This is a genomic window from Novosphingobium jiangmenense (genome assembly GCF_015694345.1).
GTDB classification, from domain to species: Bacteria; Pseudomonadota; Alphaproteobacteria; order Sphingomonadales; family Sphingomonadaceae; genus Novosphingobium; species Novosphingobium jiangmenense.
Window position 1 is genome coordinate 1 of record NZ_JADQDC010000001.1, and the last position, 113,565, is coordinate 113,565.

Below are 113,565 nucleotides of genomic sequence, written 5' to 3' on the forward strand. Positions count from 1 at the left end.
ATCCTCATCGCCATCATGCGCAAACTCATCTGCGCTCTCAACGCCATGGTCAAAAACAACCAACCATGGACCGCATAACAAGACGGTTGCTCCCCATTTGCACCTGCGGTGAAAATGGGGAGGATTTTGAAGGAGTTGATCCTCCCCATTTTCACGAAGCACAAAGGGGGAGGGGGCATTTGCGTCAGCGAATGACGGAGGGGCTTGTTACCGCCCATCCTCCAGGATCATCTCCGCCGCGCGTTCTGCCACGGCCATGGCGGGGCCGTTGGTGTTGCCGGAGACGGGGGTGGGCATGATCGAGCAGTCGACGACGCGCAGGGACCCGATGCCGTGGACGCGGGTGCGGGCGTCGGTGACGGAAGTGGCCGGGTCGGTGCCCATGGCGCAGGTGCCGGTGCCGTGGAGGCCGACTTCGACCATCTTGGCGAGTTCGGCGAGGATCGCGGCTTCGTCCTGCACGTCAGGGCCGGGCATGCGTTCGGTGCCGATGTAGGGCTTGAGCGGCTCCGAATTGGCGATGGCGCGGAACAGGCGGAAGAGTTCGAGGCTCTTGGCCTTGTCCGAGGGGTCGGTCCAGAGCGCGGCGTCGGCCACCGGGGCATCGCGGAAGTTTGGCGAGACGAGGCGGATCGAGCCGCGGCTCTTGGGGCGCAGGTGGTAGCCGGAGAAGGTCAGGCCGGGATTGGGCGTGAGCGGGCTGCCGGGCTTTGAGGCCATCTCGTTGACCGTGCGCATGGCGAAGGGGGCGGCGGCGACCTGAAGGTCGGGCCAGTCCTTGTCCGTGCCCTCGCTGGCGTAGAGGCCGGTCAGCGGCATGCCGACGCGGGCGAGGTGGCCGGTGCCGGTGAGGAAGTACTGCAGCGCATTGCGATAGAGCCGCCAACCGAAGAATTCGCGGTTGGTGCCGGGGTGGTTGGTGAGGTCGAACGAGACGCCGAACTTGCTGTGATCGGACAGGTTCTGGCCGACGCGGGCGAGATCCTTGACCACCGGGATGCCGAGTTCCTGCAGCACGGCGCCGGGGCCGACGCCGGAAAGCTGGAGCAGGTGGGGCGAGCCGTAGACGCCGGCCGAGAGGATGACTTCCTTCGTGGCGGTGTGGATGCGCTCCTGCCCGTGGGCGTGGGCGACGACGCCGGTGGCGCGGCCCTGCTCGATCACCACGCGCGAAACCGCGGTGTGCTGGGCGATGGTGAGGTTGTGGCGACCAAGGATCGGCATGACGAAAGCCTTGTACGAGCTTTCGCGCACGCCCTTGCGATCGACGGTATACTGGCTGCGGCCGACGCCCTGCTTGCCCGGCGTGGTGATGTCATCGAGCCAGGGCATCCCCTGCGCTTCAAAGCCGGCGGCAAGCGCATCGAGCACGGGCGACTGGTAGGTGGAGGCAGTGACCTGCAGTTCGCCACCGCGGCCGCGGCCCGGGTGGGCGCCGGGTTCGCGGTAGTCCTCGAACTTGGCGTAGCAGCGGGCGATGTCGTTCCAGCCCCAGCCGGCGAGGCCCTGTTCGGTCCAGCTGTCGAAATCCTTGGGCATGCCGGTGAGATACCAGGTGCCGTTGATGGCCGACGAGCCGCCCATGCCGCGGCCATAGGTGTGGATGCCGCCGCGCATGCCTTCGCGCGGGGCGGTGGGGAAGACGCGGAAGTAATCGGGGTTGCCCATCATCTTGATGAAGCCGCCGGCCATCTTGATGAAGGGGTGCTGGTTGTCGCCGCCGTCCTCGATCAGCAGGACGCGGTTTGCCGGATTGGCGCTGAGGCGGTTGGCGAGCACGCAGCCTGCCGAGCCTGCACCGACGATGATGTAATCGAATTCCGCCATGACCCTCTTGGCACCCGTCCTGAAATTAGAATAGAACTGAAGTTCTCTTTTTATCTGCACAGGCCTTGACCGTGTGTCAAGCGACGATTAGAAGACAAATTCTAATTATCGGGAGAGCGAACGTGCTGCCAGTGGAACGGGTGATCGGGGAAGAAGGGCTTGCCGCTACGGCGGGCGGGCTGAAGCTGGCGATGCGCCTGCCGTGGTATCGCTCGCTGCCGTTTTCGGTGGTCGAGGTGGGGCCGCTGTCGATCGACGGTGAAGCTGTGGATCTTTCGGACGCGCTGATCGAATACAATGGCGAGCAATGGCCGCTGTCCCAGAACGGCGAGAAGGTCGACACCTTCTGGTTCATCCGCGATTCGGCGTTCCTGGTGCTGCCTTCGCTCAAGGCGGACGCGGGTTCTGCGCATGAGGTGTCGCTGAACCTGTTCATCAGCCCACCCTACATTCCGGGAATGCGGCGGACCAATCCGCAGACCTCCACCCTGATCGTCGAAGCTGCCTGAGAGAGGACCGGCATTATGACCACGACCGCAACCGGCCCCCAGACGGGCGTCACGCTCTATTCCTTCACCAACGAGTTCCTGACCCGCCAGTTCGAACTCGACACGCTGATGGCCGAAGTCGCCAAGCGCGGGCTGGGTCCGAACATCGAGATCATCGGCTTCCAGAACTTCCGCGAGTTTCCGGACGTTTCGGACAGGTTCGCCGACGAGTTCAAGCAGATGCTGGCCGATACCGGACTCAACCCGGTGTCGTGCGCGATCAATTCCGACCGCTTCCTCAAGCCGGGGGCGCAGCCGATCGAGGATGCCGCGCTGGTCGAATACCACAAGCGCCAGCTGCGCAGCGCCAAGAAGCTGGGCTTCAGCCTGGTGCGCTACCAGTTCGCGCTGCCGGTGCACCTGCTGCCGGAAATCGCGCCCTATGCCGAGGAGCTGGACATCCGCATGGGCGTGGAAGTCCACGCGCCGATGTGGGCCGGGCACCCCGCCGTGCAGGCCTATGGCGAGATGTACGACAAGCTGAACACGCCCTACCTTGGCTGGATTCCCGACTTCGGCGGCACGGCGAGCCGGATTCCGGAATCGATGCTCGATGCTGCAAGGGCCAAGGGCGCGAAGGAAGACCTGCTCGACAAGCTCAAGGAAGTCTGGCTGGAAGACGGGATGAGCCACGAGAAGGCCGGACGCCTGCGCGAATGGGCCGCGCCCAAGGGCCACAGCCCGCTGGAAATCCAGGCGGCCTGCCTTGCCTTCTTCATCCTTTCGAACCACGATCCCAAGTCCTGGGCCGCGCTGGTCGATCGCACCATCCACATCCACGGCAAGTTCTATGGCGTGAGCGAGGATCTGGTCGAGGAAGCGATCGATTACGACACGATCCTGCCGCTGTTCAAGGATGGCGGGTTCACCGGGACGATGGTCTCCGAGTGGGAAGGCCATGCCTATGACATGCGCGATGCCTTCGAGCAGGTCCGCCGCCACCAGGCGATGGCCCGCCGCATCTGGGGTTCGTGAGCCATGGCATTCGAACTCTCCGTAAACCTTGAATACGGCTTCACCGAAGCGGGCGAGAAGATCGAGGACCGCATTGCTGCTGCGGCGGCAGCGGGCTTCCGCAAGGTCGAGCTGTTCCTGCTGAAGGGGCGCGATCTGGGGGCGATCAAGGCGGCGCTCGATACGCACGGCGTGGAGCTGATCAGCACGGTTGCGGACTATGTGACGCAGCTGGTCGATCCCGCCACGCACGAGGGCTTTGTCGAGACCTTCCGCGAGGCGGCGACGGCGGCGAAGTCGCTGGGCTGTTCGAACGTGGTGGTCACCTCGGGGCGCGGCGTGCCGTGGCTGAAGCGGCCGGTGCAGCTGGCGATCTTCGCCGATGCCCTGCGCAAGCTGCTGCCGGTGGCCGAGGAGCTGGACGTGACGATCCTGCTGGAATCGGCGAACACCCGCTTCGACCATCCCGGTGTGCTGTGTTCGACCACGCAGGACAGCGTGGTGGTGGCCGACATGGTCGACCACCGCCGCGTCAAGGTGCTCTACGACCTCTACCACTCGGTGGTCGAGGGCGAGGACCCGGAAAGCGCGCTGAAGGCGGCGATGCACCAGGTGGTGCACGTGCAGGTGGCCGATGCGCCGGGGCGGGGCGAGCCGGGCAGCGGCAACATCGACTGGCCGGGCGCGCTCGCCCTGTTTGAGCGGCTGGGCTACAAGGGCACGGTCGGGCTGGAACTCCTGCCGACCAAGCCCTCGGCCGAGGCGTTCACGTACATTCAGGGGCTGTGCGGCTGATCGCCTGACCCGATGATCACGCTTTCCCGCAGGTAGCCGAACGGGCCTTCACCGGCCCAGGCGGCGCCGTCGGGAAAGCGCATTTCCACGCCGGTGAGCGCGGCCTCGTCGGCCAGCGCCATGTTGACGCCGACCATGGTGTTGCCGTGCAGCGCGATTGTCGATGGCGTCAGCACGAAATGGGTGGTGCTGCCGCACACCGGGCAGAAACGGATCTCAGCCCCCGCGCCGGGCTTGTCAGCGCGGACATAGCCGGTGGTGGGGCCGGTAATCGCCACTTCGTCGGGCGCCAGATAGGCCCATTGCGCGCCCGATTTGCGACAGAGCGAGCAGTTGCAGGCGTGGATGAACGCGGGCGTGGTTGCGATGCGAAGGGCGACTTGGCCGCAGTGGCAGGAGAGTTCCGTCATTTCAGCGCTATAGCAGAAGCGGATCGCTGCGCCCAAGCTGCCTGGAGAGGGCTTCCTGACAGTGCGCCTCGGCGCGAATCGGGCACAGTCCGGGCCGCGTGCGAAATCGTCGGTTGTCGGGCTTCTGCTTAAGGCGCATGGGCTTGTGATGCCTGAAACACATGTAATCGTCGCAATAGGTTGGGCCGTGGTGCTGGGCGGGCTTGGCGGGGTGCTGACCAAGATCGGCGCGTGGTATCGCGAATTGCGCAAGCCGCCGTGGCAGCCGCCGGACTGGCTGTTCGGCCCGGCGTGGACGGTGATCCTCGGCCTTGCCGCGTGGGCGATGGTGCTGGCGTGGGAAGGCGCGGGCGATGACTGGGGGCGGCGCATGATCGTGATGCTCTATGCCGCCAATTTCGTGTTCCACTTCCTGTGGTCGCCGCTGTTCTTCACGTTGAAGCGGCCGGACTGGGCGCTGGTGGAGGTGGTGCCGCTGTGGATATCGGTGCTGGCGCTGTGCGTGATGCTGCGGCCCTTTTCGGTCCTCGCGAGCTGGCTGATCGTGCCCTACCTTGCCTGGGTGAGCTTTGCCGCTTGCCTGAACCTGGCGATCGTGCGGCTCAACGGTCCGTTCGGCAAGCGTGAGAGAAATCTTCGCGACGTGTGAATTGCCGCACATTTTTCTGCGACGAACCGAGCTAATCGGGCTTTGCGACCCGAAGGGCTCTGCCAGTCAGAGTTCCTGAACTTCAAGGGGACGGTTCGAGCATTCGGGCCGTCCCCCTTTTTTTGGCCGCCTTCCTTGTTTGCCGACTGCTGGATTCGCAAACGCGCTTCGTCATTGCGAGCGGAGCGAAGCAATCCAGAGCGTCGTGAACCACGCTCTGGATTGCTTCGTCGGTTTCACCTCCTCGCAATGACGAGCGAGAGGTTCGTTCTTCAGTACGAACCCTGCTTGCGGATCAGGGCGATCTCGGCCTCGGTCAGGTCGCGGATCATCACGTTGCGCATGAACACTTCGGCGGCTTCGAATTCGAGCGCGATGCGCCCTTGGGTGAGCGGCTGGCCGGTGCGGCCTGCCATGCGGAACAGGCTGTTGACGATGCGGCCGTTGACCATGTGCGCCGCCTGATCGCCGATGGCGACGAGGTCTACCGTGTTCCAGCCATCGATGCGCTCGTAATCGCCTGCGTGGCGGTGCCATTGGCGGGCGATGCCGCCGGCGTTGATCGGATCGGCATATGTGGTGGGCAGGCCGGGGAAGTATGTCGGCCAGAGCGGGGTGCCGCCGAGCAGCGGGCCTTGCAGCGCGCGGGTGTTGACCATGATCGCATCGCCGATGTCGCCTTCCTCGAACTGGAACTCGACGCAATCGGGGAACAAACGGTCAAGCTCCGGCCCCATGTGATAGAGCAGGCCGGAGTTGCGGCGCTGCCAGGCGCGCGGGGCGAAGCGGCGCTCGCCGAAACGGAAGTCCATGCGCAGGTGGTAGTTGCCGTGGAGCGACTTCGTGGCGATGTGGCCGAAGCTGGCCCTGACGCTTCCATTGACGTCAGGGCCGGTGAAGCTTTGGCCGAGCATGTGCAGCACGCCGCCCTTTTCGATGCGGATGGCATCGTGGGCATCGCGGTTGCCTTCGCCGTCCTGATAGATCGTCCAGCCATCGAGATCGCGGCCGTTGAACAGCGGTCGCCATGGTGAGGGGGCGGCAGCGGCGGCGCGGGCTGATGCGGGGAGGGCGGTTGTCGCAGCAGCGGCGGCGAGGCCCTGAAGCATGGTGCGGCGGCTGGGCATCGGCGGCTCTCCCTGTCGTTTGATCCTCATTATTAGAATGAAGGTTTCAACTTTTTGCGCGGGCGGTCAAGTGTCGCTTGACCGTTGTTTTAGAATCACCATACTTATTCTGAAACGGGCTGCGGCGAGCGCGAAGACGCGCCGCGATCGACGACAGCGAAGGGAGATGGAGATGAAGCTCAAGGCGATGCTGATGGCGGTTGCCGCCGGGTGTGCAGTGACGAGTCCGCTTGCGGCGAAGGAAGACGTTACCGCCGAGATTGCCGCGCTCAAGGCCGAAGTGGCGCAGCTGCGCGCCACCGCGCAGACCGCGCGTGACCGCGGCGACATCCAGAACCTGTTCTCGCGCTACATGTACCTGCACAATGCCTTCCACGATCCCGAGATCGTGCCGCTCTGGGCGAAGAAGGGCACGCCGGGGATCCGCGCGCAGTATTCGAACAACGGGGTCTATACCTCGTGGGATTCGATCATGGCCTATCATGCGCAGCGACCCAATCCGAAGGGCAAGCTGGTGTTCCACTACCTCGCCTCGCCGCTGATCGAGGTGGCCGAGGACGGCAAGACCGCCAAGGCCCTGTTCGTGATGGCCGGCGTGGAATCGGGCCTGACCGATGTCGAGGCGGCCAAGCAGGCGCCCGAGTTCATGTACGTCAAGGACCTGCTGGTCGATGGCAAGCGCGTGTGGATGCACGAGATCATGGTGAAGTACGGCGTCGACTTCATCCGCCAGGACGGCGAATGGAAGATCTGGCACTTCCACTGCTATGAAGTGGCGCGTTCGCCCCATGGCGTGGGCTGGATCCCGTTTGCCGCCAAATCGCAGGACAATCCCTTCGCCGACGATCTGATGTACTTCGGCGAGGACGGCAAGCCGGTGCTGATGCCCAAGCCCGATGCGCCGGTGACCATGCGCAACAATCCCTATCGCACCGACACCGGCCAGACCCTGGATGCGCCGCCGCCGGTGCCCTATCGCACGATCAGCGAAACCTTCGAATATTGAGAGCCCCATGAACCGCAGGCTGATTTTCGCCGGGGCGCTCGCCCTTGGTTTCACCGCGCACGGCGCTTTCGCGCAAGGTGTGGTCTCCACGTCCGGTGGCGAGGTGCGTGGGACCGTCAATGCAGGGGCGGATGCGTTCCTTGGCATTCCCTATGCCGCGCCGCCGGTCGGCGAGCTGCGCTGGCGCGAGCCGCAGGCGGCCCCGCCGTGGCAGGGCGTGCGTGAGGCGACGGCGTTCGGGCCGGTGTGCCAGCAGGGCGTGCCGGCGCCATGGGGGCCCTATACGGCAGAGTTCCTTGCCGGGCCGCCGATGAGCGAGGACTGCCTGACGCTCAACGTCTGGCGTCCCAAGGGTGCGGGCATGAAGAAGCTGCCGGTGCTGGTGTTCATCCACGGCGGCGGCTTTGGCGGCGGGGCGGGGAGCCTGCCGATCTACGACGGCGCAAAGCTCGCCTCGCGCGGGGCGGTGGTGGTGACGATCAACTACCGCGTAGGCGTGCTGGGCTTCATGGCGCACCCGGCGCTGACGGCGGAATCGCCGCTGGGGTCTTCGGGCAACTATGGCCTGCTCGACCAGATCGCGGCGCTGAAGTGGGTGCGGGCGAACGTTGCGAAGTTCGGCGGCGATGCGGGCAACGTCACCGTTTCGGGCGAAAGCGCGGGTGCGGCCTCGGTGGCGGACCTGATGGTCTCGCCCATGGCCAAGGGTCTGTTCGACAAGGCGATTGCCTTCAGCGGGGCGAGCATGGCGGTGGACGTGCCGCCGCTGGCGAAGAACGAGGCGGTGGGCGTGGATCTGGCCGCCAAGCTGGGCAAGGCCAGCATGGCGGAAATGCGCGAGCTTCCGGCCGAGGCGCTGATCGAGGCGACGCGCTATGTACCTGGTGCCACCAGCGGCCCGCCGCCCTTGCGCTTTGTCCCCAATGTCGATGGCAAGGTGGTGCCGTTCGATCCGGTCCGCGCGAGCGGGCCGGTGGCGAGCCCGGCGCCGCTGATCACCGGCTACAACAGCGCCGAGATGATCGACATGTCGGTGCGCACGCCCGCGCAGTTCGAGGCGGCGGTGCGGGCGCGCTATGGCGACTTTGCCGAGCGGTTGCTGGCGCTCTATCCCCATGCGACCGAGGCCGAGGCGGTGGCTTCCAATGCACTGATCGCGCGCGACCGCTATATGGCAGGCGTGCTGCTGTGGGCGAAGGAGCGCACGCGCAGCGCGCAGCAGCCGGTCTATGCCTACCTCTATGATCATGCCTATCCGGCGGCGAAAGGCGGGCAATCGTGGGGCGCGTTCCACACGTCGCAGCTGCCCTATGTGTTCGGCAACATCGGCATTGGCGAGCGGGCGTGGAAGCCCGGCGAGGCGCGCGTGGTCAGGCAGTGGCAGGACCGCCTGCTCGCCTTCATGCGGACAGGTGCACCGGGGAAGGGCTGGGCCAAGGTCGGCAGGACCAGCGCGAGCGTGATGGGGCTGGGCGACCGCGAGGGGATGCGCGCGGCGGTGTCCTCGCCCGAACGGTTCGAGGCGTTCAAGGCCTTTGCGCAGAGCGGAGGCAAGCTGGGGCTGATCTGACGCAGCGCCTGCGCTGCCGTGCTTGGCGGCGGGCGCAGGCCGTGGCACAACCTTCGCCATGACCGCCGCACATGGCGGCGCGGGGCGGGGGCTTGGCCTATGGCAGAGAAGGTGCGCGTGTGGGACGTGCCGGTGCGGCTGTTTCACTGGTCCTTGCTCGGGCTGTTTGCTTTCTCGTGGTGGAGCGGCGAGAACGGCGCGATGGACTGGCACCGCCGATCGGGCCTCGCCATCCTGGCGCTGCTGCTGTTCCGCCTGTTCTGGGGCCTTGCCGGATCGCGCACGGCGCGCTTCGCTTCGTTCCTCAAAGGCCCGCGCGAAGTCTTGGCCTATGCGCGCAAGGCGGGCGACGAGCATCCCACCGACGGGCACAATCCGCTGGGCGGGTGGAGCGTGGCGGCGCTGCTGCTGGTGCTGCTGACGCTGGCGGGCGCGGGCCTGTTTGCGGTCAATGCTGACGGGCGCGAGGCGGGACCGCTCGCCGGATACCTGAGCCATGGCGCGGCCCGCGCTGCGGCGCAGCTGCACGAGGCGGCGTTCAAGGTGGCGCTGGCCGTGATCGGCGTCCATGTGAGTGCCATCGGCTTCTATCAGTTCCTCGTCGGGCGCGATCTGATCGGCCCGATGATCACCGGCAGGCGCGATCGCGCGCCCGGCGAGGCGGTGGACGACATCGCCTGGTCCCCCTTGCGCGCCGTGGGCGGGGCGGCGGTTGTGGCGGCGGTCGTGTGGGTGATTGCGATGGTCTGATTGCTAGGGCTTGACCGGATAGTCCCTGGCTTCTTCCAGCACGGGCAGGGTGACCTTGCCGGTGGCGGCCCATTCGGTGCCGCGCAGGAGCAGGGTCTGAAGCGGCTGGAAGTGGAGCGAGACTTCGTCGTGGCCCAATGTGATCGAGAAGACGCGGCCCTTGCCGTAGTCGGCGGTCCACACTTGCGGGTGGTCAGCGTCGATGCCCTTCATCGCCTTCAGCTTTTCGGGGGTGTAGGCGGCGGCGGGGTATTTGGGGCCGGTCAGCCTGGGGTCATAGGCTGACGCGGCATCGTGGGCTGTGGCGAGGACGTGGATCTTTGCCTCCGGGTCCATCGCCATGTTGGTGTACATGTCGTCGTTGTAGGTCCAGACGAACTCGCGCATTCCGGCGGTGATCGGGTGGGTGCGGTCTACCAGGTGGACCGGGAAGGCGCCCGGAGGCGCGCGGCGGCTGGAGCCGGGCTCCATCGCGCCGCCGATCAGCTTCTTGTATTCAGGGATATCGCGCCCCCAGGTGAAGCTGGAATGATAGGCGACGAGCCCGCCGCCTTCGCGCACGTACTGGTAGAGCGCCTTGAACGCGCTGTCGGACCAGACGTGCTGGACCGGATCGGCATAGTTCCAGCGACTCGAATAGTTGAGCAGGACTACGTCGTAGCCCTTCAGCGTTTCCAGCGTGCCGTTGTCGAAATCCTCGGTCACGCGCACGTCGAAGCGCCTGGAGTCCTGCATCATGGTGCGCAGCATGTTGTTCACGCCGGTCCAGTCATGCTCGTAGGAATTGCGGCCCGAGATGATCAGGACCTTCACACGGTTCTCGGCGGGGTTCACCGGAATGGTGACGCGCTGCACGGTTTCGGGCGGGCGATAGTCGATGGTGACGATGACCTGCGCCATGGCAGGCACGGAGATGCAGGCCGCAAGCATTGCGGCGAGGAGCTTCTTCACTGGGCTTCTCCCTTACTCCGCCGCTGCGGGCTGGCGCGCGGCGATATCGTTGCGGATGGTTTCGTGGAGGCCGTCCATCGGCCACATCAGGACGACCACGGTCTGCAGGGCGAGGAGGACGACGGCGCTGCCGTAGTAGGTCCAGCGGATCGCCTCGCGGGCGGTGTCGGTCACGGCATCGGGGACGTAGCCCGCCGCGCCGAGCATGAAGGCGAAGCCTGCGGTGCCGATGGCCATGCCGACCTTGGTCGAGAGGCTGATGCCGGCCGAGAGCAGGCCCTCGCGCCGGGTGCCGAACTTCCATTCGTGGTAGTCCACCGTCTCGGCGATCATCGCGAAGGCGGCGGTGATGGTGATCGAGGTGGCAAGGCACGCGGCGATGTAGAGCGCGAGAAAGGCGGCGGTGTTGCCCTGCACCAGTGGCAGCACGGCGAAGATCACCGCGGCGAGGGCGAGGACGAAGGCGCTGCCCTTGCGGATGCCGGTGCGGGCAAGGATCGGCGGGGCGACGAACGAGGAGAGCAGCAGCATCCCCGAGACCGCCGGGAGCATGACCGAGATCAGCCAGGGTTGGCGCATCACGTCGATCGCGAAATAGGCGGTCGCGCTCATCATCAGGCCGAAGCGGATGAAGTAGAGCAGGCACGAGGCGAAGACGACGGCCCAGGCCTTGTTGCGCAGCATCTCCTTGACCGCCGGACCGATGGCGAAATCGGGCGAGGAGCCGTCCTCGAAACGCTCCTTGCAGTTGGCGAAGAGGGCGAGCGTGCAGGCAAGGCCGATGGCGGCGAAGAGCATCGCGACGTACTGGAAGCCCTTGTTCTGGTCAGCGCCGCCGAACACGCCGACCAACGGCATGACCGCCGCCGTGCCGAGCACCACCGAGATCGAGGTGCCGACGCCGCGCATCCCTGAAAGCTTCAGGCGCTGCTTCGGGTCGAGCGTCATCATCGGCATCAGCGCGGTGTAGGGGATCGCCTGGACCGACATCAGGATGCCGAGGCCCTTGAAGGTGACGAAAGCATAGACCAGCTGCGCCGAGTGGCTCCACGCCGGAACGTGGAACAGCGCCACGGTGAGCAGGGCATAGGGCAGGGCGGTGAACAGGAAATAGCCGCGCGTGCGGCCCCAGCGGCTGCGGGTCTTGTCCACCAGAATGCCGACCACCGGATCGATCACCGCATCGAGCAGGCGCGCGATCAGGAACACCGTGCCCACCCCCGCCGCCGGCATGCCGACTACATTGGTGTAGTAGAACAGCAGGAACCCGCTTGCCATGTTGTAGGCAAGGCTGGTGCCCATGTCGCCCATGCCGTAGCTGAGGCGTTCGAGGAACGAGAGGCGGGTGGTCATTGGCCCCTCCCCGTCGGGGAGGGGTTGGGGTGGGGGAGCGCGGCGAAGCTGCGCGTCATCGCTGGTGTGGGGCACCCCTCCCCGACCCTCCCCTTGAGGGGAGGGAGCTTGGGAGTTACGTTTCGTTCTGTCTTGCTTGCCACATTCCTCTCCCGGACCGCAGCGTGGGTTAGGTCAGAGCGCCAGCGTCTTGCGGGTCAGCTCGAGCGACTGGTCCATCGGCAGGGTGGGGAAGTATTCCATGCCGATGCTGCCCTTGTAGCCGAGGCTTTCGAGCGTCCCCATGACGTGGCCCCAGTCGACGCTGCCGGTGCCGGGCTCGTTGCGGTCGTCCATGTCGGCGACCTGGACGTGGGCGACGAGGTGGATGCGGCCTGCAAGCACTTCGGCGATGTCCTCGCCCATCACGGCGCTGTGCCAGACATCGTAGAGCAGGCGCAGGTTGGGGCTGCCGACGGCTTCGACCAGATCCAGCCCGAGCGTGGTGCTGACGAGGTACATCGCCGAGAACAGTCGGGTGTTGAGCGGTTCGAGCAGGAGCGTGACGCCCGCTTCCTCGGCCAGCGCGGCGGCTTCCTTGAGCGCGGCGACGGCGTTGGCGAAGTGGTCTTCCTCGCTCATGCCTTCGACCTTGAAGCCCGAGGCGACGATCAGCGGCGGCTTGCCGAGCGGGGCGGTGGCGGCGATGGTCTCGCGCACGGCCTGCACCATCTCGGCGCGCTCTGCCGGGTCGACGATGGAGCGGCGCGGGTCAACGCAGATGCCGGTGAGGGCAACGCCGGTTTCGGCCAGCGCCACGCCGATCTCCTCGACGGGCTTGTCACGCCACAGGTGGAACTCGACCAGATCGAAGCCCCCGGCCTTGGCGGCGCGGATGCGCTGGGCAAGGTCACCGGCTTCGGCGAACTGCCATTCGATGCAGGATGAAAGCGGGTAAGCAGCAGAAGGCACGTCGATCTCCCAATCGGCGGCCCCGTGCCCGCTTGGACACGTTTGCCTGGCGGCGAAAAGGGCCGCTACTTTATTGGAATGCTTATTCGCATTGATCGTTCGGGCGGTCAAGACTCAGACCGTCAATCGAATTGCGGTTCGTCCCGGATAGCCTGATCCCTGTGCGCTGGATCACGTCAAATATCCGACCTGCGGAAGATGAACGTTCACATCTGATAATAACCTGCGATTTTGCGCAGGCGCAGACGCGACCCCGTTGACAGCGTTGACAATTCTCGCAACAGTTTGTCGCAAGCGGGCGAGACACCGCGAGAGGAGAGGATGGAGCCGGGTTCGCCACAGCCCCGGATCGTGCCGCGAAAGGCCGCGGCAGCGCGCAATCCAACGCGCCCTTTTTCCTCGAGCGAGAAGCCCGACCGCACCGGCCCAGCCGGAGCGGAGCAGGACTTTTGCAGGGAGGAAAGAGAATGAGAAAATTGACGTTTGCATGCCTGGTTTCGGCAATCGCGCTGAGCCAGCCCGCGTTCGCACAGGACACGGCGCAGGACGCCGCGCAGGAGCCTAGCGACGGCGACATCGTGGTCACCGCCAACCGCACGTCTTCGCTGCTGTCCAAGACGCCGATCGCGATGAGCGCGGTTTCCGGTGACGACCTGATCAGCTCGGGCATCACCAACCCGACCCAGCTTGAAGAAACCGTGCCCAACCTGTCGATCGTGCGCGGCAATGGCCTGCAGATCACCATCCGCGGCGTGACCAGCACCGACGGCACCGAGAAGGGCGATCCCTCGGCCGCGTTCATGGTCAACGGCATCTACCTCGCCCGACCGCAGGCGCAGGAAGTCTCGTTCTTCGACATCGAGCGCATCGAAGTGCTGCGCGGCCCGCAGGGCACGCTCTATGGCCGCAACTCGACTGCGGGCGTCGTCAACATCCTGACCGTGCAGCCCAAGTTCGAGTTCGGCGCCCGTGCCGACGTTACCTATGGCAACTATGACGCGCTGAACGCCACGGCCGTGGTCAACATTCCGGCCGGTGACAGCCTCGCCTTCCGCGTGGCCGCCAACGTCGACCGCCGCAACAACTACATCATCGATGGCAACGCCGGCGACGGCATCGGCCTCAGCCCGTTCAAGGACAACAAGACGATCCGCCTTTCGGCGCTGTTCAAGCCGAGCCCGGATCTCAGCCTGCTGCTCGTCGGCGATTACAGCTGGCAGAAGGGCAACCCGACCAACGGCGTTTCGCCCAGCAACTTCTTCTCGAACATCGTCAGCGGTGCGCGCCCGACTTTCGAGCGTCCGAGCTACAGAAATCCGTCGAACCGCGCAGGCCGCCTGCTGGCGACGGCACAGGCCCAGCAGGCCGCGCGCGACAACACCGATGACGGCATCATGGGCGAGCTCAACTACACGATGGGCAACGTCACGCTGACCTATCTCGGTTCCTATCGTGAATCCGAACGCCGCGAATTCAGCAACCTGGGCACCGGCGCGGTCTCGGCCGACTTCGTCGGTCGCTACTGGCAGACCTCGCACGAACTGCGCCTTGCCTATGGCGGCGACGGTCCGCTCCAGGCGCAGATCGGCGGTTACTACTTCAAGGAACGTTCGGGCATCGCGTTCTTCATCAACAACCTGCTGGCTCCGAACACCCGCTTCGGCTTCCCGCAGGAGCCGACCGTGGCCGAGAACAAGTCGGTCTTCGGCCAGGCGACCTACGAGATCGCGCCCGACGTGCGGCTGACCGGCGGCGTACGCTATTCGAGCGACCTCAAGTCGCGCGTCGGCGCAACCGTGCTCGATGCCTATTCCTCGATCGGCAATTCCTACAGCGTCGGCACTTTCCTCGGCCGCACCACCTTCCAGACCAACAACGCCAAGCGCACCTTCAGCAAGGTGACGTGGCGCGCCGGCATCGACTATGACAGCCCGCTGGGCCTGATCTTCGCCTCGGTCTCGACCGGCTACAAGGCGGGCGGCTTCAACGACGGTTGCGAAACCGGCAAGGGTCCGGGCTGCGCGCTGCCTGCCGCCGCGCTCTACTACGATCCGGAAACGCTGACCGCCTATGAATCGGGCTTCAAGTTCAAGGTCAGCGATGCGGTCCGCTTCAACGGCACCGTGTTCCACTACGATTACAAGGGCCTGCAGCTCTCGGCCGTGACCAATGCCTGCGGCGGTCCCTGCCAGGTCACCTCGAACGCGGGTTCGGCCAAGGTCGACGGCGTGGAACTCGATGCCAACGTCCAGGCGACCGAGCACTTCAACATCCGCCTCGCGCTGAACTACCTCAACGCGCGCTACGGCCAGTTCAAGCCGCAGCCGACGATCGACTTCGCCGGTCGTGCGCTGAACCGCAGCCCGAAGTGGAGCTGGATCGTCGGCGTGAACTACACGGTGCCGGTCGGCGACGGCAAGATCGTGTTCGACGCCCAGACCGCAGGCCGCGGCCAGTACGAGCTGACCGACCTTGCCAACTTCGCCTACTTCTATCAGCCCAGCACCACCAAGAGCGACGTTTCGGTGACCTACACTGCACCGGACGACCGCTTCTACGTGGCCGCCTTCGCCGAGAACCTCGAGAACAACCTCGTGCTGACCGGCGCCGGGACGGGGGCCTTCGGCACGGTGACCTTCTCCGACCCGCGCCTGATCGGCGTGCGCGCAGGCGTGAAGTTCTGATCGCCTGACGCCTTGTGAATGCCGGAAGGGCGGGCCTGCTGGCGCAGGTCCGCCCTTTCTTTTCGCTGCTGGCAATGTTCCGAAATGAATCGGACGAGAATCTGAAAAATAGAATGTCTATTCCAAAAAAACCATTCGCAAAGCCGCGCGGCGGCAGCGGATGCGTTTTGGGAGGAGACAAGCATGACAACCCGAGGATTCAAGACGCTGCTGCTGTGCGGTGCGGGCGCGCTGGCCCCGTTCACTTCCGCATGGGCACAGAGCGAATCGGCAGAGACCGCCGACTCCGACGTGATCATCGTAACCGCGCAGAACCGTTCGCAGAACGTGCAGGACGTGCCGATCGCGATCAACGTGGTGAGCGGCGAGGCGCTCCAGGCCGCAGGCGTGACCGACCTGGTCTCGCTCCAGCGCGTGGCGCCGGTGCTGCAGATCGTCAACGATACCAACCTGACCCGCGTGACCGTGCGCGGCATCGGTTCGAACAGCAACGACGAGGCGCAGGACCAGGCCATCGCCATCAACATCGACGGCGAATACATCAACCGCCCGGTGGTGCTGAACGCGGCGCTGTTCGACATGGATCGCGTCGAAGTGCTGCGCGGGCCGCAGGGCACGCTCTATGGCCGCAATGCCACGGGCGGCGCGGTGAACTTCATCACCCGCAAGCCCGGCAGCGAATTCGCCGCCAACGGCAGCGTCAGCTATGGCAACTTCAACCAGGTGATTGCCGAGGGCGGCGTGACCGTACCTCTGGGTGACGTGGGCGGCATCCGCGTCTCGGGCATCTACTCCGACCGTGACGGCTACAACTTCCACCCCAACATCAATGCCCGCAGCGGCACCGACAACACCTGGGGCGGCCGCGTCAGCCTGCGGTTGGAGCCGGTCTCGGGCCTGAAGATCAACGCCGCGATCGAGCGCGTCGAACAGGACGTGATCCTGCCCAACCAGGCCTTCATCAACTTCAACGCGCCGGGCAATTCGCCGGGCGCAGGCTGTGCGGCCGTTCCGGGCTGGGTCGAGATCGCCCCGTCGGTGCCGGGCACGCAGTGCATCCCGAAGAACACCAACAACCTCTCCAAGGTCAACCGTTCGCGCTATGATGCGCCGACCACGGGCCTTGGCCGCAACGATGTGCAGTCGACCGCGGCGCGCGGCAGCATTGCCTATGATTTCGGCGGCGCGACGCTGACCTATATCGGCGGCTATCGCTTCACCGACATCGGCGCGAGCATTGCGCTCTCGCCGGGCTATCGCTTCAACACCTTCATCCAGGACACGAAGACCCACAGCCACGAACTGCGCCTCAATGGCGAGAGCGACCGGCTGGTGTGGCAGACCGGCGCGTTCTACTTCAACGAGCAGCTCGACGTCGAGCGCGGCCTCTATCGCGCCCCGCCGCCGCCGTTCCTGCTTGGCCCCAACGGCGGCTACGTGAACTACTTCTTCCGCGACGTGGAATCGCGCAGCTGGGCAGTGTTCGGGCAGGCCGACTTCAAGGTGAACGACCAGATCACGCTGGTCGGCGGCCTGCGCTATACTGACGACAAGCGTTCGGCGCGCTATCGCGACCATGGCGGGGCGATCGCCAATCCCTCGAACCCGCTGTTCAACACCGGGTCCGTGCGTCCGGCCAACCCCGGCACGCCGTTGCGCAACCTGACGCTGGGTTCGGCTGCCGACAAGCTGACCTGGCTGGCGGGCATCAACTACAAGCCCGATGCCGATACGCTGATCTATGCCAAGGTCTCGACCGGGTTCAAGGCGGGCGGCTTCGACTCCGTCGGCCAGTATGCGCCGGAAACCAACACCGCCTACGAAGCGGGGCTGAAGAAGAACTTCGGCGCCTCGGGCCAGCACACCTTCAACCTTGCCGGGTTCTACTATGACTACAAGGACCTGCAGGTCTCGGTCCTGCTCGACACGACCGAGGGCGGCCGCATCTTCAACGCGGGCAAGGCGACGATCTGGGGCGTGGAAGCCGAAGCGGTGATCAAGCTTTCGGACAACGACACGTTCTCGGCCACGGCGAACTACGTCAATGCCGAGTACAACTCGCTGCTGACCGCCATCCCGGTGTTCTGCGTCAACGGTTCGGGTTGCCGTTCGGGCAGCGGCAACGGCCTGCTGACGGTCGGCGATCTTGAAACGACGCCGGGCCGCGTCACCCAGCCCAGCCTTGCCGGCAACACGCCGCCGATGACGCCGGAATGGACGATCACCCTGGCCTACGACAAGGTGATCCCGCTGGGCGACATGGGCAGCCTGACCGCCAGCGTGTTCTCGACGTTCAAGAGCTCGTACTTCGGCGACATCTTCAACTACCGCGATTCGAAGCAGACGGCCTTTACCCAGACCGACCTGTCGCTGACCTACGCGCCCGAAAACAAGCGCTTCAGCCTGCAGGGCTTTGTCCGCAACATCGAGAACAACCGTCCGCTGACCTATGCCGGGTTCACCGTGGCCGGGCCGGACGACATCTACAACTGGCAGTTCGCGGCACCGCGCACTTATGGCGTGCGGCTGACGTTCGACTTCTGATCACCACGATCCGGGTGACGGGGGAGAGGGCAGGTCGAAAGGCCTGCCCTCATTGCCTTGGGCTATCCCGCACCGCTCTCACGGCGTTTTTCCAGCGCAATCCCGGCGAGGTTCTGCGCCCGCGCGATCCAGCGCACGCGGCGCGGGGGATGGCCGGCGGCAAGCGCGAGGAAGGCCTGCGCCGGACCGGTGGAGGCCTGCCCCTGCACCAGCGCGCGGTTGGCTGCGCCGGTCACTTCGCGCGAATCCCCGAGCAGGTCGAAGTCCTTAAGCCCCGCCGCCTGGGCCAGTTCCAGCGCGCAGAGCAGCGCCTGCCATTCGGCCTGCGTGTTGGTTCCGCTGCCGAGATCGTCGAAGACATGCGCGCGGCCACGGATCACCACGGCGGCTTCCATCGGGCCGGGGTTGGGGCGGCAACCGCCATCGAAATAGACCTTGATCCTGCGCTCCATGGCGACCGGTCTATCCACGCGCGCGGATCGTGCAAGCTGTGGCATTGCGCCCAGTTGCCAAGGAGTTGCCAAGGCGCGACGATGCGTCCAGAGCGACCGCTGTTTATACAACGGGGGGCACGCGATGGGCGATGATGCTGGCACAACCTTGCGGCTGGAGCGCGATGGCGCCGTGGCACGGCTGCTGATCGACCGTGCGGACAAGCGCAATGCCTTCAACATCGCGATGTGGCAGCGCCTGCCCGAACTGCTGGCCGAGGCTGACGCCGATCCGGCCTGCCGCGTGCTGGTGGTGAAATCGGCGAGCGGCGGCGCGTTCTGCGCGGGCGCGGACATTGCCGAGCTCCTCGCCAACAAGGACGATGCCGCGTGGCGGGCCGCGAACCAGCAGGCGATCAACCGCGCGCAGTTCGAACTCACCCGCTTCCGCCTGCCGACCGTGGCGATGGTCGAGGGCGATTGCGTGGGCGGCGGTTGCGGCATTGCGCTGGCCTGCGACATGCGCGTGGCCACGCCAGCGGCGCGGTTCGGGATTACCCCGGCCAGGCTCGGCCTCGTCTATCCGCTGCATGACGTGAAGCTGCTGGTCGATCTGGTCGGACCGGGGCAGGCGCGGCGGATGCTGTTCACCGGCATGTTGCTGGGGGCCGAGGAAGCCAGGTCGGTCGGGCTGGTCGAGGAACTGGCCGACGGCGAGGACGCGCTGGTGGCGCAACTGCTCGCCGTATCGCCGTTCTCGACGCAGGCGATCAAGGGCTTCGTGCGCAACGTGCTCGACGGGCAGGTGGCCGACGATGCCGAAAGCCTGCGCGTGTTCGCCTCGGCCTTCGAAGGCGCCGATTTCCGCGAGGGGACGACCGCCTTCGTCGAGAAGCGCAAGCCCGTTTTCGGAAGCTAACTCACCTCTTGGAACCAACTCCGCCGCGCGCGGTTCTGGAGGGGTTCCGAAGAGGTAATCGATGATTGGCAAGATCATTTCCGCAGTGGTCGGCAAGAAGATCGCCGACCGCACCCCCGGCATGAGCGAAGGCACCGGCGCGCTGCTTGGCGTTGCCGCAGCCACGGTCATGCGGCGCATGGGCCCGCTGGGCATGCTGGCAGCCGCCGGCGGCACCTGGGTGGTATCGCGCGCCATGAAGAAGAAGCAGGCGCGGGAAGCCACCCGCCCGACCTGAGCAGTTCCCCTGGGACCGCCGCGCCCTCGTTCCCCCCCCTCCCGTCCAGAGCGCGCGGCGGTCCTTTCTTTTTCAATCCAGACAGTTTCCCCCGGGCGTTCCGCGCAAGGGCGCATCGCCGCGCCTATGCCCGCGCGCCGTTGCAAGGAGCCGCGCCATGGCCAAGACCGCCGCACCCGACCATTCCCCCGCGCTCGACAACGCTCTTGCCGACCACCAGCCCGGGGAGGGGCAGCCGCCCTATGCCACGCAGGAGGGCAATGCTGGCGAAACGCATCAGGACGCAGGCGCGAAGGTAGAGCCTGCGGCCTTCCTCACCGACAATTTCGGGCACCGCCTGTCCGACAACCAGAACAGCCTGAAGGCGGGCGAGCGCGGGCCGACTCTGCTCGAAGACTTCATCCTGCGCGAAAAGATCTTCCACTTTGACCACGAACGCATCCCCGAGCGCATCGTCCACGCCCGTGGTTCTGCCGCGCATGGCGTGTTCGAGGTGACCAAGGCGATCCCCGAACTGACCCGCGCCGGCCTGTTCCAGAAGAAGGGCACGACCTGCCCGGTCTTCGCCCGCTTTTCGACGGTGGCCGGCGGCGCCGGATCGATCGACACCCCGCGCGACGTGCGCGGATTTGCGGTGAAGTTCTATACCGACGAGGGCAACTGGGACCTGGTCGGCAACAACATCCCGGTGTTCTTCATCCAGGATGCGATGAAGTTTCCCGACCTGGTGCATTCGGTGAAGATGGAAGCTGATCGCGGCTATCCGCAGGCGGCCAGTGCCCATGACACGTTCTGGGACTTCGTTGGCCTGATGCCCGAAACCATGCACATGATCATGTGGGCGATGAGCGACCGCGCCATCCCGCGCACGCTGCGCATGATGCAGGGCTTCGGCGTCCACACCTTCCGCTTCGTCAATGCGCAAGGGCAGGGCAAGTTCGTCAAGTTCCACTGGAAGCCGGTGCTGGGCCTGGAATCGCTGATCTGGGACGAGGCGGTGAAGATCGCCGGGGCCGATCCCGATTTCCACCGCCGCGACCTGTTCGAAAGCATCGCCATGGGCAGCTTCCCGGCGTGGGACCTTGGCGTGCAGGTGTTCGACGAGGAATTTGCGGCGGCACAGCCCTATGACGTGCTCGACGCGACCAAGCTGATCCCGGAAGAGGATATTCCGGTAGAGATCATCGGGCGGATGACGCTCAACCGCAATGTCGACAACTTCTTTGCCGAGACCGAGCAATCGGCGTTCCTGCCGACCAATGTCGTGCCCGGCATCGATTTCAGCAACGACCCGCTGCTGCAGGGGCGGCTGTTCTCCTACCTCGACACGCAGAAATCGCGGCTGGGGACGACCAACTTCCACCAGATCCCGATCAACGCGCCCAAGTGCCCGTTCCACAACATGCAGCGCGATGGCCTGATGCAGACGCTGGTGCCGACGGGCCGCGCCAACTACGAGCCGAATTCGCTGAAAGAGGCGGGCGAGGACAGCGGGCCGCGCGCTTGTCCCGACACCGGCTTCACCTCGTTCCGCGAGAATGGCGAGCGCAACGATCCGACCGAGAAGGTGCGGGTGCGGGCCGAGCTGTTTGCCGATCACTACAGCCAGGCAGCGCTGTTCTACCACTCGCAGACCGAGAACGAGCAGGCGCATATTGCCTCGGCGCTGGTGTTCGAGCTTTCGAAATGCGCGATGGAGCATGTGCGGGCGCGGGTGCTCTCACGCCTGCGCAATGTCGACGAGACGCTGGCAAAGCGCGTCGCCGATGGCCTTGCCATGGACCTGCCGGAAAAGGCGCCTGCCGCGCGCGAGCCGGTGGAGATGAAGCCATCGGATGCGCTCTCGATCCAGAAGCAGGCCCAAAAACGAACGGGGATGACGTTCGAGGGCCGCAAGGTCGGGATCCTCTTTGCCGAAGGATCGGACAAGGCGACGATCGACCAGCTCAAGGCCGATGTCGAGGCGGCGGGCGGCGCGGTGTTCCTCGTGGCGCCCAAGGTCGGCGGCTTGTCCGTAAAGGGCGGCACGCTCAAGGCCGATGGCAAGCTCGATGGCTCGCCCTCGGTCCTGTTCGATGCAGTGGCCTCGGTGCTGATGCCGGCAGAGGCCGAGAAACTGGCGAAGCAGGGCGCGGCGGTGCAGTGGTTCATGGATGCCTATGGCCACTGCAAGACCATCGCCCACTGCAACGGCACCAAGGTCATCCTCGCCAAGGCGGGCGTCGAGCCGGACGAGGGCGTGGTGCCCAACGAGAAGCTTATGGAGGTCGGCCCGGTGCGCCACTTCGCGCGCGAGCCGAAGATCCGCGATCTCGCCTGAGGTAGCGACGGCTAAGGCAGCAGCACTGTCGATCCGGTGGTCTTCCGGGCCTCCAGATCGCGGTGCGCCTGCGCGACTTCGGAAAGCGGGTATGTCTGGCCGATGGTGACGCCGACCGCGCCGCTGGCGATCATGTCCCACACCCGCGCCGATCCGGCGGCGCGTTCGGCCGGGTCGGCGTAGTAGTGGTACAGCGTCGGCCGGGTGACGAAGAGCGAGCCCTTCTGCGACAGGGTGCCGAGCGCCACGCCGCTGACCGGGCCTGAGGCATTGCCGTAGCTGACCACCAGCCCGCGCCGGGCGGTGGCATCGAGGCTCGCTTCCCACGTATCCTTGCCCACGCCATCGAACGCGACGCGCACGCCTGCGCCGCCGGTCAGTTCGCGCACGCGGGGGGCGACGGCCTCGGGCGAGGAATAGTCGATCACGTGGTCGGCCCCGGCGGCGCGCGCGGCCTCGGCCTTTTCGGACGTCGAGACGGTGCCGATCACCGTGGCACCGATGTGCTTGAGCCACTGCACCAGCATCAGCCCGACCCCGCCCGCCGCGGCATGGACCAGCACCGGCCAGCCCGCCTGGACCTGCGCGCAGCGTTCGACGAGGAATTCGACGGTGAAGCCCTTGAGGATCGCGGCGGCGGCGATCTCGTCGCTGATCGCATCGGGCAGCTTGAACAGCGCGCTCTGCGGATAGATCCGCGCGGTGGCATAGGCGCCCAGTTCCGGTCCGCAGCTGGCCACGCGGTCCCCCGCGTTGAGCGCGGTCACGCCTTCGCCCACGGCCACGACGCGGCCCGCCGCTTCGACGCCAAGGCCGCTGGGCAGCGCGATCGGATAGAGCCCGCTGCGGTGGTAGGTGTCGATCATGTTGAGGCCGACGGCGGTATGCCTGACCAGCACTTCGTCGGGGCCGGGTGCGGGCAGGTCGACGTCGGCCCAGGTGATCGCTTCGGGTCCCCCGGTGGCGGTGAGGCGGACGGCTCTGGCTTGCATCGGGGACTCCTGCGATCGCGGTATCGGGCGCTGGTCTAGCCCCGCGACGGTCCGGTCGCAAATGGTGAGGGGGCCAGTCCACCTGCCTCACAGGGCAGGCTGACCGCAGGGCGGATAGAGCCGACGCTGTAGCGCCCGACCTCAGCGTGCGGCGGCAATCTCCGGCCTTTACCGGACCTTGCGGAGATTCCCTTGATGGTGCGAACCCTGCTCGCGGCGCTGGCGCTGATGTTCTCGCTGCCCGCCTTTGCTGACGAGGGCGAACTGGCGCCGATGCCGATCTGGCCGGAAGGCGTGCCGGTGATCAAGGACTGGCCCGGCACTGCCAAGGCCCCGGTGCGCGAGGAACTGCGCGAGAATGGCGAGCAGGTGTGGAATGTCACCGTGCCGACGCTGCAGCCCTTCCTGCCCGAACCGGCCAAGGCCAATGGCACGGCGGTGGTGATTGCGCCGGGTGGCGGCTTTCGCCTGCTCGGCATCCACCACGAAGGCACGCGCGTGGCGCGCTGGCTGGCGGCGCGGGGCATTGCCGCCTTCGTGCTGAAGTACCGCCTGATCCAGTCGCCTCCCGGCGAGAGCAACGAGGCGATGCGCAAGCGCGTGCTGGAGACCATCGCCCCCGGCGTCGGCGGGATTCCCGGCGTCGAGGACGGGTTGCAGGCGCTGCGGATCGTCCGCGCCAATGCCGCCAAATGGAAGATCGATCCGCATCGCGTCGGCATCATGGGCTTTTCCGCAGGCGGGCACGTCGCGGGGATGACGATGTATGCCGCCAATCTGGCGGAGCGGCCCGACTTTGCCGGGCTGATCTATGGCTTCCCGTTCGGTGACCCCAATCCGCCGATGCCGCCTGCCAACCTGCCCTGGCCGGAAGGCACGCCCAAGGAGCCGTGGCTGCGCCCCAAGCCGACGCCTGCGCCGGGCCGGTTGCCGCCGATGTTCCTGGCCATGGCGCAGGACGATATGGCCGTGGGGCAGGGCTTCCGTGCGTACTATGACCAGTTGTTTGCCGCAGGCTACCGGCCCGAAGTCCACCTTTATGAACGCGGCAGCCACGGCTTCGGCATGGCGACGCGGGGGACGACGGCGGACCACTGGATCGATGAGTTCGGCTGGTGGATCGAAGCGGAGGTAACGCGCAAATGACATTGAATCGCCGCCAGTTCGTCGGCACCGGGCTTGCCGCCGGGGCCGCGCTGGGCCTGCCGCGCATGGCCTTTGCCGCCGAGAAGGCCGACGTGGTGATCATCGGTGCGGGGCTTTCCGGCCTGCGCTCTGCCGAGATCCTGACCGAGCAGGGCCTCAAGGTGCTGGTGATCGATGCCAACACCCGCGTCGGCGGGCGCGTGCAGACGGTGCAGACCGCCGATGGCCCGATCGATGTCGGCGCCAGCCAGATCGGGCGCGGCTATGCCCGGGTGATCGATGCCTGCCAGCGCCACGGCCTGAAGCTGGTCAGCGAGGACCGCGACCTGCTGGCGTTCGGCTCGCACTTTGCCGGCCAGTGGATCGACGGCAAGACCTGGGCCACCAATCCGCTCAACCTGTGCGAGGGCGACGAGCGCAAGATTCCGCCCAACCTGATCGGGCAGGCGCTGGCCTCGAAGTACAACCCGCTCGAGGCGCTGGACGACTGGCTCGACCCGCGCTTTGCCGAATACGACATTTCCTTGCGCGAACTGCTTGTGCGCAAGGGCCACAGCGCGCAGGCGATCGAGCTGGCGGCCTATTCCGCGCCGGGCATCGGCATCGATGAAACCTCGGTCCTGCGCATGTGGCAGGAAGAGGTGCGCAGCAGGATCGAACGCCGCATCGGCGAGGCTGCGGCGCCTGCTGCGGCAGAATCTGGCCCGAAGCGCGAGCATCCCTTCGGCGAGGCCAACGATCACCGCGAAGTGGGCGGGCTTGCCGCGATCAGCAACATCGTCGGCGGGTGCAGCGCGCTGCCGCTGGCGATGGCGGCGAAGCTGGGCGACCGGGTGCGGCTGGGCAAGCGCGCACAGAGCATTGCGCTGTCCGATACCGGCGGCACGGTCACCTGCAGCGATGGCAGCACCTATTCGGGCCGCTTCCTGATCTGCACGCTGCCGTTCTCGATGCTGCGCGAGGTGGAGATCACCGGCAGTGCCAACCCGATTGCGCGGCAGGCGATCACCACCATGCCCTATGCCAACACCGCGCGGCTCTATGTCACGGTGGAGCGGCCGTTCTGGAAGGAGGACGGATTGCCGCCCTCGATCTCCAGCGACGGGCCGATGGGCATGTTCTGGGCGATCGACAACCACACCGGCGAAGGCGCGCATCGCGGCATGTTCGTGCTCGTCGGGCGCACCGCGCAGGCGGTTTCCGCGCTGGACCGGGGTGAGGCCGAGGCGATGCTGATCGCCGAACTGGCGCGGCTGCGGCCGGCGTCAAAGGGCGCGATCCGCGTGGCGACATGGAAGGACTGGCTGCGCGATCCGCTGCAGCGCGGTTGCGGCTTCAGCTTGGCACCGGGGCAGGTCAACGCCTTCGCGCGCGATATGGTCAAGCCGTGGCAAGTCATGCACTTTGCCGGCGAGCACACCCGCCGCACCGACTTCGGCATGGAATCGGCGATGGAAAGCGGGGAGCGTGCGGCTATCGAAGTGCTCGAGCGGACGGCGTGAGAGGGGCCATGACAATGCGTTGGATGCTTGCGGTCTTGGCGGCATGGTTTGCCGCTCCGGCGATGGCCGATGTGCCTGCGCCGGACTACGCGCAGCCGCAGTACTGGAGCACGGTCGACAGCCTGCCGCAGGGCGTGGGTGCCACCAAGGCACTGCGCGGCGTCGACGTGTTCTGGATACATCCGACGACGACGCGTTCGCCGACCGACTTCAACCACGATCCGCTCGATCCCGCCGTGCTCAAGTGGACCGAGGAAAGCGCGGTGCAGCGGCAGGGCAGCGCCTTTGCCGCCTGCTGCCGCGTGTTCGCGCCACGTTATCGCGCGGCGACGAGCAAGGCGCTGATGGACCCCGCCAATCGCGAAAAGGCCTTTGCGCTCGCCTATTCGGACGTCGAGCGCGCGTTCGACTGGTATCTCGCCCACGAGAACAAGGGCCACCCGTTCATCATCGCCGGGCACAGCCAGGGCGGCGCGCATACCGTGTCGCTGCTGGAAAAGCGGATCAAGGGCACGAAGCTGCAGGACCGGCTGGTCGCCGCCTATGTCATCGGCATCAACCTGATGGAGGGTGATCTGGCCCCCCGCCTTGCCGGGATTCCGTTCTGCAGTTCGCCTGCGCAGACCGGGTGCTTCGTGCAGTGGAACTCGGTGCTGGCGGGCAGCGATACGAGCGCGACGCTCAAGGCCTATGCCGGTGCCTTTGCCGCGCAGAACGCGGGCAAGGACGGGGGCAAGCCGCTCTGCGTCAACCCGGTGACGTTCGACGCGCGCCGCCCGCTGTCGGTTTCGGCAGAGGCCAAGGGCGCGGTTGCGGGCGATCCGGGCTTCGGGGCGATGGGGCCGCTCAAGGCAGGCGCGGTCGCTGCCGAGTGCCGCGACGGGCTGCTGACCGTGTGGCCCGCGCCGTCGCTCGGCCTGAAGCCGCTGCCGGGAGGTTCGATGCATTATCACGACGTCGGCCTGTTCTGGGCCGACATTTCCGCCAACGCCGCGCTACGCGCCAAGGCTTGGCTCAAGGCGCATGGATCACGGTGATCTGGCGCCGCTTACCGATGGAAAAGACTACAATGATCAAGATCCTTGCCCCCCTCGCCGCTCTGGCCATCGCCGCCACCCCCGCACAGGCGCAGGACGCCGCTGCGGGCAAGCGCGCGTTCCTCAAGTGCGCCGCCTGCCATTCGATCGCCAAGGGCGCGCCGAACAAGATCGGCCCGAACCTGTTCGGCGTGGTCGGCCGCAAGGCGGGCACGGCACCGGGCTTCCGCTATTCGGCGGCGATGAAGGCCAAGGGGGCAAGCATCACCTGGGATGCCGCGACGCTCGACAAGTGGCTGACGCGCCCTTCGGCAGTGGTCCCCGGCACATCAATGGCCTTTGGCGGCGTGCCCAATGCCACCGAGCGCGCCTCGATCATCGCCTATCTCAAGAAGCCGGTGCCCTGATGGTCCGGATGGATCGGCGCGGGTTGCTGGTCGGGGCAGGGGCGCTCGTCGCCTCGGCCCGGCTGGGCGCGATGGCGGCAAAGCCCGTGGCAGAACGCCAGTTCACGCTGACCGGCCCCGGTGGTCGCGAGGTCAGGGTGAGCGAGTGGAAGCCGCGCGGAAAAGCGAAGGCGCTGGTCCTGTTCAGCCACGGCGCGGGCTCCTCGCCGCGCTTCTACGAGGCGCTGTTCGCTCCGTGGCTGGCGGCGGGCTTCCACATCCTCGCGCCGCTCCACGTCGATTCCATCGAGCATCCCCGGACCAAGGACTTCCCCGGCCTCGCCAGCTGGAAGGCACGGCTCGAGGACATGCGCGTGCTGTCCGCGCATGTCGGCAAGCGGCCATGGATCGCAGGTGGGCATTCCTATGGCGGCCTTGTCGCGCTGACCATGGGCGGCGCAGCGGCAGTCCCGCCCGAGGGCTGGAGCGGGCCGCTTTCCGATCCCAATGCCCGCGCCGTGGTGGCGTTCAGCCCGCCCGCGCCGATCCCGGTGCTGTGCACGGCGGAAGGCTATGGCAAGCTCGCCGTGCCCGCGCTGGTGCAGACCGGGACAAAGGACATCGTGCCGGGCATCACCTCCACCGACGGGGAAGGCTGGCGCGGCCATCTCGTGCCCTATGACGCGGCGGCGGCGGGCGGAAACCGCTATGGCCTCGTGCTCGAAGGCGTGGACCACTACTTCGGCGGCGCGATCTGCCGCTATGACCTGCCGGGGCCGAAGCAGCTTGACCGGCTGGCCGACGCTGCGCGGGTCTCGGCACTGTTCGTCGACGCCCATGGGCGGGGGGACAGGGCGGCGGCGAAGCGGCTCGATGCGATGTTGACAGATCGCCTGCCGGTGATGCTTCTGCACAAGTAGTACCATCGGCGGGAGAGAGCATGAAGTCTGCCATTGCCGGGGCCGTTCTGGCCCTGACCACCAGCGCGTCAGCCATCGCGGCGGACAGGCCCGTTCCGCCGGACCCCACGCTGGAATTCGTGTTCGAGGAAGAGGTCGCCCTTTCGGCTGGCGTGGCCGTCGGCACGACCCCTTATGGCGGGCGGAGCATCGCGCCGATTGCCGGGGGTACGTTCAAGGGGCCGGAGATCAGCGGCACGGTGTTGCCCGGCGGATGGGACTGGCAACTTCTGCGCGCCGATGGCTGCCTTGACCTGAAGGCCGACTACTTCATCAAGACCGATGATGGCGTGACGATCAACGTCGTCAACACGGCGGTTGCCTGCCGCACGCCTGACGGCAAGCCCGGCCCGGTCCGCACCCACGCGGTGTTCGAAGCGCCGAACGGCAAGTACGACTGGATGAACCGCCAGACCTTCATCGGCTCGCTGGTGCCCGGCGACGAGAAGGTCCAGTCGGTGCGGATCAGGTTCTACCGGGTGAAGTGAGGGGGGCTTGCGCCTGGGCAGCTCGAAAAATCCACGTCACCCCGGGCTTGACCCGGGGTCCCGCTTGTCTGGTCTGGCGTGGCGCTTGGGTAGGTAGCGGGACCCCGGGTCAAGCCCGGGGTGACGGTGCGTTAAAGTGGTTGAGCAGTGGCCCACTCAAGCCCCCCCCTCAATCCTGCAGGGCAATCTCCGCAATCGTCGCGTTGAAGCCTTCCGCCGTCTGGGCCTGCGCGGCTTCGTCGGCGTCTTTCAGCTGGAGGTAGAACAGGCGGCGCAGGAAGTCCTGGCGGCGTTCCTCGCGTTCCTCCAGTGCGGCCTGATCGAGTTCGAGCGTCTCGATGCCGCCGGCAAGATCGATGCCCGACGCCTTGGCCACGCGCTCTGCGCTGTCGAGCCGGTCACGCAGGACCGAGACCTCGTTGGCCAGCACCATGACCATCGACATGACATGATCGAGGCCGGGCGTTTCGTAGAACTCCGGGCGCTTGCCGCGGGCGTGGCGGATGACGTGGGGGCGTTCTTCGGTCATTGCTTCGGCTCCGGTCATGCCGCGATCTTCCGGGCGAGGGGCTTGCGCGCGATCAGCACTTCCCAGCCGCCGCCCGGCGCGAATTCGCCTGCGGTGAATTCACGCTCGGCCACGGCCTCGCTCGCTTCCTGGCTGTAGCCTTCGGCGGCGGCGGCGAATTCCATCACCGCCATCGGCGCGGTATCGAAGCGCACGTCGGCACGGTCGAAGCCGGCCTTCTCGGCCAGCGCGATCTGGTCCATGTCGCGCATCGCGCCCCAGAACGGCTCGTTGTTGTACCAGGTCTCGTTGTCGAGGATGAACTGGGTGAACGGGTCCATCAGGTCGAACGGCGGCAGGTCAGCGTGGATCATCAACCCGCCCGGCGCGAGCACGCGGTGCGCCTCGGCGAATATCTTCGGCATGGCCTTGCCACTCGTTTCGTGCAGCAGGATGTGGCTGACGACGAGGTCGAAATGGCCATCGGGGAAGGAGGTCTCCTCGGCGCTCATCTGTGCGTAGTTGACCTCGAGCCCGAAACCGGCGGCGCGGGCATGGGCATAACGGATGCACGGCCCGCCGACATCGATGCCCCACACCTCTGCTTCGGGGAACAGTTCCTTGTAGGGCAGGGTCGAATGGCCGACGGTGCAGCCCATGTCGAGAATGCGGCGGGGCTGGAAATCGGGCATGTGGCGCTTGATGTAGTTCACCACCGAGCGGCCCATGTCGTCGTTGTTGGGGCCGGTATAGCCCATCGAATAGAGATAGACGCCGCGATCGTAGAGCGCGCCGACCGAGATGTCGTCCTCGCAGACCTCGCTGCAATAGCCGCCGGGCATGCAGTGAATATCGAGCGCGGTGACATAGCGCGGCGGCTGGAAGCCTTCGGGGATGACCAGCTGCGCCTTGGTCGAGGCCGAGAGCGCCTTGGCCTGCGCGATCAGTTCGGGCAGCTGGCGATCGACAGAGCCGTTGACCGATTCCCACAGCAGTTCCTGCGCGATGCGGTTGGCGGCGGCGTAGTGCTGGAAGTAGATGTCGCCGACCATGCCGTTGCGGATGTCGCGCCGGTCCTGCGGCGGGCGGCCATGTTCCTTCTCGAACTTGCGCGCCACGCGGGTCTGGTAGATCGGCGTCAGGCCGGGGAGCAGGGTGGACTGGATGAAGCCCTTGAAGCTCTTGGTGAACTCCTGACGGGCGGCTTCGTCGGCAGTGGCCTTGGGCAGGGCGGGATGATCGGCCTGCTGGAACGTATTGAGCATCTAGCGACTCCGCTTCGCACTTGCGCGTATCCCTGCATGGTGCCTTGGCCCCCCATCCGGCAAGGCCTGCCCCGAAGTGCTGTCCGCGTGGCGGATAGCATGGGGGCGCCCCGTGCAGGGGTTTTGATTCAGGGCATTTTTGATCCTACAGATTCCCCCAACTCCAAGGAATGGGCAGCGATGGACGACCAGAATTTTTCCCGCCGCGAAAGCATGGGCTTTGCCGCGCTGATGGCCGGCATGGTGGCCCTGCCAGCTACCGCCAGCGCGGCGGCGAAGAAGGCGAAGGGCAAGCCAAAGGTCGATTTCATCACCAAGATCGACTTCAAGGACCCGAAGTGGACGCGCGACACTTATGCGCGCATCGATGCCGATATCGATCCCACCAAGGAAAAGTGCGGCTGGATCAAGGGCAAGGCCTATGGCGTGCGCCCGAACGAGAAGGTGCGCCCGCTGTTCGGCGTCGAAGGCTTCAGCTTCGTGCGGACCAAGCGGCTCGAGGACGGCTCGTTCCGCCGCATGCTGCGCGAGATCGTGTTCTACCGCAATCTCGAGACCGGCGAGATCATGAAGGAATGGGACAATCCCTATACCGGTGAGCGGGTGAAGGTGGTGCCGATCGCCAACGATCCGTTCAACTTCACGATCAGCGAATTCCAGCCCGAAGCGCCCTCCTATGGCGGCTTGCAGAAGAGCGAGCCGAAGAAGGTGCCGTTCCTGCAGGACTGGGAATTCGGCCCCAACGGCACGATGCTGCTGCACACAGGGATCGACATGCAGTATCCCAACGCGCTGCAGCCGGACAAGTGGGTGCGCGAAAGCTCCGGCGCGATGAACCGCGTGTCCGAACACTTCATCTATGTGGTGAAGAAGGAAGACGTCGAGAATCCCTACCTCACCCACATCCCGCACATCGGCGCGTGGAGCCGCATCACGCCGTGGCTGCCGTGGATGCTGATGGGCCAGGCCGAGGGCCACGTCAGCTACTTCACCCATTTCCAGACCATCCCCGATGGCATCAAGGGCCTGCCCGCCGATCTCGTCGCCGCCGCCCGCGCGATGGACGAGAAGTGGCTGCATTCGCCGACCGAGGACTATGGCCCCTCGCTGTCGAGCCTTGAAAACTACGCCCGCGAACAGAAGCCGGCGCCGGTGCCTGCCGGCTGGTCCCCGCCCAAGCCGCCGGCGCCTGCCGCGCCATTTCCGGTGAAGAAGCCGGAGTGAGCTTGAAGGGTTGTGCCAGTGCCCACCCCCAACCCCTCCCGCCTGCGGGAGGGGAGAAGAAGGCAGATCACGTCCCCCTCCCGCAGGCGGGAGGGGTTAGGGGTGGGCACAGGCGCAATGCCCTGAACCTGAGCACCCAATGGCCCTGACCCTCACCCCCGAAGCCCGCCGCGAACTGGCAAGCGGATGGCCGCTGGTCCTTGCCGCAGCCCTTGCCATCGGCGTTGGCACGATGGGCATCGGGTTCTACTCGCTTGGCCTGTTCGTAAAGCCGCTGCAGGCCGAATTCGGCTGGAGCCGCGCGGCTGTCTCTGGCGCGGCGACGTTCCAGCAGTTCGGCATCTTCCTCTCGGCACCGCTGGTCGGCTGGCTGGCCGACCGCTGGGGCGCGAGGCCGATTGCGGTGGCAAGCTTCATCGCCACGCCGCTGGCGCTGCTCATGCTGGCGCGCACCGGCAATTCCGTGGCGGCGTGGGACGCGCTGTGGCTGCTGGTCTCGCTGGCAGGCGCGGGGACGACACCGGCGATCTGGGCGCGGATCGTCTCGCTGCGCTTCGATGCCGCGCGCGGATTGGCGCTCGGGCTGATGCTGATGGGCACCGGCACCGCGGCGATGCTCGCTCCGGCGCTGCTCGGCCCGGTCTTCGTGGCAAGCGGCTGGCGCACGGCGGTTCTGGTCATGGCAAGCGCAACGCTGCTGGTCGGCCTGCCCGCAAGTCTGCTCGTCGGCACGGCAGACCGGCCCGCGTCCGGGACCCGCGCCAGGGGCCGCTTCGAGGCCAATCGCCAGACGCTCATGCTCCTCCTGATCGCCTTCCTGCTCGGGCTGATCGTGGCCGGGCTGATCGTGCATCTCGTGCCGATGCTGGTCGATCGCGGCATGACGGCAGCCGATGCAGCGCAAGTGGCGGCGGGCGTGGGCGTGGCCGTGCTGGTGGCGCGGCTGGTCGTCGGCTATCTGTTCGACCGCTTCCACGCGCCCTATGTCGCCGCGCTGTTCCTGCTCTCGCCAGTCGCCGCCGCGCTGCTGCTGTGGAACGGCGGGCCGGTGGTCCTCGCCGCGCTGATGCTTGGCCTTGCCGCCGGGGCCGAGGTCGACATGCTCGCCTACTTCACCGGTCGCTACGCCGCGCTCGCCAACTATGGCGCGACTTATGGCGGCGTGCTCGGCGTGTTCTGCCTTGGCGCAGGGCTGGGGCCGCTGCTGTTCGGCAAGGCTTATGACGCGCTGGGTGGATACAACACCGCGCTGCTCGGATCGGCAGCCGTGCTCGCTGTGGTCGTGGCCCTTATCGCCACGCTCGGACGCTATCGCTCAGAGGCCTAGCGCCCCCGGATTCATCAACCCTTGCGGATCAAGCTCCCGCTTCACCGCGCCAAGCAACCCCTTCGCTCGCTCGGACAGCCGCGTCTGATAAGGGTAGGCCCGCCCGATCTGGAAGTGCCCTGCGCCGAACTGCTGGAACAGCGCGACGATGGCTTCCTTGACCTCGTCGGCACAGGCCCTGGCTTCCGCGTCGGCGGGAAAGTCCTTGAGGCCCTTGATGTAGTCCGCGTCCAGCGTGGTCAGGTGATACTCCGTCCGCGCATCGGGCCAATAGAGTGCGATTTCATAGAGAAAGCCTGAAGGGCCAACCGGCGAGAACATCGTGCCGGTCCACACGCCCAGCCGCTCCATGTCGGCCTTGCGCGATGCCAGCAGCGCATGGAACGCATCGTTGAACGCAACCGCCTTGTCATGCGCCAGCACGCCGTGGATCGGCACCCAGCGTTCGCCACCGGGGCCGAGGATGTTGAACAGCGGCGCGAACGGGACCGAGCGCACGAAGGTCGGCACCGTATTGGCAATCTCGCGCCCGTGCTGGCTGACGAGGCGGCGCAGCTGCTTCGCCTTGTGCGCGGCGTCTTCGGCATCGAAGCCTTCGACGATGAAGTGGCACATGTATTGTCCGGCGCGCATCGGGTTCTCGCCGGCGATCGCCATCTTCACGAGGGACGCGAGGCCCTTGAGCTTGCTGGGCGCCTTCTGCATCACCTGCAGCGCGATCTTCAGCCTTGCGCCGACGCCTTCCTGCCGCGCGATCTGGCCTTGCGACAGGGCGAGGTCGAGGCCGAAGTGGCTGTCGTCCAGCCTGGCGATCTGTGCCGTTCGCACGCCCGCGTGGTAATCGGCAAAGCTGTCGAACGCGAAGGACACCGCCTCGGCGTCTTGCAGGATCGGCAGCAGCGGCATCCGGATGCGCGCCTTGATCCCGAACGCGCCGCAATCGCCGGTGAACAGGCCGGTGAGGTCCGGCCCGTACCAGCGCATCGCATCGCAGGCATTGGTCGTGAGCAGATCGCCACTGGCCAGCACGACATCGAAGCCGATCACCGATTGCGCGGAAATGCCGTGTGCGGTGCTGCCGTGGCTCAGCGTGTTCTGGCTCATCGATCCGCCGACCGTGGCGGCAAGGCCGGAGAACGGCCCCCAGAACGGCGTGCGCAGGCCCTTGGCCTCAAGCGCGGCCTTGAGATTCGCCCAAGTCACGCCCGCGCCGACAGTGACGACGGCATTGGCCTCGTCGATGGCAATCTCGTCCAGCGCCCCGGCATCGATCAGCACGTGGCCGCCTTCGGGCCGGATATAGCCATCGGTATAGGAGGCGCCGCCGCCGCGCGGCACCATCGCCACGCCCGCCGTCGCGCACAGCCGCACCGCATCTTGCAGCGCCTCGACCGTGGCGGGGCGCACTGCCGCCAGTGGCAACCCGCCCGTGCGATAGACGTCATTGGCGAAATAGCGCAGCCGGTCGGCGCCCGTCTCCACCGCATCGGCGCCCAGCGCCTGCCTCAGAGAGTCGAGAAGATCGGTCATCGCCATTGGCCCCACGTCGGATTCATCGCCGCTCTCATGCCACGCGGTGACCGCCTGCGAAACCGGCGGAGCGGTCTATCCGGTGTGCGGACAGATGCGGCGGCGGATGTGGGGAACGGCGCGTCTGACGCATCATGCCATTGATCCGCAAAGCGAAGAATCATGGCAACGACCGCGCCCACAATCATCGATCTCGCCATTGAAGAGGCAACGCCCGAGGCGCTCGCCCCGTTCGGGCAGGTGATCGGCCGCGTCGATGGCGCGGTGCCGGTCCCGGTCGATTTCTACAAGGGCGCGGTGAAGATGAGCTACCCGGCGCGCTTCACCTGCGAACATCCGGTGGAGATCACCGTCGCCCACATGGAGCGACGCCCCGGCGAAGTGCGCTACATGGAGCGGCACTTCCAGCACACGCAGGCCTTCCTGCCGCTGGCGGGCAAGCCGTTCATCGCGGTGATGGCCCCGCCTTCGGATGGCGATCTGCCCGACCTTTCGCAGGTGCGCGCCTTCCGCTTCGACGGCAGCGCCGGTTTCGCCATGCACCTTGGCACCTGGCACGAATTTCCCTTCGCGATCGAGGACGGGACAGACCTCGTCGTGATCCTTTCCAGCCAGACCGGCTATGATCTGAAAGGCAAGGATGCCCAGACCGAGGAGGCCCACGGGCCGGACCTCGACAAGAAGGACATCGTCGCCCGCACCGGCCATGTCTTCCGTTTCCAGCTTCCGGAGCCAATCGATGGTTGAACGCACGAACCTTGATCGCAAGGTCTTTCCCAAGGGCAGCCAGCCCGTCGTCTTCGGTGATCAGACCACCGATGCGCTGGCCGGGATGGTGCTGGCGCTGCTGGGCGAAGTGGTGGTGCTGAAGGACCGGCTCGATGCCAACGAACGCCTGCTCAAGGCGGCGGGGCTGCACGGGCCGGAAGGCGTCGATGCGTTCAATCCCGATGCCGATGTGCGCGCCCATCGCGGCGCATACCGGCAGGCGATCTATGACCGCGTGCTGGGCGTGGCGCGCGATCGCCTCCTGCCCGAAGCGCTGGCCGAACAGCAGGCCTACGAGGGCGAAGTCGCCCGCGTCGCTGCAGACTGAAATCCGAGGAGCACCCGATGTCCGAGATGAACCACCAGCACTTCGGCCACGCGGTCATGCCGCAGGCGACGCACGATGAACAGGCGATGGAGGACCATTTCCTGGCGATGCGGATGTGGACCAACCGCAATCTCGATCCGCTTGATCGCCGCCTGCTCGATGAAGTGATCGTGCCGCAAGTAACTGCCAAGACCGGCACCGCGCCCAAGTCCAGCGCGCAAGTGCGTCAGGCGCTCGAGGCGCATCCGCTGCACCAGCTCTGGCTCACCCTCTCGCTGTTCTATCAGGACCGCATCTGGCAGGTGCTGGACGGCGCGATCGACCGGCAGTTCGAGGAGCTGGCCGCGAAGGTGGATGCGCAGGTCGCCAGCCCTAAGGGCTCGCTGCACCTGAACCCGGATGTCGAGATTCCGCGCTATATCTCGGCCATCGACCATCACCGCATGCCGGGCAGCTACACGGTCGACACCGCCGACAAGGACTTCCGCGCAGGGGCGCTTTATGACCGCTTCGCCTCGACCTATCTGCGCAATCTCAACGGCGGGTGGAAGAACGACGGGCGCGGGCATACCCTCGCCAGCCACGTCCACGATTTCTATCCGGACCTGAAGCCCGCGCGCATTCTCGATCTCGGCTGCTCGGTTGGCCATTCCACCGTGGCCATCGCGCAAGCCTTTCCGGATGCGGAAGTCCACGCCATCGACGTCGGCGCACCGATGCTGCGCTATGGCCATGCCCGTGCCGAGGCGATGGGCGTTGCCGTGCATTTCAGCCAGCAGAACGCCGAAAGCACCGACTTTGCCGATGGCTCGTTCGATCTCGTCACCTCCTCGGCGCTGATGCACGAAACCTCGGCCAAGGGGATGCGCGCCATCATGAAGGAATGCTTCCGCCTGCTGCGCCCCGGTGGCGTGATGTGCCACGTCGATGTGCCGCCCCGGCATGAGCACCTTTCGCTGTGGGACCAGATGCGCTGCGATTTCGAAAGCCACTACAACAACGAACCGTTCATGACCTCGCTGGCGCGGACGGACTGGGTGGAAGTGGCCGAAAAGGCAGGATTTTCGCGCGAGGTGATCGCGGCAGGCTATCGCAGGGGCACCTTCTTCCTCAAGCCCGAACGCGCCGACTTCTTTACCGAGGGCGATCCGAACGGGCGGACGCTGCTGGGTTCGTGGTACGCCTGCTCGGCGGTGAAGTGACGTGCTGATCGATACGATGACGGGCCTCGGGACCGGCGCCGTGACGCGCCGTGGCCTGCTTGGCGGAGTGGGTGCGGGCATGGCGCTCGCGGCAACGCCATCGCTGGCTGCGGCGGGCAAGGGGCCGATCCGCCCGCTCGACGTGAACGACCCGCGCGAGAACCTCTATGGCTTTGCCAAGATGTGGGGCACGATCGGCGCGAAGCCGGTGATCAGCGCCTATCAGGGCGTGCAATATGCCGTGGTCGGCAAGAAGCGCGCCACGCCGCTGTTCGGGTTCTACGGCTTCGCCAATATCCGCAACGCGATCCAGGGCGATGGCAGCGTCAAGGTGATGGGCAAGGAGTGCGGCTACTTCGTCGATCTGGCCAGCGGCAAGATACTGGATACGTGGGACAATCCGTGGACGGGCGAACGGGTGGAGACATGGCCGTTCCTCAATGACAAGTTCCGCGGCACGCTCGGCCTGACGCGCAAGGTCTATGAGGTCAACGGCAGCAGGACGGTGAACAACGATGCCAAGGGCGGCAGCGATGCCGAACCCTTCCGCCTGCCGTGGCAGGTGATCGGCGACCAGTACCTGCTGGGGTGGGACTATGCCCACGAATACGTCAACCCGGTGACGCCCGAAGGCTGGCCCAAGGCGTCCTCGGGCCGCATGGTAAACCCTTCGGAACACTTCGTTCTGTACACTCCGCGCGCCGAGATCGATGACCGCTCGGTGGAATCCGCGCGCTATCACGGCGGCTTCATGCGGCAGGGGCCGTGGTGGCCGTGGATGAAGATGGGGCAATCGGGCGTCGATGGCGTGCTGATGGGCCGGATGCATTCCTACAAGATCACCGGCACCCACGACGACATCCCGCGCGTGGTGCTGGACCGCGTGATCAAGGACCGGCCCGACCTGCTGACCGACCCGACCGACGGGCCGGATGCGGGCGTGGTCGATACTTTCGGCAAGTATGCCCGCGACGTGCCGCCGGAAGTGGCGGGTTACAGAAAGCCCTGATCAGTCAATTACTTCGCCACGCGCTTGAGGAACGGCATCGCCTTCTCAAGCGCGCTGGCGGGGCAATCGAGCGGCATCATGTGGCCGCAATTCTCGATGACGACGAGCGCCTTGTCCCTGGCGGCGGCGAGGTCCAGCGCCTTGGCGCCCTCCCGGTCAAGCCGGGTCTCGTGATCCTGCGCGGACCACAGCAGCAGCGTCGGCGCGTTGATTTTCCTCAGGTCTTCCGGCGTGCGGGCGAGGGGCGTGGACTTGGCAGCGGCTGCGGCATTGGCCGGATCGCGCAGCATGCGGTTGTTGAGCAGCGTCCACTCCTCGACCAGCGCGGGCGTGACAACCGCTTTGTTTTCAACGTTGTAGAGCAGGATCTGACGCCAGTATTCGGGCGCATGCCAGCCGGGGTGCCTGGCGTCTTCGGCAAGCGCGTCCCTGAAGGATTGCGGCAGGCCGGCCATGTCGAACTGGAGCGAGCCGACGGCGATGTTGTTGAGAACGATGCCGTTTATCCGCTCCGGATGCTCGGCGGCATAGGCGGCGGCGGGGACGCCCGCGCTCGACGTGCCGACGATGACGAAGCGTTTTGCGCCCGCCTTGGACATCAGCGCGTCGATGACCTTGAAGCGGTGTTCCATCGAATAGTCTGCCGCGGGATGCGGGCCGGACAGGCCGAGGGGTGATTGGTCATAGCGTACGACCTTGAAATGCTTGCGCAATTCCTTGGCCCAATGATCCCACTGGCGCAGGCTGGCGAAGGAGCCGTGGAGCAGCAGGATCGCCGGGCCATGGCCCTCGATCACGTATTGCACCCGTTCGCCATCGATTTGCGCGAAGCGCGAACTCTTCGAGGCAAAGCGGGAACTCAGGGCCAACTCTTCCGAACTCGGGGCCAACTCTCGCGAACTCTCCGGGGGCAAAGGGGTAGCACCGGGGAGCAGGGCGAGGGCGGCGAGGGGGAGGAGCAGGCGCTTCATCGTGTGCGCTCCGCTTCCAGCTTCATCACCACGTAGCGTCCGTTGTAGTTGCATGACGATCCCTCTGCGCGGGCGAGGTCGCTATCGAATGTCAATTGCGACAGGCCGAAGAATTCGTGGGAGGTGGTAGCGGCGTGTCCGGGGTCGGCCTCGTAGCCGTAGCGCAAGTGCCAGCGGCCATCGGGCAGGGCGGTGAGCCGTTCGGCGAAGCTCAGCGAGCGCGAATTGCGCCCGCCGCTGGCGCCGCCCTTGGTGGAGATCACGACACGCGGGGTGCCGCCAGCGTCGGCGATTTCCATGTCCGCGTCCCATTCGTAGAGCGTGGAGCCATCGGGGGCGAGGGTGGTGCCGTGGAGCGCCCAGAGGCCGCAAATATCCGGAATTGCTGTCATTTCACCGTCCGGTCGAGCCACAGGCGCAGATCGCGCGCCGTTTCCTCCGGCAGTTCGAGCATCGGGTAGTGGCCGAGATCGGGGTAGTGGATGACGTCGACCTTCGTGCCGGAGAATTGCGAAACCGCCTTTGTTGCCAAGGCCTTGGGCAGGACCGGATCGCGATCGCCCCATTGCAGCAGGATCGGCGCGCCGACCTTCGCCGCATCGCCCGCAGCGCCCTTGGCCCACACCGCCTTCTTGTTGGCCTCCCAATAGGCCTTCACCCGCGCGAAGCCGCCGGGGATGGTGTTGGTCTCATAGTACCAGTCGACCGTGGCTTCGGTCAGACGTTCGGGACGCCCGTAGAGTTCGGACAGCGACTGGCGGTAGTAGGCGCGCGGATAGTAGTTCGGCACGAGGTTCTCGTGCGTCCAGATCATCGCCCACATCAGGCGGCTGAAATCGGTGGGCGGCGGCGCTTCGAGCGGCAGCGCGGACAGCGCCAGCGCGGTGACCTGATCAGGATGGCGCGCGGCATAGAGCGTTGAAATCGTTGCCCCGCTCGACGTGCCGACGAGGGCGAAGCGGGTCAGCCCCTTGGCCGCGACGACCTGTTCGAGCAGGCTGACGACGCCCGGCATCCCGGTGGACGGTGCGCTGTCGGTGGAGAGGCCATAGGGCGGCCAATCGAAGCGGATGACGCGGTACCTGTCCTTCAGCGCATCGGCCCAGCCATCCCATTCGCGCAAGTTGGTCATCGAACTGTGCAGCATGATCACCACCGGTCCATCGCGCGGGCCTTCGTCGCGCATGTGCAGCGTGGCGGTGCCGATCTTCTCGAAGGTGGAGGGGGCCGATGCCTGCGCGGCGCGGACCTCTTCATAGGAAGGATTCCACCAGCCGGCGCGCATCGTGCCGAGCACGGCGGCGAGGGCGAGGGCGAGCAGGCCGACGATCTTGAGCAGGCGCTTCATGGTTCCTCGCTTCATGCCTTTTCCGGGCCGGAACGGTGAAGCCATCAGCCTATGGCGCGGCGGGCAGGGCGCGATGCGGCTTTGCCGCCTGTCCGCGCTTCGGATAGACGGGCTGGCATCATGGCCGGGGCGCGCGCGGTGCAACAGCTTGCCATGGCAGATGCCATAGCTTGGGGAACTTCCGATGATCGATCGCCGCAAAGTGCTGACCGGGCTTTCGGTGACGGGTGCGATGCTGGCGGGCGGGATCCCGGCGCTCGGCCGCCCCGCCAAAGGCGGGTGCGCTCGATGTGACCAGTGCGGAAGGCCGGTTGCGCACCTTCATCATGATGCGCGGTGCGCTGGACGAGGGGCTGGTGACGAGCTGGGTTTCGGCGCGGTACTATGGCGTGGTCGAGGATCGCATGGACCCGCTGTTCGCGGTGGTCTCGGCAGTGTGGTCGCGCTACCGGCAAGTGGCCGACGGGTTCGAGGCGGTGAATTTCGAACTGGCCTGGTTCACCGATCCGGTAACCGGCAAGGCGCTGGATACATGGGACAATCCCTATACCGGCAAGACCTGCAAGGTGCCGACCGGGGGCCTGCCGCCCTCGAAGATCCGCTTCGGCAAGGACCTTTCGTTCCACATCGCGCGCGAGATTCCGGGGCTGCAGATGGAGCACGACATCCTGCCCTTCGACGTGCGCGGCGATGACGTGTGGGTGACCGAGCGTTCGCGCACGGCGATGACCTTTCCCGGCGCGCCCCGCCCCTTCCGCTATTCGGAAAGCAACACCTTCCATGCCAAGCGCCACGACCTGACGCGCCCCGGCGCGACGCGGGTGACGAGCGAGGTGAGCTTCACCAATGTCTGTTCATGGCGCCCATGGATGGAAATGGGTGACCGCCCCGGCCACCTGACCGCCACCGGCATCGGCCGCCAGAACGCCGACCCGGCCTCGCTGCCACCCGCGTTCGTCGAGGCGACCATGGCGCGGCGACCGGAGGTGCTGAAGGACCCGGCGGCGGTGCTGCAGCCGCTGTGGGGGGTGAGGGGTTAGGGGGCTAGTGTCCGACTGAAACCCGCCGTTCCATGCCATCGGGAAACGTAGCCGAGATCTTCAGGCGACCGCCAAGTGATTCAATCAGTTTCTGCAGTGTATCAATCTGAACCGTACCCATGGCGGCGCTGGTTTCGATCTGCGACAGTCCGCTCTTGGAAATGCCCAGCGCTTCGGCGACTTCCTTTTGCATTCGCCCGCGCAGCTTGCGCAGTTGCGCGATTGAAACCGGTACGTCGGCGCTGGTTGGCGTGCGTGTGGCAACCAGATGGGCAACCCGCGCTGCCGCATCTGGTGCATTGGCGAAGACTTCGTGGACGCCTTCCCCGAAGGCCAAGTTCGGACCTGCGGCTATGCCGAAGCCGAGCGGGCGCTTCCACTCGACTTCAACGGAGAAGCCGTCCGGCAGGTCGATCGACAGAATCCAGAAGCCGCTCGGTGCAGCCGGTTCGCTGACTTCGAACTCGGCTTCTGGATATTCGGCCCGCAAAGGCTCAAGAAGTGACAGAAAAGTCTGGAAAGTCATTCCCAAGATCAAAGCTCCAGTCAGGGAAGGGTTTTTCCGTCCTGCCCTGGCTTGTCCAGTACGATGGTGCCTTTGCCAAGGCCCCTTCGAATTTCGATACGGATCGAACCGTTGTGCCCGAAGCTGATGCGGTGACCACGGCTGTCGTAGACTGCAACAACTTCGTTTGAGATACTGCGCCGTCTGTCCTCTTTGGGAGGATACATCCGACCATCATTTTGCCATCCATCCGGATTATCGGGAACACCGGAGTGTTCGTTTTCAATCCGGACAAGTGTCTGCTCGAGTAGCAGCTTTGCCTCTTCGATCGAGGCTACGGCAGTGGCAGACATGAGTTCATCGAGAAACAGTTGGAAGCGTTCGCTCCTTTCCATTCCGAATAGCCTACGGCGCTACGCCGGTTGACGATTTGGGCATTCCTGGTTCCTTTCATTGCCAGATCACTCTGGTAAAGCTGTAGCTAAACCATTCTCCATCGATTGTCAAGATCGGACGGCAGTCCCTTGTGCCACTGCGCTAGGATCGCGCACGCCCTGCCAGCGCATAGAGTGCGCTTGCGGTCAGGACGCAGGGGACGACTACCAGGGCGATGGACCAGCCGACCATGGCGGGGTTGGCGAAGAGGCGTTCGGTGAGGGTGGCGACCAGCAGGGGGCCTAGCGTGGCGCCGAGCAGGGTGTTGAGGACGAGGGTCAGCGAGATGGCGCTGCCGCGCATGTTGGCGGGGACGAGGGTCTGCAGGGTGGCGAACATCACCGTGCCGACGCAGGCGAAGACCGCGTTGGACGAGGCGATCAGCACTGCGGCGAGGCGCGGGTCGGGGGCGAGGACTGCGAGCGCCGAGGGGATCGCGCATAGCGGGGCGAGGGTGAGGATGGTGTAGCGCGCGCGGGTTCGCCCCTGACGCACCGCCCGGTCGATCAGGAAGCCGCCGAGCAAGGGGCCGGTGGCGGAGAAGGCCATGGCGAAGGGGCCGAGCCAGGTGCCGAGGAAGGCGGGGCTGACGCCATGGCCGCGCAGCAGCAGCGTCGGCGTCCACGCCCCCGCGCCATAGGCGGCGGTGAAGCAGATCGCGAAGGCGAGGTAGAGCGGGACGGTGGTGGCGCGGTTGGTCCAGAGCCAATGCAGTTCCGCCTTGCCCGCGACGCCCTTGGCCGAGGACGGGATGGCCGCGCCCTTGCGCTCCGGTTCGTGGGTGAGCAGGGCCATCGCGGCGGCGACGCCGATGCCGCCTGCGCCGAACAGGACGAAGGCGATGCGCCATGGGGCAAGGCTGGCGAGCAGCGGCAGGTCCGCGAAGGCACCTTGGGCGGCGTGGGTGAGGACGAGGCCGGTCAGCGTGATGGCAAGGCCGTTCGCCAGGCCCTGGCCCATCATGTAGAGGCTGATCGGGCGGCCGCGGCGTTCGGGCGGGAACAGGTCGGCGATCAGCGAGATGGCGCAGGGGCCGAGCGCGGCTTCGCCAAGGCCGACGAGCAGGCGCGCGGCGAAGAGCGAGCCGAAGCCTTGGGCCAAGCCGCTGGCGATGGTGGCAAGGCTCCACAAGCCGATGCCGGTGGCGACGAGGCGCTTGCGCGAGATGCGATCGGCGAGCAGGCCCATCGGCATGCCCATGATCGCATAGAACAGGCCGAAGGCGAGGCCCTGGAGCAGGGCGATCTGTTCATCGCCGATGCCGATATCGTGGCGCACCGGATCGACCACGATGGCCAGCACGCCGCGATCGATGACGGAGAAAACTCCGGCGAGGAACAGCAGCGAAACCATCCCCCACGCGTGCGCGGGGGATGGCCAGCGCGCTTCTTCGGGCGCGTTCACAGCAAGCCTGCGGCGCGGGCGCGGGTCTTGATGTAGTCGCCCAGCCAATCGAGGTTGCGGAAGCGCAGGGTGCCGCGGCCGACGGCGGTGGAGCTGTGCGCCATGCCGGCGACGAGGCGCAGCGCCTTGGCCATCAGGAAGATCTCGCCCGCTTCGACCTCCTCGGGCGTGAACGGGCGGACTGACTGGTAGCCGTCCTCGAAGGCGGTGCCATAGGCCGGGTCGAAGCCGTAGAAGAGGTTGCCCCAGACGAAGTTCTTGACGTCCTGCATGAGGAAGTCTTCCCCCGCCGCGTCGAAATCGAGCAGGGTGATCGCGCCGTCATCGGCGACGTGGACGTTGGAGGGGTGGAAATCGCGGTGGCAGACGCCGAGCGGGACCTTGCCCGAGGCGGCGAGTTCATCGAGGCGACGATCGAGGTTGGCGGCGATTACCGGATAGTCGCGCAGGTCGTCGGGCCGGTCGTAGACGAAATCGACCAGCGCGGGCATGCAGATGTTGTAGTCCTTGGCGGTCTTGGTGGTGAACTGGTGGTCGGGACCGGCCCAGGCGTAGCCTGCGAGGTGCATCTGCGCGAAGGCGGCGCCGATGCGGAAGGCGGTTTCGGTGGAGAGGCGCTCGCCGAACTTCACGCCGGGGGCCCAGTCGTACATGGCGACGGCGCGGACGCCTTCGGGGGTATCGGCCTTGAAGTAGAGCGCGCCATCGTGTTGCGGCACGGCGACCGAGGCGGGGAAGCCCTTCTCGCGCAGGAAATCGAGGAAGCCGAGTTCGTAGGCGACGTCGTCAGGTTCGCGCCAGGTCTTGCGCCAGACGCGCAGGGCGTATTTCGCGGCGGCGTCCTGCACGAGGTAGACGTCGTTCATGCCGCGATAGAGCAGGAAGCAGCTGACGTCTCCGCTTACCGGATAGCGGGCGCGGACCTGGGCGGCGATCCAGTCCGGGTGAAGGACGGAGTGGGAAACCTGCGCGGGAGGCAGGACGGCGTCATTCGAGGAAGGTGCGTATTTCATGGGCCAGTATCTCCGGCGCGATATCGAAAATGTCGCGGTCGAGATCGGGCAGTTCCCGCACGACCGCATTCGGAAGGACTTGCGCGGCCTCGAGCGAGACGGCGCGCAGTTCCTCGGCGGGCTGCAGGACCAGGACAGGGCAGGGGACGAGGGAGAGGCGGGCAAAATCCCACCCCCACACGCCCTTGTAGGCCCAGGTGAAGCGATCGAGCACGGCGGCCTTGTCGGCAAAGTTGCGCATGGCCTTGGCCAGCGGCACCCTGCGGTCGCGCGTGGCGACGACATAGGTCCACAGGCGCTGGAGCAGGTCCATGATGACCTTGCCGTCCTCTTCAGGGACGGGGAAATGGTCAGCATCGGCGAGCTTCTTTGCCCGGGTTGACGCATCGTACATCGGGATGCCGGTCATCACCGCCCTGCGCACCCGATCGGGCCGCGCGATGGCGAGTTCGGCTGCGAGCAGAGTGCCGGTGTGAAAGCCGTAGAGGTCGACGGTTTCCAGACCGAGCGCGTCGAGAGCATCGGAGAACGCGGCCGCATAGCCCGCCATGCCGGCCGGGGCCGGGGGCGCATCGGACATGCCGTATCCCGGCGTGTCGAAGGCATAGACCCGGTGGGTGGTGGCAAGGGCCTGGATCAGCGGTTCGTACTCGAAGCCCGATGACGGGTTCTGGTGCAGCATGACGATGGCAGGCTGTCCGGGATTGATCGTTTCATCGTCCGGTCCTGCGGTGCGGTAGTGCATGTGGCCGAACCGGCACGCGGTGTAGCCGCGGCGGATGAAGCGCGGGGCGGGCGGGATCGAGGAAGGGCCTGTGGTCATCGCGGATGAGGATGCCTGCTCGGCGGGCGGCGGTGCGGGCCGATCGCGCTTTGTCCGCAGGGTGGAGAGCGGATGAAGAAAAGGGGCGGCGCTGGAAAAGCACCGCCCCTTCAGGGAGAGTTCGTACCGGCTGGCCGGGATCAGAACTTGTAATTGCCGCGAATGCCGAACGTGCGCAGTTCGGGCAGGCCGACGTTGAGATAGCCGAAGGCCGCGCCCGACAGGGCGAAGCTGGGTTCCAGAAGGTTGTTCTGGGCAACGGCGGTGTAGTTCTTGTCGTTGAACAGGTTGGTGGCGAATGCCTCCAGCCCGAAGCTGCCCTTGGTAAAGCCGATGCGGGCGTTCACCTGCGTGCGGCCCTTGATCCAGGTGAGGTTCGCCGGATCGACGAACTGGCGCGACTTGTAGGAGAAGTCGGCGCGGACGAACCAGGTGCTCTCCTCGCCGAGCTTGCCGGTGTACTGGCCGCCGATGTTGGCCGAATACTTCGAGGTGAGCGGCAGCTGGTTGCCCTTGAAGCCATTGCCGGTGACGCCGGTCAGGCGGGTGATGGCCGGATCGGCAAAGCTGCGGATCGAGCTGTCGTTGATCGCGCCCGAGGCGTTGATGGTGAGGCCATCGACCGGCTCGGCGTTGATGTCGAGCTCGAAGCCGCGCACCTGCGTCTTGCCGGTGTTGGCCACGCCGCTGACGATCGAGGGCAGGGCGTTGGGGATGGTCGTGTCGAGGAAGATGACCGAGCGGTTGTTGTGCTGGTCCGACCAGTCGGCGACATAGGCGGCGGCGGTGACGAAGAGGCGACCGTCGAGGAACTTGCCCTTGAGGCCCAGTTCGTAGTTGGTGAGCTTCTCAGGCTTCACGATCACGCCCAGGCCAATGCCTTCGGCCGCTGCGAACTCGCCCGCCGATCCCGAAAGGAACTGGGTGTTGAACGAGCTGAGGGTGACGTTGGCGGCCTTCGACCACGAGGCATAGACCATCACGTCGGGCGTCACGTCATAGTTGATGATGACGCGCGGCATGAAGTTGTCGAACGACTTGTTGAAGAACGAGGTCAGCGGCGCGAAAGTGCCGGCGGGCAGGCCGTACTTGGTGGCGGCCGCTGCGCCGATCGTCAGCGAACGACCGCCGGCATAGGCATAGACCTTGTCACGCTGCCAGCGGCCTTCCGCGCTGATGTTGAGCGCATCGGTCACGTCGTAGCTGACGCTGCCGAACACGCCGAAGGTTTCGGCGCGGGCCGGCGGGGTCAGCGTGCCGGCCGAGCGGGCAGCGCCGAACTGTTCTTCGTTGAACACGCTGAGCAGGGCGCCGTTCGACTTGGTATCGAGATAGCTGCCGCCGAGCATGGCCTTGAGCGCGCCGCCCTTGTCGTAGGACACGCGCAGTTCCTGCGAGAAGTCCTTGTTGCGGCGTTCGACCAGGAACGGGAAGGTCCAGTAAGTGCGCAGGCCGTTGGCGGTGGTGGCGACCGGGTTACGCAGCAGCGAGCTGTCGTAGTTGTCGAGGTCCGCCATCTGCGAATAGAGCTCGTTGTTGTAGCCCGTCAGCGAGGACAGCGTCAGGCCGGTGTCGCCCAGCTCGTAATCGACGTTGAGGTGGAGGTGGTAGTACTGGCGGACGAGGCCGTAGCCACGGGCGCCCTTGGCGGGATCGGTGATGCGGAAGTCGGAACGGCCGAGAATGCGCGAGAGCAGCGCGTCTTCAAGCGTGTTCTGGGCGGGGCTGAAACCGGCGGGCAGGGCGGGTGCGGCACCGCAGATGAACGGATTGGTGCCGTTGAGCGTGCAGTTGGCGAGGCCGGGGACGATCACCGTGCCGTTGGTGTTGCCGCTGCGGAAGGGAATGTTGACGCTGCCGTTGTTGGCGCGGATCTCGTAGGCCGAGAGCATGCCCTGTGCCGAAGGACCGTCGTTGTCCTCGGAGTAGAGGCCCATGGCCTTGATCGTCAGCGCCGAGGACGGCGTGAATTCGAGCTGCAGCGTGCCGGTATGGGTCTGCTGGTCGCCCAGGGTCTGGTTGGGGTTGGCAGCGTTGCGATATGAGCCGTCCTTGGAGAAGGCGCGGCCGGTGATGCGGAAGCTGAGCAGGTCGGCCACGATCGGGCCTTCGAGCGCGGCCGAGACGTCATAGTTGCTGCGCGTGCCGCCCATCGCCGAGATCGAGCCACCGAAGTCCTTGCCCGGCGTCTTGGTGACGACGTTGATCGCGCCGGCAAAGGCGTTGCGACCGAAGTAGGCGTTCTGCGGACCCTTGAGCAGTTCGATGCGGGCCGGGTCGATCACGGCGTTGAGCGCGGTGGCCGAGGCGACCGGGACGCCATCGATGAAGCTGGCGGTGAGCGTCGAAGTGGTGGTCGACGGGGTCATGCCGCGCAGGGAGATCTGCTGGAACGAACGGTCGTTGCGGCCCGAGTTGGTGTTCGAGACGTTGATCCCCGGCGTGTTGAGCACGACATCGTTGACGCTGGTGATGCCGCGCTTCTCGATGTCCTGCGAGGTCAGGGCAGAGATGGCGATCGGCGTTTCGAGGAGGCTTTCCTCGCGCTTGCGGGCGGTGACGGTGATGACGGCGAGGCCGCCTTCGGCTTCGGATGCCTGCGGCTCTGCCTCGGCGGCGAAGGCGGCCTGCGGCGCGACCATTGCCGTGGTGGCAAGGGCGATCGACATCACGGTAAGCGAAGTGGACTTGAAGTAACGCTTCATAATTCCCCCCTATCCGTCCGGGCTATATTACCTGGACGCATGAATATATTCCGGAAAATCCGGTTGTTCCCTTCGGTGAAGCAGTATAGAAGCCGTGCGGCGAGAGTTGCCGTAGTTTCGGCGGGCCTGCTTTCGGATGTGCAGGCTTGATCCGATCCGGTGCGATCACAACGCAAAGCGTGGCATCTATCCGCCAATCGGAGATTCCGCGCTGCAATGCCCGATGCCGGAAAAGGCACGGCAGTTTCCCTGCCAACACAGGTGCGATAGTGCGGACCAACTGTCCGCCGCCGCCTTGCCGGATGGGGAGATCGTCCGAATGTCGTCTGATTATCAAGCACATGGCGCCTCGGGATTGAGCAAGCCGACCAAGGCCGGTTTCGCGCTCGGGCAGGTTGCGGGACAGCTGTTCCGCGACGCGCCATCGCTGCTGCTGCTGTTTTACCTGACCAACGTGATGGGCATTGCCCCCGCCATTGCCGGTGCAGCAATCTTCGTGCCCAAGGTGGTGTTCGGCGTGGTGTTCGACTTGTGGATCGGAGTCGCGTCGGACCGGATGGCGGCGCGCTTCCCGCGGCGGCGCTGGCTGCTGGTCGGCGGGATTGCCGCGCCCTTCGCGATGATCGGGCCGTTCGCGGTGCCCGAAGCGGCGATGATGGTGCAGGTGGCGTGGGTGTTCGTCACGTTCAGCGCCTACATGGCGGTCTATTCGACGTTTTCGGTGCCCTATCTGGCACAGTTCGCCGAGATGTCGTCCGATCCGGTGGAGCGGACCGAACTGATGGGCTGGAAGCACGGGTTCACCGGCCTTGGCGTGTTGCTGTCGTCCTCGTTCGCGCCGATGCTGGTCAATCGGCTTGGCATGGACCGGCAGGGGCACCTGATCACGATGGTCGTGCTCGGGCTGATCGCGATGACCTGCCTGCTGGTGGCGTGGCGCTTTGCGGCGCGCATCCGCGAGCCGCAGGAAGCGACAAAAGCCTTTGCGATCAGGGATTTGCCGCGCGCCTTTGCCGACCGGCGCTTTGCCGTGCTGTGCCTTTCGGCGGTGGTGATGACGGTGGGGGCGGGGATTTCCTACGCCGGCTTCCCGTTCTTCGTGAAGTACGCGATGGCGCGGCCTGAACCGTTGCACGACATCGGCGTGATGTCTGCCATCATGGCGGTGGCGGTGATGGCGGGATCGCCGCTGTGGGTCATGGTGGCCAAGCGCATCGGCAAGAAGCGGACTTATGTGATCGCGGCGAGCGGGCACGGCCTCGTCACGCTGCTGTGGGGCCAGATGGCGCATGTGCCGATGCCGGTGGCGTGGGTGCTGGCAGCGGTGATGGCGGCGTGCAATGCGGGCTGGGGGACGATCGTGCTGTCGCTGCTGTCCGATTGCATTGCCCATGCGCGGGACGAGCATGGCGAGAACCGCGCTGGGACTTATTCGGCGATCTGGTCGGTGATCGAGAAGGCGGGAATTGCGCTGGGCGGGACGCTGGTGGTCGGCGCGCTGCTTTCGGCCTGGGGCTTCGATGCGGCGGCGGCGCGGGCCGGGGTGGCGCAATCGGCCGAGGCGATTGCCGGGACGGTCATGGCCTATTCGGTGGTGCCGGGCGTGACCAAGCTGATCGCCGCGTTGATCATCTGGCGCTTCGTGCATGAAAAGCCGCAAGCGCAGCAAGGGGAACTGGCCCATGCGTGATGCGGTGGGGCTGCTGCTGGTCGGCTGCGGGCGTATTTCCGGCGCGCATCTGGCGGCGCTGGCGGGGCTGGAGCAGGAAATACGGCTGGTCGGCGCGGTCGATACCGATGCTGCAGCCGCAGAGCGGACGGGCGCGCAGCATGGCGTGGCGGCGTTCACCGATCTGGCCGCTGGGCTGGCGGCGCCGGGGGTGGATGCGGTGCTGATCGCCAGTCCCAATGCACTGCATGGCAGCCAGGCGGCAATGGCGCTGGCGGCGGGCAAGCACGTGCTGGTGGAAAAGCCGCTCGCCGAGACGGGTGCGCAGGCGCGCGAACTGGCCGAGGCGGCGCAGCGGCGCGGGCTGGTGCTGGCGGCGGGGCATACCTATCGGCACAATGCAGCAGTTGCGACGCTGGTGGACATGATGCCGCAGTGGGGGCCTTTGCGCGCGGTGGAGGTTTCGTCCTGCGTGTTCTGGGACGGACCGCAGGCGCCATGGTGGGCGGAGCGGACGCCCGAGGAAGGGCTGATCCTTTCGCTGTTCGCGCCGCATAGCCTTGATTTCGTGCAGCTGGTGATGGGTGCGGACGATCCGCTGCGGGTGCAGGTGGAAGCGGCGCGATGGCAGGGCGGCTGGCAGGGCGAGGACGAGGCGATGATCCTGCTCGGCTATCCGGGGCGCAGGATGGCGAGCGTGCATATCTCGTACAACCAGCGCAGCGTGTTTGACCGCAAGGTCCTGCACTTTGCGGGCGGTGTGGCCGAGATCGAGGATGGCGAGGTGCTGAAGTGGAACGGCGGGGTTCTGGTCGCCCCGCCCGATGGCGTGCTGACCAATCCGCGCGCGATGGGCGGGCGCAAGCTCGGGCACTTTTTTGCGCAGCAATTGCGTGAATTTGCTGCCGCCGTGCGGGGCGAGGCGCATCGTCTGCCGACGGGGCATGACGCGGCGCGGCTGATCGACCTGATCGACCGGGTGAAGGCGGCGGCGCGCAGCACTTGTGCCGATGCGATCGATCCGGAGTTTGTGGCGTGAGCCTGCTGTTGCTGATGGCGGCTGTCGCGGCAGAAGCGCCGCCGGCCAATGGCTACGTACCGCCCAAGGTGGCCGCACCTGCGCCGCGCTTTCCGCCGGTGGTGGCGGGGGCGAGCTTTGCCGAGTGCCGGGATTGCCCGGAGATGGTGGTGATCCCGCCGGGCAGCTTCGTGATGGGATCGAGCGCGCAGGAGCGCAAGGCGCTGGGCGTGCTGGCGATGTTCGACCGGATGGAGGAGCCGCGCCACCGCGTGACGATCGGCTATCGCTTTGCCGTGGGGCGCCATGCGGTGACCTTCGAGCAATGGGATGCCTGCGTGGCCGATGGCGGATGCAACGGCTATCGCCCCGACGATGCCGGCTGGGGGCGCGGGCGCAGGCCGGTGATCAACGTCAACTTTGCCGATGCGCAAGGCTATGTCGCGTGGCTCTCGCAGCGGACGGGGCAGCGCTATCGGCTGCTGTCCGAGGCGGAGTGGGAATATGCCGGGCGGGGCGGGACGGACACGTGGTATCCGTTCGGCAATACGATCGATCCGAGCAGGGCGAACTATGGCAACCACCATGACCGGACGACGCCGGTGGGGTCATACCCGCCCAACGGCTTTGGCCTGCACGACATGACCGCGAACGTGGCGCAGTGGGTGCAGGACTGCCACCACGACGATTACGTGGGGGCGCCAAGCGATGGCTCGGCCTGGCTGAGCGGCCCCTGCACCTTGCGCAACGTGCGCGGCGGCGGGTGGAGCCTTTCGGGCTGGAGCGTGCGCGTGGCCCAGCGGATCGGCGATCCGCCGGGCGCGCGCAACGATCACCTGGGCTTCCGCGTGGCGCGGGATCTGCCGCAGGATTAGCGCTTGGTCGTGGCGAAGGCTTCGATGAGGTCGAGCTTGGCCTTGTAAGGATCTGGGCTGGCCGTGGCGGTTGCGTCCGGGTTGTGCTGGAGCAGGGCTTCGCTCTTGCGGTCATAAGTGGGCCAGGCGGGCAGGGACTTGCCGTTGGGGTTCCCTGACTTCACGAAGTTCACCACATAGGCGTGTGCGAGGGCTGCGGCCTTGCGGTCCTGCGCGGTGGTGGCTGGGCCGTACCGGGCGTCTACCGTATTGAAGAAATAGGCAATGTCGGTGGCGTGCGGTGCGCCCGATTTCCATTCGGCGCGCTTGGCCTGTGCCACGTAGCCGAAGCGGTAGACATAGGCCTTGCGGCCTGCGGCGACGGCATGGCGGGCGACGAAGCGGGCGGGTTCGCCCATGTACTGATCGCCGGTGAGGGCCCGCGAGACTCCGGCGAAGGCGGCGGTGCCATCAGGGTCATAGGCCTTGCGCAGGGCGGGGCCTTGCGCGCCGAAGCTGGCGAAAAGCGCCTCCTTGTCTTGCGCGAAGGTGATCCCGGCATCGGCGCTGGTCATGCCGATCATCAGCGGGACCGGGGCGATCTGGCCCTTGTCCATCAGCCTGTCGCTGAGGTCGGTGATCACGGAACCTTCGGCGACGAAGCCACCGACATAGGTGGAGGGCCGGGCAAAGCGATCGGCGAAGAGGTTGCTGCCCTGCACCGTGGCGGCAGGCAGGGCGCGCATTGCGGCAAGGCCTGCTGCGCCCTTGTCGGCGATGCCGTGCTTTGCGGCAAAGTCGACGCCGACCTGCTCGCCGGTCTCGATCGATGCGGTGGGGAGGAGCGAGCGGCCTCCGCCCGACATGGCGATGGCGCCGTGGAACAGGCCTCGGGCGGACGGCATGGTCATGAGGTTGATGACCGATGTGCCGCCCGCGCTTTCGCCGATGATGGTGACCCTTGCCGGATCGCCGCCGAACTGCGCGATGTTGGTCTTGATCCAGTTGAGCGCGGCGACCTGATCCTCCATCGCGAAGTTGCCCACCGGCTTGCCCGCCTCGGCGCCGAGCGCGGGGTGCGAGAAGAAGCCGAAGCGGCCGACGCGGTAGTTGAAGCTGGCAAAGACGACGCCGGCGCGGGCAAAGGCCGAGCCATCGTAGATCGCGGGCGAGGTGCCGCCGTGGATGAAGGCGCCGCCATAGATCCAGACGAGGACGGGGAGCCTTGCGTCTGCTTTCGCTGCGGCGGGCTTCCATATGTTGAGATAGAGGCAGTCCTCGTCGGGCGTGGTGCGCAAGGGCGCCTCATCGGCGGGCGAGGGGTTCTGCATGCAATCGTGGCCGAAGGCGCCGGCATCGCGCACCCCCGGCCACGGTGCGACGGGCTGTGGCGAGCGCCAGCGGTTCTGGCCCAGAGGCGGTGCGGCAAAGGGAATGCCGCGGAACACATCGACCGCGCCTTCACGCGTTCCGGCGACCTTGCCGGCGACGGTCGTGGCCTCGGGCGGCTTTGCGGCAATTGGCGTGGCAAGGAGAGCGGCGGCGGCGGTCAGGAGCAGAAGCGGGCGCATGGTTTTCCCTGAATGTTGCAAAGAAAAGGGCCGGACGCTGGAGGAGCATCCGGCCCTGATCAGGCGATCATGACGAGGTCAGGATCAGAACTTGACCTTTGCCTGGATGCCTGCGGTGCGCAGTTCGGGCAGGCCGACCAGCAGCGCCGAGTTGTAGGCGGTGCGGCCGAAGGTCGGCGTAAAGGTGAAGTTGTCGGCGATGCTCGTGTAGTTCTTGTTGTTGAACACGTTGGTCACGAACAGTTCGAGGCTGGTGTTGCCCTTGCCGATGCCGGCGCGGAAATTGACCACGTGGCGATCCGGCGTGCGGACGACGTTGGCCTGGTTGGACCAGACGCCCGACTTGTAGTTCCAGTCCGTGCGGGCGAACCACGTGCCGTCCTCGACGCCGCGAATGTCGCCGCCGAACTCGACCATGGCCGTGGCCGAGTACTTCGAGGCGAGCGGCTGCTCCTTGCCCGAGAAGTCGAACACGCCGGTCAGCTGGCTGATCGCGCGGCCCGAGAAACGCTTGATGTCGCTGAGGTTGATCGCGCCAGAGGCGGCGAGCTTGATCAGGTCGTTCACGCGCAGCGAAACGTCGCCTTCGATACCGTAGAGATCGACCGAACCGGAGTTGGCGTTGCCGCTGACGAAGGTCTGGTTGTTGGGGTTGAGCGGGGTGGGGTTGGCGACGATCACCAGGATCTGGTTGATCTGGTCACGCCACTTTGCGTAGTAGCCCGCGAAAGTGAAGGTGGCCTTGCCATCGAGCGCGCGGCCCTTCACGCCCATTTCGAAGTTGGTGACCTTTTCCGGATCGACCGAGAGCGTGATGCCCGCGGCCTTGGCGGCCTGCTGCACGGTGGCCGACTGGTTGATGATGCCGGTGCTGAACGAGCCGGGGTTCACGCCCTTGGCTGCCGAGGCATAGACCATCAGATCGGGATTGATCTGGTAGTTGACGATCGCACGCGGCAGGAAGTTCTTGTAGGTGCGCTTGGTCAGCAGCGAGTCCGCGGCATAAGTCCCGGCAGGCAGGTAGGTGCTGTCGGTCAGCGTCAGGCCGGCAGGGCCGACATAGGCATAGAGCGTATCGATCTGGTAGCGGCCTTCGATGCTGAGCGACAGGGCGTCGGTAGCTTCGAAAGTGGTGCCGAAGAACGCGCCGAAAGTCTTGGCGCGGTCAAAGCCGCTGGCAGTTGGGAACGAGGAGATGCCGAGCGCGCCGTTGCCACCGCCGAGGTCCGAACGGACCTTGGCATCGAGCAGGCTGGCGCCGACCACGCCGCTGAGCGGGCCGAACTCGTAGTTCACGCGGCCTTCGAACGAATGGTCGAGCTGTTCGCGTTCCACCAGGAAGGGGAAGTCGAAGTAGCTGCGCGAACCGGGGCCGCCGAACGGGTTGGGCAGGGCGGTGGTGTCGTAACCGTCGAGATCGGAGAACTGGCTCCAGTGCTCGTTGTTGTAGCCTGCCAGCAGCGAGACCGAGAGGGCATCGGACAGCTCGTAATCGAGCGTGGTGTGCAGGTGGTAGGACTTGCGGAACAGGCCGTAGTCCTGCGTGCCCTGCGAGGGCGACAGGATGCGGCCGCGCGGGGACGCGAGGTAGTTCGTGATGAACGAATCCTTCAGCGTGTTCGACGAGACCGGGTTCACCAGACCGGGCGTAACGCCGCAGAAGTAGGGCAGGCTGATCGTTGCGCCGCCCTTGAGGCCGTCGACGTCGCCGGTCAGCGTGCAGTTCGACTGGCCCTTGAGGATCAGCGTGCCGGTGCTGTCGAGATAGTTGGCGGCCGTCGTCACATCTTGCGCGTTGAGGCGGGTGTTGGCGGCGACGCCGTCCTTGTCTTCGGCGTAGAAGCCGAAGGCCTTGATCTTGAGGCGGTCGGTGGGCTTGGCGACGATCAGCAGCGAGCCGCTGGTGCTCTGCTGGTCACCCAGCGTGCCGCCGTCATAGGCGTTCTTCCACGAACCGTCCTTGGCCCAGCGGTCGCCGGTCAGGCGGAAGGTCAGCATGTCGCCGACGATCGGGCCTTCGATCTCGGCACGCAGGCGATAGTTCTTGCGCGTGCCGACCATGGCAGTGACCGCGCCCGACCATTCGTCGCCTGGGGTCTTGTTGACGATATTGATGGCACCGGCGAAGGTGTTGCGGCCGAAGTAGGCGCTCTGCGGGCCCTTCAGCACTTCGACGCGTTCGGGCGTGCCGACCGAGTTGAGCATCGAGGGCGAGGCGACGGCGACGCCGTCGATGAACATCGAAGTGGTGGTCGAGAGCACGCCCGAGGGGGTGAAGCCGCGCAGAATGATCTGCTGGAACGAACGGTCGGCACGGCCCGAGGCGTTGTTGTTGATCGAGAAGCCGGGGGTGTTCGCGGCAAGGTCTGCCACCGAGACGACGGCGCGCTTTTCGAGTTCCTGGCTGGTCAGCACGGAGAGCGTGACCGGCGTCTTGAGCAGGTCTTCCTCACGCTTGCGCGCGGTGACGACGATGGCGCCGGAATCTTCGTTCTCGGCAGCCTGCGGTGCTTCCTGCGCGAAGGCGGGTGCGGCGATGCCCATGGTGGCGACAAGCGCCATGACGGAAAGCGAAGCGGTGGACCGCTTCATGAAAGACTTCGTGTTCATTGTTACCCCTCGATTGAGATGTTGAGCGGTCGGCGCGCGGCCGTCCGGTTCGTCCCTGCTGTGGCGCGCCGGGTTGCCCGGTCTCGCCGATGTTCTTGTGATTTTTCTGGTTTGTAGCCTCTCCTGGGTGTCAGGTCTTCAGGTCGGATTGCCGGCCATGTATTCGAGAATGTCGAAGCGCGGGCTGGTCCAGCCCTTGCGGTCGAAGATTTCCGGCGTGTGGTCCTGCAGGCCCTTCAGGGCCTTGGCAGGGATCTGGTCGAGCGAGCGGACCTTGACCCCGGCGGAACGGCCATAGGTGCGGCCGGGGCGCGAACCCATCGCCATCCACGGATGCCACGATCCCATGTTCTGGAAGTGGTGGAAGGCATCGGCAGAGCTGATGTTGTCGTCAAAGGCCTGCGCGACCGGAGCGCCATTGGTGGACACGGTGTCCCAATAGGCGATCGGGCCGGAGGAGAACTTCGGGAATTTTTCGGGGCTTACCGGATTGGGGCGGGCCATGTCGGCCATGGCGCTGACGAACAGGGTGCCACCATAGGCCTCCATGCGCATCGGCTTGGGCGTGAGTTCGGCACCCATGGCAACCATGCCGTCAGGTCCGTGGGTGACGGTGAAGGGGCCGCCGAGGAACTGGAAGGGCTTGCGCACCTCGCCGGTCAGCGGGTTCTTCCATTCCTCCAGCACGTCATCGGTATCGAAGGCGCAATAGACGCCGCATTCGAAGGTCTTGGCCTGATAGCGGTTGCCCGGCAGCGGGGTCCATTCGTTCACGCTGAGATGGTTGAGCGTGTAGAACGGCACGAGATTGCCCTCGCCGGTGTAGCCATAGATGTTGAGGCGGTAGAAGATGTTGACCGTCTCGGCCTCGCACGAACCGGCGACGCGGGCGCGCACCCGGGCGCGGGTGGCGGGATCACGCAGGCGTTCCATCGCTTCGGCGTCCGAGATGGCGGGGGAGGCCTTGACCCTGGCGCCGGACTTCGCGGCGAGGGCGGGAGCGGCGGCGAGCCCTGCGGCAAGCGGCAGGCCAGCCATCATGGAACGGCGGGTCAGGTCAGCGGACATCTGGCGAACTCCCCGGACAGCGGATTCGCTGTCTCTGCTTGTCCCGGGAAGATGGCTGCAGACGAATGACAGCGCAGTGCAGACGGTGCCAGTGCTCGCCTGTCGGATTCGCGGTTTGGCGCTAGCGCCCGCCGGTAACGTCGAGCGTGGTGCCGGTGACGTAGCTAGCCTCGTCGGAGGCGAGAAAGAGCACGGCGTCGGCCACTTCGCGCGGGGTGCCGAGGCGGTGCAGCGGGGTCATGCGGATCGGCGAGTATTCGAGGCCGTCGTCGTGCATCTTCTTCAGGTAGGGTCCGGCGAGTTCGGTGTCGATCGGGCCGGGGGCGACGGCGTTGATGGTGATGCCGTGATCGGCCAGCTCTATGGCGAGGGCGCGGACGAAGCCGGTGACTCCGGCCTTGGCAGTGGAATAGGCACTCGCCCCGACATGGAAGGCGTTCCACACGGTGCCGTTGCGCGCGCCGGAGGAGAGGCAGACGATCCGGCCATGGCCTTGCGCCTGCATCACCGGCACGAAGGCACGGGTGCACAGGAACATCGAGCGCAGCGACAGCGTCATGGTGTGGTCCCAATCGGCCACCGAGAGGTCGGCAATCCGCCCGCTGCGCCCGCCGCCGACGTTGTTGACGAGGATCGAGACGGGGCCGAGCGTTGCAGCCTCGCTGGCGAGATTGGCGACGCTGGCCTCGTCGGTGACGTCGCAGGGGACGGGCAGTGCTTCGGCGCCGAGATCGCGGACTTGGGCGGTGACTTCCGCGAGGCGGGCCTCGTCGCGCTCGGCCAGAACAAGACGGGCCCCCTCTTCGGCAAAGCGCAGCGCGGTGGCCTTGCCGATGCCGAGACCGGCCCCGGTGACGACCGCGATGCGCCCTTGCAGCCTCACTTCAGGCCGGACAGGAAGGTGACCGCCTCGGCCTCGCTGACGACGTCGGCGTACTTGGCGTTCATGTCGAACAGGTTGGCCTCGTGCGGGGCGCTGTGGCGATCGCCGCAGGCATCGGCAATGACGGCGGTGCGGAAGCCGTGGCTCATGGCATCGACGCAGGAAGCGCGGACGCAGCCCGAGGTGGTGAGGCCGGTGAGCAGCACGGAATCGACGCCCATCGCGGTCAGCGTCGAGGCGAGCGAGGTGCCGAAGAAGGCGCTGGGATACTGCTTGGAGACGACCAGTTCGTCGGCGAAGGGTTCGAGGCCCGGCCCCCATGCGCCCATCGGGCTGCCCTGGAGGAAGTTCTTGAGCGGGGCCGCCTTTTCGAAGAAGCGGCCGCCGTCGATGGCGCTGGGATGATAGACCACGTTGGTCAGGATCACCGGGACGCCCGCCGCGCGGGCTGCTTCGCGCACGCGCAGGGCAGAGGCGAGAGCATCGTCGACACCGGCGTAGAGTTCGCAGGATTCGTCGAAATAGCCCATGCAGAAGTCGATCAGGATCAGCGCGGGGCGCGTGCCGAAGCCTACCCGCCGGTCATAGGCCTTCTTGTAGTTGGCCAGCAGGTCGTCGTTCTCGCTCATGCAGTGGTTTCCTCGGGGTAGAGCCAGGGCTGGATCTTGCGCTGTCCCGCCTCGAACGCGGCGATGTCGTCGGCGAAGCGGGCCAGCACGAGGTCGGTTTCGTCCCATCCGTTGAGCAGGGCAAGCCGTCTTTCGGGCGAGATGTCGAACCGCACCGGGGCGGCATTGCCGACGGTGACGGTCTGCGCTTCGAGATCGACGGTGAAAGCCACGCCGGCGGCGGCAGACGCGAGCATCTCGGCGACCTGTTCGGGCGGGAGGATCACGGGCACGATGCCGTTGCGCAGGCAGTTGTTGTGGAAGATTTCGCCCAGCGCAGGCGCAATCACCGCGCGTACGCCGAGGCCGTGGAGCGCCCAGACGGCCTGCTCGCGGCTGGAGCCGGAGCCGAAGTTGGCACCTGCGACGATGACGGGCGGCGCGCGGAAGGGTTCGGTGTTGAGGACATAGCCTGCGACTTCGCTGCCATCAGCATCGTAGCGGCGATCGTGGAAGGCGTGCTGGCCGAGGCCTTCGCGAGAGGTCAGCAGGAGGAAGCGCGCGGGGAAGATGATGTCGGTATCGATGTTCTCTTCCGGCATCGCCGCGGCGGGGCCGGTGACCGTGGTGAAACCGCTCATGCCACGAACTCCCGCGCATCGGCGATATGGCCCGCGATCGCGGCGGCAGCGGCCATGGCCGGGCTCATCAGGTGGGTGCGCCCGCCGGGGCCCTGACGGCCCTCGAAGTTGCGGTTGCTGGTGGAGGCGCAGCGGTCTCCGGGGGAGAGGCGATCGTCGTTCATGGCGACGCACATCGAACAGCCGGCAAAGCGCCATTCGAAACCGGCATCGGTCAGGATGCGGTCAAGCCCTTCGAACTCGGCGGCCTTGCGCGTGGCCATGCTGCCGGGGACGACGATGGCCTTGACGCCGGGGGCGACCTTGCGGCCCAGCGCGATGGCGGCAGCGGCGCGCAAGTCCTCGATCCGGCCATTGGTGCACGATCCGATGAAGACGTGGCTGACCGGGGTGCCGAGCAGCGGCGTGCCGGGGGTAAGGCCCATGTAGGCAAGCGCCTTTTCCGCCTCGCGCCTCTCGCCGGGATCGGCAATCTGCGCCGGATCGGGCAGCGTGGCGCTGACCGGCAGGGTCTGGTTCGGGCTGGTGCCCCAGCTGACCTGCGGGGCGATTTCGGAAAGGTCGAGCGTCACGACCTTGTCGTATGTCGCGCCGGGATCGCTGCGCAGGGTGTCCCAGTATTCGCAGGCCTTGGCGAACATCTCGCCCTGTGGCGCGAGGCGGCGGCCCTTGACGAAGGCGTATGTCGTCTCGTCCGGCGCGACGAGGCCGATGCGGCTGCCGGCTTCGATGGTCATGTTGCACAGGGTCATGCGCTCGGCCATGGCCATGGCGGAGACGGCGGGGCCGACGTATTCGACCGCGTGGCCGACCGCGCCGTTGGCGCCGATCCTGGCGATCAGGGCGAGCGCGATGTCCTTGGCAAAGACCAGCGGGTGACGGGTGCCGACGAGTTCGACCTTCATCGTCTTCGCGCGGGTCTGGCGCAGGGCCTGCGCGGCCATGACGGTGGACTGCTCGCTCGCGCCGATGCCGAAGGCCAGAGCGCCGAAGGCACCGTGGGTGGTGGTGTGGCTGTCACCGCAGACTATGGTGGTGCCGGGCAGGGTGAAGCCGGTTTCCGGGCCGATGACGTGGACAATGCCCTGCTCCGGGCCATTCACTTCGGCATAGGGCACCGCGAATTCGCGGACGTTGGCCTCAAGCTCGGCGATCTGCGAGGCGGCGAGGGGATCGTCGATGGTGCCGCGCTGGCGGGTGGGGATCGCGTGATCGGCGACGGCGAGGTGGGTTTCCGGACGGCGCAGCTGGCGGCCCTTGGTGCGCATGGCGACGAAGGACTGCGGGCTGGAAACCTCGTGGACGATGTGCCGGTCGATGTAGAGCAGCGTCTCGCCGCCACCCAGATCGGCGATGACGTGGGCATCCCACAGCTTTTCGTAGAGGGTACGCGGCTTCACGGCGCCTTTACTCCGATTTGGGGCACTCCGGCTTCGACATAGGTCTCGATCCAGCGGGCGAAGCGGTCGGGCACTTCGAGCGGTGGATAGTGGCCGACGTCGGGCATCAGCACTTTCGAGATCGTGGCGTTCCTGAGGTAGCGGGTGATCGCGGTGACCGCCGCTTCAGGGAGGAGCGGATCGCCGCTGCCCCAGACGAGGAAGGTGGGCGCCTTGATCTTCTCCATCTCGATCGCGGCCTGCTTGCCATCACCGATGCGGGCGACCATGGCGATGGGGTACTTCTCCGGGCTGCGGCGGTTGAAGTCCCAGTATTCCATGCGCGTGCGGTGGCTGATCCGCGCCGGATCGCCGGAGAAGAACGAGAGGTACTGGTCCCAGAAATCGAAGTCCTGATAACCGGTCTTGCGCGCGCGGTCCTGCGCGGCAAGGAAGGCCGGGGTCTGCACCATGTGGCTGGTATCGACCGGATCGGACGGGGTGTTCGACAGGATCAGCCGCTCGACCAGTTCGGGGCGCTTGGCGGCAAGGTACATCGCCATGGTGCCCCCGCTGGAAACGCCGACGGCGGCGGCGAGCCTGTTCACGCCGAGGCCCGCGAGCAGGCCTTCGGTGACTTCCACGGGCTTGACGTTCGCCGCCGCCTCGTCGGTCGCAGGCGAGGACAGGCCGTAGCCGGGGATGTCGAAGCGGATGATCCGGTAGCGCGGCTTGAGCAGGACGGCGATGCGGTCCCAGGTGCGCAGGCTGCTTTGCGAACCGTGGATCAGCAGCAGCACCGGGGCCTTGCGCGGGCCTTCGTCCTTGTAGTGGATTTCCATGCCCTTGACGGTCATGTAGCGGCTCTGCCGGTCGGCATATTTCGCGCGCAATTGCGCCACGGTGAGGCGCGGCGTGGCGGGCGAATCGGGCGCATTGGCGGCGATCTGCGCAAGGGCGGGCGCGGTGCCGGCCAAAGGCACGAGGACAAGCGCCGAGAGCAGCATTTTCAAGGGTTTCATGGGGCCTCCGGTGCGCAGGTTTCGCATGAAGCTATACCCTCCGCCTATCCGTGATTGGCGTATTTTCCGAAAGCCATGCTTGTCTATCCGACAGGTGGTGAGCACCACCCGCGCAATCGACACGAGCCTGTTCCTTGTGGCGATTGGCAGCGTGAACAGGCCTGTCCTATGGCTGGGCGCCTGAGGGAACGAGACGAACATGACGATGGACCGGCGCACGTTTTCGCTTGGCGGGATTGGGCTGGCCGCGCTGGCGGCAAGCCAGCCTGCGTTCGCCGCGCGCAAGGCGAAGAAGGCTGCGCCCGCAATCGCTCCGCGCAAGCCGGGGCAGAGCGACGTGATCGTGCTGGGCGCGGGGGTTTCCGGCCTGCAGGCGGCGTGGATGCTGGAGCAGGAGGGCAAGACCGTCACCGTGATCGAAGCGCGCGAGCGTGTCGGCGGGCGGATCTGGACGCTGCTCGATCAGCCGGGCTACCCGGAAATGGGCTTCAACTCGATGGCCGAAGGCTATGGCCGGGGCCTCGATGCCGCGAACCGCGCGGGCGTGGAGATGGTCGAGGTCGGTGCGCGCTTTCGCTATGGCGCGCCGCCGCTGCTGTGGATGAACGGCAAGCCGATGACGCGCGCGGAATGGGCGGCGTTTCCGGGCAATCCGCTGCCGGACAAGCTCAAGATGCTGCTGCCCGGCGAAGTGGTGGGCAAGCTGGTTTCGGACAACAACCGCCTGGCCGACTGGTCAAGCTGGCACGATCCGGCCAATGCCGCGCTCGACATCTCGCTCTACGCGTTCCTCAAGGGGCAGGGGCTTTCCGACGCGGCGATCCACCTGTGCTGGGATCTTTCGCCCTATTACGGCACCAACGCGTGGGACGTTTCCACGCTGATGATGGAATACAACGACGGCTTCGTGAAAGGCCAGATGGCGGCAGGCACGAAGTCGCTGTCGGTCAAGGGCGGCAATATCCACCTTGCCACCGGCATGGCCAGGCTGCTCAAGGGCGACGTGCTGCTCGGGCGCGAGGTGGTGGCGATCACGCAGGATGGCGGCACGGCGACGGTTCACACCGCCGATGGCGCGACGTTCAGCGCGCCGCACGTGATCTGCTCGCTGCCGTTCTCGGCGCTGCGCAACGTGAAGGTGCTGCCCGCGCTGGAAGGGCCGCAGGCGCAGGCGGTGGGGCAGCTGGGCTATCAGCCGATCTCGATGGTGTTCGCGACGGCCACCGCGCCGTTCTGGGACGAGGACAAGCTCGCCCCCGGCATGTGGACCGACGGGCCCTTGGGCACGGTGATGCCGCAGCGGTATGGTGCCACTCCGGAGGAGATCACCGGCTTCATCGTGCAGGCGCGCGGCAATCTGGCGCTCTACTGGGACCGCATGGGGGCGGAGGCCGCCAAGGCGATGGTCGTCCGCCAGATCGAGACGCTGCGCCCCGCCGCCAAGGGCAAGGTCGCGGCGCACAGCTACTTCAGCTGGGCGGGCGAGCGGTTCAATGGCGGCGACGTTTCGTTCTTCGGGCCGGGGCAGGTGCAGTGGCTGGACGAGATGATCAAGCCGGCGGGCCGCGTCCATTTCTGCGGGGAGCATACCGCGCAAGGCGCGCGCGGGCTGGAAGGCGCGCTGGAATCGGCCGAGCGCGTGGCGCTTGAGGTTTTGACCGCCTGAGGCGGCAACTGAGTTCAGGGGTAAGTCACTGATGGAATACGATTACATCCCGCTGCCGCAGCGCCAGCCGCTGGTCTGGCCGAACGGTGCCCGGGTCGCGCTGATCCTGACGTTCAATCTCGAGACGTGGGACCTGACCAAGGACACCGACAAGCCCTATTACGCGGGCGGCCCGGCGATCCTGCCCGACGTGCTGCCCGGCAACACGCCCGACTTTCCCAACTTCACCTGGCGCGAATATGGCCAGCGCGTCGGCCTGTGGCGGCTGATCGACCTGTTCGACGAGCTTGGCGTGAAAGCGAGCTGCACGACCAATGCGGTGACGTTCGAACGGCGCAAGGCGATGACCGATGCCGTCCTTGAACGTGGCTGGGAACTGCTGACCCACAACTGGGAGCAGGGCGAGCTGCTTTCGAGCTTTGCGCATGAACCGGCCAAGGAACGCGACATCATCCTGCGCAGTCTCGACCAGTTCGAGAAGTTCACCGGGCGCAAGTCCAAGGGTTGGCTCTCGTCCAGCTTGCGCGGGACGATGCAGACGGCGGACATCCTCGCCGAATATGGCTGCACCTTCTACTGCGACATCATGAACGACGATCAGCCCTACCTGTTGCGCACGCCGCACGGGCCGATCGTTTCGGTGCCCTACTCCAACGAAATCAATGATTTCACCTTCATCACCCGCAAGAACTACACCACCAACGAATACCGCGATGCGCTGATCGAGGAACTCGACGTGCTCTATGCGGAAGGCGCGAAGACCGGGCGGATAATGAACCTCGGGCTGCACCCGCACGTTTCGGGTCGCGCCCATCGCGTGCGCGCGCTGCGCGAGTTCATCGAACACGCCAAGAGCCTGCCCGGCGTGTGGTGGGCGACGCGCGAGGAAATTGCAGATTGGTATCTGGCAAACCATGAATCGCATATTCCGGGGCAATTGAAGTGAGCAAGCCGGAGACCATCCTTATCGTCGGCGGCGGCGTGGCGGGCATGACCGCTTCGGCGGCGCTGGCCCAGCAGGGCTTCAAGGTGACGCTGCTGGAGAGCGCGCCACAGTTCGGCGAGATCGGTGCGGGTCTGACGCTGACGCCCAACGCGATGAAGGGCCTCGATTTCATCGGCATCTGCGAGGAAGCGGCCTCGGTTGCGGTCGAACCCACCCGCCAGCGCATCCAGCACTGGCAGGACGGGCGCACGCTGGTGGCGATGGACCGCTCGACCCAGCGCGCAAAGTACGGCGCGCCTTACATCACCGTGCACCGCGCCGACCTGCACGGCGTGATGACCCGCGCGGCCGAGCGTGCCGGCGTGGAGATGGTGGCCGGGGCGCAAGTCGTTTCCAGCAAGGGCACGACGGTGACGCTGGCCGATGGACGGCAGTTCGGCGCGGATGTGCTGGTCGGTGCCGATGGCGTGAAAAGCGTGATCCGCCAGCGCTTTGGCGATGACGAGCCGCACTTTACCGGTCACGTCGCGTGGCGCTGCCTGGTGCCAGTGACCGACGAGATCCAGGACCTTTCCGACTTCCCCGGCATCATCATCGGCCCCGGTGCGATGATGAACCGCTACAACGTGCGCGGGTCGAAGGTGATGAACTTCGTGTTCTTCGCGCGGCAGGATGGATGGAACGAGGAAGGCTGGACGACGCCTGCCGATCCTGCCGAGCTGCAATCGATCTATGGCCATTGGTGCGAGGATGCGCAGCGCCTGCTGAAGGCTGCCGTGGCGCAGCCGCTGTTCAAGTGGGCGATCAATGCGCGCAAGCCGATGGACACGTGGGTGCTTGATGGCAACGTCACGCTGATCGGCGATGCGGCGCATGCGATGACGCCGTTCCTTGGCCACGGTGCGGCTTGCGGGATCGAGGATGCGGTGGTGCTGGCGAGGGCGCTGGCGGCATCGGATTCTGCCACCGAGGGCCTTGCCCGCTACGAGGCGGCGCGGCACGAACGCGCGACCTTCATCCAGCAGGAATCGAACGCCAATGCCGATCGCATGCAGGGGCAGGACACCGACCTGTTCGGCCTGGGCGAGATGAAGGACGAGGAATCGCTCGGCCTGTTCACCTATGACCCGAGGACCGTCGCGGTATGAGCGTTTCGCCAGTTCCCTTTGATGGTAACCCGATTTCGCCTGAGACGGAGCGTTTCCTCGGGGAAACCCACCGGTTGCTGATCGGCGGGGAATGGGTCGAGGGATCGGGCGAACTGGAAACGCGCGATCCGGCAACGGGGTTGGTCTTGGCGAAGTTCCAGACCGGCGGTGCGGCGGAAGTGGACCGTGCGGTCAAGGCCGCGCGCGCCGCGTTCGAAGGGCCTTGGGGCCGCATGACCGTGGCCGAGCGTACCGCCCTGCTGCACAAGCTGGCGCGGGTGATGGACGCCAATGCCACGCTGCTGACCGAACTCGACGTGATCGACAACGGCATGCCGCGCTTCATCGCTGGCCTCACTACCGCAAACTGCGTCGAGATGATCGACTATTATGCGGGCGCGGTGATGCGGATCGAGGGCACGACCATTGCTCCGCCGCGCCACATTGCGGCAGAGACCGAGGCGCTGACCTATACGCTGCGCGAGCCGATTGGCGTGGCGGGCCAGATCGTGCCGTGGAACGTGCCGCTTTCGACCGCGATCCTCAAGCTCGCGCCCGCGCTGGCGGCGGGCTGCACGGTGGTGATGAAGCCCTCGGAAGAAACCCCGCTTTCCGCGCTGGCGCTGGGCCGGATGATCCTCGAGGCGGGCATTCCGGCGGGCGTCGTCAACATCATCAACGGCGTGGGGGCCGAGGCGGGGCAGGCGCTGGCCGAGCATCCCGGCGTCGACAAGATCTCGTTCACCGGATCGACCGCGACCGGCAAGCGCATCATCCAGGCCGCGCTCGGCAACCTCAAGAAGGTCAGCCTCGAACTTGGCGGCAAGAGCCCTGTCGTGGTCATGCCCGATGCCGATCTGGCGCTGGCCGTGCCCGGCGTGGCGATGGCGACGTTCTTCCTGCAGGGTCAGAACTGCATGGCGGGCACGCGCATCTTCGCCCACGCTGCGATCCATGACGAGCTGATGGAAGGCGTTGCCGCTTTCGCGCAAGGCATGACGCTCGGCCATGGTCTCGACTTTGCAACGATGCAGGGGCCGATGATCTCGGATGCGCACGCGGCCAAGGTCATGGGCTATATCGAGCGGGCCAAGGCCGATGGCGTGACGCTGATCGCAGGCGGCGAGAAGCTGGCACGGCCGGGCAACTTCATCCAGCCGACGGTGTTCACCGGCTGCGACAACGCCATGCCGCTGATGCGCGAGGAGATCTTCGGCCCGGTCATGGCGGTGCAGAAGTTCGAGGGCGACGATCTGGACGCCATTGCCGCGCTCGCCAACGACACGCCCTATGGCCTGTCGGGCAGCGTGTGGACGCGCGATCTTTCCACCGCGCACCGCCTGGTCAAGCGCATCCGCGCGGGCCACGTTTCGATCAACTGCCACGGCGCGGTCGGCACCAACATTCCGTTCGGCGGCTATGGCCAATCGGGCTGGGGGCGCGAGTTCGGGCAGGAGGGGCTGGACGCCTATCTCGAGACGAAGGCTGTCACGGCTCGACTCTGATTGCGCCGCTATGATTGGGTGGGGCCGTGGTTGCTGTAAGGCAGCGCCATGGCCCGCAAGCATTCAAAGCACGGTCGCTACGACGACTTCGACCCGCCCGAGGAACAGGCCCCGCCACCGGTGCCGTGCTGGCTGTGCGGTCGGCCGACCGGCAGCACGATCGTGTGGCATCACCCGATCCCCAAGAGCCGGGGCGGGCGCGATGTGGTGCCGATGCACGGCATCTGCCAGCAGACGCTGACGGTGAACTTCACCAATTCGGAACTGCAGCGCATCGGCATGGATGTCGAAAAGCTGCTCGACAACCCGGCGATCCGCAAGTTCGTCGACTGGGTGGCGAACAAGGACCCCGACTTCACCGCGACTATTTCCAAGAAGCAGCGGTGAGCCGGGGTCTCTGAAGCTCAGGCATTCCCCATCGGCACGTTCGACAGGTCGTGGCTGATCGCTGCGGCGGTGGCCTTGAGGTCGTCGAGATAGGTCTCGAGCGCGGTCGAGAGCTTCATGGCGGCGACGAAGAAGACCATGGTCATGGCGGCTTCGAAATGGCCGTTGCGGAAGATCGGGACGGCGATCGACGAGGTCTTGCCCGGCGTCAGGTTGAAGTGGTTGCGGCCCTGCACGGCATAGCCATCGGCGCGGATGCGTTCGACATCGAGGCTGACTTCGGCGGTGGCGAGGTAGTTCAGGTCGATGTCCTGCGAGACGCGCATGAAGCGCAGGATCATCTCGCGCTCCTCGTCGTCGGCGAAGGCCATCGAGACCTTGCCCGAGGCGCTGTCGAGGATCGGCAGGGTGAAGCCGGGGTAGTAGTGCTCGAACGTGAGCGAGGAGTTGGCGTGGGTGCTGTCGCGCAGCATCATCTCGCGGCCGACGCGGATGGCGATCGACACCGGCCAGCCGGCGCGCGCGGTGAAGGCGACGATGTGCGGGCGGGCGATGCGGACCAGTTCGTCATCGTGCTGGAATCCGGTGGCCAGCGTCTGCACCAGGGCTGTGGCCCGATAGCGCTTGCGGGCGGGTTCCTGCTCGATCAGGCCTTCGTAGAGCAGCGTCTGCACGATGCGGCAGGCGGTGGGGTAGGGGACTTCGGCGGACTTGGCGATTTCCATCATCGACAGCGAGCCGTGGCGGTTGATTGCCTTCAGCGCGGCGATGGATCGCGTGATCGACCGGATAGGAACGCCTTTTTCCATGTGAACGACTCCCCTTGGCATCTTTGCTTTCGCGCAGACTGCCAAAGGAATGTCATATGACCGAATTGTTCAAGCGTTTATCCGCTTGTCGGATAAAACCGTCTGCAATTCGGAACAATTACCACGCCGGCACAATGACCTGCCGGACGGCCTTGCCTTGGGCCAGCTTGTCCATCAGCTCGTTGATTTCCTCCAGCGGGCTGACCGAGGTCAGCAGCTTTTCCACCGGCATCCGGCCCGCCTTCCACAAGGCGATGTAGCGCGGAATATCGCGCGAGGGGATGGACGAGCCCATGTAGCTGCCGATCAGCGTCTTGCCCTCGGCGACGAGGGACAAGGCATTGATTTCGAGCGTTTCTGCCGGGTTGGGCAGGCCAACCGTGACGATGCGCCCGCCGCGCTTGGCGGCCTTGTAGGCATGGGCGAGGACGGCGGCCTTGCCGACCGTCTCGATCACGACGTCAGCGCCAAACAGGTCTGCGTCTTCGCCCGGAGCGACGGCAGCGGCGGCACCCAGTTCGAGCGCGAGCGCACGCTTTTCGGGGAAAGGATCGACCGCGACGACGGGTTGGGCACCCGCAGCCAGGGCGCCGAGCAGCGCGGCAAGGCCGACGCCACCGAGGCCGTAGATCAGCACGGATTCGCCGGGGCGGACCTGCGCCGTGTTCATCACCGCACCCACGCCGGTGAGGACGGCGCAGCCGAACAGGGCGGCGGTCTCGGGCGGGATGTCCTTGTCGATCTTCACCAGCGAGCGGCGATCGACCACGGCCTGCGTAGCGAAGGCCGAGACGCCGAGGTGGTGGTGGACGTCCTGTCCGTCACAGGAGAGGCGCGAGCCACCCTGCATCAACTCGCCCTTGCCGTTGGCGGCAGCGGCATTGGCGCAAAGGTAGCCCTGGCCCGAGGCGCAGGCGACGCAGTGGCCGCACGAGGGCAGGAACACCAGCACGACGCGGTCGCCTACGGCAAGGCTGCCATCGCCTTCATCGCCGAGCGCCAGCACGGTGGCGGCAGCTTCATGGCCGAGCGCCATCGGCATCGGGCGGGGACGGTCGCCGTTGATGACCGAGAGATCGGAGTGGCACAGCCCTGCCGCGTCGATCCGCACCAGAACTTCGCCGGGCTTGGGATCGGCGAGTTCGAGGGTCTTTACCTCGAGCGGCTTGTTCGCCGCATAGGGCGCTGGGTTGTTGCCGCTCCGGCTGAGGACGGCGGCGGCGATGCGGCGCGTTGTCATGCCGGAACTTTGCCCCACTTCTTCTCGAAGGCCCAGACGTCCTCGAAGCCGATCAGCGAGCAGAACTCCGAGAAGTCGAACAGGCCGTCGGGCTGGCCGACGCCGTGGTCCTTGAGATCGCGCAGGACCTTTTCCATCGCGGCTGCAGCGGCAAGGCTGGTGAGCGAGGGATAGATGGCATAGGCATAGCCGATTTCGGCAAGCACTTCGGCAGGCGGGACCGGGGTCTTGCCGTGGTTCGACATGTTGGCCATGCAGGGCTTGTCGAGCACGGCACAGGCCTTGCGCATTTCCTCTTCGCTGTGGAGCGCTTCGGGGAAGAGCACGTCGGCCCCGGCCTTGGAATAGGCTTCAAGGCGGCGCAGCACCCCGTCGAGGCCTTCGCTCTCGCGCGCATCGGTGCGGGCGATCACGACGAAGTCCTCGCTCTCCCGCGAGTCCACGGCGACCTGGATCTTCTCTACCATGTCCTCGGTGGAGATCAGGCGCTTGAACGGCGTGTGGCCGCACTTCTTGGGGAATTCCTGATCCTCGATCTGGATCGCTGTGACGCCCGAGGCTTCATAGCCCTTCACGGTGTGGTGGACGTTGAGGAGGCCGCCGTAGCCGGTGTCGCCATCGGCGATGACCGCCGCGTTGGAGGTGCGCGCCAGCGTCTCCATGCGGTTGCGCATTTCGGTGTAGGTGGCGATCCCGGCATCGGGCAGGCCCCAGGCCGAGGCGGTCAGCCAGTAGCCGGTGCCATAGACGATATCGAAGCCGACCTTGTTGGCGATGACCGCAGTGATCATGTCCTGAATGCCGGGGACGACGAAGAACTTTCCGGAGTTCAGCTTCTCGCGGAGAATGGGATTGGCCACTGATCTGGTCCTTATGCTGCGGTAAAGCCCACCCCGCTGCGACTAATCTCACCTGCGGTTCGATAAGTCTCGCGCCCCTCCCGCCTGCGGGAGGGGTTGGGGGTGGGTTCTTGTTATGCGTTCGCCCAGCGCGGAGCCTTGGGGGCAGGGAGCCCCGTTTCGGCAAGGCAGTTGGCGCGCAGGGTTTCGATGTCGGGACCGAAGTTGAACACGCCGATCTCGCCGCGTTCGGCACGCAGCTTGGTGCGCAGGGCTTGCGTTGCGGCAGCATCGACCGCGCCATCCTTGAGCACCACGCCATAACGCAGCGCGCCCTTTTCGGTGACAAGGCCCTGCGCCAGTTCGACCGCCAGCAGTTCGGGATCGCGCTCCAGCGGATCGCCCCAGCCGCCGCCGCCCCAGGTGATGAAGTGGAGGCGGTCACCCGGTTCGACCGGATAGTCCTCGATCTTGTTGCCGACGACGATCTCGGTGCCATCGGCCTTGATCAGGACCTTGCGGGCGCGGGCGCCGGGTTCACCGCCGTTGACGCCCCATGGCGGCACGAACCAGCGGTCGTCATGGATGGCGATGGTGCCGGCTTCGAGGAACTTGTAGACCATGTCGATGCCGTTGCCGCCACGGTGCAGGCCCGCGCCGCCAGAATCGGGCACGGTCTCGTAGCGTTCGATCACCAGCGGGAAGTAGCGTTCGAGGAACTCGTTCGGCACGTTGGTGAAGCCGGGGAACAGCGAGTGCCCATCCGGCCCGTCACCCAGCGGACGGCCGGGAATACCGCCGAAGCCGATCTGGAACAGCTGGAACCACTTTCCGGCCTTGTCGGTGCCGGCGTAGAACAGGTGCGGCGAGGAGGAGAACCCGGCGGCGTTGAGGAACTCCGGGGTCTTCTGGCCGAGGAGGCCGCCGAGGATATCGAACAGGCGGCCGAGCACGTGGGTGCGGCCCGAAAGTGCTGCCGGGAACTTGGGCTTCAGGAGCGATCCTTCGGGGATGCGCACGTCGATCAGGTCATAATAACCGTCGTTGAACAGGATCTGCGGATCGAAGATCATGATCATGTAGATGCCGAAGAACATGCGCATCATGTTCTCGTTGAGCAGCATGTTGATCGAGGCCTGGCTCTGCGGATCGGTCCCGGCAAAGTCCAGCACGACGCGACCGTCCTCGCGCCACATCGTGCATTTGATCTTGTAGGGGCCATAGCCCATGCCGTCGTCGCAGATGTAGTCCTCGAAGCTGACCTTGTCTTCGCTGATCGAACTGGCGATCAGCTGCTTCATCGCGCGGTGGTTGCGTTCGAGCAGCATCGTCGTGGCCGAGGTGAACACGTCGTCGCCGAAGCGCTCGGCCATTTCATAGACGCGGCGGGCGGCGACGCGGCACGAGGCGATCAGGGCGTTGAGGTCGGCCTTGCACCAGTCCGGGGTGCGGGTTTGGTGCATGACCAGCTTGATCAGGTCCTCGTTGTACTCACCGCGCTTCCAGATCTTGACCGGCGGGATGCGCACGCCTTCCTGGAAGATCGAGGTGGCGTGGATCGGCATCGAGCCGGGGACCATGCCGCCGATGTCGCTCTGGTGGCCGAACATCGAGGTATAGGCGATCAGGCGGCCGTCCTTGAACACCGGCAGCAGCACGAGCCAGTCGTTCGAGTGGCTGATCGCGCCCTGCACCGAATAGGGGTCGGACAGGAAGATCAGGTCGCCGTCCTCGACGGTGCCGTCATAGCCATCGAGGAACGGGCCGATGTAGGAGCCGAACTGGCCGACGATCATCTTGCCGGTGTGATCGGCGATGAGCGGGAAGGCGTCGCCCTGCTCGCGGATGCCCGGAGACATCGCCGTGCGCACAAGCGTTGCGTCCATCTCGATACGCGCGTTGCGCAGCGCGTTCTCGATGATGTCGAGCGTGACCGGATCGACGGCCACGGCGTTGAAGGGCGTGGTGTTGGCCTGGATGATCTGTGCGGGCATGGTGCTATCCGTTCTCAGGCAAGATTGATCAGGATGTTGCCGACATGGTCGACGGTGCCGACGCAGCCGGCTTCGATCAGCGTGGTGGAGTCCATCTCGGTGACGATGGCAGGGCCGGGGATCACGTCACCCGCGCGCAGCTTGGCTCGGTCGTAGATCACGGCAGGCACCATCGCGCCATCGGCCCAGAGTTCATGGTCGCGCACCTTGGCGGCAATCGGATCTCCGTTGCCCTGCTCGAGCGGCGGTGCGGGCAGATCGAGCGCGGGGCCCATGGCGACGGCGCGCAGGTTCACCAGTTCGTGCGCGGAGTCCATGTTGAAGGTGAACAGGCGCTTGTGTTCGGCATCGAAGCGGTCGGTCACACCTTTCAGACCATCGCGGCGCAGGACCTCGGCGTCGATCGACAGTGGCACTTCGAAGGCCTGCCCTTCATAGCGGATGTCGAGTTCGAACAGGCTGGTGACATCTGCCTCGCTGATGCCCTCGGCGGTCAGTTCGGCGCGGGTCTGTGCGGCCATGTCCTCGAGCAGGGCGATGACTTCGGCTTCGTCGGTTTCGTCAACGCGGCGGCTGAACGAGCGCGCGGTTTCGGTGCGCATGCGCGTGGTGGCATCGCCCAGCGCGCAGAGCACGCCGGGGCTGACCGGCGAGACGGCGGGCCACGAACCCATCAGCCTGGCGACGGCGTTGACGTGGAGCGGGCCAGCGCCGCCGAAGCCCATCACCGCGAAATCGCGCGGGTCATAGCCCTGTTGCACCGAGATCATGCGCAGCGCGCCGAACATGTTCTCGTTGACGATGTCGATGATGCCGCGTGCGGCTTCCATCAGCCCGATGCCCAGCGCGTCGGCAATGGTCTGCACGGCCTTCTTGGCGCCTTCACGGTCAAGTTTGAAGGTGCCGCCCAGCAGGTTCTCAGGGAGATAGCCAAGCACGACGTTGGCGTCGGTCACGGTCGGCAGGGTGCCGCCCTTGCTGTAGGCCACAGGGCCGGGAACCGCGCCTGCCGACTGCGGGCCGACGCGCAGCGCGCCGGTCAGTTCGGGCACGTAGGCGATCGAGCCGCCACCTGCGCCCACGGTCTTCACGTCGAGTGCCGAGGCGCGGACCGAGAGGTGCCCGACTTCGGTGGTGCGCTGGCGACGGGCTTCGAGGTTCTCGATCAGGGCGACGTCGGTGCTGGTGCCGCCCACGTCGAGCGTGAGGATGTTCCTGATGCCTGCATTGCGGCCGACCCAGATTGCCCCGGTGACACCACCGGCGGGGCCGGACATCAGCAGTGAGACAGGATGTTCTTCGGACTTCTCCGAAGACATCAACCCGCCGTCCGAGCGCAGCAGCGAGAGCGATCCGGCCATGCCAGCGCCGCGCAGGCTGTCGCGCAGGTTGTGGATATACTTGCGCATCACCGGGCGCACCGCCGCGTTGGCGACAGTGGTCAGCGTGCGTTCGTACTCCTGCATTTCGGGCAGGACCTCGTGGGACAGCGACATCGGCACGCCGGGCATGATCTCTGCCGCCAGTTCGCCGATACGCTTTTCATGCGCGCCGTTGAGGTAGGCGTTGATCAGGCTGATGGTCAGTGCTTCCACGCCGCTGTCGCGCAGGGCGACAAGGGCTTCGCGAACCTGCACTTCGTCGAGCGGTTCCAGCTCGTTGCCTTGCGCATCCATGCGCCCGCGCACTTCGACGGTGTCCTGCAGCGCGGCCAGCGGCACCGGCTTTGGCCAGACGATCCACCCGGCAAGTCCGCCCGGCACGAACGAGCGGGCGATCTGCATGACCTGGCGATAGCCGTCGGTGGTGACGAGGCCGACGCGGGCGCCCTTGCCTTCGAGCACGGCGTTGGTCGCCACGGTGGTGCCGTGGAGGAAGAATTCGACGTCAGCGGGCGAAATGCCTGCCTTCTCGCAGATGGCGGTGACGCCGTTCAGAATGCCTTCCGAACTGTCGTGCGGGGTCGACGGCGTCTTGTTGCGCCAGAATTCGCCGGTGCTCTGGTTGAACAGCAGGAGGTCGGTGAACGTGCCACCCACGTCCACGCCCAGTCGATAGGTCATATCTACCCCGATCGCTTGTATCTCGCGGCGGAATCGCCGTCGTTGGTTCTCGGGGCCGATTGCTATGCCTGCGCCGTGCTCGCGCCTCGGTCTCGCGCCAAGTTATCCGCCAAGCGGCTTTTTGCGGTCGCCCAGCGGGGACACCGGGCGAGAAGTTTTCGCTGGTCGGATAGGTGAGGGGCCGTGCTGTTCGCATGGCCTTGCGAAGTGTCGATTGCGCGCAGGACAGATTGCAAGGGACGTGCAGGATGGCGGCGTGGCTGGTGGTGACGGCGAAGATCAAGGATCGCGAGGCGTTCATGGCCTGCGGATACTCGCAGCGGGCCGCCGAGATTCTCGAACAGCATGGCGGTCGCTACGTGATCCGCGCGCCGGGAGCGCAAGTGCTCGAGGGGCAGGGGGCAGACGGCGCTTCGGTGGTGGTCTCGGAATGGCCGAGCCGCGAGGCTGCGCTCGGCTTCTACAATTCGCCCGAATATGCCGAGGCCAAGCGGCTGCGCGAGGGGCTGGCCGAGATCGACGTGACGCTGGTGGGGGCGTGAGAATTTAATTGTCCTATAGTTGATACAAATCAACAGCTCTCGATCCGGTTGGTGTCAGGTTCGATTCGTCGAGGTCAGTGCGGGGGTGCCCCGCCGACCACGAACCTTTCACAACCGAGGAGGGCTTATGAAGGACAAGATTCCGCCACCCTATACAGCCTTGCAGCGCCATCCGATGATGCCGCAGGCGAGCCACGACGAGGCTTCGCGGTTCAATTTCCTGACGCTGTTCAACCGCTATCTTTCGGGTGAGATCGGGCGGGGCAATCGCGTGGCCTATGAAACGCGCGTGCTGCCGGCCTTCAAGGTGATCCACGGGCGCGAGCCGGAGAGCCGCGAGGAAATCCGCGTGGCGATGAACCAGGACCCGTTCCATCGCATGTGGTCGGCGCTGAAGCGCAATTCGATGGAAATGCGCCAGCAGAACGGCCGCCAGATCGTGTTGCGCCAGCTTGACGAACTGGATGCGAAGGCTCGGGCTTTCAACGCTGCTTCCGGCCTGCTGGAACTGGACCCGAGCGTCGAGCAGCCGGTCTATGCCACTTGCGTCGACATTCACTGCCAGCCCGGCGGCTATCACGGGGGCGAGCGCGAGGGCGACGTGACCGTGGGCGCGAACTATGACGTCGGCCTGTTTGCGACGACGGGCGGCGCGCTCGGCAGTCTCAACGATGGTGGCGGGCAGGCCGTGGTCGGCTGGGTCAAGGCCAATCGCCCGGACTGGCAACCAAAGCGCATCCTCGATGTGGGGTGCACCGTAGGTCACAATGCAGTGCCCTTTGCGCAAGGTTTTCCCGATGCAGAAGTGACCGCGATCGACACGGCGGCGGCATCGCTGCGCTATGGTGCGGCGCGTGCAGCGGGGCTGGGCGTCACGAACATCCGCTTCGTTCAGGCCAGTGGCGAAGACCTTTCGCGGTTTCCGGACAACCACTTCGACTGGGTGCAGACGACGATGTTCCTGCACGAGCTTTCGGCGGAATCGATGCCGAAGATCCTCGCCGAGTGTGCCCGCGTGCTCAAGCCGGGCGGTCTGTTGCTCCATGTCGAACAGCCGCAGTACGGGCCGGACATGCCGCTTTACGAGCAGTTCATCCGCGATTGGGACGCCTACAACAACAACGAACCGTTCTGGTCGGCCATGCATGGCGTCGATCTGAAGGCGGTGATGGCGCAGGCCGGATTCCCGCTGGACCACCAGTTTGTAACCGGTGTGCGAGCAATTCCCGACAAGTCGCTGTTCCCGGCATCGCCCGATGGCGATGAGGAGGATTACGGACGCGCTGCGATCTGGAACGCCTACGGCGCCTGGAAGCCAAATCAGGACAATGGGTTAACCAGCGGAGCAAAAAAGGAGATTTCGGCATGACGCAGGAAATCGACTGGATCGCGCGTTCGGGCGCTCGCGCCAAGGGCGGACGGCCGGCCTTCTTCGACGAGATGGCGGTCGACCGGCTCTTTTCGCTGGCGTTGTCGCTGACGGCCGAACTGGCCGCGACGCGGGAACGCCTTGATACCGTTGAACGGCTGCTGGAGGCGCAAGGCTCTCTCAGCCGGGATGCCATCGAGAACTTCAGGCCGGACATGGGGGCCGGTGAGGAACGAGGCATCGCCATGAGGGCATATATTGCCCGCGTCATGCGCGGCTTCCAGCAGGAAGTCGAAGCCATGGAGAACCCCGATCCGCCGGTCACCGACTGGGTGGAGCGGCTTTCCCGAGGCTGACGCGCAGTGGCTTAGTGGCGGCTTCCGCATCAAAGGGGAAAGTCGTTGATCGAAGAAGTACTGGTACTGCGCTGGGTCCACATCGTCTCCATGGTCTATTGGCTGGGCGGCGAATGGGGTGTCTTCCAGACAAGCTTCAACATCATCAATCGCAAGCTCTCGATGGAGGAGCGCCGGCGGCATATGGAAACCGCCTATCGCATCGACATCCTGGCGCGCACCGGTATCATCATGCTGCTGCCGCTGGGGCTGCACATGGGCAATATCTATGGCCTGCAGCCCTACGGCGGTGGTTACCTGACGGCGATGTGGGTGTTCGTGGCGGGCTGGCTCGCCCTGTGCTGGTCGGCGTTCATCTTCCGCGAAACCGATCGCGGCGTGATGCTGACCAAGCTGGACGAAAAGATCCGCTGGGTGCTGATCCCGACGATCTTCGTGGTCGGCATCTCCTCGCTGCTCGGCCATGGGCCGTTCGAGGCGGGCGAGGGTTCGCGCTGGTATGCCACGAAGTTTACGCTGTACGGCTTCACCCTGTGCATCGGCCTTGGCCTGCGCTGGATCATGCGCCTGTGGACGGTGCGCTTCCGCCGCCTCGCCGAAGGTCCGAACCCGGCCGAGGAAGCGGCGCTGGAGCGCGAGTTCCTCTACGGACGCCTGATGGCCTACGTGTACTGGATCACGATCTCGGGCATCTGCTTCCTGGGGACGGTCAAGCCGTTCTGATCGGGGCAGAATTTGCGAAAAAGGGGAGGGCGGTCCGTTGGGCCGCCCTTTCTATTTGGGCGCGGCGTCCTCGCGGGCGAGCTGGGCATCGAGCAGCGTGGCGTACTTGTCCGCCATGGCCTTGCAGGCTTCCGGAGTGCGCATGGGATCGGGCGTGGTGCCAGCCCGTCTTGCAGCAGCGCGCAGGTCGGCGCCGGAATGGTCGGCGTGATTGGAGAGGAGCACGTCGCAGGGCTCATCGCGCAGCATGGCGATGCTGCGGCGGAAGGCGGCGACGAGTTCCGGGTGGTCGCGGTAGCGGTAAGTCCCGGCGGTGAGGGAGTTGAGGCTGGCGGCGAAGAACACCTTGGCGCAGCCGCTGGCGGGGGTGCAGGTCTGCCACGACCAGCCCATCGATCCGGGCGTGTGCCCCGGCATGGCGCGGGCGGTGATGCTGACGTTGCCGAAGCGCAGGCGCTGGCCGTCCTTCACGATGATGACGTTGCGGACCGGGGCAAAGGCGATCAGGCTGGCGCGCTGCGGGTCCTCGTCGCCACTGATGCCGTGGCGCAGCGCTGCGGCGGTGGAGGCCGAGGCATAGACCCGCGCGCCGCTCTCACGCACGATGGCTGCGATGGCTCCCGCGTGATCATAATGGGGTTCGGTGACGAGCAGCCACCTCACCTGATCGATCCGATAGCCGAGTTCGGCAAGATGGGCGCGCAGCACCGGCAAGCCCTCGGGCAGACCCGCGTCGATCAGGACAAGGCCCTTGCCGGTGTCGATGACGCCCTGTTTGACCCACTTAGGCCCGATGTAACCCAGCTTTGGGAACACGCGCAGCGGCGCGTCCGGTTGAAGCCAGAGCGTTGCGTCGGAGCCGGTAATGGGCCGGGTCAGCGGATCGTCCCCGCGCGTTGCCCCGCTCAGGAGCGCAGCGGCGAGGACGAGTCCTGCCCGGTGCATCAGTTGCGGTATTCTTCCTGGCGCTGCGTCAGCAGCTTGCGCGGATCGCGGGCGCCTTCGGGATTCACGCGGGCGAGCATTGCTACCCAGTCCTTGGGCATGTTGGCGTAGCTGGTTTCCTTGCGGCCGACGCTGCGCAGGCACTGCGTGCCCATGCCGGCGGGCATCTTCCACCAGCGGGCGTAATCGGAAAGATCTGTGCCATAGCCGGTCGCGCTGGCGCAGTGGACGCGAGGGTTCAGCGCTTCCCGGGCGGGGCTGGTGATCATCGTCATGTCGTTGAGGCGGCGCGGCGGAAGGCCCGGCGTCTCGGTGTCGGCGGCGGTGTGCTGCTGGAAGCTGATCTGGTCGCCCATGTGGTAGAACAGCTCGGGCACGTGTTCGGCCTTGAACGAGGTGTTGCCGATCTTGCCATCGAAGATCAGGTCGTTGGCGGCGCTGTAGCGCACCTTGGTCGGACCGACCGGAACGAATGGAACGTCGACCATTTCACCGGTCAGCGGGTTGCGCAACTGGTCCGAACGCTCGTTGGTGCCGGGTGCGGTGCGGAAGCCGAGTTCGTAGGAGGTCAGTTCCATGCTGCCGTCGGCCAGCGGGTTCACCTGCATCACCGCGCCGAACACCAGTTCGCACAGCGGGGTGAGCTTGGCGCCTTGCTGGGCATAGTTGCGGCCACGGAACCACCAGTAGACCACGCCGGGATCGGTGCGCAGCCGCATGCGGCGGATCATGGCGATGCGCGCGGCAGGGTCTGTCGGGATGCCTTCCTCGCGGATCAGCGAAGCGCCTAGCGCGGGTGCTGCGCCGAGCAGGCCGGAACCCGCCAGCGCCGCGCCGGTCAGCCCGGCCCCGCCGAGCATGGTGCGGCGGCTGAGGAGGAAGGTCTCGTCGCTGCTGTCGAAATCGGTCATCGGCTTGTTCCCCACAAATGGCCTCAGGTCAGGCGGTTTCCACGGCACCCTGCCCGATCAGTTCATCGATGCGCTGTGCCGGGTAGCCCAGCTCTTGCAGGATCGCGTGGGCATCGGCGCCGGGTTGGGGCAGGGCCACGCTGCCGCCGGGGCGCTTGCCGCCCATCTCGAGCGGGATCGTCGGCAGGCGGGTCTGCTTGCCACTGTCGAGCGTGACATCCTCCAGCCCGCCCGAGGCCAGCTGCGGATCGTCGAACATGTCCTCGGGTCGTCCGATCGGTGCGAAGGGCAGGCCGGTGCCTTCGAGCTTGGCCACGACCTCGGCGCGGGTCATCGATGCCATCAGGGCGCGGATCTGCGGCAGGATGCGCTCGCGCGCCAGCACGCGCTCGTTGTTGGTGCGGATCGCCTCGTCGGCCCAGAGATCGTCGAGCGCGAAGAGGGCGCAGAACTTCTCCCACAGGCTGTCGGAGACGACGCCGATGAATACGGGTTCGTCCTTGGTCTCGAACACGTCGTAGATCGCCCAGGCGGAGATGCGTGCGGGCATCGGCGCCGCGGCCTTTCCGGTGACGGCGAACTGCGCCATGTGCTGGCCGACGAGGTATACGGTGGTTTCGAACAGGCTGGCGACGACCTTCTGGCCCTTGTCGGTGCGGTGGCGTTCCTCCAGCGCGGCGAGGATGCCGATCACGCCGAACATGCCGCCGGTCACGTCGACCACGCTGGACCCGGCACGCAAGGGGCGGCCCGGAGGGCCGGTCATGTAGGCAAGGCCTCCCATCATCTGCGCCACTTCATCGAGCGCGGTGCGGTCCTCGTAGGGTCCGGGAAGGAAGCCTTTCTCGGAGCAGTAGATCAGGCGCGGGTTGATAACCGAGAGGGCTTCGAACGACAGGCCGAGCCGGTCCAGCGCGCCTGGGCGGAAATTCTCCACCATCACGTCGGCCTGCGCGCAAAGGTCACGCGCCACGGCCTTGCCCTCGGCCGACTTGAGATCGAGGCAGATCGAACGCTTGCCGCGATTGTACATCGGGAAATAGCCCGCGCCCGAGCCGAGCAGGCGGCGGGTGCGATCCCCGCCCAAAGGCTCTATGCGGATCACTTCTGCGCCAAGCCCCGCAAGGATGTGGCCGACCGTAGGACCCATGACCATGTGGGTGAACTCGATGACCTTGATCCCGGCCAATGGCGTCGGGCCGGTCTGTTCGTGAGCGGGGGTCAACGGGCAATCCTTTCGGCGTAATCGAGCATCGGGCCAGCATCGGGAGTGAAGCCGTACAGCGGCTCATCGGGCAGGGCCTCGGCCAGAATGCTCCGCACAGCGAGCAGCTTTTCAAGATCAATGCCGGTTTCCAGCCCCATGGAATTGAGCATCAGCACGAGGTCTTCGGTGACGAGATTGCCCGAAGCACCTGGCGCATAGGGGCAGCCGCCCAGGCCGCCCAACGAGGAATCGAGCGTGGTGATGCCCTCTTCCAGCCCGGCCAGCGCATTGGCGAGGCCCAGCCCGCGCGTGTTGTGAAGGTGCAGCGTGGTCAGCTTGTCGGCACCGACAGCGGCCTTGACCTTGCGTACCAGGCGACGGACCTGCGCCGGGTCGGCATAACCGGTGGTGTCGGACAGGCTGAATTCCTGCGCGCCCGCTTCTGCTGCGGCCACGGCAAGGCGGACGACCTGATCTTCCGGCACTGCGCCTTCGATGGTGCAGCCGAACGCGGTGGACAGGCCGACGGCGAAGTGGACGCCGCCCTCGCGCGCGATGCGGGCGACTTCGGCGATCTCTGCGAGCATGGCGGGGTGGTCCTTGCGGACGTTCCGCTGCGAATGGGTCTCGCTCATCGAAAACGGGATCGAGATGCCGTGGACGCCGGCTTCCACCGCTCGGGCCGCGCCCCTGGCATTGGGGACGAGGGCGACGACGTTCAGTCCTGCGATGCCGCGCGCGAAGGCGACGATCTCTGCGGTATCGGCCATCTGCGGCAGGAGGCTCGGCGGTACGAAGCTGCCCACTTCGATCTCGCGCACGCCGGCGGCGGCTTCGGCGGCGATCCACGCCTTCTTCGCCTCGGTCGGCATCACGGCCTTGATCGATTGCAGCCCGTCGCGCGGGCCGACTTCGGAGACGAGAATCCGGGTCATGCAGCTTTTCCAGCGTAGATCCATGGACGGCGGGCGCGGTCGGCTTGCGTCCATGCGTCGATTTCGGGGAGAGACTTGAGCGTCAGCGCGATGGCATCGAGCCCTTCGAGCAGCATCTGGCGCGGCTCTTCCTCGATGGTGAAGGCGTGGGATTTGCCGTCAGCGGTGACGGTCTGCGTCGTCAGGTCAACGACAAGTTTCTGCCAGCCAAGGCCGTCGATCGCGGCGCGGTCCAGCGTCACCGGCAGAATACCATTGCGGATGCAGTTGCCGCGGAAAATGGGCGCGAAGCTCTCGGCAATGACGCAGCGGATGCCGTACTCGGCCAGCGCCCAGACTGCATGCTCGCGGCTCGATCCGCAGCCGAAGTTCGCTCCGCCGAGCAGGATCTGCGCGCCTTGCGCCTCTGGCTGGTTGAGCGGGAAGGCGGGATCGGGGACGCGCGCCACCGCATCGAGATAGCGCCACGGCGCGAACAGGCCATCGGCAAGGCCGGTGCGCCCGGTGCTCTTCATTTCGCGGCTGGGGATGATCGCGTCGGTATCGACGTTGTCGCGCAGCAGCGGAACCGCCACCGAGTTCAGCGAAGTGAACGGGGTCATCGCGCCAGCTCCCTGGGATCGGCAATCGCTCCTGCAATGGCACTGGCGGCGACCGTTTCGGGACTGGCGATATGGGTGCGGATGCCGGGGCCCTGGCGGCCTTCGAAGTTGCGGTTGGTGCTGCTGATGGTGCGGGAGCCTTCGGGAAAGCTTTCGCCGCCCGCATAGAAGCACAACGAACAGCCGCTGGCGCGCCATTCGAAGCCTGCGGCGGTGAACACCTTGTCCAGCCCTTCGGCCTCGGCGGCGCGCTTGACGGCGGAACTTCCGGGGACGACCAGTGCCTTCCTCATCGTGGGGGCGATGTGCCTGCCGCGCAGGAGATCAGCAGCGCGGCGCAGGTCCGAGAGGCGGGCGTTGGTGCACGAGCCGATGAACGCGGCGTCGATCGGTGTACCGAGCAGAGTCTGGCCCGCTTCCAGCCCGATATAGGCGTGGGCGCGGTCCGGTCCCTTGGGCACGCTGCCGGTCACGGCCATGCTGTGTTCCGGGCTGGTGCCCCAGCTGACCATCGGGGCGATGGTGGCGGCGTCGATGACGATCTCGCGGTCGAAGGTTGCGCCGTCGTCGGTGGTCAGCTTCGACCAGTAGGAAGCATCGAAGCTGGCAGGAGCATGGCGGCGACCGGCAAGGTATGCGTAAGTCTTGGCGTCCGGCGCGATGATCGCGGTCATGGCGGAGAATTCGGTGGCCATGTTGCACAAGGTCATGCGGCCTTCGATGTCGAGCGCGGTGACCGCCTCGCCCGCAAACTCCACCACATGGCCCGCGCCGCCGCCTGCGCCGTAAGTCGCAAGCAGGTGAAGCGCCATGTCCTTGGGTGTGACGGCGGAGGCGAGCGTGCCATTGAATGTCACGCGCATCGTCTTGGGCCGGTCAAGCCTGAGCACGCCGGTGGCCATTGCATGTTCGGCTTCGGATGAACCGATGCCCCATGCGAACGCGCCGAGTGCGCCCTGTGTGCAGGTATGGCTGTCCGGCGCCACCAGCGTCGCACCGGGCAGGACGATGCCGAGTTCGGGCGAGATGACGTGGGTGATGCCCTGATCGGGATCGTTCACGTCGAACAGGGTGATGCCCGCCGCCTGCGCTGCTGCGCGCGTTTCGGTGATGAAGGCGCTGCCTCCGGGCATCAGCGTGTCGTCGCCTCGGCCGATGCGGGTATCGACGATGTGGTCCATCACCGCGAACACGCGTGCGGGATCGCGCACCGGACGACCGCTGGCCGCCAAGGACTTGAGCGCCGAAGCACCGGTGCGTTCGTGCAGGAACACGCGGTCGATCGCGATCAGGTGAGCGCCGCCAGCGGTCTGCGCCACGTGGTGCGCATCCCAGATCTTCTCGAACAGGGTCTTCGGGCGCTGGGTCATTGCTCGGCCAGATCGACCACGACCTTGCCCATCGACTTGCCCGAAAGCAGCCGCTCGATGCCGTCGTAGATGCCTTCGAGACCCAGATTGCGCTGGCTGTCGAACCGCACCCGTAGCAAGCCGCGCGCGTAGAGGTCGAACAACCGGGTGCGGGCATCGTCCCAATGCGCGGTCAGCAGCCCGTTCATGAAGCCGCGCACCGATGCGCCCTTGTAGTAGATGGCATGGGCGATGCGCGGGGCGGTGACGATTTCGGGCTTGCCCTCGAGGTCTGCCGCCGCGCCGCCGACGACCAGACGGCCGTGGTTGGCGAGGTTGGCGAGGAAGGCATCGAAGATCGTGCCGCTGACCGTGTCGACCGCGACGTCGATCCCGCGCGGGTATTCGGCGGCGAGTACTGCGCCGACGTCTTCAGAGCGGTAGTCGATCACGCGCTCGGCGCCGAGCGAGGCGACGAAGGCGCACTTCTCAGGCCCGCCCGCCACGCCGATCACGCGGCAGCCTTTCAGCGCAGCAAGCTGGACGAGGATGTGCCCAAGGCCGCCTGCGGCCGCCGATATGGCAACGGTCTCGCCGGTCTTCACTTCCCCGATCTGTTCGAGCGCGACGAGGGCGGAGACGCCGGTTGAGGCCAAGGTGAGATACTCGCGCGTGGCAGCGGGAGCATGGGCGAAGTTGGATGCAGCGCTGGTGTTGGCCTCGCGGTAGCCGCCGGTGAAGCGGACGGAGACCGCTGCATCGCCGACGGCAAACTGCTTCACGCCCTCGCCCACGGCCTCGACCACGCCGATGGCTTCGACGCCGGTGAAGGTGGGCAGGGCGATCTTCACGTAATCGACGGCATTGCGCGCGATCTGGGTATCGAAGATTGCGTTCACGCCGCAGAACAGGTTGCGCACTCTGATCTCGCCGCGTCCCGGTTCGGTCGCCTGAACGTCAACAATGTCGGCGCCCTCGCGGAAGGAGGGCGCGATGCGTTCCAGCCGGATTGCGCGGTAGGTTCCTTCGCCCATGCTCAGTTCCGGCCTTCCCGGATCGGAAAGCCGAGGCAGCCGGGATTGAACACCCCGCGCGGATCGACCACGGCCTTTACCGCATCGAGCACGTCCTTGAACGCCTCATCGCGGCTTTCGCGGTAGGCGGTGTACGCGCGGCCGATCTGGAAGTGCGCTGCGCCGTACTTCTTGCAGATGGCCTTCACCTGCTCGCGCGCCTCGGTGACCACCGCGGTAGCTTCGGCGTTGGGTCCGAGCTGCTTGAGGTTCTTGAGGTGCGCAGGTTCGACCATCGCTTCATGGATCGGGCGGTAGCCTTCGGGCCAGAAGAACACCGGCTCGATCACCAGCGCGGTGGTCGAAAGCGAGGAGAACAGGAAGCCGTTGAAGATGCCGTGCTTGTCGAAGGTTTCCTGCATGGAATCGAAGTAGGCGCGGATCTCTGCGAACATCGCGGGCGCGGTGGAGAGCGAGGCCTGGCCGTGGACCGGCACCCAGCTTTCGCCCTCGGGACCGAGGATCGAGTTCGGCGCGGGGAAGGGCATGGCGCGGATGACCTTGGCGATCGAGTTCTCGATCTCCTCGCCCTCGAAGCGGGCGGCAATCTCACGCGCGGTGGCGATGTCGGCAGCAACCGCTTCCTTGCAGCGCCCCTCTGCCGTGATGTGCAGCGGGTATTCCTCTTCGGGAATGAAGTTGCGCCCGCCGATGGCGATCTTTGCCGCGGCGAGCAGGCCCTTGCCGAAGGACTTCTCCTTGGCGATGACCTTGCCCAGCGTCTTCACGTCGCTGGCCATCGACATGCGCTTCATGCGCACCTTGGTAAGGCCGGGGTCGAAGCCGCAGGTTTCGGAGGCGATCCCTGCGCGGGTCATCTCGGCCAGCGCCTGCAGCATGATCTCGCCGGTCTTGAACGAGAACGAGACGGAATCCTCGAAAGCGGGCGTGCGGATCAGGCGCAGGGTGATTTCGGCCTTGATGCCCAACGTGCCGGAATCGCCCATGAACAGACCGGCAAGGTCAGGCCCGTAGTGGCGATAGTGCGGCGTATCGCCATCCGGCCCGCGCGCGCCGGTGCGCAGGGTGCGGCCATCGGCCAGGACCATGGTGATCGCCACCACGCTCTCGCTCGACGTGCCGTAGTGGCCGGCACCGAACATCGCGTTGAGCTGCGAAAGCCCGCCGCCGATGGTCGAATAGATGCCCGACATCGGCCCCCAGAACGGGGTGCGCAGGCCATGCGGCTTGAGCGCTTCGTTGAGTGCAAGCCAGGTGCAGCCGGCCTCGACCGTCACGGTCATGTCTTCGGGGCTGACCCGCAGCACCCGGTCCATGCGGCGCATGTCGAGCGTGATCGTGCTGGCAGTGACGGGGGTGTAGCTGCTGGTATAGCTCATTCCCGCGCCGCGCGGCGCGATGTCCACGCCCGCATCGTTGGCCGCTGCTACTACGGCGGCGAGTTCGGCGGTGTTGGCAGGCGCAACCGAGAGCATCGCGACGTGATCGCCGCGCGCCCAGATGTCCTCGCTGAACAGGCGCAGCGTGGCCTCGTCCGACGTGACGTGCTCTGCCCCGACGATGCCTTCGAGGCGGGTGCGCAGCTCTGCGGGTGCAGGGACAATGCGGCTGAGGGTCATGCTGTCGGCCATCCTGGATCTTCCACTGTTCGTCCGGACACGGCCTGCCGGCGCCGGAATCAATTGTTATTGGAATATGTCAAACGAGGGCCCGATCTGTCGGACTGCGCGGGTTGCTGTCCGACAGACGGAGAAACTGTTCACGCATCGGTCAATTGCCGGGCGAGCGCTGCTGCCCCAAGGCCGGCGAGACGGCCGAAAGTGACCGCCGTGGCAAGGCCCATGGCTGGCAGATAGCCCCAGTGTGCAGGTCCCGAGACCGAGCGCGCGGCGCCGCCTCCGGCAAACAGATTGGGCAGCACCGTGCCATCGGCGCGCAGCACGCGGGCCTGTCCATCGATCTGCAAGCCACCCTGCGTGTGGAAGATCGCGCCGACGACCTTCACTGCGCGGAACGGTGCGACCGGCGGCAAGTCTGCGCCCCAGACACGGCCAAACTTATCGGGTTGGCCGCTGGTCTGGGCGATGTGGGCTTCGGCCAGAGTGGCGAAGAGAGCCTCGGCCGGTACGCCGATCATTGCGGCGAGTTCTTCCGGGGTATCGGCCTTGCGCGCGGCGTTGAGCGCGATCAGCTGCTGCATCTCGGGGATGTAGTCGGTCTTGCCCTCGATCCGCGCGTCGAACACCACCCAGACGTGATCGCCGGGCTGGGCGAGGACGGGATGGACCATCCCGGCAATGTCCTCGACCTCGTTGGTGAAGCGCTGGCCCGCGATGTTTACAAGCACGCCGCCTTCGACCGGAACGCCCGGCGGCACTGGAATGCCCTGCGGTTCGGCAAGCATGGCATAGCCCTGATAGGCGCCCATGTCGCCAAGCCCCGCGCCGAGCTGTTGACCCACGGCGATGCCGGTGCCCTGGCTGCCCTCATGTCCGTTGTTCCGGGCGTGGGAGACATCGGGCATGTGCTGTGCGACCATGGCACGGTTGGCGGCAAAGCCCCCGCAGGCCAGGATCAGCGTTTCGCAGCCGACCAGCTCCTGCGCGCCATCCGGCCGTTCGAGGGTGACGCCATGAACGCGGCTGGTCTCGTCGGCATGAACTTCGACCAGCTTCGCGCCGAGCAGAACGTCGACGCCCGCATCGGCAAGGCGGCGATGGAGCAGATCGACCATGTCCTGCCCACCGTGCCCGCGCCAGCCATGGACGCGGAAAGTGGAATTGCCATAGGCGGGACGGAACCCGGTATCGAGCTCCCACGGCAGGTCGAGCGTATCGACCATCCAGTCGACCGTCGGCCCGGCATGATCGGCAATGGCGCGGGCGAGGACCGGATCGGTCAGGCCCTTGGTCTTGGCCATTATGTCGGCGAAATAGGTGTCGGCGCTGTCCTCGATGCCGAGCGCGACTTGCGCCTTCGTTCCGGCAGCGCAGATCAGGCCCTGGCTCATGCCAGTGCTGCCCATCGGGCGCTCGTCCTGCTCTACCAGCAGCACTTGCGCCCCGGCGTGATGCGCGGAAAGCGCGGCGATGCAGCCGCAGGCGCCGCCGCCGATGACCAGCACCGGGATGACGTATTCGAAGTCCGGAATCATGCCTCGCGCGCCAGCTCTTCGCCGACATCGCCCGAGGCGACCTCGGCAGGCGACATCACCGCCTCGTTCTCCTGCTGCACGATGCGCAGGATGCGGGCGATGAATTCCTGGTTCCACATCTGGCGTTCAGCCGAGGCAGCGCGATCGGGCACGAAGGCGTCGATCTCACCCGGCGTCAACACGCCCTTGGCCAGCAGCAGGCGCTCCAGCGTATCGCTGCGCTGGCGCGCCACGGCCAGTTCCTGCGCCATGGCCATGGTGATGGCCAGAACGCGCTCGACCTGCGGTTCGAGGAAGTAGGGGCGCTTGCCCGCAGGCTTGGCGCCCGCTCCGGCGAGGGCTTCGGCAAAGCTCATGCCACGGCTCCGATCACATGCCATGCGGCCTTGCGGCCATAGTCTTCGGTGTCGTCCTCTTCCGCATCGGGGAAGAGTTCGCGATCGACCACGCCGGTCACCCCGCCGTGGATCAGCTTGTCACGCTCGAACCCGGCGGCGACCATCTCTGCGTCGAGGTCCATCTCGTGCATCCGGCTCCAGAACGGCTCGTTGTTGTAGAACGCGTCCCAATCGCGCATCGCCTGTTCGAACAGCGGCATTTCGGGGGCATATTGCGGCTGTTCGACGTGGAGCACGATGCCGCCGGGCTTCAGCAGTCGGCGCGTCTCGGCAAAGATCGCGCGCAGGGCCTTGGTCGAAAGCTCGTGCAGGAACATCGTCGTCTGGATCCAGTCGAAGCTGGCGTCCGGGTACATCGAAAGATCCTCGCCGCTCGCCTGGACGAAGCTGATGTTGTCGACGCCCAGGGACTTGGCGCGGGCCAGGCCATAGCGCAGCACCGGCGCGCCAAGATCGACCACGGTCATCTCCGCTTCCGGAAAGGCCTGCGCCAGCGGCAGCGAGGAATGGCCGACGGTGCCGCCGATCTCGAGGATCTTGCGGGGCTTGAAGTCGGGCAGGTTGCGCCTGACCCACTTGACCACGGCATGGCCGCCGCCATCGGAATAGCCGCCGAGCAGGCCGCCGGTAGTGACGAAGCCAGCATGATCGTAGTTCGCGCCGTTCACCGCATCGCCGGGGAAGTATTCGGTGTGGTAGCTGCCGGGCATGCAGTGGTGATCCACCGCCGAGACATAGCGCGGGATCGGCAGCGACGGGTCGAGCGACAGGCGCGGATCGCCCTCGGTGAGTCCGGCGGTCACGGCGTTCAGCCGCTCGCGCTGGCGCAGCGCCGTCCAGCGGCCGGCCTGTTGGCGCTGCTCCATCGTCAAGCGGCGCAGGGCCGACCAGGTCTGGAAAGCAGGGTCTTCGAGCAGGGCGCGGCGGGCTTCGTGGCGGTCTGCCATCGCCCGGCCATGTTGCGCCTCGAACGCCGGGACGACGCGGGCATCGAACGCTGCCTTGACCCCCGGAACGACGCGCGCGGCGAGGTGCCGGTTCATCTGCGCGAGGAAGTTGATCCGCTCGATTTCGTCATGGCTGGTCTGCGGGAAAACCGCGTGGCGACCAATGACGCGAAAATCGGGGGGGCCGTCGTAACCCGCGCTAGGATCGTTCGGCGCCGGGGTTGGGGTGTCTGCTGAAGAACTCACGGACTTCCTCTTCGGTTGCTTGCGCAGGCTGCATTCACTGGATGCCGGGAACCAGATCGATCCACCGATTTGACCGGCAGGCGACAAAGCGAGGGACGACGATGCACATATTTGCGGTTTTCAACCTGAAGCCGGGCGTTTCCGAGGACGATTACCTCGCCTGGGCGCGCAGCACCGATCTGCCGACCGTGAACGCGCTGCCCTCGATCGCCAGCTTCCGCGTGTTCCGCGCGACGCGCGTCTTGGGCAGCGATGCCAAGCCGCCGTTCGGCTGGATCGAAGTGCTCGACATTGCCGACATGGAGCAGTTCGGGAAGGACGTGGCGACTGCCGCGATGGGTGAGGTTGCCGCCGCCTTCAACAACATGGTCGAAGTCACCTTTGTCACCACCGAAGAGGTGCTCGCGTGAAGTTCGCCGGCAAGGTTGCGGTCATCACCGGATCGGGCCGCAAGCAGGGACTGGGCGAGGCGATTGCGCGGCGGCTGTCTGAAGAGGGTGCGACGGTGGTCATCGCTGACATCGGCGGTTCACGCGATGCCGCGACGCCCGACGCGATGATCGGGGCCGAGGCGGAAATGCGCGAGATTGCGGCCTCGATGCCGGGTGCTGCCTCCACGTTCTCTTGCGACGTGCGCGATCCCGATCAGGTGCGGGCGCTGGCTGCGCACGCAGTCGCCGCGCACGGCTCGCTCGACATCTGGGTGAACAACGCCGGGATCGGCTACATCATGAAGCCGCTGGGCGAGGTCTCGCCCGAAGACTGGCGCGCGGTGATCGACGTGAACCTGACCGGCGCGTGGTTCGGCCTGCAGGCTGCTGCCGAAGTGATGATCGCGCAAGGGCGGGGCGGGCGCATCGTCAACATCGCCAGCCAGGCGGCGAAGTCCGGCTTCATGCACGCGCAGGCCTATACTGCGTCCAAGCACGGTCTGGTCGGGCTGGTGCGCTCGGCCTCGATCGAATTGGGCGCGCATGGGATAACCGTCAACAACGTCTGCCCGAACCATGTGACGACGGGCCTCGGCAAGTGGCAGAACGAGCATTTTGCCGCGGTGCAAGGCATTAGCGTCGAGGAATACCTGAGGAACATGGCCTCGCGCATTCCGCTGGGCCGCCCCGGCCTGCCCGAGGACACGGCCAATGCGGTGGCGTTCCTGTGCTCGGCAGAAGCGGCTTACATCACCGGCGAGAGCATGAACGTCTCCGGCGGTGAGGAGCCGCATTGAGATGACCGAGGCGGAAAATCCGGCGCATGTCCTGATCGACCACGCGCTGGCGTTGCGCTGGTCGGACCTGCCGGAAGCCACCCGAAGTCGGGCCCGGACCTTTCTGCACGATTCGCTCGCCGTGGGCGTGGCGGGGCGCAATGCCGCTCATGCCGATGCGGTGCTGGCGATGGTGCAGGGTTGGGGGGCAGGCGAGGTGGCGGGCGTACTCGGCCGTCCCGGCCTGCGGCTGCCTGCGGCATCGGCGGCGTTCGTCAATGCCTTCCAGATCCACGGTCAGGAGTACGACTGCGTTCACGAGCCGGCTGTGCTCCACCCGATGGCGACAGTGCTGGCAGCGCTGCTGGCAGAGGCGGCGCGCGGGCCTGCTGTGGACGGCGAACGATTTCTCACCGCGATCGTCGCCGGGGTGGACGTGGCGGTGACGCTCGGCCTTGCCGCGCCCGATGCGTTGAAGTTCTTCCGCCCGGCCACTGCGGGAATTTTCGGCTGCGTGGCGGCGATAGCCTCGCTGCGGCAGATGCCGCGCGCGCAGGCCCTCGATGCTTTTGGCCATGCGCTGGCGCTGGTTTCGGGCACGATGCAGGCGCATGTCGAGGGCAAGCCCGCGCTGCCGGTGCAGGTGGCCAATGCAGCGCGGGGCAGTCTGGTCGCCGTCGATCTTGCCAGGGGCGGAATGTCCGGCGTCACCCGGCCGCTGGACGGGCCGTTTGGCTATTTCCCGCTGATGGAGGTGCGCGAGGCGCTGGCACCTGCGTTGGCGCGGCTGGGCCACGGGCACCGCATCACAGAGGTCAGCTGGAAGCCGTTCCCGACCGGGCGGGCAGGCCATGGCGGGATCGTGGCGGTGCAGCAGCTGTGCGAGGAGCATGGCCTGACCGCCGACGCGCTCGATACGCTTGAGTATCATGCGCCGCCCTTGATCCACCGCCTTGTCGGACGTCCAGCGCGCGAGGGGATGGAGCCGGGCTACGCCCGCCTGTGCCTGCCCTATCTCGCGGCAGTCACGCTGCTGCGCGGCACGGTGACGCTGACGGATTTCGGCAGGGAGGCGCTCGCCGATCGGCAGGTGCTGGCACTGGCGCAGCGGATCACGGTCATCAGCGATGGCAACTCCGATCTCGCCGCCTTCGTGCCCGCGCTGGCGCGGGTGCGCACGGTGGAAGGCCGGGAGCTGGTGCAGCCGGTGAGCGCGCAACTCGGCTCGCCCGAATGGCCACTCACCCCTGCGCAGCACGCGGCCAAGGCCCTCGCCTGCCTGTCTTTCGCGGGGCTTGGCGAAGCCCATGATGCCTTGGCCGAGGCCCTGGCCGGGCTTGACCGCGAAGCCGATGCCCTGGGCGCGCTGATCCGCAGCGGCGTCCTTTCGTGATGGCCACGCCGGCCGAACCATTGATCGATTTCAGGGAATTGCGATGACCTTGCTGAAATGCGCCACCCATGTCGTTGCCGATCTTGCCGATGCCGTGGCCCGATATGAGCGCTGGATGGATTACCGCACGGTCGAGCAGGGCGTAGTCCCGGCCGACCTGGCGCAGGCGTGGAGCGCGCCGGCCAGTGCCGGGCGGCGCTATGCGGTGCTGCAACCGGCTTCGGGCGCGGAGGTTTTCCTGCGCTTTGTCGAAGGCGATCCGGTGCCGGACTATGCGCCGATTCGCACTTATGGCTGGGCGGCGATCGAACTGTGCGTCAGCGATGTGGAAGCCGTGAACGCGCGGATGATCGAAAGCCCGTTTGAGGTGATCGGCCCACCGCGTCCGCTGGACGGGTTCGCCACGATCAAGCCGATGCAGGTGCGGGGGAGCGACCTCGAGACCGTCTATCTCACGCAGATCCTGCAGCCCGGCCCGGATACCGGCCTCCCGCAGCCGCAATCGCTGGTGGACCGGCCGTTCATCATGGTGCTGGCCTGCCCGGACCTTCGCAAAACGGCACAGTGGGTCAAGGATGTGCTCGGCCTGCCGATGATCGATCCGGTGGCGATCCGCTATACCATGATCGAGAAGGCGTTCGGCCTGCCCGAGACGGCCAAGACCGAACTGACCACGGCGCGCGGCGGAGGGCAGGTTTTCCTCGAACTTGACCAGTATCCGGATGAGGCGACCGAGCGCCCGCGCCATGCAGGCGCGCTGCCGCCCGGGGTGGCCATCACCACCATGTTCTATCCGGACTTCGACCGTCTCGACGGCCATTGGGCCAGCGCGCCGGTGGTGCGCGAGGGGGCGGTCTATGCGGGCAGGCGGAGCGGCGTGCTGATGACGCCGGAAGGCGCGCTGCTGGAAATCGTCGAAGGCGGCGAGCTGTGATTGGCGGGCCACCGATCAGGCGCGGCTTCGTCGATCTGGCGCATGGCCAGATGCATTATCGTCACGCCGGGGACAGCGGCGAGGCCTTGCTGATCCTGCATGCTTCGCCCGGAAGCTCGCGCCAGCAGGTGCGGCTGATCGAGGACTTCGCGGGCGAGGCGCGGGTGTTTGCGCCCGATACGCCGGGCAACGGCGATAGCGAGCCGTTGTTCGATGGCGAGCCGACGGTGGCGGAACTGGCGGCGGCTGCGCTCGAATTTCTTGATGCGGCAGGGCTGGAGCGGGTGCGCGTCTACGGCTCGCACACTGGTGCTGCCATTGCCACGGAGCTGGCGATCCTAGCGCCGCACCGCGTATCGGCGCTGGTGCTCGACGGGGTCAGCCTGATGCAGGGCGAGGAACTGGCCGAAGTCATCCAACGTTACGCCTTCCCGTTCGAGCCCGACCTCGATGGCGCCTACCTGATGCGGCTGTTCCAGTTCTGCCGCGACCAGTTTCTGTTCTTCCCTTGGTACAACCGCACCCGCGCCGGTCGTCGTGACAGCGGGCTGGGCAGTGCGGCAGACCTCCACGCATGGATAACCGAGGTGATGAAGGCGAGCACGACCTATCACCACAACTATCGTGCGGCGTTCAAGTGGCCTGCGGATGAACGCCTGCCGCTTGTGGAGTGTCCGGCGCTGGCAATGGCTGCGATCAACGATCCGCTCCACGCTTCCAGCGTTGCGCTGGCCGGCTTGCTCAAGAACGGCAGCTTCGCCGAACTGCCGCGCCTTGATGCGCCGGAGTTCCGGGCGTCGCGCAAGGCGGCAATGGACCGCTTTTTCGGCGGGAGGGCTTGAACGATGGACTTCGGACTTTCCCTGCTGACGCTGCTGCATCTGCTGATCCCGATCTACTGGCTCGGCGGCGATCTTGGCGCGTTCTACGGTTCGCGGTTCATGGTCGATCCTTCGCGCTCGGTGCCCGAACGGCTGATGGCATTGAAGATCCTCAACAACATCGACATGGCCCCGCGCACCACGCTGATCCTGGCATTTCCGACCGGCTTCGGCCTTGCCGCGGCGAAGGGCTGGATCGATGTGCCTGCCTCGGCGGCGGTCCTCGTCTGGGTGCTGGGCCTTGCCTGGCTGGTGCTGGCATGGACGGTCCACCTCAAGCATGGCCCTGCCGGCGCGGGCTACAAGCGCGTCGACATCGCCGTCCGCTATGTCGTGCTGGCAGGATTGATCGGCAGCGGGATCGGAGGGCTGGCGGGCGCCATCGCCTTGCCGCTGTTCATCTCGCTCAAGCTGCTCGCGCTCGCCACTTGCATCGCCATCGGACTGCTGGTCCGCCGCCAGCTGGTGCCGCTGTTCCCCGCGATCATCGCGCTGCGCGAAAATGGTCCGACGCCCGATGGCGACCGCGCGATTGCCGGGGTCATCGCCATCACCCAGCCGACCGTGATGGTGCTTTGGGCCGTGGTTCTTGTCGCCTGCTTCCTCGGCATTGCCACGCCGGTTTGAGCGCCGCTCATCCATCTGAATATCAAGGAGACTTCCATTGCAGAAGCATCGCACCATATCCGGCAGGATTCTCTACACCTCGCGCAAGCCCGAACGCTATGGCGAGGAGCGCGGGCGCGAGGAGTTCACCTGGACGCATCACAGCGATGGCAAGCGCACCCTGCGCGCCCGCTGCGAAATCGACGAACCGGCGCCGACCGTCCATCGCGACGTGACCTACAGCCTCGATGAGAACGACCGCCCGATGGACTGCTTCGTCCGCCTGGTGATCGGGGACGAGTTCATGGGCGCTGGCCTGTTCATCATCAACAAGGATACGGTCGAATGCGAAAGCTATGGCCCGTCCATCGGTCGCGTTTCGCAGACCATGCCGATCGACGCGCCGTTCGACGGCTTCGGCACGCATCCGATCGTGGCCGACGCCTACATCACCCGCAAGATGGATCGCAGCAAGGGACCGCACAAGCGCAAGTTCCCCTGCTTTCTGCCCTCGCCGGACCATCGCGGCGCCACCCCGCCGCTGATCGCGCGCACCGCCATCAACCTCGCCTATGTTGGCGAAGAGACCGTGACAGTGGCGGCGGGGACCTTCGATTGCCACGTCTTCGAATTCTCCGACGAGGATGCCAGCATGGTTTCCATCGGTGGCGAGGCGCATCCGGCCTATCGCATGTGGGTGACGGCCGATGACGATGCGATCTTCGTGCAGGGCGGCGTCGGCGGCTACATGCAGACCTGGTACGAACTGGTCGAACTCAAGCGCTGAGCCACCTCGCGCGGCTTGACTAACCACTGGTGAGCATCGAAGAGCGGCGTGTCGCATCGGCGGCACGTCGCTTCGCGATGTCCAGCGCCAGCAGGGAGAGACCGTGCTCGATCGCGAAGGTGCAGTGCCGCTCTACCACCAGATCTACCTTGCCTTGCGCGACGAGATCCTGTGCGGACAGCGGCCCTTCGGCAGTGTCATGCCGACCGAGCAACAGCTTTCGGCACAGTACAAGGTCTCGCGCATCACCGCGCGCCGCGTGCTGGGCGATCTTGCCGAACAGCACTATGTTGAGCGGCGGCGCAGGCTTGGCACGCGGGTGATCTTCACGTCACCGGCCAAGCCGATCGAGGCCAACATCGATCAGGCGGTCGACAGCCTGATGGCGCTGGGCGAGGGGACGAGCGTCAACGTCATTTCGGTAGAGCACAGGGCGGCGACCGACATCATCGCCAATGCGCTGAAGATCGAGGAAGGGGCTGACGTGATCCGCGCAGTGCGGGTGCGCTGCCTTGAGGGCACGCCGATCGGCTACATCGTCAGCTATGTGCGCGGCGGGTTGGCTGCGGTCATCTCTGAAGGGACCCTGTCCAACGCGCCCTTGCTCAAGCTGCTTGACGAGGCGGGCTTCCACGCCGACCGCGCCGAGCAGACCATTGGCGCGATGCTGGCCGATCCTTCGCTGGTTGATGCGCTGGATGTCGAGCCGCTTTCAGCGATCCTGCGCATTACCCGCACCGTCTATGACAAGAACAACGTGCCTTTCCTGCGCACATACGCGCACTACCGGGCGGACCGGTTCAACATCCGCCTCGATCTGCAGAACCCTTCGCCAGCCTGATACGTCAGCCGACCTTGATCAGCACCTTGCCGAGATGCGCGCCGGACTTGAGGTAGCGGCAGGCATCGAGCGCCTCATGGAAGCCGAACACGCGGTCGACCACCGGAGCAAAGCCGGTCGCTTCCATCGCGCGGACCATCCGCACCAGCATGGCGCGGCTGCCTTCGGCAATGCCCTTGAGCGTGATGTTCTTGCCGATGATGCCGCCGTAATTGGGCAGTGGGCCTTCGGCTGATCCTACGCCGATGATGACGATGCGGGCGTTGACCGCGCACGCGTTGATCGATTGCGGCAGGGTATGCTGGCCGCCGGTTTCGACGACGATGTCCGCGCCGCGCCCGCCGGTCTGGCGCTGGAGTTCGGAGGCCCAATCGGGGTGGGTGGCGTAGTTCACGGTGTAGTCTGCGCCGAGCTTGCGCGCCTGCTCCAGCTTCTCGTCGCTGGACGAGGTGATCGCGACGAACGCGCCATTGGCCTTGGCGATTTGCAGCGCCGCCATGGCCACGCCGCCAGTGCCGAGCGCAACGACCAGATCGCCCGCGCGGACCTGACCGACTTCAACGACGGCGTGCCATGCGGTAAGCGAGGCTGCGGCGAGGGGAGCGGCGGCTTCGTCGGTCAGGCTGTCAGGCACCTTGACCAGCGCGGCGGCCGGAACCTTGACGTATTCGGCCATCCAGCCATCGAGCATGGTGCCGAGGTCCGCGCCGAAATAGCGCATCTCGAACGGGCCATCGATCCATGACACGAAGTGGGGCGCAATCGCGCGATCACCCACGGCGATGCCGACAGCGCCTTCGCCGAGCGAGACGACTTCGCCAACACCTTCGGAGAAGGGGATGCGGTCTTCGGCCTTCTTCGCACCATAGCGGCCTTCGAGGATCTGCAGGTCGCGGTTGTTGAGGCAGACGTACTTGACCTTGAGCACGGCTTCGCCGGGTCCGGCGACGGGCATGTCGCGCTCGGCAATGGTCAGCGACTCAAGGCCTGTCTGTTCCCCAAGTTGATAGGCTTTCAAGACTGGTTCCTCCAGGAATCGAGAATGTCCGACCCGCGCGCAAACCATGTGGCGGGGCGGGCTTTGAGATCGGCGAGCAGGCGTTCAAAGGCGCCCATGCGATAGGGCAGGCCGATGATGTAGGGCGTGAGGTGCAGCGGCAGCAGGCGTCCGCCGCCGCCGGGGCCGCTAACCGCCGCTTCACCGGCCAGCCAGTCATGCGCGTCGAGGATCTGTTCGGCGTAGCTGTCGACCGACTGCTGCTGCACATTGATGATCTGCCGGTCGGACAGTTCGTGGTTGAGCGGCAGGTTGACGAGACCATTGGCGAAGGCCCACGGCACTTCGTCGTTGGCCCAGTCGACGCAGTATTCGATGCCAGCCTCGACCAGCAGGTCGGTGGTCGCAAAACTCTGTGAGCGGGCGATGGAATGCCAGCCGCGCGGGGCACTGCCGGTCACGTCCGACAGGGCAGCGATGCTGTCACGGATCAGGGCGCGCTCGGCGTCCACCGGCAGGGTCGAGGCGATGGTGCCGTTCATGTCGGTCGAGTGGGCAATGATTTCGTGGCCCGCATCGACGATGTCGCGGATCACCGAAGGGTAGCGCTGCGCGATGGCCCCGTTCGCGGCGACCGAGACCCGCACGCCTGCCTTCGCAAAGGCATCGAGCAACCGGTAGAAACCGATACGCGTGCCGTAGTCGCGGGCGGTGTAGTGGCGGTAGTCCGGGTAGGCCGTCTGCATGTGGCCGGGTGCGCGGAACGGCGTGTCCGACGGCGTGATCGGGAACCATTCGAGGCTGACGACGATCGACGTCGCGACGCCCTTGCCATCCGGCCACTGCAGCGGTCGGCGCGTCGGCATGGCCGAATAGGGATAGAGGTCGTGATCGTAGCCGAGGCGGCGGCGCGGGTATTCAAGGTATGCGGGATCGAGGCTCATGCGGCTTCTCCCGTCTGGACCGCGCGCCATGCGTCGGCAATGTCGCCCGAGCGGGTGATCCACGCGCGGCCATCGGCGGCGATGTGGCGCAGCACTTCCTCGAATGCGCCGATGCGGTGCGGCTGGCCGATCAGGTAGGAATGGAGCGGGATGCACATGACCGTGCCCGATGGCTCGTCGGCCAGTCGTTCGAACTGGCGGATCAGCGTGCGGGCGTATTCGCGCGGGCTCATGTTGTAGATGAAGAAGCCGTAGTGGTCGTTGACCTCGAGGCTGTAGGGCATCGAGATCAGATCGCCGCTGGCGGTCTTCACCCGCTGCGGCTGATCGTCATGGTAGAGGTCGCAGGTGTAATCGAGCCCGTACTCGGCGATCAGGTCGAGCGTGCGCGGGGTGTGGGTGAGGGCAGGAGCGAGCCAGCCGCGGATCGTCTGCCCGGTCGCCTCGCGCACGGTGCGGATCGAATCCTCGATGATCGCGCGCTCTTGGCGCTCGTCCATGCCGTAGGAGTAGCGGGTGTTGTAGATGCCGTGGCTGAAGAACTCCCAGCCGCGCGCATTGGCATCGGCGACCACATCGGGGTGGTGCTGGCACAGCGCGACCGAGAGGCTGACCGAGCCGGGGAAGCCGTGCTTGCTCATCACTTCGGCCATGCGCCAATGGCCGACGCGGTTGGCGTGGTCGCGGTGGGCATAGCCGACCACATCGGGGTGAGGCTTGGCCCATGACTTGCGGTGCGGGTTCGTGGGCGGATCGATCTCGTAATATTCGAGGTTGGGCGAGACCCATACCGCGACTTTCTTCCCACCCGGCCATGCGAAGGCCTTGCGCCCGCGATAGGGCGAGAAATCGTAGAGGCCGGGGTCGGCAGCGCCTTCCTGCATCAGCGCGCCTCCAGCCAGTCGATCACGGTCTGCACCGGTTCGACGTCGGCGTACTTCAGCTGCAGGTCGGTGAGGTTGGCGAAGTGGTAGGACTCGTGCTTGTCGGCGCAGGTCTCGATGGGCACGATCGTGCGATAGCCGCGGCTGAGGCTGTCCACCGCCGTGGCGCGCACGCAGCCCGAGGTGGAGCCGCCGGTGACGACCACGGTATCGACCTTGTGCCACACCAGCAGGCTCTGCAGCGGCGTTTCGAAGAAGGCGGACGGCATGCGCTTGGTATAGATCATGTCGGCCGGATCGATCTCGCAGCGCTCGTCAAAGGCGTGGCGGTCTGACTCGTACTTGATGTTCTGCAGGCTGTCGGGCGTGTTGGTGCGCGTGCCCCAGACGCCCGCATCGCTGGCATCCTCGGCATAGGCAACATGCGTCCAGATCACCGGCATGCCCTTGGCGCGGGCGAGGCGGGAGATGGTGTTGGTGTGCTCGATCTGGCGCGGATCGGTTTCGTAGGCCGTCTTGTAGCGGTCGATCCGGGTGTAGGCGTTCTGGAAATCGACATTCACGATGGCGAGCTTCTCGCCAAAGCCGAACTTGGTGCGGGCCGGGTTGGCCATGACCTCTTCGAAGATCTGCCGTGCGGTCTTGCTTTCGCAGACCATCTTCGTGCCGATGATGCTCATCTTGCCGTGTCCACCTTGTCTTTTTCCAGTATTCGCTCCTGCCATCGGCGACCGGCCTGACGCTGCCATGCCCCACAGTCTGTCCGCATGACGGTCAGATCCTCGGTCTCATTTCAGCTGGGGGTAGCGACCCAGAAACAGGAAAGCCCCGGCACAGACCGGCAGCGCCACCGCCGCCGAAAGCAGCGCCGGGGCAAAGTCGTGCGACCAGTCGCGGATGATGCCGAAGATCAGCGGGCCGAAGCCGGCGCCCGTGGCGAAGCACACGTAGAACACGCTGTAGATTGCCGAATAGGACTTCATCCCGAAATAGCGCGAGGTGAGATAGGCGACGACATCGTATTCGATGCCGAGAGCGAAGCCCAAAAGCAGGATGGCAAAGCGCGCCATGCCGGGATCAAGCTGCGCGCTGGCCAGGATCACGCAGGAAATCGCCGGCGCGCCGAGCAGGACGAAGGCCACGGCGGGAGCCCAGAACCGGTCGAGCAGCCAGCCGCCGACTATGCGTCCGGCAATCGCGGTCAGCCCGATCAGCGGCGTCAGCGTGAGGATCGTTGCCTGATCGATCCCGCGATCGAGCAGGATCGGCTCGAGGTTGGGCACTGCGCCCGCGAGCGAGAACGAGATCGGCAGCAGAACTATCGCGATCAGCCAGAAGCGCCACTGCCGCAGGGCCTCGCTCTTGGTCAGGCCGGGCAGTTCGGCTGAGGGGGCCGTGCCCTCGGCAAGGGTTGCCTGCAAAGGTTCCCGGAACAGCAGCACCACTGCGGGCAGCGCCAGCGCCAGCGGCAGCAGACCGAGCGCGACATAGCCTGCACGCCAGCCCCAGCCGCCGATCACCCACGCCAGAAGCGGCTTGCACAGCACGCCGAAAACCCCGGTCCCGGTCATGGCGATACCCAAGGCAACGCCGCGATGCCGGTCGAACCACTGGTTGACGGTGCGGGTAAAGGTGATCGGCAGCGTTCCTGCACCCAGCGTCGCGATCACCGCCCAGGTCACGTAGAACTGGACCAGAGAATTCCCAAGCATCGCCAGCGAGAGGTAGGCGAGGCCGAACATCACCAGCGAACTGATCGCCACGCGGCGGGTACCGAACCTGTCGCACAGGATGCCCGCAGCCGGCGCAGCGACGATCACCACCACCGTGGTTATCGTCAGCCCGGCCATGATCTCGCCAAACGACCAGCCGAATTCCTTCGCCAGATGGGGCGCGAAGACGCCGACGGTGTAGAACGGCATTGCCGCCAGGCCGCAACCAATTCCCAGCAGCGAGGCGACCAGCACGCGCCAGCCTTGCGCGAATTCGTTGGTGGCGTGGCTTTCGTAACCTGCAACAGTCGCGCTCTGCATTGCCGTCTACCCACCTCCGCTGGCTGAAGGCGAAGAAGGAACAGGTTGTGCCGGGTCTGCACAGCAAGGCAGGCGCTCCATCCGCCCATCGGATAGCTCCGACAGGCGGACAGGCCGCGTGCCCCGCTTCGCCCCGATCTGCCGAGGCATAGAGTTGCGCCCGGCCAGTTAGCGGAGGCGGCAATGCCTGTTGAGATCAACGGACTGATAAATCACAACATATCCAGCGAGATCGCGCCTCTTCCGTTCGAGACCTTCGATCCCGAAGGCATTGTTCGCATGGCGCGGCTCCACGATGCCTGGGGCTATGACAAGGTCCTTGTCGCCAATGCGGCGGTGATGCCGGACAACTTCACCATTGCCGCCACCATCGCTGCCCACACCACGCGGTTGGGCGTGATGCTGGCGCACCGCCCCGGCTTCATCCCTCCGACGATGGCCGCGCGCATGCTGGCAACGCTCGACCGGCTGATGCCGGGAAGGCTTGGCGTCCACATCATCACGGCTGCAAGCGATGAGGAAACCCAGGCCGATGGCGACTACCTGACCAAGGTCGAACGCTATGACCGCGCGAAGGAATACATCGAGATCCTGCGCGCGATGTGGACCAGCGACGCGCCGATCACGCATGAGGGCAAGTGGTTCCGCTTCACCGGCGGCTTTGCTGCGGTAAAGCCCGCCAACCGCGACGTGCCGGTCTATTTCGGCGGCATGAGCCCGGCCGCGCTGGAAGTGGCGGGGCAGTATTGCGATACCTTTGCCACGCTGTCCGATACCGTGGCGGGCATGACCGAGGTGGTGGCCAAGGTGCGCGCGGTGGCGGCACCGCATGGCCGCAACCCCGATTTCCTCTGCTCGATGCGCGTCGTGCTGGGCGAGACCGAGGCGGAGGCTTGGGCCCGCGCCGATGCCATCCGCGACAGCGTTGCCGCCAACATGGGCAAGCTTGCCGTAAACACCGTCGCCGCCAAGGCCGATGGCTTCAAGCGCACGGCAGAACTCGCTGCGCGCGGAGACCGGCTGGAGAAGTGCTTCTGGAACGGGATCAACCAGCTGCGGGGCGGGCAGAGCAATTCGGGCGCGCTCGTCGGCACGCCTGCGCAAGTGGCCGATGCGCTGATGGACTATTACGACGCGGGCGTGAACAAGTTCATCCTGCGCGGGTTTGATCCCGTGGACGACGTGATCGGCATCGGGCGTGACCTCATCCCGCTGGTCCGCGCCGCCGTGGCGCAGCGTGATGCAGCGCGCTGAGGTGGGGAACGGGCAGGCCGCCACGCCACCGCGCCAGGCCGCGATATGGGCCATCCGCATAGGATCATTGCTGATCCCGCTCGCCCATGCGGCGGGGCAGAACCTCGTCACCGTGCTCGGCCTGCGCTTCATGACTGACAGCCTCGCCATATCGGCAGGGGCGGCGGGGGCCATCTTCGCTTTCGTGAAGATCTACGATGGCTTTGCCGATCCTGCCGTCGGTGCGTGGAGCGACCGGGCGCGGACGCGCTGGGGGCGCCGGCTGCCCTTCCTCTTCGCGGGCGGTCTGGCCATGCCGCTAGGGCTGGCGCTGTTGTTCGGCGCGCCCTCGTTCGGTTCGATCCTGCTGGCGCAACTGTTCGTCACGCTGGCGCTGGTGATCCACGCCACCGGCTATACCCTGCTGACGATCCCCGGCTTTGCCATGCTGGTTGAAAGCTCCGCCGATCCGAAGGAGCGTACGCGGCTGATGGGCTGGCGGACATACGGCACGGCCATCGGCACCATGCTCGGTTCGACCCTGCCGACCTGGCTGCTCAGCCAGACCGGGCCGAGCCGCAGCGGGCATCTGCTTGTCGCCCTGATCGTCAGTGCGGTGGTATTTCTGGCCACGATGGCGGCCTTGCACCTGCTCGCTCACGCACCGCGCACGTCTCCTTCGGCATCGGCGCAGGCGGCAAGGACAAATCCGCTGGTCGGGCTGTGGCGGCAGGTCCAGTTGGCATGGCGGAACGTGCCGTTTCGCATCCTCGCCATTGCGCACGTCTTTCTGCTGTTCGGCACCGCGATCGGTTCGGCGGCACTGGCCTTCTATACCCGTATCGGCCTCGCACAGCAGGACAGCGTGCTCGGCACCTACTTCATGCTGGCCACGGTGGCGATGCTGGTGAGCATGACCGGGTGGATCTGGCTCTCGAACCGGCTGGGCAAGAAGGCCTGCTACATCGGCGCGCTCGCTCTGTTCGGGTTGGTGCACCTCAGCTGGCTTTTGGCAGGACCGGGTGAGCCGATGCTGCTGATCGCGCTGCGCGGTGCGGCGAGCGGACTTGCTGGCGGCGGCATGATCCTGTGCGCGTATTCGCTCCTGTCCGATGCCGTGCGCTATGACTACGTCACCAGCGGCGAGCGGCGCGAGGGGGCCTTTGCCGGGTTCACCACGCTGTTCGACAAGCTCTCATCTGCCGCCGCGCTGGCTGCGATGGGCGCATTCCTCTCGGCCATGGGCTATGTTCCCTCGGCGAGCGGCATGGCTGCCGCACAGGGTGCGGATGCCCGGCTTGCGGTGCTGCTGTGCGTTTCGGTCATCCCGGCAGGAGCAATGATCGCGGCGATCGTCACCATGCTGTTCTACCGGCTCGACGGGGCGAGCGTGGAAGCGGCGGAACGTGCGCAGGACCTTGCCGCATGAGCTGGCAATATCCGGCCAGTGGTCAGCACCGTGAACGCGCTGTTGCTGGCGGGCTGTAGCGGCAGGCTGGTGGCATGACGCAATCCACCCTGCTTTCGCCGGACGCCGCGCCCTCTGGCTGGACATCCACCGCGCGCTGGCTGCATTGGGGAACGGCGCTGGCCGTGCTGGTCGAAGTGCCGGCAGGCTTCACCATGGCGTGGACCTATCTCGACGGCGCGCGCGGTGGACCGCTGGCGGGCCTGCATCTGCGGACGAGCCAGATCCATCATACGCTGGGACTGATTCTGCTGTTGGCGGTGCTTGTGCGCCTGTGGTGGCGCCTGCGGCATCCCGCTCCGGCCTTGCCGCGTGGCACCAGTTCGGCTGCGAGGCTGGCGGCGCGCTGGGTGCAGGCGCTGCTCTACGCACTGCTGCTGCTCTTGCCGCTGAGCGGGTGGGCCGCGCTCTCCGCACTTGGCGCGGGCGGCGGCTATCCCGCGCCCGAGCTGTGGTTCTTCACCCACAACGGCTTCGGTCCCGGCGGTCTCATCCCTCACATCGTCACGCCGCGCCCGTGGAATGCGCCGGGCCTGATCGGCTACGGCCTTTTTGCCAAGGCCCACGTCTACATGGTCTGGGCTGGCGGCGCATTGCTGCTGCTCCACATCGGCGGCGCACTCAAGCACCACTTCATTGACAAGGACGGCGTCCTCTCGCGGATGCTGGGCAAGCCATGATTGCGCTCGACAGCGGATTTCACGAAGTCGTCGGCATTGTTGCCGATGCAGAGGCCTCGGCGCGGCGTCTCGCCGGGGCGCTGGGCTATCGCCTAGTCCATGCAGGCGATGTTGCGCCCGATGTGCTGGCTCTGCTGGGCCTCGCCGAGGGTACGACAGCGCGCGAAGCGTTGATCATGCATCCGGATGCGCAGCGCGGCGCCATCCGGCTGATTTCGCTGGCAGGCGCGCCCGCACCGTTGATGCGCGATGGCGGGCAGGCGTGGGACAGCGGCGGCATCTTCGACATCAACATTCGTGCGCTGACCGGCATAGACGCGCTTCACGCCGCGCTCGGCATTGCGGGATGCCGTGCCAGCTCGCCGATCACCGATTGGCAGTTCGGAGCCATGGCCGTGCGCGAAGTGGTCGAGACCGACGCCGATGGCTTGTGCATCGCGCTGATGCAGCGCGTCAGCCCGCCGCTGCAGGGCTATGACGGCATCGGCGGCAACGCCTCGTGGGTGTTCAATTCGACGCAGATCGTCGCCGACTTTGATGCCGCGCGTGCGCTCTTCGTCGATCACCTCGGCTGGGCGCCGGTGCAGGAGACGCAAGGCTTTGCCGGCAATGAAGGCGGCGTGAACTGCATGGGCCTGCCGCCGTCACTGGCCGCCACGATCCCCATGCGCATCGGCATCTACCATCCGCATGGCCGCATGGAAGGCTCGGTCGAGATCATCAGCTTCGGCTGCGGCGGGCACGATTTCTCGGACGCTCGTCCACCGATGCGCGGCTGGGCAGCGCTGCGCCTGCCGGTGTCCGACCTTTCCGCATTCGCCACGGCGATGGTAGCTGCCGGTTGCGAGGTCAGTGCCGCGCGAGAGGTGATGTGGGCGCCCTATGGCAAGGCAGAAGCGATTGCGGCGATCACGCCGTGGGGCGCACGGTTCGAGGCGTTCCGGCTGGCTTGATCCTCCCCGGCCTTTTCGGACAAAGTTATCCGCCAAGCGGCTTTTGGGCTATGGCGCTCTGGCTGATGCCGGGGCCAAGGGGCAGTCAGGTCGCATCCACAGGAGCATCTCAGAGTCATGGCTTTCGATCTCGCGAATCTTCGCCCCGGCAATCTTGAATTTCTCGCCCGCCGCGGGCGTGGCGAAGGACTGCTGATCGGCGGGGCTTGGCGCAAGGCCGAAGGTGGCGCTGACTTTGCCACGCTCGATCCGGCGACCGGCGCTGAAACCGGACGGATCGCGGCGGCCAGTCCCGCCGATGTCGATGCCGCCGTTGCTGCCGCGCGCACTGCGCTTGGCCTCTGGAAGGCAACCGTCCCGGTGGAGCGCGCGCGCATCCTGTGGAAGGTGGCCGACCTGATCGAGGCCAACATCGATGATCTCGCCGAGCTGGAAACGCTCGATCAGGGCAAGCCGCTGTTCGTCGGGCGCTGGGCAGAGATTCCGGGCGCGGTTAACCAGTTCCGCTTCTTTGCCGGGCAGGCCATGGCGATCGAGGGCAATTCGCTCGAAAGCTCGATCAACTACCAGCCCGCTGGCCGCCAGATGCGCACCTGGACAGTGCGCGAACCGGTCGGCGTGGTCGCGGCGATCGTGCCGTGGAACTCTCCGCTGGTGCTGACCGCGATGAAGCTGGCGCCGGCGCTGGCAGCAGGCTGCGCCGTGGTGCTCAAGCCTGCCGAGGATACCTCGCTCACTGCGCTGCGCCTGGCCGAGCTGATGGTCGAGGCGGGAGTGCCTGCCGGGGTGCTCAACGTCGTCACCGGCCTTGGCGGTGAGACCGGGGCAACGCTTGCCGCGCACCCGCATGTCGACAAGATCGCCTTCACCGGATCGACCGCGACGGGACGCGCCGTGCTCGATGCCGCCAAGACCAACTTCAAGCGCGTCACGCTGGAACTGGGCGGCAAGTCGCCCTCGATCGTCTTCCCCGATGCCGACATGGGCATCACCGTGCCGGGCGTTGCCAACGCGATCTTCTTCAATGGCGGGCAGGTGTGCATCGCCGGGTCGCGGCTCTATGTCCACCGCTCGGTTCACGATCAGGTGGTCGAAGGCGTGGCCGCCTACGCCAGGGGCTTGAAGATGGGCCACGGCCTGCTGCCCGATACGCAGATGGGCCCGGTCGTCTCGGCCCGCCATGCCGAGCGCGTCGAGGGCTTCCTCCAGCGGGCCAAGGCCGATGGCGCGACGATGCTGACCGGTGGCGACCGCAGCGGCGATGCGGGGACGTTCATCAGCCCCACCGTGGTGGTCGACGTGAACCCGGCCATGGAGATCGTGCGCGAGGAAGTGTTCGGTCCGGTGCTGGTGGTGCAGGCTTTCGACGATGCCGAAGAGGTCGTCGCTGCCGCCAATGCCAGCGACTATGGCCTTGCCGCCAGCGTCTGGACCGAAAGCCTTTCCACCGCGCACCGCATGTCGGCCGATATCCGCGCCGGGACGGTGTGGATCAACTGCCATGCCATGTACGATGCCAGCCTCGCCATCGGCGGGGTCAAGCAATCGGGTTGGGGCCGCGACAGCGGGCGGCAGGCGATGGACAACTACCTCGAATGGAAAACGGTCTGCGCCTGCGTCTGACGCCCTGCCATTTCTCCTGATCCCGGATACTGCCCGATGAACGCCAGCCTCGCCGCCTCTTCCTCCCTGCCTGATGAGGTGCCGACCGGCGTCGTGCTGCGCTACGGCGTCGGCCAGCTGGGCGCGCAGGTGTTCCGCGATACGCCCGCCGTACTGCTGCCTCTGTTCATGACGACGATGCTGGGCGTCCCCGCCTGGCTTGCCGGACTTGTCGTGCTGGTGCCCAAGCTGTGGCTGATCGTGTGCGATCCGCTGGTCGGCGCGTGGTCCGATCGGATGAAGACCGCGATCGGCCGCACGCCGTTCCTGATCGGCGGCGCGGTGGGAACGACGCTGGGTTTCATCGCGCTGTTTGCGTTCACCGCCTACCCAAGCCCGTACATCGCGGCGGGGGCGATCTGCGCGCTGTTCTTCCTCGCCTCGACCGCGTTCAGCGTCTATTCGGTGCCCTATCTCGCCATCGCGGCCGAGCTTTCGGGCGATCCGCACCAGCGCAACCGCATCATGGTGCTGCGCATGTTCTTCGCGACGCTGGGCGTGCTGGTCGGCGTCGGCCTTGCCCAACCGATCATCATGCACTTCGGCGGCGGCGCTGCGGGTTGGCACGCGATGAGCTGGATCTTCGGCGCGCTGTGCCTCGTTTCGATGCTGACGACGGCCAGCGGATTGCGAAAGGTGCCGCTGATCAACGCAGGCGCCGTGCCGGGATCGCTGCTTGACCAGTTGAAGACCGTGGCCGCCAACAAGCCCTACCTCGTCCTGCTCGCCACCAGCTTCCTGTCCAACATCGGCCAGGCGGCGAGCTATACCGTGATCGGGTTCGTCTTCCTCTATGCGGTGCAGGCGATCTGGCTGATTCCGGTGTTCATCCTGTGCATGTCCGCCGCCAGCCTTGCCGCGCAGCCGCTGTGGCTGTGGCTGCCGCGCCGCATCGGCAAGCCGCGTGCCTATGTCCTCGCCTCGCTGGTCTGGGCGGCGGTGACGGTGACCTGGCTGTGGGTCGGCAAGGGCGGGGCCGATGTCGCCACGCTGCCCGGCGGGCAGCCGGTCAATACCGAACACCTGCTGATCCTGTTGCGCGCGGTGGTGATCGGCTCGGTCAATGGCGGCTTCATCCTGCTCGCGCTGTCGATGATGACCGATACCGTCGACTACCAGCGCCGCATGCAGGGCGTGGCCAACGAGGGCGTATTTGCCGGGCTGTTTTCTGCGATGGAGAAGCTCGCCTTCGCGCTCGGCCCGGTGATCGCCGGGATCGTGATGAGTGCGTTCGGTTTCGTCTCCTCCACCGGCGGTGCGGCGGCGCAGAGCGGGAGCGCCATCACCGGCATCGTCCTGCTCTACAGCGCGATCCCCGCCACCTTGCAGGTGATCGCGCTGCTGGTGTTCAGCCGCTACAGGTTGCCCGTTACTTCCTGATTCCGCGGATCAGCGTGTTCGGGAGGAATGCGTTGTCCCACTCCGGCCTGCCGTCCTTGGGCGCGGGTGGCGTTGCGCCGACGCGCAGCACGATCAGGTTGTACTTCGGGCTGATCGCCACCTGCTGGTTCGAGTTGCCGTCGAACATGAACAGGTCCGGGTCGAGGAACGGCTCGCTGTGCAACACGTGCGGCCCCAGCATCCCCGGCGCCCCGAACGGGCGGCGCTGGCGATAGGGCGAGCCGAGCCAGATGCCGAGGCCGAAGTTCGGATTCGCCTCGGTGCCCTTGCGCATTTCGGCGACATAACCCTTGGGCAGGAGGCGCTTGCCGTTCCACACGCCGTCCTGCAACAGCAGCACGGCAAAGCGCAGATAGGTGTCAGCCGGCATCGTCGAGCAGCAGCCGGCATGGGCGAGGCCGCCAAGCTTGCCGACCCACATCGTCCCGCCTTGCGCGCCCAGCGGCAGCAGCACTTCGCGGCTGACCCAGTCGCCATAGCGCATGCCGGTCGCACCCTCGATCACCATGGCGATCGTGTCGCTGGGCGCGTTGGCGTAGGAGTAGTGCTTCCCCGGCTCGTGCGGCATCGGGTAGAGATCGATGATCTTCTCGCCGAAGTTCTCGTCGAGCAGCACACGGTTGTAGGGGTGTTCGGGCTCGGGGCTGAAGCCCTGGTCGAGCATGCCAGAACGCATGTCGAGCAGGTAGCGGATCGTGATCTTCTCCTTGGGCGTGCCCTTGGCGCGCGGGATGAAGTCGGCAATCGACTGGTCGATCGAACGGATCTTGCCCAGCGCCAGCGCCCGGCCCACTGCCAGCGCCGTCAGCGGTTTGGACAGCGACTTCGACGTGATCGGCGTCCGCTCGTTCACGCCGGGGGCGTACCACTGCGTCACCAGCCGGCCATTGTGCCAGACCATGAACGCGCTTGAATTCATCATCTCGGCATAGGCCCGCGTCTTCTCGAGCGCTTCGGGAGCAAGGCCGCTTTTTGCCAGAGACACCTTCGGCAGGGGCTTCCAGCTCTTCGTGCCCACCAGCGGCTCGGTCGGTTCATAGGGCAGATTGCCGGGGTCCTTGAGGAACACGGCAAGGCGCTCCCGGTAGACCGCTTCCGGATCGTGGCCCTGCGCCAGGGTGGCTGAGGGCAGGCTGAGTGCGGAAAGCGCGATGATTGTCGCGCGGCGCAGTCCGGTCATTGCGAGAAACTCCCCATCTGGCTGCGCTTTTCCGCCACCTTCGATGCTCCGGCGGCGGGCGCGATTGCGGTGCTGCTTGTGCAGTCGCACTGCGCGTTTTCGGGCATCCGACCTGCCAATCACCGCAAGGCGGATAGTTTGGCCGCTTTGCCAACGCACCACCGCGCCCCGGTCCATAGCCATAGCAGAAGTCAGATTGGAGTCCGCTGGATATGACAGGGGTTGAACGGTGCCAGGTGGCAATTGTCGGAGCAGGCCCGGTAGGGACGGTTCTGGCGACGCTGCTGGCCCAGGCGGGGGTAGACGTGGTCGTGCTCGAATCGGGCGAGGACTGTGCGCAGGATCTGCGCGCGTCGACCTTCCATCCGCCGACGCTCGAAATGCTCGACACCATCGGCATCACGCCGATGCTGCTGGCAAAGGGCCTGAAGGCGCCGGTCTATCACTGGCGTGACCGGACCAGCGGCGAAGTGATCGATTTCGATCTCAGCGAGATCGAGGACGTCACCCGTTACCCTTTCCGCATCCAGTGCGAACAGTACCACCTGTCGCGTGCGCTGGCTGGCGGGCTGGAGAAGTACTCGAACGCCAAGATGCACTTCAGCACTCGCCTGCTGACCTTCAAGCAGGACGAAAGCGGCGTCGATCTCTGGGCCGAGACGCCCTACGGCATCAACCGCCTGCGCGCCGACTTCCTGATCGGGGCCGATGGCGCCAATTCGATCGTGCGCAAGTGGCTCGGCATCGAGTTCGACGGTTTTACCTATCCCGAGCGCTTCCTGTGCCTGTCGACCGATCTGGAACTTGCCGATTACCTGCCCAACCTTGCGCTGGTGAACTACGTTTCCGACCCGAAGGAATGGCTCGTCCTGCTGCGCGTGCCCTCGCTGTGGCGCGTGCTGGTGCCGACCGATGGTTCATTGAGCGATGAGGAACTGCGTTCCGACAAGATCAAGAACGGCATCTTCGACCGTCTCGTCGGCGATGGTGCAGCGGTCAAGACAGAGCACCGCACGCTCTATCGCGTGCACCAGCGGGTGGCCAAGTCGTTCCGCGAAGGCCGTGTCATGCTGGTCGGCGATGCCGCGCACCTCAACAATCCGCTCGGCGGCTTTGGCATGAACTCGGGCGTCCACGATGCCTTCAACCTGTTCGAAAAGCTCGAGCCGGTGCTCAAGGGCAAGGCGGCGATGGAGCCCAACCTTGCGCTCTACGATCGCCAGCGCCGCGAGGTGACGCACAGCTTCACCCAGATGCAGACCAAGGAAAACATGGCCTTCATCAAGGGCGGGCAGGACGGAGCGCATGAAGCGCGCCGTGCCAAGATGCTGGAAATCAAGAACAACGACGAAACCCGCCGCAATTACCTGATGCGGCAAGCCATGTTCGACAGCCTCGCCCAGGCGGCTGCGATCGTATGATGTGAAGCGCCGCTGCAGTGGTGGGACTGCGGCGCGGCTTTTTCCGGAGACAAATCCAATGGTCGACGTCCAGGGTTACCGCGCCTGTCTCGGCGTGATTGCCCCTTCCACCAACACCACCGTCCAGCCCGACATGGAGCGCATGCGCCCGGCCGGCGTGACCAACCACTTCTCGCGCATTTACGTGGAAGACCCGGTTGCCCTCTCGAACGAGGACTTCATCGCCGGGACCACCGCGATTGCCGAAAACACCATGGACGCCGTGCGTTCGGTGATGACGCTGCGCCCCGAATACCTCGTCCTCGGCATGTCGGCGATCACCTTTTACGGCGGCGTCGAAGGCGGGAAAAAGTTCAAGGCCGAAGTCGAGGGACTGGCGGGCGTCGGCGCCTCGACCGGTTCGGAATCTGTCGCCGCTGCGCTTCATGCCTATGGCAACGTCAAGACGGTCAGCTTCGTCTCGCCCTATTACCCGGTCGCCAATGCCGAAGTCCGGCGCTTCCTCGAGGAATCGGGCTTCTCGGTGGTCCGCGACGTGCCGCTGCAGTGCAAGCGCTGGACCGACATCGCCAAGGTGACGCCGCAAAAGCTGCGCGAGGTGATCGACCATCTCAATGGCAGCGACGTCGACGCGATCGTGCAGGTCGGCACCAACCTCTCGATGGTCAGCCTTGCCGCCGAGTATGAACTGAAGCTCGACAAGCCGGTAATCGCGATCAACACCGCGACCTATTGGCACGCTCTGCGCACGCTCGGCATCACCGACCGGATCGAAGGCCTCGGGCGCCTGCTTTCGGAGTTCTGAAACAGCGAAGGCCGCGCGGTCCCGGGTGGGACGGCGCGGCCTGTGCGGATACCAGGCGGTTTTCGGATCAGCCCAGCTTGCGCAGTGGCTCCGACCCGTCCCAGTCCTTGCCCGCGTCCTTGATCATCTGGAAGATGCCGTCGGCGCCGGTCATGTTCTGTAGCAGTTCGATCACGTGGCCCGGACCCTTGCCGGGATCGACGTAGATTACCGCGCCATCGGCCCCGACAGTGCCCTCGACGAGGATCTCGGCTCCCGCCTCGGCACAGGCCGCGCGGGCTTCCTCGATGGAATCGACGAAAATGCAGATGTGGTGGAGGCTGTCGGTCACGGCATATTCGCCGGTGTAGATCGAAGGTTCGGTGTTCTCCGGGCGGATCAGCTCGATCTGCACGTCGCCCCAATAGGCGATGGCGATGGAGAAGACCGCGCCGGTGGGCACGCCCTTGTACTTGCAATCGCCGAGCGCGACGTTCTCCATCAGGTAGAACGGGCCGACGCCCATCGTCTCGGTCCAGTACCTGACCGCCGCATCGAAATCCTGCGGCAGGTAGGCGAGCTGGCCGACCGGGCCCAACTGGGTGATCTTGCGGGTCATGCGAACAGGCCCTCCGGTGCTTCGAGCAGGCCCTTGAGCGTCTGCAGGAACTGCGCGCCAGCCGCGCCGTCAATGGCGCGGTGGTCAACCGACATGGTCAGCTGGATGCGGGTTTCGAAGGCGATGTCGCCATTGTCTGCCTCCACCGCCACGCGGTTTGCGCCGCCCACGGCAAGGATCGCGCCCTGCGGCGGGTTGATGATGGCATCGAACTGCTCGATCCCGAACATGCCGAGGTTGGAGACCGAGAAGGTGCCCCCGTCCATGTCCTCGTAGCCGAGCTTGCCGGCCTGCGCCTTGTCGATCAGGGCGCGGGTGGTCGCCGCGATCTGGGCGATGTGCATACGGTCGGCCTGGCGCACGATCGGGGTGACGAGGCCCTTGGGGCTGGCCACCGCGATGGCGACGTCTGCGTGCGGGAAGCTGTGGACGCTGTCGCCATGGACCTGCACGTTGACGTCCGGATGCTTCACCAGCGCGAGCGCCACGGCCTTGACGATATAGTCGTTGATCGAGGCCTTGGTGCCGAGGACGAGGTTGGCGGTCTTGCGCAGGGCCATCAGCTCATCAACCGCCGCCGAGACGCGCAGGTAGAAGTGCGGGATGGTGTGCTTGGCTTCGGTCAGGCGGCGGGCAACGACCTTGCGCACCTTGTCGAAGGGCTGGACCTGCGGCTGGTTGTTTACCAGCTCGAACGGCGCGCCGAACACCGGCGCGGCGGCGGTGGTCGGCTTGACCAGCGCCAGCACGTCGGCCTTGGAGATGCGGCCGCGTGCGCCGGTGCCCTTGATCGAGGCGAGGTTGATCCCGTGCTGCGCGGCGATGCGGCGGGCGAGCGGCGAGGCGAAGGCCTCGGGGCTGTCCTCGACCAGTTGTGCGCTGCCCTTGTAGGACTGGGCGCGTTCCGGGCGCAGGGCCTGGACCACATCCTGATAGGTGATGCGCCCGTTGCGGCCCGAACCCTCGATCGGCTCGATGTCGACGCCTTCGGCCTCGGCCAGCTTCAGCGCCTCGGGGCTGATCGCGCGGTTGGTGACGATCTTCTTCGGCTCGCGCGCCGGGGCCGGAGCCGCAGCGGCAGGGGCCGCTGCTGCCGGAGCAGGCGCAGAACCGCCGCCCTTGGCCGCGACCGAGGTTTCGGCGGGCTTGAAGCCGGCGATGAACTCGTCAACCTCGGCGTCCGAGGTATCGGCATCGGCAAAGACCGCCAGCAGCGCGCCCACCGGGTGCGCATCCTCGCTGGCAGGGGTCAGCAGGCGCTTGAGCACCGCGTCGTATTCGGCTTCGACCTCGTTGGTGATCTTGGCGGTCTCGATCAGGCACAGGACCTGGCCCTTGGAAAAGGCCTCGCCTTCCTTGACCATCCATTCGGCGATCGTGCCCTCGGTCATCTCGATGCCCCACTTGGGCATGCAGAACGGGCGGATATTGGCCATGTCGCGGCTCCTCAGCGGTAGCCCAGAACCTTGCGCACCGCCGCCTCGATCTTGTCGACCGATGGGAGGTAGGCAGATTCCAGCTCGCGCGCGAACGGGATGGGGGTGTGCGGCGGGTTTACCGACAGCGGCGGGGCCTTGAGGCTGGCAAAGGCCTTCTCGGCCACCAGCGCGCAGATGTCGGCGCCGAGGCTGCAACGCGGCGGCGCTTCGTCGACAACGATCAGGCGGCCGGTCACTTCGACCGAGTCGAGGATCGTCTCCTCATCGAGCGGGCTGGTGGTGCGCAGGTCGATCACATCGCAGCCGATGCCTTCGGCAGCCAGCTTGTCGGCCACAGCCTCGCAGAAGCCGAGCAGCAAACCGGTCGAGACGATCGTCACGTCCTGCCCGGCGCGCGACAGGCGGGCGTGGCCGAACGGGATCATGTAGTCCGGATCGTCGGGCACTTCGCCGGAAACGCCGTAGAGCGCCTTGTGCTCGAGGAAGATCACCGGGTCGTCATCGCGGATCGCGGTGCGCAGCAGACCCTTCACGTCGGCCGGCGTGGTGGGCATCACCACCTTGAGGCCGGGCATGCCAGTGAGGATCTGGTGGACCGC

General features: G+C 66.1%; 107 protein-coding genes (1 of these 107 only partly in view). 53 read left to right on the top strand and 54 right to left on the bottom strand.

The features are described from left to right. On the bottom strand, positions 1-218 hold a 218-nt coding region (locus I2488_RS19400), incomplete at its 3' end, for a hypothetical protein (RefSeq protein ID WP_214652132.1). Next, on the bottom strand, positions 208-1,827 hold the full coding sequence (locus I2488_RS00005) for a GMC family oxidoreductase (RefSeq protein WP_196273758.1): 1,620 nt from the start codon (positions 1,825-1,827) through the stop codon (positions 208-210). The genes I2488_RS00005 and I2488_RS19400, both read right to left, overlap by 11 nt. Positions 1,828-1,949: 122 nt before the next feature. Here I2488_RS00005 and I2488_RS00010 point away from each other — a divergent pair, with 122 nt between their 5' ends. The 3 genes from I2488_RS00010 to I2488_RS00020 are packed head-to-tail and all read left to right on the top strand — an operon-like array spanning position 1,950 to position 4,124. Then, a complete protein-coding gene (locus I2488_RS00010; RefSeq protein WP_196273759.1) occupies positions 1,950-2,336 on the top strand; it encodes a C-glycoside deglycosidase beta subunit domain-containing protein in 387 nt (128 codons plus the stop codon). Between the two features lie 15 nt (positions 2,337-2,351). After that, the gene (locus tag I2488_RS00015) at positions 2,352-3,350 is read left to right on the top strand and encodes a sugar phosphate isomerase/epimerase family protein (RefSeq protein WP_196273760.1); all 999 of its coding nucleotides are present in this window, start codon (positions 2,352-2,354) and stop codon (positions 3,348-3,350) included. A 3-nt stretch (positions 3,351-3,353) separates the two neighbouring features. After that, on the top strand, positions 3,354-4,124 hold the full coding sequence (locus I2488_RS00020; protein ID WP_196273761.1) for a TIM barrel protein: 771 nt from the start codon (positions 3,354-3,356) through the stop codon (positions 4,122-4,124). On the opposite strand, the gene I2488_RS00025 is transcribed toward I2488_RS00020, so the two are convergent. After that, positions 4,106-4,534, bottom strand: a complete 429-nt coding sequence (locus tag I2488_RS00025) for a GFA family protein (RefSeq protein ID WP_196273762.1) — start codon at positions 4,532-4,534, stop codon at positions 4,106-4,108. The two genes, I2488_RS00020 and I2488_RS00025, sit on opposite strands and share 19 nt — an antisense overlap. A 148-nt stretch (positions 4,535-4,682) precedes the next feature. Here I2488_RS00025 and I2488_RS00030 point away from each other — a divergent pair, with 148 nt between their 5' ends. Next, entirely contained in the window at positions 4,683-5,183 is a 501-nt protein-coding gene (locus tag I2488_RS00030; protein WP_196273763.1) for a TspO/MBR family protein, read from the top strand. Positions 5,184-5,455: 272 nt separating this feature from the next. Here I2488_RS00030 and I2488_RS00035 read toward each other — a convergent pair whose 3' ends face one another. Continuing rightward, a complete protein-coding gene (locus I2488_RS00035) occupies positions 5,456-6,310 on the bottom strand; it encodes a 3-keto-disaccharide hydrolase (RefSeq protein WP_196273764.1) in 855 nt (284 codons plus the stop codon). A 172-nt stretch (positions 6,311-6,482) separates the two neighbouring features. Here I2488_RS00035 and I2488_RS00040 point away from each other — a divergent pair, with 172 nt between their 5' ends. From I2488_RS00040 to I2488_RS00050, 3 genes are all read left to right on the top strand, one after another. Beyond that, positions 6,483-7,316, top strand: coding sequence for a nuclear transport factor 2 family protein (locus I2488_RS00040; protein ID WP_246465381.1), 834 nt, complete (start codon positions 6,483-6,485; stop codon positions 7,314-7,316). A gap of 7 nt (positions 7,317-7,323) precedes the next feature. Next, the gene (locus I2488_RS00045; protein WP_246465382.1) at positions 7,324-8,886 is read left to right on the top strand and encodes a carboxylesterase/lipase family protein; all 1,563 of its coding nucleotides are present in this window, start codon (positions 7,324-7,326) and stop codon (positions 8,884-8,886) included. 99 nt (positions 8,887-8,985) lie between these two features. Beyond that, a complete protein-coding gene (locus I2488_RS00050) occupies positions 8,986-9,636 on the top strand; it encodes a cytochrome b/b6 domain-containing protein (RefSeq protein ID WP_196273767.1) in 651 nt (216 codons plus the stop codon). A 3-nt stretch (positions 9,637-9,639) separates the two neighbouring features. On the opposite strand, the gene I2488_RS00055 is transcribed toward I2488_RS00050, so the two are convergent. From I2488_RS00055 to I2488_RS00065, 3 genes are all read right to left on the bottom strand, one after another. Continuing rightward, entirely contained in the window at positions 9,640-10,587 is a 948-nt protein-coding gene (locus tag I2488_RS00055) for a ThuA domain-containing protein (protein WP_196273768.1), read from the bottom strand. Between the two features lie 12 nt (positions 10,588-10,599). Then, positions 10,600-11,940 (bottom strand): MFS transporter, encoded by a 1,341-nt coding sequence (locus tag I2488_RS00060; RefSeq protein WP_196273769.1) that lies wholly within the window; start codon positions 11,938-11,940, stop codon positions 10,600-10,602. 174 nt (positions 11,941-12,114) lie between these two features. Next, positions 12,115-12,891, bottom strand: coding sequence for a TIM barrel protein (locus tag I2488_RS00065; RefSeq protein ID WP_196273770.1), 777 nt, complete (start codon positions 12,889-12,891; stop codon positions 12,115-12,117). Between the two features lie 467 nt (positions 12,892-13,358). On the opposite strand from I2488_RS00065, the gene I2488_RS00070 reads away from it, so the two are divergent. Both I2488_RS00070 and I2488_RS00075 read left to right on the top strand, forming a co-directional pair. Then, the gene (locus I2488_RS00070; protein ID WP_196273771.1) at positions 13,359-15,575 is read left to right on the top strand and encodes a TonB-dependent receptor; all 2,217 of its coding nucleotides are present in this window, start codon (positions 13,359-13,361) and stop codon (positions 15,573-15,575) included. Positions 15,576-15,758: 183 nt separating this feature from the next. Beyond that, positions 15,759-18,119: a TonB-dependent receptor gene (locus I2488_RS00075; RefSeq protein ID WP_196273772.1), complete on the top strand. Its 2,361-nt coding sequence runs from the start codon at positions 15,759-15,761 to the stop codon at positions 18,117-18,119. Positions 18,120-18,181: 62 nt separating this feature from the next. Here I2488_RS00075 and I2488_RS00080 read toward each other — a convergent pair whose 3' ends face one another. Then, a complete protein-coding gene (locus I2488_RS00080; protein WP_196273773.1) occupies positions 18,182-18,571 on the bottom strand; it encodes a ribonuclease HI in 390 nt (129 codons plus the stop codon). A 124-nt stretch (positions 18,572-18,695) separates the two neighbouring features. Here I2488_RS00080 and I2488_RS00085 point away from each other — a divergent pair, with 124 nt between their 5' ends. The 3 genes from I2488_RS00085 to I2488_RS00095 all read left to right on the top strand — a co-directional run bounded on the left by I2488_RS00085 (position 18,696) and on the right by I2488_RS00095 (position 22,066). Continuing rightward, positions 18,696-19,469: an enoyl-CoA hydratase/isomerase family protein gene (locus I2488_RS00085; RefSeq protein ID WP_196273774.1), complete on the top strand. Its 774-nt coding sequence runs from the start codon at positions 18,696-18,698 to the stop codon at positions 19,467-19,469. Positions 19,470-19,530: 61 nt separating this feature from the next. Next, complete coding sequence (locus I2488_RS00090; protein WP_196273775.1) at positions 19,531-19,746, top strand: hypothetical protein; 216 nt, start codon at positions 19,531-19,533, stop codon at positions 19,744-19,746. Between the two features lie 157 nt (positions 19,747-19,903). Beyond that, on the top strand, positions 19,904-22,066 hold the full coding sequence (locus tag I2488_RS00095) for a catalase (protein ID WP_196273776.1): 2,163 nt from the start codon (positions 19,904-19,906) through the stop codon (positions 22,064-22,066). Positions 22,067-22,077: 11 nt separating this feature from the next. On the opposite strand, the gene I2488_RS00100 is transcribed toward I2488_RS00095, so the two are convergent. Further along, positions 22,078-23,058, bottom strand: coding sequence for a quinone oxidoreductase family protein (locus tag I2488_RS00100; protein WP_196273777.1), 981 nt, complete (start codon positions 23,056-23,058; stop codon positions 22,078-22,080). A 198-nt stretch (positions 23,059-23,256) separates the two neighbouring features. On the opposite strand from I2488_RS00100, the gene I2488_RS00105 reads away from it, so the two are divergent. From I2488_RS00105 to I2488_RS00130, 6 genes are read left to right on the top strand one after another with little or no spacing between them, the layout of a single operon-like run. Then, positions 23,257-24,204: an alpha/beta hydrolase gene (locus tag I2488_RS00105; protein ID WP_343070943.1), complete on the top strand. Its 948-nt coding sequence runs from the start codon at positions 23,257-23,259 to the stop codon at positions 24,202-24,204. After that, the gene (locus I2488_RS00110) at positions 24,201-25,706 is read left to right on the top strand and encodes a flavin monoamine oxidase family protein (RefSeq protein ID WP_196273779.1); all 1,506 of its coding nucleotides are present in this window, start codon (positions 24,201-24,203) and stop codon (positions 25,704-25,706) included. The genes I2488_RS00105 and I2488_RS00110 overlap by 4 nt, the downstream gene beginning before the upstream one ends. 14 nt (positions 25,707-25,720) lie before the next feature. After that, complete coding sequence (locus I2488_RS00115) at positions 25,721-26,743, top strand: DUF3089 domain-containing protein (protein ID WP_196273780.1); 1,023 nt, start codon at positions 25,721-25,723, stop codon at positions 26,741-26,743. Positions 26,744-26,775: 32 nt separating this feature from the next. Then, entirely contained in the window at positions 26,776-27,150 is a 375-nt protein-coding gene (locus I2488_RS00120) for a c-type cytochrome (protein ID WP_196273781.1), read from the top strand. Further along, positions 27,150-28,049, top strand: a complete 900-nt coding sequence (locus tag I2488_RS00125) for an alpha/beta hydrolase family protein (RefSeq protein ID WP_196273782.1) — start codon at positions 27,150-27,152, stop codon at positions 28,047-28,049. The genes I2488_RS00120 and I2488_RS00125 overlap by 1 nt, the downstream gene beginning before the upstream one ends. A gap of 20 nt (positions 28,050-28,069) precedes the next feature. After that, positions 28,070-28,576: a DUF3237 domain-containing protein gene (locus I2488_RS00130; protein WP_196273783.1), complete on the top strand. Its 507-nt coding sequence runs from the start codon at positions 28,070-28,072 to the stop codon at positions 28,574-28,576. A 169-nt stretch (positions 28,577-28,745) separates the two neighbouring features. Here the strand turns inward: I2488_RS00130 and I2488_RS00135 are convergent, their stop codons facing one another. Both I2488_RS00135 and I2488_RS00140 read right to left on the bottom strand, forming a co-directional pair. Beyond that, positions 28,746-29,105: a hypothetical protein gene (locus I2488_RS00135; RefSeq protein WP_246465384.1), complete on the bottom strand. Its 360-nt coding sequence runs from the start codon at positions 29,103-29,105 to the stop codon at positions 28,746-28,748. Between the two features lie 14 nt (positions 29,106-29,119). Continuing rightward, a complete protein-coding gene (locus I2488_RS00140; RefSeq protein WP_196273785.1) occupies positions 29,120-30,349 on the bottom strand; it encodes a class I SAM-dependent methyltransferase in 1,230 nt (409 codons plus the stop codon). A gap of 180 nt (positions 30,350-30,529) precedes the next feature. Here I2488_RS00140 and I2488_RS00145 point away from each other — a divergent pair, with 180 nt between their 5' ends. Together I2488_RS00145 and I2488_RS00150 are read left to right on the top strand one after the other, a co-directional pair. Continuing rightward, positions 30,530-31,573: a DUF1838 family protein gene (locus tag I2488_RS00145; RefSeq protein ID WP_196273786.1), complete on the top strand. Its 1,044-nt coding sequence runs from the start codon at positions 30,530-30,532 to the stop codon at positions 31,571-31,573. Positions 31,574-31,712: 139 nt separating this feature from the next. Further along, entirely contained in the window at positions 31,713-32,900 is a 1,188-nt protein-coding gene (locus I2488_RS00150) for an MFS transporter (RefSeq protein ID WP_196273787.1), read from the top strand. On the opposite strand, the gene I2488_RS00155 is transcribed toward I2488_RS00150, so the two are convergent. After that, on the bottom strand, positions 32,889-34,430 hold the full coding sequence (locus tag I2488_RS00155; protein ID WP_246465385.1) for an FAD-binding oxidoreductase: 1,542 nt from the start codon (positions 34,428-34,430) through the stop codon (positions 32,889-32,891). The genes I2488_RS00150 and I2488_RS00155 overlap by 12 nt on opposite strands. Before the next feature lie 162 nt (positions 34,431-34,592). Between I2488_RS00155 and I2488_RS00160 the strand changes: the two genes are divergently transcribed. Genes I2488_RS00160 through I2488_RS00175 form a run of 4 tightly spaced genes read left to right on the top strand, consistent with a single transcriptional unit; the run spans position 34,593 to position 37,737 of the window. Further along, positions 34,593-35,177: an ureidoglycolate lyase gene (locus tag I2488_RS00160; protein ID WP_196273789.1), complete on the top strand. Its 585-nt coding sequence runs from the start codon at positions 34,593-34,595 to the stop codon at positions 35,175-35,177. Further along, positions 35,170-35,526 (top strand): hypothetical protein, encoded by a 357-nt coding sequence (locus tag I2488_RS00165; RefSeq protein ID WP_196273790.1) that lies wholly within the window; start codon positions 35,170-35,172, stop codon positions 35,524-35,526. The genes I2488_RS00160 and I2488_RS00165 overlap by 8 nt, the downstream gene beginning before the upstream one ends. Positions 35,527-35,543: 17 nt before the next feature. After that, entirely contained in the window at positions 35,544-36,728 is a 1,185-nt protein-coding gene (locus tag I2488_RS00170) for a class I SAM-dependent methyltransferase (RefSeq protein WP_196273791.1), read from the top strand. 1 nt (position 36,729) lies between these two features. Next, positions 36,730-37,737, top strand: a complete 1,008-nt coding sequence (locus I2488_RS00175; RefSeq protein WP_196273792.1) for a DUF1838 family protein — start codon at positions 36,730-36,732, stop codon at positions 37,735-37,737. Between the two features lie 8 nt (positions 37,738-37,745). On the opposite strand, the gene I2488_RS00180 is transcribed toward I2488_RS00175, so the two are convergent. The 3 genes from I2488_RS00180 to I2488_RS00190 form a co-directional block, all read right to left on the bottom strand. After that, positions 37,746-38,606 carry an alpha/beta fold hydrolase gene (locus I2488_RS00180; protein WP_246465386.1) on the bottom strand — a complete coding sequence of 287 codons (861 nt, stop codon included), beginning with the start codon at positions 38,604-38,606 and terminating at the stop codon, positions 37,746-37,748. Positions 38,607-38,704: 98 nt separating this feature from the next. Beyond that, positions 38,705-39,100, bottom strand: coding sequence for a Cap15 family cyclic dinucleotide receptor domain-containing protein (locus I2488_RS00185; RefSeq protein ID WP_196273794.1), 396 nt, complete (start codon positions 39,098-39,100; stop codon positions 38,705-38,707). Then, positions 39,097-40,071, bottom strand: a complete 975-nt coding sequence (locus I2488_RS00190) for an alpha/beta fold hydrolase (protein ID WP_196273795.1) — start codon at positions 40,069-40,071, stop codon at positions 39,097-39,099. Before I2488_RS00190 ends, I2488_RS00185 begins: the two co-directional genes overlap by 4 nt. Positions 40,072-40,346: 275 nt before the next feature. On the opposite strand from I2488_RS00190, the gene I2488_RS00195 reads away from it, so the two are divergent. Continuing rightward, the gene (locus I2488_RS00195) at positions 40,347-41,096 is read left to right on the top strand and encodes a DUF1838 family protein (RefSeq protein ID WP_196273796.1); all 750 of its coding nucleotides are present in this window, start codon (positions 40,347-40,349) and stop codon (positions 41,094-41,096) included. 4 nt (positions 41,097-41,100) lie between these two features. On the opposite strand, the gene I2488_RS00200 is transcribed toward I2488_RS00195, so the two are convergent. From I2488_RS00200 to I2488_RS00225, 6 genes are all read right to left on the bottom strand, one after another. Then, positions 41,101-41,622, bottom strand: coding sequence for a helix-turn-helix domain-containing protein (locus I2488_RS00200; RefSeq protein ID WP_196273797.1), 522 nt, complete (start codon positions 41,620-41,622; stop codon positions 41,101-41,103). Between the two features lie 20 nt (positions 41,623-41,642). Further along, the gene (locus I2488_RS00205; protein ID WP_196273798.1) at positions 41,643-41,996 is read right to left on the bottom strand and encodes a hypothetical protein; all 354 of its coding nucleotides are present in this window, start codon (positions 41,994-41,996) and stop codon (positions 41,643-41,645) included. Between the two features lie 142 nt (positions 41,997-42,138). Continuing rightward, positions 42,139-43,389, bottom strand: a complete 1,251-nt coding sequence (locus I2488_RS00210) for an MFS transporter (RefSeq protein WP_196273799.1) — start codon at positions 43,387-43,389, stop codon at positions 42,139-42,141. 47 nt (positions 43,390-43,436) lie between these two features. Then, on the bottom strand, positions 43,437-44,453 hold the full coding sequence (locus I2488_RS00215) for a phosphotransferase enzyme family protein (protein WP_196273800.1): 1,017 nt from the start codon (positions 44,451-44,453) through the stop codon (positions 43,437-43,439). Then, positions 44,428-45,276, bottom strand: coding sequence for an alpha/beta fold hydrolase (locus I2488_RS00220; RefSeq protein ID WP_196273801.1), 849 nt, complete (start codon positions 45,274-45,276; stop codon positions 44,428-44,430). Before I2488_RS00220 ends, I2488_RS00215 begins: the two co-directional genes overlap by 26 nt. A gap of 140 nt (positions 45,277-45,416) precedes the next feature. Continuing rightward, positions 45,417-47,981 (bottom strand): TonB-dependent receptor, encoded by a 2,565-nt coding sequence (locus tag I2488_RS00225; protein ID WP_196273802.1) that lies wholly within the window; start codon positions 47,979-47,981, stop codon positions 45,417-45,419. A gap of 319 nt (positions 47,982-48,300) precedes the next feature. On the opposite strand from I2488_RS00225, the gene I2488_RS00230 reads away from it, so the two are divergent. The 3 genes from I2488_RS00230 to I2488_RS00240 are packed head-to-tail and all read left to right on the top strand — an operon-like array spanning position 48,301 to position 51,543. Next, entirely contained in the window at positions 48,301-49,671 is a 1,371-nt protein-coding gene (locus I2488_RS00230) for an MFS transporter (protein ID WP_196273803.1), read from the top strand. Next, positions 49,664-50,689: a Gfo/Idh/MocA family protein gene (locus I2488_RS00235; RefSeq protein WP_196273804.1), complete on the top strand. Its 1,026-nt coding sequence runs from the start codon at positions 49,664-49,666 to the stop codon at positions 50,687-50,689. The genes I2488_RS00230 and I2488_RS00235 overlap by 8 nt, the downstream gene beginning before the upstream one ends. Then, positions 50,686-51,543 (top strand): formylglycine-generating enzyme family protein, encoded by an 858-nt coding sequence (locus tag I2488_RS00240; protein WP_214652134.1) that lies wholly within the window; start codon positions 50,686-50,688, stop codon positions 51,541-51,543. The genes I2488_RS00235 and I2488_RS00240 overlap by 4 nt, the downstream gene beginning before the upstream one ends. Here I2488_RS00240 and I2488_RS00245 read toward each other — a convergent pair. From I2488_RS00245 to I2488_RS00275, 8 genes are all read right to left on the bottom strand, one after another. Next, positions 51,540-53,093, bottom strand: coding sequence for a carboxylesterase/lipase family protein (locus tag I2488_RS00245; protein WP_196273805.1), 1,554 nt, complete (start codon positions 53,091-53,093; stop codon positions 51,540-51,542). The two genes, I2488_RS00240 and I2488_RS00245, sit on opposite strands and share 4 nt — an antisense overlap. Before the next feature lie 84 nt (positions 53,094-53,177). Continuing rightward, on the bottom strand, positions 53,178-55,703 hold the full coding sequence (locus I2488_RS00250; RefSeq protein WP_196273806.1) for a TonB-dependent receptor: 2,526 nt from the start codon (positions 55,701-55,703) through the stop codon (positions 53,178-53,180). Positions 55,704-55,841: 138 nt separating this feature from the next. Then, positions 55,842-56,771: a DUF1838 family protein gene (locus I2488_RS00255; protein ID WP_196273807.1), complete on the bottom strand. Its 930-nt coding sequence runs from the start codon at positions 56,769-56,771 to the stop codon at positions 55,842-55,844. A gap of 121 nt (positions 56,772-56,892) precedes the next feature. Continuing rightward, entirely contained in the window at positions 56,893-57,654 is a 762-nt protein-coding gene (locus tag I2488_RS00260) for an SDR family NAD(P)-dependent oxidoreductase (protein WP_343070944.1), read from the bottom strand. Then, a complete protein-coding gene (locus I2488_RS19445) occupies positions 57,651-58,283 on the bottom strand; it encodes an isochorismatase family protein (RefSeq protein ID WP_246465387.1) in 633 nt (210 codons plus the stop codon). Before I2488_RS19445 ends, I2488_RS00260 begins: the two co-directional genes overlap by 4 nt. Continuing rightward, positions 58,280-58,903, bottom strand: a complete 624-nt coding sequence (gene leuD, locus I2488_RS00265) for a 3-isopropylmalate dehydratase small subunit (RefSeq protein WP_196273809.1) — start codon at positions 58,901-58,903, stop codon at positions 58,280-58,282. Before leuD (I2488_RS00265) ends, I2488_RS19445 begins: the two co-directional genes overlap by 4 nt. Next, positions 58,900-60,303, bottom strand: coding sequence for a 3-isopropylmalate dehydratase large subunit (leuC, locus tag I2488_RS00270; RefSeq protein ID WP_196273810.1), 1,404 nt, complete (start codon positions 60,301-60,303; stop codon positions 58,900-58,902). Before leuC ends, leuD (I2488_RS00265) begins: the two co-directional genes overlap by 4 nt. Then, entirely contained in the window at positions 60,300-61,304 is a 1,005-nt protein-coding gene (locus I2488_RS00275; protein WP_196273811.1) for an alpha/beta fold hydrolase, read from the bottom strand. The genes leuC and I2488_RS00275 overlap by 4 nt, the downstream gene beginning before the upstream one ends. 199 nt (positions 61,305-61,503) lie before the next feature. On the opposite strand from I2488_RS00275, the gene I2488_RS00280 reads away from it, so the two are divergent. The 5 genes from I2488_RS00280 to I2488_RS00300 are packed head-to-tail and all read left to right on the top strand — an operon-like array spanning position 61,504 to position 66,956. Continuing rightward, on the top strand, positions 61,504-62,970 hold the full coding sequence (locus I2488_RS00280; protein WP_196273812.1) for a flavin monoamine oxidase family protein: 1,467 nt from the start codon (positions 61,504-61,506) through the stop codon (positions 62,968-62,970). Between the two features lie 31 nt (positions 62,971-63,001). Beyond that, a complete protein-coding gene (locus tag I2488_RS00285; RefSeq protein WP_196273813.1) occupies positions 63,002-63,916 on the top strand; it encodes a polysaccharide deacetylase family protein in 915 nt (304 codons plus the stop codon). Further along, a complete protein-coding gene (locus I2488_RS00290; RefSeq protein ID WP_196273814.1) occupies positions 63,913-65,064 on the top strand; it encodes an FAD-dependent monooxygenase in 1,152 nt (383 codons plus the stop codon). Before I2488_RS00285 ends, I2488_RS00290 begins: the two co-directional genes overlap by 4 nt. After that, positions 65,061-66,569, top strand: coding sequence for an aldehyde dehydrogenase family protein (locus I2488_RS00295; protein ID WP_196273815.1), 1,509 nt, complete (start codon positions 65,061-65,063; stop codon positions 66,567-66,569). Before I2488_RS00290 ends, I2488_RS00295 begins: the two co-directional genes overlap by 4 nt. Before the next feature lie 48 nt (positions 66,570-66,617). Continuing rightward, positions 66,618-66,956, top strand: coding sequence for a hypothetical protein (locus I2488_RS00300; protein ID WP_196273816.1), 339 nt, complete (start codon positions 66,618-66,620; stop codon positions 66,954-66,956). A gap of 17 nt (positions 66,957-66,973) precedes the next feature. On the opposite strand, the gene I2488_RS00305 is transcribed toward I2488_RS00300, so the two are convergent. The 5 genes from I2488_RS00305 to I2488_RS00325 form a co-directional block, all read right to left on the bottom strand. Next, complete coding sequence (locus tag I2488_RS00305) at positions 66,974-67,765, bottom strand: IclR family transcriptional regulator (RefSeq protein WP_196273817.1); 792 nt, start codon at positions 67,763-67,765, stop codon at positions 66,974-66,976. Positions 67,766-67,883: 118 nt separating this feature from the next. Next, entirely contained in the window at positions 67,884-69,005 is a 1,122-nt protein-coding gene (locus I2488_RS00310) for a zinc-binding dehydrogenase (RefSeq protein WP_196273818.1), read from the bottom strand. Next, positions 69,002-69,865 (bottom strand): isocitrate lyase/phosphoenolpyruvate mutase family protein, encoded by an 864-nt coding sequence (locus tag I2488_RS00315; protein WP_196273819.1) that lies wholly within the window; start codon positions 69,863-69,865, stop codon positions 69,002-69,004. Before I2488_RS00315 ends, I2488_RS00310 begins: the two co-directional genes overlap by 4 nt. A gap of 113 nt (positions 69,866-69,978) precedes the next feature. Further along, the gene (locus I2488_RS00320) at positions 69,979-71,838 is read right to left on the bottom strand and encodes a hydantoinase B/oxoprolinase family protein (RefSeq protein ID WP_196273820.1); all 1,860 of its coding nucleotides are present in this window, start codon (positions 71,836-71,838) and stop codon (positions 69,979-69,981) included. A 14-nt stretch (positions 71,839-71,852) separates the two neighbouring features. Next, entirely contained in the window at positions 71,853-73,901 is a 2,049-nt protein-coding gene (locus I2488_RS00325; RefSeq protein ID WP_196273821.1) for a hydantoinase/oxoprolinase family protein, read from the bottom strand. Between the two features lie 248 nt (positions 73,902-74,149). On the opposite strand from I2488_RS00325, the gene I2488_RS00330 reads away from it, so the two are divergent. From I2488_RS00330 to I2488_RS00345, 4 genes are all read left to right on the top strand, one after another. Then, the gene (locus tag I2488_RS00330) at positions 74,150-74,443 is read left to right on the top strand and encodes a DUF1330 domain-containing protein (RefSeq protein ID WP_196273822.1); all 294 of its coding nucleotides are present in this window, start codon (positions 74,150-74,152) and stop codon (positions 74,441-74,443) included. A gap of 127 nt (positions 74,444-74,570) precedes the next feature. Next, the gene (locus tag I2488_RS00335; RefSeq protein ID WP_196273823.1) at positions 74,571-75,812 is read left to right on the top strand and encodes a class I SAM-dependent methyltransferase; all 1,242 of its coding nucleotides are present in this window, start codon (positions 74,571-74,573) and stop codon (positions 75,810-75,812) included. Further along, positions 75,809-76,168, top strand: coding sequence for a hypothetical protein (locus I2488_RS00340; protein WP_196273824.1), 360 nt, complete (start codon positions 75,809-75,811; stop codon positions 76,166-76,168). Before I2488_RS00335 ends, I2488_RS00340 begins: the two co-directional genes overlap by 4 nt. 45 nt (positions 76,169-76,213) lie before the next feature. Further along, entirely contained in the window at positions 76,214-76,891 is a 678-nt protein-coding gene (locus tag I2488_RS00345; protein WP_214652135.1) for a hypothetical protein, read from the top strand. Positions 76,892-76,942: 51 nt separating this feature from the next. Here I2488_RS00345 and I2488_RS00350 read toward each other — a convergent pair whose 3' ends face one another. The 11 genes from I2488_RS00350 to I2488_RS19760 form a co-directional block, all read right to left on the bottom strand. Beyond that, positions 76,943-77,836: an MBL fold metallo-hydrolase gene (locus tag I2488_RS00350; protein WP_196273825.1), complete on the bottom strand. Its 894-nt coding sequence runs from the start codon at positions 77,834-77,836 to the stop codon at positions 76,943-76,945. Further along, on the bottom strand, positions 77,836-78,747 hold the full coding sequence (locus I2488_RS00355; protein WP_196273826.1) for a DUF1838 family protein: 912 nt from the start codon (positions 78,745-78,747) through the stop codon (positions 77,836-77,838). Before I2488_RS00355 ends, I2488_RS00350 begins: the two co-directional genes overlap by 1 nt. A 28-nt stretch (positions 78,748-78,775) precedes the next feature. After that, on the bottom strand, positions 78,776-79,972 hold the full coding sequence (locus tag I2488_RS00360) for a CaiB/BaiF CoA transferase family protein (RefSeq protein WP_281389968.1): 1,197 nt from the start codon (positions 79,970-79,972) through the stop codon (positions 78,776-78,778). Further along, positions 79,969-80,889: a hydroxymethylglutaryl-CoA lyase gene (locus I2488_RS00365; protein ID WP_196273827.1), complete on the bottom strand. Its 921-nt coding sequence runs from the start codon at positions 80,887-80,889 to the stop codon at positions 79,969-79,971. The genes I2488_RS00360 and I2488_RS00365 overlap by 4 nt, the downstream gene beginning before the upstream one ends. Then, a complete protein-coding gene (leuD, locus tag I2488_RS00370; protein WP_196273828.1) occupies positions 80,886-81,491 on the bottom strand; it encodes a 3-isopropylmalate dehydratase small subunit in 606 nt (201 codons plus the stop codon). The genes I2488_RS00365 and leuD (I2488_RS00370) overlap by 4 nt, the downstream gene beginning before the upstream one ends. Then, positions 81,488-82,861: a 3-isopropylmalate dehydratase large subunit gene (locus tag I2488_RS00375; RefSeq protein ID WP_196273829.1), complete on the bottom strand. Its 1,374-nt coding sequence runs from the start codon at positions 82,859-82,861 to the stop codon at positions 81,488-81,490. The genes leuD (I2488_RS00370) and I2488_RS00375 overlap by 4 nt, the downstream gene beginning before the upstream one ends. Further along, positions 82,858-83,874, bottom strand: coding sequence for a zinc-binding dehydrogenase (locus tag I2488_RS00380; RefSeq protein WP_246465388.1), 1,017 nt, complete (start codon positions 83,872-83,874; stop codon positions 82,858-82,860). The genes I2488_RS00375 and I2488_RS00380 overlap by 4 nt, the downstream gene beginning before the upstream one ends. A gap of 2 nt (positions 83,875-83,876) precedes the next feature. Continuing rightward, positions 83,877-85,505: an FAD-binding oxidoreductase gene (locus I2488_RS00385; protein WP_196273830.1), complete on the bottom strand. Its 1,629-nt coding sequence runs from the start codon at positions 85,503-85,505 to the stop codon at positions 83,877-83,879. A 128-nt stretch (positions 85,506-85,633) separates the two neighbouring features. Then, on the bottom strand, positions 85,634-87,028 hold the full coding sequence (locus I2488_RS00390; RefSeq protein WP_196273831.1) for an FAD-dependent oxidoreductase: 1,395 nt from the start codon (positions 87,026-87,028) through the stop codon (positions 85,634-85,636). Next, complete coding sequence (locus tag I2488_RS00395; RefSeq protein ID WP_196273832.1) at positions 87,025-87,384, bottom strand: hypothetical protein; 360 nt, start codon at positions 87,382-87,384, stop codon at positions 87,025-87,027. Before I2488_RS00395 ends, I2488_RS00390 begins: the two co-directional genes overlap by 4 nt. Continuing rightward, the gene (locus I2488_RS19760; protein WP_196273833.1) at positions 87,381-88,619 is read right to left on the bottom strand and encodes a methyltransferase domain-containing protein; all 1,239 of its coding nucleotides are present in this window, start codon (positions 88,617-88,619) and stop codon (positions 87,381-87,383) included. The genes I2488_RS00395 and I2488_RS19760 overlap by 4 nt, the downstream gene beginning before the upstream one ends. 101 nt (positions 88,620-88,720) lie before the next feature. On the opposite strand from I2488_RS19760, the gene I2488_RS00405 reads away from it, so the two are divergent. The 8 genes from I2488_RS00405 (at position 88,721) to I2488_RS19765 (ending at position 95,268) form a co-directional block, all read left to right on the top strand. Beyond that, the gene (locus I2488_RS00405) at positions 88,721-89,029 is read left to right on the top strand and encodes an REDY-like protein HapK (protein ID WP_196273834.1); all 309 of its coding nucleotides are present in this window, start codon (positions 88,721-88,723) and stop codon (positions 89,027-89,029) included. Then, positions 89,026-89,847 carry an SDR family oxidoreductase gene (locus I2488_RS00410; protein ID WP_196273835.1) on the top strand — a complete coding sequence of 274 codons (822 nt, stop codon included), beginning with the start codon at positions 89,026-89,028 and terminating at the stop codon, positions 89,845-89,847. The genes I2488_RS00405 and I2488_RS00410 overlap by 4 nt, the downstream gene beginning before the upstream one ends. Before the next feature lies 1 nt (position 89,848). Further along, positions 89,849-91,219: an MmgE/PrpD family protein gene (locus I2488_RS00415; RefSeq protein ID WP_196273836.1), complete on the top strand. Its 1,371-nt coding sequence runs from the start codon at positions 89,849-89,851 to the stop codon at positions 91,217-91,219. A 43-nt stretch (positions 91,220-91,262) separates the two neighbouring features. Next, positions 91,263-92,153 (top strand): VOC family protein, encoded by an 891-nt coding sequence (locus I2488_RS00420; protein ID WP_196273837.1) that lies wholly within the window; start codon positions 91,263-91,265, stop codon positions 92,151-92,153. Further along, complete coding sequence (locus I2488_RS00425; protein WP_343070951.1) at positions 92,150-92,995, top strand: alpha/beta fold hydrolase; 846 nt, start codon at positions 92,150-92,152, stop codon at positions 92,993-92,995. Before I2488_RS00420 ends, I2488_RS00425 begins: the two co-directional genes overlap by 4 nt. 3 nt (positions 92,996-92,998) lie before the next feature. Next, positions 92,999-93,661, top strand: coding sequence for a hypothetical protein (locus tag I2488_RS00430; protein WP_196273838.1), 663 nt, complete (start codon positions 92,999-93,001; stop codon positions 93,659-93,661). A 37-nt stretch (positions 93,662-93,698) separates the two neighbouring features. Further along, a complete protein-coding gene (locus I2488_RS00435; RefSeq protein ID WP_196273839.1) occupies positions 93,699-94,427 on the top strand; it encodes a DUF3108 domain-containing protein in 729 nt (242 codons plus the stop codon). Between the two features lie 103 nt (positions 94,428-94,530). Continuing rightward, a complete protein-coding gene (locus I2488_RS19765) occupies positions 94,531-95,268 on the top strand; it encodes a GntR family transcriptional regulator (RefSeq protein ID WP_343070952.1) in 738 nt (245 codons plus the stop codon). Between the two features lie 4 nt (positions 95,269-95,272). Here the strand turns inward: I2488_RS19765 and I2488_RS00445 are convergent, their stop codons facing one another. The 5 genes from I2488_RS00445 to I2488_RS00465 form a co-directional block, all read right to left on the bottom strand. Further along, positions 95,273-96,286 carry a zinc-dependent alcohol dehydrogenase family protein gene (locus I2488_RS00445; protein WP_196273840.1) on the bottom strand — a complete coding sequence of 338 codons (1,014 nt, stop codon included), beginning with the start codon at positions 96,284-96,286 and terminating at the stop codon, positions 95,273-95,275. Beyond that, the gene (locus I2488_RS00450) at positions 96,283-97,209 is read right to left on the bottom strand and encodes a polysaccharide deacetylase family protein (protein ID WP_196273841.1); all 927 of its coding nucleotides are present in this window, start codon (positions 97,207-97,209) and stop codon (positions 96,283-96,285) included. Before I2488_RS00450 ends, I2488_RS00445 begins: the two co-directional genes overlap by 4 nt. Next, on the bottom strand, positions 97,206-98,093 hold the full coding sequence (locus I2488_RS00455) for a polysaccharide deacetylase family protein (RefSeq protein WP_196273842.1): 888 nt from the start codon (positions 98,091-98,093) through the stop codon (positions 97,206-97,208). Before I2488_RS00455 ends, I2488_RS00450 begins: the two co-directional genes overlap by 4 nt. Next, entirely contained in the window at positions 98,093-98,773 is a 681-nt protein-coding gene (locus I2488_RS00460) for an isochorismatase family protein (RefSeq protein WP_196273843.1), read from the bottom strand. The genes I2488_RS00455 and I2488_RS00460 overlap by 1 nt, the downstream gene beginning before the upstream one ends. A gap of 108 nt (positions 98,774-98,881) precedes the next feature. Continuing rightward, positions 98,882-100,126 carry an MFS transporter gene (locus I2488_RS00465; RefSeq protein WP_196273844.1) on the bottom strand — a complete coding sequence of 415 codons (1,245 nt, stop codon included), beginning with the start codon at positions 100,124-100,126 and terminating at the stop codon, positions 98,882-98,884. Positions 100,127-100,309: 183 nt separating this feature from the next. Between I2488_RS00465 and I2488_RS00470 the strand changes: the two genes are divergently transcribed. The 6 genes from I2488_RS00470 to I2488_RS00495 all read left to right on the top strand — a co-directional run bounded on the left by I2488_RS00470 (position 100,310) and on the right by I2488_RS00495 (position 107,502). Continuing rightward, positions 100,310-101,380 (top strand): LLM class flavin-dependent oxidoreductase, encoded by a 1,071-nt coding sequence (locus I2488_RS00470; RefSeq protein WP_196273845.1) that lies wholly within the window; start codon positions 100,310-100,312, stop codon positions 101,378-101,380. Continuing rightward, a complete protein-coding gene (locus I2488_RS00475; protein WP_196273846.1) occupies positions 101,367-102,788 on the top strand; it encodes an MFS transporter in 1,422 nt (473 codons plus the stop codon). Before I2488_RS00470 ends, I2488_RS00475 begins: the two co-directional genes overlap by 14 nt. Before the next feature lie 74 nt (positions 102,789-102,862). After that, positions 102,863-103,507 carry a cytochrome b gene (locus I2488_RS00480; RefSeq protein WP_196273847.1) on the top strand — a complete coding sequence of 215 codons (645 nt, stop codon included), beginning with the start codon at positions 102,863-102,865 and terminating at the stop codon, positions 103,505-103,507. Then, positions 103,504-104,460, top strand: a complete 957-nt coding sequence (locus tag I2488_RS00485) for a hypothetical protein (RefSeq protein WP_196273848.1) — start codon at positions 103,504-103,506, stop codon at positions 104,458-104,460. The genes I2488_RS00480 and I2488_RS00485 overlap by 4 nt, the downstream gene beginning before the upstream one ends. Before the next feature lie 117 nt (positions 104,461-104,577). Further along, positions 104,578-106,083, top strand: coding sequence for an aldehyde dehydrogenase family protein (locus tag I2488_RS00490; RefSeq protein ID WP_196273849.1), 1,506 nt, complete (start codon positions 104,578-104,580; stop codon positions 106,081-106,083). Positions 106,084-106,119: 36 nt separating this feature from the next. Beyond that, positions 106,120-107,502: an MFS transporter gene (locus tag I2488_RS00495; protein ID WP_196273850.1), complete on the top strand. Its 1,383-nt coding sequence runs from the start codon at positions 106,120-106,122 to the stop codon at positions 107,500-107,502. Here the strand turns inward: I2488_RS00495 and I2488_RS00500 are convergent. Continuing rightward, positions 107,492-108,703, bottom strand: a complete 1,212-nt coding sequence (locus I2488_RS00500; protein WP_196273851.1) for a serine hydrolase domain-containing protein — start codon at positions 108,701-108,703, stop codon at positions 107,492-107,494. The two genes, I2488_RS00495 and I2488_RS00500, sit on opposite strands and share 11 nt — an antisense overlap. 212 nt (positions 108,704-108,915) lie before the next feature. On the opposite strand from I2488_RS00500, the gene I2488_RS00505 reads away from it, so the two are divergent. Together I2488_RS00505 and I2488_RS00510 are read left to right on the top strand one after the other, a co-directional pair. Beyond that, positions 108,916-110,124 (top strand): FAD-dependent oxidoreductase, encoded by a 1,209-nt coding sequence (locus I2488_RS00505; RefSeq protein WP_196273852.1) that lies wholly within the window; start codon positions 108,916-108,918, stop codon positions 110,122-110,124. A 58-nt stretch (positions 110,125-110,182) separates the two neighbouring features. Beyond that, on the top strand, positions 110,183-110,929 hold the full coding sequence (locus tag I2488_RS00510; RefSeq protein ID WP_196273853.1) for a maleate cis-trans isomerase family protein: 747 nt from the start codon (positions 110,183-110,185) through the stop codon (positions 110,927-110,929). A 67-nt stretch (positions 110,930-110,996) separates the two neighbouring features. On the opposite strand, the gene I2488_RS00515 is transcribed toward I2488_RS00510, so the two are convergent. The 3 genes in view from I2488_RS00515 to I2488_RS00525 are tightly spaced (at most 11 nt apart) and all read right to left on the bottom strand, a layout consistent with a single transcriptional unit that may run on beyond the window. Beyond that, the gene (locus tag I2488_RS00515; protein WP_196273854.1) at positions 110,997-111,527 is read right to left on the bottom strand and encodes a VOC family protein; all 531 of its coding nucleotides are present in this window, start codon (positions 111,525-111,527) and stop codon (positions 110,997-110,999) included. After that, on the bottom strand, positions 111,524-112,963 hold the full coding sequence (locus I2488_RS00520; RefSeq protein WP_196273855.1) for a dihydrolipoamide acetyltransferase family protein: 1,440 nt from the start codon (positions 112,961-112,963) through the stop codon (positions 111,524-111,526). The genes I2488_RS00515 and I2488_RS00520 overlap by 4 nt, the downstream gene beginning before the upstream one ends. A gap of 11 nt (positions 112,964-112,974) precedes the next feature. Further along, a protein-coding gene (locus I2488_RS00525; protein ID WP_196273856.1) for an alpha-ketoacid dehydrogenase subunit beta crosses the window boundary here: on the bottom strand, positions 112,975-113,565 show its 3' portion. The gene runs 423 nt beyond the window's last position; 591 of the gene's 1,014 nt are visible here — the last part of the coding sequence; the start codon falls outside the window, past its right edge; it ends in the stop codon at positions 112,975-112,977.

Coding starts and splice junctions, on each gene's coding strand:
- I2488_RS00005 (WP_196273758.1), bottom strand. CDS start 1,827: ATGGCGGAATTCGATTACATCATCGTCGGTGCAGGCTCGGCAGGCTGC.
- I2488_RS00015 (WP_196273760.1), top strand. CDS start 2,352: ATGACCACGACCGCAACCGGCCCCCAGACGGGCGTCACGCTCTATTCC.
- I2488_RS00020 (WP_196273761.1), top strand. CDS start 3,354: ATGGCATTCGAACTCTCCGTAAACCTTGAATACGGCTTCACCGAAGCG.
- I2488_RS00025 (WP_196273762.1), bottom strand. CDS start 4,534: ATGACGGAACTCTCCTGCCACTGCGGCCAAGTCGCCCTTCGCATCGCA.
- I2488_RS00030 (WP_196273763.1), top strand. CDS start 4,683: ATGCCTGAAACACATGTAATCGTCGCAATAGGTTGGGCCGTGGTGCTG.
- I2488_RS00035 (WP_196273764.1), bottom strand. CDS start 6,310: ATGCCCAGCCGCCGCACCATGCTTCAGGGCCTCGCCGCCGCTGCTGCG.
- I2488_RS00040 (WP_246465381.1), top strand. CDS start 6,483: ATGAAGCTCAAGGCGATGCTGATGGCGGTTGCCGCCGGGTGTGCAGTG.
- I2488_RS00045 (WP_246465382.1), top strand. CDS start 7,324: ATGAACCGCAGGCTGATTTTCGCCGGGGCGCTCGCCCTTGGTTTCACC.
- I2488_RS00050 (WP_196273767.1), top strand. CDS start 8,986: ATGGCAGAGAAGGTGCGCGTGTGGGACGTGCCGGTGCGGCTGTTTCAC.
- I2488_RS00060 (WP_196273769.1), bottom strand. CDS start 11,940: ATGACCACCCGCCTCTCGTTCCTCGAACGCCTCAGCTACGGCATGGGC.
- I2488_RS00070 (WP_196273771.1), top strand. CDS start 13,359: ATGAGAAAATTGACGTTTGCATGCCTGGTTTCGGCAATCGCGCTGAGC.
- I2488_RS00075 (WP_196273772.1), top strand. CDS start 15,759: ATGACAACCCGAGGATTCAAGACGCTGCTGCTGTGCGGTGCGGGCGCG.
- I2488_RS00080 (WP_196273773.1), bottom strand. CDS start 18,571: ATGGAGCGCAGGATCAAGGTCTATTTCGATGGCGGTTGCCGCCCCAAC.
- I2488_RS00085 (WP_196273774.1), top strand. CDS start 18,696: ATGGGCGATGATGCTGGCACAACCTTGCGGCTGGAGCGCGATGGCGCC.
- I2488_RS00090 (WP_196273775.1), top strand. CDS start 19,531: ATGATTGGCAAGATCATTTCCGCAGTGGTCGGCAAGAAGATCGCCGAC.
- I2488_RS00095 (WP_196273776.1), top strand. CDS start 19,904: ATGGCCAAGACCGCCGCACCCGACCATTCCCCCGCGCTCGACAACGCT.
- I2488_RS00100 (WP_196273777.1), bottom strand. CDS start 23,058: ATGCAAGCCAGAGCCGTCCGCCTCACCGCCACCGGGGGACCCGAAGCG.
- I2488_RS00110 (WP_196273779.1), top strand. CDS start 24,201: ATGACATTGAATCGCCGCCAGTTCGTCGGCACCGGGCTTGCCGCCGGG.
- I2488_RS00115 (WP_196273780.1), top strand. CDS start 25,721: ATGCGTTGGATGCTTGCGGTCTTGGCGGCATGGTTTGCCGCTCCGGCG.
- I2488_RS00120 (WP_196273781.1), top strand. CDS start 26,776: ATGATCAAGATCCTTGCCCCCCTCGCCGCTCTGGCCATCGCCGCCACC.
- I2488_RS00125 (WP_196273782.1), top strand. CDS start 27,150: ATGGTCCGGATGGATCGGCGCGGGTTGCTGGTCGGGGCAGGGGCGCTC.
- I2488_RS00130 (WP_196273783.1), top strand. CDS start 28,070: ATGAAGTCTGCCATTGCCGGGGCCGTTCTGGCCCTGACCACCAGCGCG.
- I2488_RS00135 (WP_246465384.1), bottom strand. CDS start 29,105: ATGACCGAAGAACGCCCCCACGTCATCCGCCACGCCCGCGGCAAGCGC.
- I2488_RS00140 (WP_196273785.1), bottom strand. CDS start 30,349: ATGCTCAATACGTTCCAGCAGGCCGATCATCCCGCCCTGCCCAAGGCC.
- I2488_RS00145 (WP_196273786.1), top strand. CDS start 30,530: ATGGACGACCAGAATTTTTCCCGCCGCGAAAGCATGGGCTTTGCCGCG.
- I2488_RS00150 (WP_196273787.1), top strand. CDS start 31,713: ATGGCCCTGACCCTCACCCCCGAAGCCCGCCGCGAACTGGCAAGCGGA.
- I2488_RS00155 (WP_246465385.1), bottom strand. CDS start 34,430: ATGACCGATCTTCTCGACTCTCTGAGGCAGGCGCTGGGCGCCGATGCG.
- I2488_RS00160 (WP_196273789.1), top strand. CDS start 34,593: ATGGCAACGACCGCGCCCACAATCATCGATCTCGCCATTGAAGAGGCA.
- I2488_RS00165 (WP_196273790.1), top strand. CDS start 35,170: ATGGTTGAACGCACGAACCTTGATCGCAAGGTCTTTCCCAAGGGCAGC.
- I2488_RS00170 (WP_196273791.1), top strand. CDS start 35,544: ATGTCCGAGATGAACCACCAGCACTTCGGCCACGCGGTCATGCCGCAG.
- I2488_RS00185 (WP_196273794.1), bottom strand. CDS start 39,100: ATGACAGCAATTCCGGATATTTGCGGCCTCTGGGCGCTCCACGGCACC.
- I2488_RS00190 (WP_196273795.1), bottom strand. CDS start 40,071: ATGAAGCGAGGAACCATGAAGCGCCTGCTCAAGATCGTCGGCCTGCTC.
- I2488_RS00200 (WP_196273797.1), bottom strand. CDS start 41,622: ATGACTTTCCAGACTTTTCTGTCACTTCTTGAGCCTTTGCGGGCCGAA.
- I2488_RS00205 (WP_196273798.1), bottom strand. CDS start 41,996: ATGGAAAGGAGCGAACGCTTCCAACTGTTTCTCGATGAACTCATGTCT.
- I2488_RS00210 (WP_196273799.1), bottom strand. CDS start 43,389: ATGGTTTCGCTGCTGTTCCTCGCCGGAGTTTTCTCCGTCATCGATCGC.
- I2488_RS00215 (WP_196273800.1), bottom strand. CDS start 44,453: ATGAAATACGCACCTTCCTCGAATGACGCCGTCCTGCCTCCCGCGCAG.
- I2488_RS00220 (WP_196273801.1), bottom strand. CDS start 45,276: ATGACCACAGGCCCTTCCTCGATCCCGCCCGCCCCGCGCTTCATCCGC.
- I2488_RS00225 (WP_196273802.1), bottom strand. CDS start 47,981: ATGAAGCGTTACTTCAAGTCCACTTCGCTTACCGTGATGTCGATCGCC.
- I2488_RS00230 (WP_196273803.1), top strand. CDS start 48,301: ATGTCGTCTGATTATCAAGCACATGGCGCCTCGGGATTGAGCAAGCCG.
- I2488_RS00235 (WP_196273804.1), top strand. CDS start 49,664: ATGCGTGATGCGGTGGGGCTGCTGCTGGTCGGCTGCGGGCGTATTTCC.
- I2488_RS00245 (WP_196273805.1), bottom strand. CDS start 53,093: ATGCGCCCGCTTCTGCTCCTGACCGCCGCCGCCGCTCTCCTTGCCACG.
- I2488_RS00250 (WP_196273806.1), bottom strand. CDS start 55,703: ATGAACACGAAGTCTTTCATGAAGCGGTCCACCGCTTCGCTTTCCGTC.
- I2488_RS00255 (WP_196273807.1), bottom strand. CDS start 56,771: ATGTCCGCTGACCTGACCCGCCGTTCCATGATGGCTGGCCTGCCGCTT.
- I2488_RS19445 (WP_246465387.1), bottom strand. CDS start 58,283: ATGAGCGAGAACGACGACCTGCTGGCCAACTACAAGAAGGCCTATGAC.
- leuD (WP_196273809.1), bottom strand. CDS start 58,903: ATGAGCGGTTTCACCACGGTCACCGGCCCCGCCGCGGCGATGCCGGAA.
- I2488_RS00275 (WP_196273811.1), bottom strand. CDS start 61,304: ATGAAACCCTTGAAAATGCTGCTCTCGGCGCTTGTCCTCGTGCCTTTG.
- I2488_RS00280 (WP_196273812.1), top strand. CDS start 61,504: ATGACGATGGACCGGCGCACGTTTTCGCTTGGCGGGATTGGGCTGGCC.
- I2488_RS00285 (WP_196273813.1), top strand. CDS start 63,002: ATGGAATACGATTACATCCCGCTGCCGCAGCGCCAGCCGCTGGTCTGG.
- I2488_RS00295 (WP_196273815.1), top strand. CDS start 65,061: ATGAGCGTTTCGCCAGTTCCCTTTGATGGTAACCCGATTTCGCCTGAG.
- I2488_RS00300 (WP_196273816.1), top strand. CDS start 66,618: ATGGCCCGCAAGCATTCAAAGCACGGTCGCTACGACGACTTCGACCCG.
- I2488_RS00305 (WP_196273817.1), bottom strand. CDS start 67,765: ATGGAAAAAGGCGTTCCTATCCGGTCGATCACGCGATCCATCGCCGCG.
- I2488_RS00310 (WP_196273818.1), bottom strand. CDS start 69,005: ATGACAACGCGCCGCATCGCCGCCGCCGTCCTCAGCCGGAGCGGCAAC.
- I2488_RS00320 (WP_196273820.1), bottom strand. CDS start 71,838: ATGCCCGCACAGATCATCCAGGCCAACACCACGCCCTTCAACGCCGTG.
- I2488_RS00325 (WP_196273821.1), bottom strand. CDS start 73,901: ATGACCTATCGACTGGGCGTGGACGTGGGTGGCACGTTCACCGACCTC.
- I2488_RS00330 (WP_196273822.1), top strand. CDS start 74,150: ATGGCGGCGTGGCTGGTGGTGACGGCGAAGATCAAGGATCGCGAGGCG.
- I2488_RS00335 (WP_196273823.1), top strand. CDS start 74,571: ATGAAGGACAAGATTCCGCCACCCTATACAGCCTTGCAGCGCCATCCG.
- I2488_RS00340 (WP_196273824.1), top strand. CDS start 75,809: ATGACGCAGGAAATCGACTGGATCGCGCGTTCGGGCGCTCGCGCCAAG.
- I2488_RS00350 (WP_196273825.1), bottom strand. CDS start 77,836: ATGCACCGGGCAGGACTCGTCCTCGCCGCTGCGCTCCTGAGCGGGGCA.
- I2488_RS00355 (WP_196273826.1), bottom strand. CDS start 78,747: ATGACCGATTTCGACAGCAGCGACGAGACCTTCCTCCTCAGCCGCCGC.
- I2488_RS00365 (WP_196273827.1), bottom strand. CDS start 80,889: ATGACCCGGATTCTCGTCTCCGAAGTCGGCCCGCGCGACGGGCTGCAA.
- leuD (WP_196273828.1), bottom strand. CDS start 81,491: ATGACCCCGTTCACTTCGCTGAACTCGGTGGCGGTTCCGCTGCTGCGC.
- I2488_RS00375 (WP_196273829.1), bottom strand. CDS start 82,861: ATGACCCAGCGCCCGAAGACCCTGTTCGAGAAGATCTGGGATGCGCAC.
- I2488_RS00380 (WP_246465388.1), bottom strand. CDS start 83,874: ATGGGCGAAGGAACCTACCGCGCAATCCGGCTGGAACGCATCGCGCCC.
- I2488_RS00385 (WP_196273830.1), bottom strand. CDS start 85,505: ATGGCCGACAGCATGACCCTCAGCCGCATTGTCCCTGCACCCGCAGAG.
- I2488_RS00390 (WP_196273831.1), bottom strand. CDS start 87,028: ATGATTCCGGACTTCGAATACGTCATCCCGGTGCTGGTCATCGGCGGC.
- I2488_RS00395 (WP_196273832.1), bottom strand. CDS start 87,384: ATGAGCTTTGCCGAAGCCCTCGCCGGAGCGGGCGCCAAGCCTGCGGGC.
- I2488_RS00405 (WP_196273834.1), top strand. CDS start 88,721: ATGCACATATTTGCGGTTTTCAACCTGAAGCCGGGCGTTTCCGAGGAC.
- I2488_RS00415 (WP_196273836.1), top strand. CDS start 89,849: ATGACCGAGGCGGAAAATCCGGCGCATGTCCTGATCGACCACGCGCTG.
- I2488_RS00420 (WP_196273837.1), top strand. CDS start 91,263: ATGACCTTGCTGAAATGCGCCACCCATGTCGTTGCCGATCTTGCCGAT.
- I2488_RS00430 (WP_196273838.1), top strand. CDS start 92,999: ATGGACTTCGGACTTTCCCTGCTGACGCTGCTGCATCTGCTGATCCCG.
- I2488_RS00450 (WP_196273841.1), bottom strand. CDS start 97,209: ATGAGCCTCGATCCCGCATACCTTGAATACCCGCGCCGCCGCCTCGGC.
- I2488_RS00455 (WP_196273842.1), bottom strand. CDS start 98,093: ATGCAGGAAGGCGCTGCCGACCCCGGCCTCTACGATTTCTCGCCCTAT.
- I2488_RS00460 (WP_196273843.1), bottom strand. CDS start 98,773: ATGAGCATCATCGGCACGAAGATGGTCTGCGAAAGCAAGACCGCACGG.
- I2488_RS00465 (WP_196273844.1), bottom strand. CDS start 100,126: ATGCAGAGCGCGACTGTTGCAGGTTACGAAAGCCACGCCACCAACGAA.
- I2488_RS00470 (WP_196273845.1), top strand. CDS start 100,310: ATGCCTGTTGAGATCAACGGACTGATAAATCACAACATATCCAGCGAG.
- I2488_RS00475 (WP_196273846.1), top strand. CDS start 101,367: ATGCAGCGCGCTGAGGTGGGGAACGGGCAGGCCGCCACGCCACCGCGC.
- I2488_RS00480 (WP_196273847.1), top strand. CDS start 102,863: ATGACGCAATCCACCCTGCTTTCGCCGGACGCCGCGCCCTCTGGCTGG.
- I2488_RS00485 (WP_196273848.1), top strand. CDS start 103,504: ATGATTGCGCTCGACAGCGGATTTCACGAAGTCGTCGGCATTGTTGCC.
- I2488_RS00490 (WP_196273849.1), top strand. CDS start 104,578: ATGGCTTTCGATCTCGCGAATCTTCGCCCCGGCAATCTTGAATTTCTC.
- I2488_RS00495 (WP_196273850.1), top strand. CDS start 106,120: ATGAACGCCAGCCTCGCCGCCTCTTCCTCCCTGCCTGATGAGGTGCCG.
- I2488_RS00500 (WP_196273851.1), bottom strand. CDS start 108,703: ATGACCGGACTGCGCCGCGCGACAATCATCGCGCTTTCCGCACTCAGC.
- I2488_RS00505 (WP_196273852.1), top strand. CDS start 108,916: ATGACAGGGGTTGAACGGTGCCAGGTGGCAATTGTCGGAGCAGGCCCG.
- I2488_RS00510 (WP_196273853.1), top strand. CDS start 110,183: ATGGTCGACGTCCAGGGTTACCGCGCCTGTCTCGGCGTGATTGCCCCT.
- I2488_RS00515 (WP_196273854.1), bottom strand. CDS start 111,527: ATGACCCGCAAGATCACCCAGTTGGGCCCGGTCGGCCAGCTCGCCTAC.
- I2488_RS00520 (WP_196273855.1), bottom strand. CDS start 112,963: ATGGCCAATATCCGCCCGTTCTGCATGCCCAAGTGGGGCATCGAGATG.